General features: G+C 53.0%; 109 protein-coding genes and 1 pseudogene (2 of these 110 only partly in view). 46 read left to right on the top strand and 64 right to left on the bottom strand.

Going from position 1 to position 115343, the window contains the following annotated elements; translation table 11 throughout:
• Positions 1–361, top strand: the 3' portion of a protein-coding gene (locus AC1MDE_RS01165) for a hypothetical protein (RefSeq protein ID WP_479415167.1). 11 nt of this gene lie to the left of the window's left edge; the window shows 361 of its 372 coding nt (coding positions 12–372); its start codon lies beyond the left edge, outside the window; it ends in the stop codon at positions 359–361.
• A gap of 19 nt (positions 362–380) precedes the next feature.
• On the opposite strand, the gene AC1MDE_RS01160 is transcribed toward AC1MDE_RS01165, so the two are convergent.
• Complete coding sequence (locus AC1MDE_RS01160) at positions 381–1865, bottom strand: sensor domain-containing diguanylate cyclase (RefSeq protein ID WP_058961012.1); 1485 nt, start codon at positions 1863–1865, stop codon at positions 381–383.
• A 381-nt stretch (positions 1866–2246) separates the two neighbouring features.
• Between AC1MDE_RS01160 and AC1MDE_RS01155 the strand changes: the two are divergent.
• A pseudogene (locus AC1MDE_RS01155) lies at positions 2247–2448 on the top strand (helix-turn-helix domain-containing protein); the annotation flags it as partial.
• Positions 2449–2573: 125 nt separating this feature from the next.
• Here the strand turns inward: AC1MDE_RS01155 and AC1MDE_RS01150 are convergent.
• Positions 2574–2990 (bottom strand): type II toxin-antitoxin system VapC family toxin, encoded by a 417-nt coding sequence (locus AC1MDE_RS01150; RefSeq protein WP_045832538.1) that lies wholly within the window; start codon positions 2988–2990, stop codon positions 2574–2576.
• Positions 2987–3217, bottom strand: coding sequence for a type II toxin-antitoxin system VapB family antitoxin (vapB, locus tag AC1MDE_RS01145; RefSeq protein ID WP_045815538.1), 231 nt, complete (start codon positions 3215–3217; stop codon positions 2987–2989). The genes AC1MDE_RS01150 and vapB overlap by 4 nt, the downstream gene beginning before the upstream one ends.
• A 307-nt stretch (positions 3218–3524) precedes the next feature.
• Here vapB and AC1MDE_RS01140 point away from each other — a divergent pair, with 307 nt between their 5' ends.
• The gene (locus AC1MDE_RS01140) at positions 3525–3971 is read left to right on the top strand and encodes a DUF4174 domain-containing protein (protein WP_058962155.1); all 447 of its coding nucleotides are present in this window, start codon (positions 3525–3527) and stop codon (positions 3969–3971) included.
• Positions 3972–3982: 11 nt separating this feature from the next.
• Here the strand turns inward: AC1MDE_RS01140 and AC1MDE_RS01135 are convergent, their stop codons facing one another.
• A complete protein-coding gene (locus AC1MDE_RS01135; RefSeq protein ID WP_479400101.1) occupies positions 3983–4555 on the bottom strand; it encodes a flavin reductase family protein in 573 nt (190 codons plus the stop codon).
• A gap of 259 nt (positions 4556–4814) precedes the next feature.
• Here AC1MDE_RS01135 and AC1MDE_RS01130 point away from each other — a divergent pair, with 259 nt between their 5' ends.
• From AC1MDE_RS01130 to AC1MDE_RS01080, 11 genes are all read left to right on the top strand, one after another.
• Positions 4815–5729 carry a LysR family transcriptional regulator gene (locus AC1MDE_RS01130; RefSeq protein WP_058962178.1) on the top strand — a complete coding sequence of 305 codons (915 nt, stop codon included), beginning with the start codon at positions 4815–4817 and terminating at the stop codon, positions 5727–5729.
• 121 nt (positions 5730–5850) lie between these two features.
• Entirely contained in the window at positions 5851–7278 is a 1428-nt protein-coding gene (locus AC1MDE_RS01125) for a M20 family metallopeptidase (RefSeq protein ID WP_480344135.1), read from the top strand.
• Positions 7279–7295: 17 nt separating this feature from the next.
• Positions 7296–8888 (top strand): ABC transporter substrate-binding protein, encoded by a 1593-nt coding sequence (locus tag AC1MDE_RS01120; RefSeq protein ID WP_166934693.1) that lies wholly within the window; start codon positions 7296–7298, stop codon positions 8886–8888.
• Positions 8889–8900: 12 nt separating this feature from the next.
• A complete protein-coding gene (locus AC1MDE_RS01115) occupies positions 8901–9971 on the top strand; it encodes an ABC transporter permease (protein WP_097119177.1) in 1071 nt (356 codons plus the stop codon).
• Positions 9968–10903 (top strand): ABC transporter permease, encoded by a 936-nt coding sequence (locus AC1MDE_RS01110; protein ID WP_480344134.1) that lies wholly within the window; start codon positions 9968–9970, stop codon positions 10901–10903. Before AC1MDE_RS01115 ends, AC1MDE_RS01110 begins: the two co-directional genes overlap by 4 nt.
• Complete coding sequence (locus AC1MDE_RS01105) at positions 10896–11759, top strand: ABC transporter ATP-binding protein (RefSeq protein ID WP_479415164.1); 864 nt, start codon at positions 10896–10898, stop codon at positions 11757–11759. Before AC1MDE_RS01110 ends, AC1MDE_RS01105 begins: the two co-directional genes overlap by 8 nt.
• The gene (locus tag AC1MDE_RS01100) at positions 11756–12520 is read left to right on the top strand and encodes an ABC transporter ATP-binding protein (RefSeq protein ID WP_480344133.1); all 765 of its coding nucleotides are present in this window, start codon (positions 11756–11758) and stop codon (positions 12518–12520) included. The genes AC1MDE_RS01105 and AC1MDE_RS01100 overlap by 4 nt, the downstream gene beginning before the upstream one ends.
• Before the next feature lie 35 nt (positions 12521–12555).
• Positions 12556–13479, top strand: coding sequence for a serine hydrolase domain-containing protein (locus AC1MDE_RS01095; protein ID WP_058962162.1), 924 nt, complete (start codon positions 12556–12558; stop codon positions 13477–13479).
• Positions 13476–14762: an MmgE/PrpD family protein gene (locus tag AC1MDE_RS01090; protein ID WP_479400108.1), complete on the top strand. Its 1287-nt coding sequence runs from the start codon at positions 13476–13478 to the stop codon at positions 14760–14762. Before AC1MDE_RS01095 ends, AC1MDE_RS01090 begins: the two co-directional genes overlap by 4 nt.
• A gap of 220 nt (positions 14763–14982) precedes the next feature.
• A complete protein-coding gene (locus tag AC1MDE_RS01085) occupies positions 14983–15417 on the top strand; it encodes a hypothetical protein (RefSeq protein ID WP_480344132.1) in 435 nt (144 codons plus the stop codon).
• A gap of 5 nt (positions 15418–15422) precedes the next feature.
• Positions 15423–15971 carry an RNA polymerase sigma factor gene (locus AC1MDE_RS01080; RefSeq protein ID WP_480344131.1) on the top strand — a complete coding sequence of 183 codons (549 nt, stop codon included), beginning with the start codon at positions 15423–15425 and terminating at the stop codon, positions 15969–15971.
• 78 nt (positions 15972–16049) lie between these two features.
• Here AC1MDE_RS01080 and AC1MDE_RS01075 read toward each other — a convergent pair whose 3' ends face one another.
• Positions 16050–17069, bottom strand: coding sequence for an MBL fold metallo-hydrolase (locus tag AC1MDE_RS01075; protein WP_479400110.1), 1020 nt, complete (start codon positions 17067–17069; stop codon positions 16050–16052).
• Positions 17070–17225: 156 nt separating this feature from the next.
• Between AC1MDE_RS01075 and AC1MDE_RS01070 the strand changes: the two genes are divergently transcribed.
• Together AC1MDE_RS01070 and AC1MDE_RS01065 are read left to right on the top strand one after the other, a co-directional pair.
• On the top strand, positions 17226–17558 hold the full coding sequence (locus AC1MDE_RS01070) for a gamma-glutamylcyclotransferase family protein (protein ID WP_058962166.1): 333 nt from the start codon (positions 17226–17228) through the stop codon (positions 17556–17558).
• 170 nt (positions 17559–17728) lie between these two features.
• Positions 17729–18517, top strand: a complete 789-nt coding sequence (locus AC1MDE_RS01065; protein ID WP_479400111.1) for an MBL fold metallo-hydrolase — start codon at positions 17729–17731, stop codon at positions 18515–18517.
• A 292-nt stretch (positions 18518–18809) separates the two neighbouring features.
• Here the strand turns inward: AC1MDE_RS01065 and AC1MDE_RS01060 are convergent, their stop codons facing one another.
• Positions 18810–19016, bottom strand: coding sequence for a hypothetical protein (locus AC1MDE_RS01060; RefSeq protein WP_153012345.1), 207 nt, complete (start codon positions 19014–19016; stop codon positions 18810–18812).
• Between the two features lie 403 nt (positions 19017–19419).
• On the opposite strand from AC1MDE_RS01060, the gene AC1MDE_RS01055 reads away from it, so the two are divergent.
• Positions 19420–20220, top strand: a complete 801-nt coding sequence (locus AC1MDE_RS01055; RefSeq protein ID WP_058962168.1) for a MetQ/NlpA family ABC transporter substrate-binding protein — start codon at positions 19420–19422, stop codon at positions 20218–20220.
• A 46-nt stretch (positions 20221–20266) separates the two neighbouring features.
• On the opposite strand, the gene AC1MDE_RS01050 is transcribed toward AC1MDE_RS01055, so the two are convergent.
• Positions 20267–21376 (bottom strand): SDR family oxidoreductase, encoded by a 1110-nt coding sequence (locus AC1MDE_RS01050; protein ID WP_182058406.1) that lies wholly within the window; start codon positions 21374–21376, stop codon positions 20267–20269.
• Positions 21377–21731: 355 nt separating this feature from the next.
• On the opposite strand from AC1MDE_RS01050, the gene kup reads away from it, so the two are divergent.
• A complete protein-coding gene (kup, locus tag AC1MDE_RS01045) occupies positions 21732–23600 on the top strand; it encodes a low affinity potassium transporter Kup (RefSeq protein WP_479415161.1) in 1869 nt (622 codons plus the stop codon).
• Between the two features lie 279 nt (positions 23601–23879).
• Positions 23880–24185 (top strand): YdgH/BhsA/McbA family protein, encoded by a 306-nt coding sequence (locus AC1MDE_RS01040; RefSeq protein WP_045815559.1) that lies wholly within the window; start codon positions 23880–23882, stop codon positions 24183–24185.
• A 27-nt stretch (positions 24186–24212) separates the two neighbouring features.
• On the opposite strand, the gene AC1MDE_RS01035 is transcribed toward AC1MDE_RS01040, so the two are convergent.
• The 7 genes from AC1MDE_RS01035 to AC1MDE_RS01005 form a co-directional block, all read right to left on the bottom strand.
• Positions 24213–25172 (bottom strand): LysR family transcriptional regulator, encoded by a 960-nt coding sequence (locus tag AC1MDE_RS01035; RefSeq protein WP_480344130.1) that lies wholly within the window; start codon positions 25170–25172, stop codon positions 24213–24215.
• Positions 25173–25202: 30 nt separating this feature from the next.
• Positions 25203–26117 carry an alpha/beta fold hydrolase gene (locus tag AC1MDE_RS01030; protein ID WP_479400120.1) on the bottom strand — a complete coding sequence of 305 codons (915 nt, stop codon included), beginning with the start codon at positions 26115–26117 and terminating at the stop codon, positions 25203–25205.
• Positions 26114–26740: a 3-isopropylmalate dehydratase small subunit gene (gene leuD, locus AC1MDE_RS01025; protein WP_480344129.1), complete on the bottom strand. Its 627-nt coding sequence runs from the start codon at positions 26738–26740 to the stop codon at positions 26114–26116. Before leuD ends, AC1MDE_RS01030 begins: the two co-directional genes overlap by 4 nt.
• A 1-nt stretch (position 26741) precedes the next feature.
• Positions 26742–28163, bottom strand: a complete 1422-nt coding sequence (gene leuC, locus AC1MDE_RS01020) for a 3-isopropylmalate dehydratase large subunit (RefSeq protein WP_097119159.1) — start codon at positions 28161–28163, stop codon at positions 26742–26744.
• A gap of 147 nt (positions 28164–28310) precedes the next feature.
• Complete coding sequence (locus AC1MDE_RS01015; RefSeq protein WP_479400124.1) at positions 28311–29606, bottom strand: NAD(P)/FAD-dependent oxidoreductase; 1296 nt, start codon at positions 29604–29606, stop codon at positions 28311–28313.
• A gap of 16 nt (positions 29607–29622) precedes the next feature.
• Positions 29623–30045 carry a RidA family protein gene (locus AC1MDE_RS01010; RefSeq protein ID WP_058962175.1) on the bottom strand — a complete coding sequence of 141 codons (423 nt, stop codon included), beginning with the start codon at positions 30043–30045 and terminating at the stop codon, positions 29623–29625.
• 25 nt (positions 30046–30070) lie between these two features.
• A complete protein-coding gene (locus AC1MDE_RS01005; protein ID WP_160833874.1) occupies positions 30071–31210 on the bottom strand; it encodes an ornithine cyclodeaminase family protein in 1140 nt (379 codons plus the stop codon).
• A gap of 231 nt (positions 31211–31441) precedes the next feature.
• Between AC1MDE_RS01005 and AC1MDE_RS01000 the strand changes: the two genes are divergently transcribed.
• The 5 genes from AC1MDE_RS01000 (at position 31442) to AC1MDE_RS00980 (ending at position 36900) form a co-directional block, all read left to right on the top strand.
• The gene (locus AC1MDE_RS01000) at positions 31442–32272 is read left to right on the top strand and encodes a helix-turn-helix domain-containing protein (RefSeq protein WP_034823993.1); all 831 of its coding nucleotides are present in this window, start codon (positions 31442–31444) and stop codon (positions 32270–32272) included.
• 149 nt (positions 32273–32421) lie between these two features.
• Positions 32422–33810 (top strand): APC family permease, encoded by a 1389-nt coding sequence (locus AC1MDE_RS00995; RefSeq protein WP_058962177.1) that lies wholly within the window; start codon positions 32422–32424, stop codon positions 33808–33810.
• Between the two features lie 306 nt (positions 33811–34116).
• Positions 34117–35763 (top strand): malate dehydrogenase (quinone), encoded by a 1647-nt coding sequence (gene mqo / locus AC1MDE_RS00990; RefSeq protein ID WP_034823997.1) that lies wholly within the window; start codon positions 34117–34119, stop codon positions 35761–35763.
• Positions 35764–35893: 130 nt separating this feature from the next.
• Positions 35894–36157 (top strand): hypothetical protein, encoded by a 264-nt coding sequence (locus AC1MDE_RS00985; RefSeq protein WP_058961386.1) that lies wholly within the window; start codon positions 35894–35896, stop codon positions 36155–36157.
• Complete coding sequence (locus AC1MDE_RS00980; protein ID WP_058961385.1) at positions 36154–36900, top strand: Fic/DOC family protein; 747 nt, start codon at positions 36154–36156, stop codon at positions 36898–36900. The genes AC1MDE_RS00985 and AC1MDE_RS00980 overlap by 4 nt, the downstream gene beginning before the upstream one ends.
• Here AC1MDE_RS00980 and AC1MDE_RS00975 read toward each other — a convergent pair.
• Positions 36897–37787, bottom strand: a complete 891-nt coding sequence (locus AC1MDE_RS00975; protein ID WP_058961384.1) for a LysR family transcriptional regulator — start codon at positions 37785–37787, stop codon at positions 36897–36899. The two genes, AC1MDE_RS00980 and AC1MDE_RS00975, sit on opposite strands and share 4 nt — an antisense overlap.
• A 104-nt stretch (positions 37788–37891) precedes the next feature.
• Here AC1MDE_RS00975 and AC1MDE_RS00970 point away from each other — a divergent pair, with 104 nt between their 5' ends.
• The 4 genes from AC1MDE_RS00970 (at position 37892) to AC1MDE_RS00955 (ending at position 42285) form a co-directional block, all read left to right on the top strand.
• On the top strand, positions 37892–39310 hold the full coding sequence (locus AC1MDE_RS00970; protein ID WP_480344128.1) for a coniferyl aldehyde dehydrogenase: 1419 nt from the start codon (positions 37892–37894) through the stop codon (positions 39308–39310).
• Positions 39311–39323: 13 nt separating this feature from the next.
• Positions 39324–40013, top strand: coding sequence for a type 1 glutamine amidotransferase domain-containing protein (locus tag AC1MDE_RS00965; RefSeq protein ID WP_058961382.1), 690 nt, complete (start codon positions 39324–39326; stop codon positions 40011–40013).
• Between the two features lie 209 nt (positions 40014–40222).
• Positions 40223–41437: a multidrug effflux MFS transporter gene (locus AC1MDE_RS00960; protein WP_480344127.1), complete on the top strand. Its 1215-nt coding sequence runs from the start codon at positions 40223–40225 to the stop codon at positions 41435–41437.
• 128 nt (positions 41438–41565) lie between these two features.
• Positions 41566–42285 (top strand): dienelactone hydrolase family protein, encoded by a 720-nt coding sequence (locus AC1MDE_RS00955; protein ID WP_480344126.1) that lies wholly within the window; start codon positions 41566–41568, stop codon positions 42283–42285.
• A 46-nt stretch (positions 42286–42331) separates the two neighbouring features.
• On the opposite strand, the gene AC1MDE_RS00950 is transcribed toward AC1MDE_RS00955, so the two are convergent.
• The 5 genes from AC1MDE_RS00950 to AC1MDE_RS00930 form a co-directional block, all read right to left on the bottom strand.
• The gene (locus AC1MDE_RS00950; RefSeq protein ID WP_480344125.1) at positions 42332–43471 is read right to left on the bottom strand and encodes an alpha-hydroxy acid oxidase; all 1140 of its coding nucleotides are present in this window, start codon (positions 43469–43471) and stop codon (positions 42332–42334) included.
• A gap of 78 nt (positions 43472–43549) precedes the next feature.
• Positions 43550–44800 carry a flavin-containing monooxygenase gene (locus AC1MDE_RS00945; RefSeq protein ID WP_480344124.1) on the bottom strand — a complete coding sequence of 417 codons (1251 nt, stop codon included), beginning with the start codon at positions 44798–44800 and terminating at the stop codon, positions 43550–43552.
• Positions 44801–44924: 124 nt separating this feature from the next.
• On the bottom strand, positions 44925–45743 hold the full coding sequence (locus AC1MDE_RS00940) for an ABC transporter permease (protein WP_058961378.1): 819 nt from the start codon (positions 45741–45743) through the stop codon (positions 44925–44927).
• Between the two features lies 1 nt (position 45744).
• Positions 45745–46599 carry an ABC transporter permease gene (locus tag AC1MDE_RS00935; RefSeq protein WP_058961377.1) on the bottom strand — a complete coding sequence of 285 codons (855 nt, stop codon included), beginning with the start codon at positions 46597–46599 and terminating at the stop codon, positions 45745–45747.
• 64 nt (positions 46600–46663) lie between these two features.
• Entirely contained in the window at positions 46664–47695 is a 1032-nt protein-coding gene (locus AC1MDE_RS00930) for an ABC transporter substrate-binding protein (protein ID WP_058961376.1), read from the bottom strand.
• A 344-nt stretch (positions 47696–48039) separates the two neighbouring features.
• On the opposite strand from AC1MDE_RS00930, the gene AC1MDE_RS00925 reads away from it, so the two are divergent.
• Entirely contained in the window at positions 48040–49002 is a 963-nt protein-coding gene (locus tag AC1MDE_RS00925) for a LysR family transcriptional regulator (RefSeq protein ID WP_045815580.1), read from the top strand.
• Positions 49003–49008: 6 nt separating this feature from the next.
• Here the strand turns inward: AC1MDE_RS00925 and AC1MDE_RS00920 are convergent, their stop codons facing one another.
• The 23 genes from AC1MDE_RS00920 to AC1MDE_RS00810 form a co-directional block, all read right to left on the bottom strand.
• Positions 49009–49938 carry a 2-hydroxyacid dehydrogenase gene (locus AC1MDE_RS00920; protein WP_058961375.1) on the bottom strand — a complete coding sequence of 310 codons (930 nt, stop codon included), beginning with the start codon at positions 49936–49938 and terminating at the stop codon, positions 49009–49011.
• Positions 49935–50384 (bottom strand): type II 3-dehydroquinate dehydratase, encoded by a 450-nt coding sequence (locus AC1MDE_RS00915; RefSeq protein ID WP_058961374.1) that lies wholly within the window; start codon positions 50382–50384, stop codon positions 49935–49937. The genes AC1MDE_RS00920 and AC1MDE_RS00915 overlap by 4 nt, the downstream gene beginning before the upstream one ends.
• A 12-nt stretch (positions 50385–50396) precedes the next feature.
• Positions 50397–51011: a glutathione S-transferase gene (locus AC1MDE_RS00910; RefSeq protein WP_058961373.1), complete on the bottom strand. Its 615-nt coding sequence runs from the start codon at positions 51009–51011 to the stop codon at positions 50397–50399.
• Entirely contained in the window at positions 51008–52003 is a 996-nt protein-coding gene (locus tag AC1MDE_RS00905; protein WP_480344123.1) for an NAD(P)H-quinone oxidoreductase, read from the bottom strand. The genes AC1MDE_RS00910 and AC1MDE_RS00905 overlap by 4 nt, the downstream gene beginning before the upstream one ends.
• 3 nt (positions 52004–52006) lie before the next feature.
• Positions 52007–53155 carry an ABC transporter ATP-binding protein gene (locus tag AC1MDE_RS00900; RefSeq protein ID WP_166934642.1) on the bottom strand — a complete coding sequence of 383 codons (1149 nt, stop codon included), beginning with the start codon at positions 53153–53155 and terminating at the stop codon, positions 52007–52009.
• Positions 53156–53385: 230 nt separating this feature from the next.
• Positions 53386–54537, bottom strand: coding sequence for an acetylornithine deacetylase (argE, locus tag AC1MDE_RS00895; RefSeq protein WP_480344122.1), 1152 nt, complete (start codon positions 54535–54537; stop codon positions 53386–53388).
• 14 nt (positions 54538–54551) lie between these two features.
• A complete protein-coding gene (locus AC1MDE_RS00890; protein WP_480344121.1) occupies positions 54552–55226 on the bottom strand; it encodes a DUF1028 domain-containing protein in 675 nt (224 codons plus the stop codon).
• Between the two features lie 2 nt (positions 55227–55228).
• Positions 55229–55663: a RidA family protein gene (locus AC1MDE_RS00885; RefSeq protein WP_045815588.1), complete on the bottom strand. Its 435-nt coding sequence runs from the start codon at positions 55661–55663 to the stop codon at positions 55229–55231.
• A gap of 222 nt (positions 55664–55885) precedes the next feature.
• Complete coding sequence (locus tag AC1MDE_RS00880) at positions 55886–56746, bottom strand: ketose-bisphosphate aldolase (protein WP_058961368.1); 861 nt, start codon at positions 56744–56746, stop codon at positions 55886–55888.
• Positions 56709–58163, bottom strand: a complete 1455-nt coding sequence (locus AC1MDE_RS00875) for a PTS fructose transporter subunit IIC (RefSeq protein WP_480344120.1) — start codon at positions 58161–58163, stop codon at positions 56709–56711. Before AC1MDE_RS00875 ends, AC1MDE_RS00880 begins: the two co-directional genes overlap by 38 nt.
• A 23-nt stretch (positions 58164–58186) precedes the next feature.
• Positions 58187–58663 (bottom strand): PTS sugar transporter subunit IIA, encoded by a 477-nt coding sequence (locus AC1MDE_RS00870; RefSeq protein WP_236699770.1) that lies wholly within the window; start codon positions 58661–58663, stop codon positions 58187–58189.
• Positions 58650–60167 carry a BglG family transcription antiterminator gene (locus tag AC1MDE_RS00865; RefSeq protein WP_058961365.1) on the bottom strand — a complete coding sequence of 506 codons (1518 nt, stop codon included), beginning with the start codon at positions 60165–60167 and terminating at the stop codon, positions 58650–58652. Before AC1MDE_RS00865 ends, AC1MDE_RS00870 begins: the two co-directional genes overlap by 14 nt.
• 388 nt (positions 60168–60555) lie before the next feature.
• Positions 60556–61602 carry an NAD(P)H-dependent flavin oxidoreductase gene (locus AC1MDE_RS00860; protein ID WP_058961364.1) on the bottom strand — a complete coding sequence of 349 codons (1047 nt, stop codon included), beginning with the start codon at positions 61600–61602 and terminating at the stop codon, positions 60556–60558.
• Positions 61603–61789: 187 nt separating this feature from the next.
• On the bottom strand, positions 61790–62032 hold the full coding sequence (locus AC1MDE_RS00855; RefSeq protein ID WP_153012315.1) for a hypothetical protein: 243 nt from the start codon (positions 62030–62032) through the stop codon (positions 61790–61792).
• Positions 62033–62342: 310 nt separating this feature from the next.
• Positions 62343–63392, bottom strand: coding sequence for a GlxA family transcriptional regulator (locus tag AC1MDE_RS00850; protein WP_479400136.1), 1050 nt, complete (start codon positions 63390–63392; stop codon positions 62343–62345).
• Between the two features lie 12 nt (positions 63393–63404).
• Entirely contained in the window at positions 63405–64271 is an 867-nt protein-coding gene (gene purU / locus AC1MDE_RS00845; RefSeq protein WP_479400138.1) for a formyltetrahydrofolate deformylase, read from the bottom strand.
• Between the two features lie 80 nt (positions 64272–64351).
• Positions 64352–64990: a sarcosine oxidase subunit gamma gene (locus tag AC1MDE_RS00840; protein ID WP_479400140.1), complete on the bottom strand. Its 639-nt coding sequence runs from the start codon at positions 64988–64990 to the stop codon at positions 64352–64354.
• Positions 64983–68021, bottom strand: a complete 3039-nt coding sequence (locus AC1MDE_RS00835; RefSeq protein WP_479400142.1) for a sarcosine oxidase subunit alpha family protein — start codon at positions 68019–68021, stop codon at positions 64983–64985. The genes AC1MDE_RS00840 and AC1MDE_RS00835 overlap by 8 nt, the downstream gene beginning before the upstream one ends.
• Positions 68018–68386, bottom strand: a complete 369-nt coding sequence (locus AC1MDE_RS00830; protein WP_034824015.1) for a sarcosine oxidase subunit delta — start codon at positions 68384–68386, stop codon at positions 68018–68020. Before AC1MDE_RS00830 ends, AC1MDE_RS00835 begins: the two co-directional genes overlap by 4 nt.
• A gap of 23 nt (positions 68387–68409) precedes the next feature.
• Positions 68410–69660 carry a sarcosine oxidase subunit beta family protein gene (locus tag AC1MDE_RS00825; RefSeq protein ID WP_058961359.1) on the bottom strand — a complete coding sequence of 417 codons (1251 nt, stop codon included), beginning with the start codon at positions 69658–69660 and terminating at the stop codon, positions 68410–68412.
• A 41-nt stretch (positions 69661–69701) separates the two neighbouring features.
• Positions 69702–71003, bottom strand: a complete 1302-nt coding sequence (gene glyA / locus AC1MDE_RS00820; RefSeq protein WP_058961358.1) for a serine hydroxymethyltransferase — start codon at positions 71001–71003, stop codon at positions 69702–69704.
• Between the two features lie 293 nt (positions 71004–71296).
• Positions 71297–72349: a GlxA family transcriptional regulator gene (locus AC1MDE_RS00815; protein ID WP_034824021.1), complete on the bottom strand. Its 1053-nt coding sequence runs from the start codon at positions 72347–72349 to the stop codon at positions 71297–71299.
• Between the two features lie 18 nt (positions 72350–72367).
• A complete protein-coding gene (locus AC1MDE_RS00810) occupies positions 72368–73201 on the bottom strand; it encodes a helix-turn-helix transcriptional regulator (protein WP_058961357.1) in 834 nt (277 codons plus the stop codon).
• Positions 73202–73305: 104 nt separating this feature from the next.
• Here AC1MDE_RS00810 and AC1MDE_RS00805 point away from each other — a divergent pair, with 104 nt between their 5' ends.
• Together AC1MDE_RS00805 and AC1MDE_RS00800 are read left to right on the top strand one after the other, a co-directional pair.
• On the top strand, positions 73306–74046 hold the full coding sequence (locus tag AC1MDE_RS00805; RefSeq protein WP_058961356.1) for an AzlC family ABC transporter permease: 741 nt from the start codon (positions 73306–73308) through the stop codon (positions 74044–74046).
• 1 nt (position 74047) lies between these two features.
• Complete coding sequence (locus AC1MDE_RS00800) at positions 74048–74371, top strand: AzlD domain-containing protein (RefSeq protein WP_058961355.1); 324 nt, start codon at positions 74048–74050, stop codon at positions 74369–74371.
• Positions 74372–74411: 40 nt separating this feature from the next.
• Here the strand turns inward: AC1MDE_RS00800 and AC1MDE_RS00795 are convergent, their stop codons facing one another.
• The 4 genes from AC1MDE_RS00795 to AC1MDE_RS00780 form a co-directional block, all read right to left on the bottom strand.
• Entirely contained in the window at positions 74412–75470 is a 1059-nt protein-coding gene (locus AC1MDE_RS00795; protein ID WP_479400147.1) for an acyltransferase family protein, read from the bottom strand.
• A gap of 334 nt (positions 75471–75804) precedes the next feature.
• Positions 75805–76815: an ABC transporter substrate-binding protein gene (locus AC1MDE_RS00790; protein ID WP_479402016.1), complete on the bottom strand. Its 1011-nt coding sequence runs from the start codon at positions 76813–76815 to the stop codon at positions 75805–75807.
• A gap of 8 nt (positions 76816–76823) precedes the next feature.
• The gene (locus tag AC1MDE_RS00785; protein WP_480344119.1) at positions 76824–78938 is read right to left on the bottom strand and encodes a TonB-dependent receptor; all 2115 of its coding nucleotides are present in this window, start codon (positions 78936–78938) and stop codon (positions 76824–76826) included.
• A 126-nt stretch (positions 78939–79064) separates the two neighbouring features.
• Complete coding sequence (locus AC1MDE_RS00780; RefSeq protein WP_480344118.1) at positions 79065–80081, bottom strand: LacI family DNA-binding transcriptional regulator; 1017 nt, start codon at positions 80079–80081, stop codon at positions 79065–79067.
• A gap of 254 nt (positions 80082–80335) precedes the next feature.
• On the opposite strand from AC1MDE_RS00780, the gene ascF reads away from it, so the two are divergent.
• The 5 genes from ascF to yfiB all read left to right on the top strand — a co-directional run bounded on the left by ascF (position 80336) and on the right by yfiB (position 85691).
• Complete coding sequence (gene ascF / locus AC1MDE_RS00775) at positions 80336–81775, top strand: PTS cellobiose/arbutin/salicin transporter subunit IIBC (protein WP_480344117.1); 1440 nt, start codon at positions 80336–80338, stop codon at positions 81773–81775.
• Positions 81776–81791: 16 nt separating this feature from the next.
• Entirely contained in the window at positions 81792–83225 is a 1434-nt protein-coding gene (locus AC1MDE_RS00770; protein ID WP_480344116.1) for a 6-phospho-beta-glucosidase, read from the top strand.
• Between the two features lie 195 nt (positions 83226–83420).
• Positions 83421–84005, top strand: a complete 585-nt coding sequence (gene yfiR / locus AC1MDE_RS00765) for a regulatory sequestration protein YfiR (protein WP_058961350.1) — start codon at positions 83421–83423, stop codon at positions 84003–84005.
• Between the two features lies 1 nt (position 84006).
• Positions 84007–85221: a diguanylate cyclase DgcN/YfiN gene (dgcN, locus tag AC1MDE_RS00760; protein ID WP_058961349.1), complete on the top strand. Its 1215-nt coding sequence runs from the start codon at positions 84007–84009 to the stop codon at positions 85219–85221.
• Positions 85218–85691, top strand: coding sequence for an outer membrane lipoprotein YfiB (gene yfiB / locus AC1MDE_RS00755; protein ID WP_058961348.1), 474 nt, complete (start codon positions 85218–85220; stop codon positions 85689–85691). Before dgcN ends, yfiB begins: the two co-directional genes overlap by 4 nt.
• Here yfiB and uvsE read toward each other — a convergent pair.
• Positions 85678–86652: a UV DNA damage repair endonuclease UvsE gene (uvsE, locus tag AC1MDE_RS00750; protein WP_480344115.1), complete on the bottom strand. Its 975-nt coding sequence runs from the start codon at positions 86650–86652 to the stop codon at positions 85678–85680. The two genes, yfiB and uvsE, sit on opposite strands and share 14 nt — an antisense overlap.
• An 86-nt stretch (positions 86653–86738) precedes the next feature.
• Positions 86739–88769 (bottom strand): choline transporter, encoded by a 2031-nt coding sequence (locus AC1MDE_RS00745; RefSeq protein ID WP_058961346.1) that lies wholly within the window; start codon positions 88767–88769, stop codon positions 86739–86741.
• Positions 88770–89022: 253 nt separating this feature from the next.
• Between AC1MDE_RS00745 and betI the strand changes: the two genes are divergently transcribed.
• The 3 genes from betI to betA are packed head-to-tail and all read left to right on the top strand — an operon-like array spanning position 89023 to position 92811.
• A complete protein-coding gene (gene betI / locus AC1MDE_RS00740) occupies positions 89023–89619 on the top strand; it encodes a transcriptional regulator BetI (RefSeq protein ID WP_058961345.1) in 597 nt (198 codons plus the stop codon).
• A 13-nt stretch (positions 89620–89632) separates the two neighbouring features.
• Positions 89633–91105 carry a betaine-aldehyde dehydrogenase gene (gene betB, locus AC1MDE_RS00735; protein ID WP_480344113.1) on the top strand — a complete coding sequence of 491 codons (1473 nt, stop codon included), beginning with the start codon at positions 89633–89635 and terminating at the stop codon, positions 91103–91105.
• Positions 91106–91131: 26 nt separating this feature from the next.
• Positions 91132–92811, top strand: coding sequence for a choline dehydrogenase (betA, locus tag AC1MDE_RS00730; protein WP_058961343.1), 1680 nt, complete (start codon positions 91132–91134; stop codon positions 92809–92811).
• Positions 92812–93111: 300 nt separating this feature from the next.
• On the opposite strand, the gene AC1MDE_RS00725 is transcribed toward betA, so the two are convergent.
• A complete protein-coding gene (locus AC1MDE_RS00725) occupies positions 93112–94011 on the bottom strand; it encodes a LysR family transcriptional regulator (protein ID WP_058961342.1) in 900 nt (299 codons plus the stop codon).
• 98 nt (positions 94012–94109) lie between these two features.
• Between AC1MDE_RS00725 and aptA the strand changes: the two genes are divergently transcribed.
• Positions 94110–95441 carry an omega-aminotransferase AptA gene (gene aptA, locus AC1MDE_RS00720; RefSeq protein WP_058961341.1) on the top strand — a complete coding sequence of 444 codons (1332 nt, stop codon included), beginning with the start codon at positions 94110–94112 and terminating at the stop codon, positions 95439–95441.
• A gap of 98 nt (positions 95442–95539) precedes the next feature.
• Entirely contained in the window at positions 95540–96442 is a 903-nt protein-coding gene (locus AC1MDE_RS00715) for an alpha/beta hydrolase (protein ID WP_182058957.1), read from the top strand.
• Here AC1MDE_RS00715 and biuH read toward each other — a convergent pair.
• Genes biuH through AC1MDE_RS00700 form a run of 3 tightly spaced genes read right to left on the bottom strand, consistent with a single transcriptional unit; the run spans position 96431 to position 99882 of the window.
• A complete protein-coding gene (gene biuH, locus AC1MDE_RS00710) occupies positions 96431–97138 on the bottom strand; it encodes a biuret amidohydrolase (protein ID WP_058961339.1) in 708 nt (235 codons plus the stop codon). The genes AC1MDE_RS00715 and biuH overlap by 12 nt on opposite strands.
• Positions 97131–98441 carry a purine-cytosine permease family protein gene (locus tag AC1MDE_RS00705; RefSeq protein WP_479402011.1) on the bottom strand — a complete coding sequence of 437 codons (1311 nt, stop codon included), beginning with the start codon at positions 98439–98441 and terminating at the stop codon, positions 97131–97133. Before AC1MDE_RS00705 ends, biuH begins: the two co-directional genes overlap by 8 nt.
• A complete protein-coding gene (locus tag AC1MDE_RS00700; protein ID WP_479402010.1) occupies positions 98434–99882 on the bottom strand; it encodes an amidase in 1449 nt (482 codons plus the stop codon). Before AC1MDE_RS00700 ends, AC1MDE_RS00705 begins: the two co-directional genes overlap by 8 nt.
• A 438-nt stretch (positions 99883–100320) precedes the next feature.
• Here AC1MDE_RS00700 and AC1MDE_RS00695 point away from each other — a divergent pair, with 438 nt between their 5' ends.
• Positions 100321–101157, top strand: a complete 837-nt coding sequence (locus AC1MDE_RS00695; protein WP_479403160.1) for an undecaprenyl-diphosphate phosphatase — start codon at positions 100321–100323, stop codon at positions 101155–101157.
• A 104-nt stretch (positions 101158–101261) separates the two neighbouring features.
• Positions 101262–102398, top strand: a complete 1137-nt coding sequence (locus tag AC1MDE_RS00690) for an alpha-hydroxy acid oxidase (RefSeq protein WP_479403161.1) — start codon at positions 101262–101264, stop codon at positions 102396–102398.
• Here AC1MDE_RS00690 and AC1MDE_RS00685 read toward each other — a convergent pair.
• From AC1MDE_RS00685 to leuE, 9 genes are all read right to left on the bottom strand, one after another.
• Positions 102391–103143 carry an SDR family NAD(P)-dependent oxidoreductase gene (locus AC1MDE_RS00685; protein WP_479403162.1) on the bottom strand — a complete coding sequence of 251 codons (753 nt, stop codon included), beginning with the start codon at positions 103141–103143 and terminating at the stop codon, positions 102391–102393. The two genes, AC1MDE_RS00690 and AC1MDE_RS00685, sit on opposite strands and share 8 nt — an antisense overlap.
• A 5-nt stretch (positions 103144–103148) precedes the next feature.
• Entirely contained in the window at positions 103149–103472 is a 324-nt protein-coding gene (locus AC1MDE_RS00680; protein WP_480344112.1) for a hypothetical protein, read from the bottom strand.
• Complete coding sequence (locus tag AC1MDE_RS00675) at positions 103427–104113, bottom strand: zinc-dependent alcohol dehydrogenase (RefSeq protein ID WP_480344111.1); 687 nt, start codon at positions 104111–104113, stop codon at positions 103427–103429. The genes AC1MDE_RS00680 and AC1MDE_RS00675 overlap by 46 nt, the downstream gene beginning before the upstream one ends.
• Position 104114: 1 nt before the next feature.
• The gene (locus AC1MDE_RS00670) at positions 104115–105410 is read right to left on the bottom strand and encodes a hypothetical protein (RefSeq protein ID WP_479415139.1); all 1296 of its coding nucleotides are present in this window, start codon (positions 105408–105410) and stop codon (positions 104115–104117) included.
• Positions 105403–106731, bottom strand: coding sequence for a histidinol dehydrogenase (gene hisD / locus AC1MDE_RS00665; protein ID WP_058961332.1), 1329 nt, complete (start codon positions 106729–106731; stop codon positions 105403–105405). Before hisD ends, AC1MDE_RS00670 begins: the two co-directional genes overlap by 8 nt.
• Before the next feature lie 18 nt (positions 106732–106749).
• Positions 106750–107511 carry an ABC transporter ATP-binding protein gene (locus tag AC1MDE_RS00660; protein ID WP_058961331.1) on the bottom strand — a complete coding sequence of 254 codons (762 nt, stop codon included), beginning with the start codon at positions 107509–107511 and terminating at the stop codon, positions 106750–106752.
• On the bottom strand, positions 107511–108356 hold the full coding sequence (locus AC1MDE_RS00655) for an ABC transporter permease (RefSeq protein WP_058961330.1): 846 nt from the start codon (positions 108354–108356) through the stop codon (positions 107511–107513). The genes AC1MDE_RS00660 and AC1MDE_RS00655 overlap by 1 nt, the downstream gene beginning before the upstream one ends.
• Before the next feature lie 60 nt (positions 108357–108416).
• Complete coding sequence (locus tag AC1MDE_RS00650; protein ID WP_480344110.1) at positions 108417–109403, bottom strand: ABC transporter substrate-binding protein; 987 nt, start codon at positions 109401–109403, stop codon at positions 108417–108419.
• A 334-nt stretch (positions 109404–109737) separates the two neighbouring features.
• The gene (gene leuE, locus AC1MDE_RS00645) at positions 109738–110376 is read right to left on the bottom strand and encodes a leucine efflux protein LeuE (protein WP_058961387.1); all 639 of its coding nucleotides are present in this window, start codon (positions 110374–110376) and stop codon (positions 109738–109740) included.
• Positions 110377–110595: 219 nt separating this feature from the next.
• On the opposite strand from leuE, the gene AC1MDE_RS00640 reads away from it, so the two are divergent.
• Together AC1MDE_RS00640 and AC1MDE_RS00635 are read left to right on the top strand one after the other, a co-directional pair.
• Positions 110596–111666, top strand: a complete 1071-nt coding sequence (locus AC1MDE_RS00640) for an ABC transporter substrate-binding protein (protein WP_480344109.1) — start codon at positions 110596–110598, stop codon at positions 111664–111666.
• On the top strand, positions 111635–112348 hold the full coding sequence (locus AC1MDE_RS00635; RefSeq protein ID WP_479402003.1) for a substrate-binding domain-containing protein: 714 nt from the start codon (positions 111635–111637) through the stop codon (positions 112346–112348). Before AC1MDE_RS00640 ends, AC1MDE_RS00635 begins: the two co-directional genes overlap by 32 nt.
• A gap of 17 nt (positions 112349–112365) precedes the next feature.
• On the opposite strand, the gene AC1MDE_RS00630 is transcribed toward AC1MDE_RS00635, so the two are convergent.
• Both AC1MDE_RS00630 and AC1MDE_RS00625 read right to left on the bottom strand, forming a co-directional pair.
• Complete coding sequence (locus AC1MDE_RS00630; protein WP_480344108.1) at positions 112366–113703, bottom strand: hypothetical protein; 1338 nt, start codon at positions 113701–113703, stop codon at positions 112366–112368.
• A gap of 314 nt (positions 113704–114017) precedes the next feature.
• Positions 114018–114824 (bottom strand): LysR substrate-binding domain-containing protein, encoded by an 807-nt coding sequence (locus tag AC1MDE_RS00625; RefSeq protein WP_479415208.1) that lies wholly within the window; start codon positions 114822–114824, stop codon positions 114018–114020.
• A 172-nt stretch (positions 114825–114996) separates the two neighbouring features.
• Here AC1MDE_RS00625 and AC1MDE_RS00620 point away from each other — a divergent pair, with 172 nt between their 5' ends.
• Positions 114997–115343: the 5' portion of an AEC family transporter gene (locus AC1MDE_RS00620; protein WP_479415137.1), read on the top strand. The gene runs 628 nt beyond the window's last position; the window shows 347 of its 975 coding nt (coding positions 1–347); it begins with the start codon at positions 114997–114999; its stop codon lies off the right edge, out of view.

Raw genomic sequence — 115343 nt, 5'->3', positions numbered from 1 at the left:
CCCAATTCAGCTTGGCCCGACTAAAGCACCGATAAAATTTACCCAAGTTGAACCCGTTTTTCTCTCCGACGAAACTATGCTGGAGCGAAAAAATAAGGTTATACAAGGGATGGTCGACGGCGGTTTTGATGCGCTGGTCATTTATGCAGACAAAGAACACGGCGGGAATTTTGAATACTTAACAGGGTTTATCCCGCGTTTTGAAGAGGGGCTGTTGATCGTTGATGCCAATGGAGAATGTACCGCTATTCTCGGGAATGAGAATCTCAAACTGGCTCGCTTTTCACGCGTACCTGTCACGTTTCTTCACTGCCCGTTGTTTTCGCTGCCTAACCACCTGTCTCTCAGCGTGAAGAAATAGAGCGCACTGATAGCGAACATCAGGGCTTAATTTGATTACGCCCGCTGCGTTTTGCCAGATAAAGGGCTTTGTCGGCGTCCTGTTTCAGCTGGTCTGCTTCGCCTGTTTTACCAGTTGACGTCAGCGTGCTGTAGCCAGCGCTGATGGTCACTACGCCAGCTGGAACATCTGAGCTTTCATGTGCAATGCCGGTTTCTGCAACAAATCTGACCGCGCGCTCAGCCACTTTTTTGGCATCAAAGGCTGAGGTGCTGGGCAGAATGATCGCAAACTCTTCACCGCCATAACGTGCCACGATATCGCCTTGATAATGCACGCTATCCTTTAACGCCAGGCCGACATCCTGCAAACACTCATCACCCGCAACATGCCCGTAGGTGTCGTTATAGCGTTTAAAATAATCGATATCGATCATCACCAGCGAGAGCGGCTCAGCGTGCTTTTCTGAACGAAGCAGGGCTTGCTCCAGCAGAGCATCGAACTGACGGCGATTCGCCAGCCCGGTCAAACCATCGACCAACGCCAGGGATTGCAGCGTATGGTTGATGGTGGTCAGTTCATCACGAACATGGGTCAGCTCAATTTGATTGCGCACATTGGTACCCACCTGGCGCAATACAAAGACGCCCATGCCGGTAATGGTTAAGAGCAGCACAATGTTGAGCAAAACATTCGTCAGGTTGGCCGTCATCCACTCCATGCGAAGCCGGTCACGGTCATAGCCAGCCGTCACAATCAGTGGATAACGCTCTAGTCGAGCATAGCCGAACACACGTTCAACACCGTCGAGCGTCGAACGCCAGGTCGCGCTGCCGCTCGACGCCGATTTAAGCTCGGTTTGAAACAGCGGGCTGCCGGAAAGGGTCCGGCCAATATAAGAGTCAGGAAAAGGGCGAATATAAAGGGCCGTGGCATCCGCCAGGATCAATCCCAACGCATCTTTATCGCCAAGCGTGTAGTAGCTGTAGTACTGCCGGAAATAATCCACTTTGACCGTCGCAAGGGCGACACCAGCAAAATTCCCCGCATTATCATTTAGGCGTACCGAAACAGGAATCACCAGATCACCGGTGGAGCGACTGCGGATGACATGGCTGATATGGATATCCAGACTGGGATGCGTCCGATGCCAGACAAAGTAATCACGATCGGCGTTACTGGCATTGGTTGGCGTGAAGTTGCCCGATGAAGCCACCCAATGTCCCTTGGTATCGTAAACAAACAGTCCGTGCAGCTGAGGGAGCTTGCTTTGCTGGTCTTTGATTTGATGCAGGAACTGCGGTGTTGCAGCAAAGCTGTTGCCGTTTTGACGTAACTGGCGCACAGCATCCGCGAGGGTAATATCAACCTGTAAAAAGGCATCTTCAGCTTGTTTGGCTAATGAGAGCGAGAGATTGCGTGCATCCTCTTCTTTTTCTGTCAGGTGTTGCTGCCAGGAGTGCCAAAGAGACCAGGCATTAATAGCCACCACCAGTAAACTGATGGAAAGCAGAAATACGGCCATACTTCTTCCAAGAGAAGTCTTTAGCAGACGAGGGGTGCTATCTGAGAGGACACTTTTACGCATTGATACTCTTTGTGCATGCTGAAAAGGTGGGCAGAGTGGATAGGGATATTACAGGATTCATGTAACTGTCATAAGCTGAGTAAAGAAAATTTTATGCATTTGTGGAATAAATCTGATGAGCGAGAATTGGCGCCGTAGAAGTGAGCATCAGAAAGCCCAGCATGATGTGTGGTGTGCATCAAAACATCCAATTTAACATAATCATGATTATGCGCACTTTGATTGTAGTGGCTAAATTCAGATGTCCGCCTCTGGCTATTTTGAGAGGTCCGCTTTATCGTCCTTTTTTTCAGGGTTTCCCGGCTGAGGACGCAACTGATGACGGCTTACGGTTCGGAGTGCTTTACGATGAATGAAGTTGACCGCCTCAAGATCCTGCAGGATGTCATTGATGGCAGGCTCACCACTTCGCTTGCATCACAACGACTTGGCCTCACGGACCGCCACTGCCGGCGTCTGCTTGCGCGCTACCGCGAGTCTGGTGCAGCCGGTCTAACCGATGCACGGCGTGGAAAGCCCGGCACACATCGCATCGATGAGAGTCTGCGCCACCACATCCTGACGCTGCTACGTGTAAATTACGTGGGTTTTGCCCACAAATTACCGCAGAAATGCTTCAGGTACTTTCCGAGATTGATAAGCGGCTTACTTCACCCAGTCTTCCAGCACCAAACCCGGTACCCTCGCAAATTCCCTGGTATTATTTGTCACCAAGATAACGCCGGCCGCAATGGCATGGCCGGCAATCGCCGTGTCATTTGGGCCTATAGGTGTTCCGGCTGCGCTTAGGGTGGCCTTAATTACAGCAGTGGCGTCCACCGCCGCCCGATCCCAGGGCACAATCGCATCAAGTCGGGCGCAGAATTCGTCAACCAGTTGACCATGACGCGGCGAGGCTTTCTTTCCAATAGCACCAAAGCGCATTTCTGCGTAAGTAATAGCCGATACTACAATGCGATGGTTGCGCAGCACCGCTTGTTCAAGCCGTCTGATCACGTCCTCTGGTTGCTCGCGCATAATAAACGAACAGATACAAGTATCCAGCATGTAGGTTTTGTTCACAGATCAAATCTTCCCTCATCACTGACAACATCCCCGCGATCCATCATAAAATCCGGGTCCGCTTTCTCAAGCTGCATAAATGAGCCCCAGGTTGGCCGAACGGGGCGCAGTATGATGCTGTCACCTTCCCGGACAATCTCCAACTCACTCACCCCTTCAAAATCCATATCGCGTGGCAAACGAATGGCGCGGTTATTGCCATTTTTAAATACAGAAACGGTTCGCATGATCAATCCTCCTGAACGGACTTCCGGCACGGTGCCGTCACCGGCTTTATGTTTTGAGCTTCATCACTCAGCATATGTCTAGTATATGCCCAGCTTTGACATATGTACATGCCCTGTTCTCTTCTTCAGAAAAACATCAGAATGTGACATACGAAGCCTTAAGTTCCGGTTGACATTAGCAACACGAAAGACATTTCTTGTTTTCATTTTTACCACTGTGGGTAAAGAAACGTGAAGTAACTTACGCACGCGCACGGTTCCACTAACCTTGGTAGTACGCGATCTTTAACCTGCCGGGGAAACCATCATGTCGAAGACGAGTTTACTGCTGAAGACGCCACTGCTGCTGTTGACCATTTGTTCAATAATGAGCCTTAACAACGTTCGTGCGGCTGAAGAGCCCCTGTTCCAGCCTTTATCGCCGAAGGTCTCAGACCTCACTCAATATCGCTGGCACAACCGCCCTCTGGTGATCTTTGCCCCATCAAAAACAGATCCTGCTTATGTCGCGCAGATGGCGATGCTGGAGAAGCAGAAAGCGGAACTGGCCGATCGCGATATCATTGTGTTCAGTGATACTTCACCCACAGCTAATGGCACTTTGCGTAAGCAACTCAATCCGAAAGGATTTGAAGTGGTGCTGGTTGGAAAAGATGGTGGAATGAAACTACGTGAAACAACACCTCTGAATACTGAGGTGTTGCTCTCAACCATTGATAAAATGCCCATGCGCCAGGCCAAACTCAATGAATGAATTGGACGGGTTCACTCGACATCCAGCAGTGAGCCCGTCTTATAAAAACGTTTCCCGGCGATGTAATGCAAACTGCGCATCTCGTCTGGTGCGTCCTCGAATAACCAGCGCCCTTCTTTAAACACCCGGCTATCCGCCCAGGCACCCTTGATTTCACCGATGAACAAATCGTGGTCGATCTGATTTTGTTCGATAGGTATCAACTCGCAGTACAACCAAGCCGCACAGCCAGCCACCAAAGGGAGATGACTTTCCGGTAACTGGAAGAACTCGACGCCAGCTGTGGCTAGCTTATCTGACTGCTCAGTGCGGGAATGCGTACCGAGATAATGAACCATCTGCGCCTGGCTGACGGTTGGGACATGTATAACGAATTTCAGGCTTTGCTCAATCAACTTACGCGTGAAGGTGGATTTATCCAGCACAACCGTCAATTTTGCCGGTTTGAACTCTAATCCACATACCCAGGATGCAGACATCACATTGTCAATCCCGTCATGGCGGGAGGAAACCAAGGTCGTTGGGCCATGGTTGATCAGGCGATAGGCTTTTTCCAGCTCAACAGATTCAATATGGGCATTCATAGATTCATTTCATCGCTCAAATTTCAAAGGCCTTTATTGTCGCCTGGTCAATTCGACTTTGCCAATCTCCAGCCATCATCAGGGCAAATCCACTGCACCCCACGAGTGCAGTGGTTGCTCCATCTTAAGCGTTTATGACGGCGTCATGGCTGTGCCAGTGCCTGTACCGCTGTAATTCAGCATGGCGCGTTTCTTGCGTGTAACAAAAGGTTTCCCACCGCTGACGTTGCTTTCCCATTCATCCAAAGAGGTCTTTGCTATGGAATTGAAATGGTTTGAAGATTTTCTCAGTGTTGCACGCTGTTATAGTTTTACCCGTGCCGCGGATGAGCGGCATATCACGCAATCGGCGCTCAGTCGGCGCATCCGGCAACTGGAAGAGTGGCTGGGTGTGCCGTTATTCGATCGTAAAACCTATCCGGTTACGCTCACGCCAGAGGGACAAACCTTCCTCGCAACCGCCAGCGAAACGGTATTTTCCATGTCGCATCTGCGCAATGATCTGCACCAGCGCTACAGTTCGCGCACTGCGGTGTTACGTTTTGCGATGCTAAATACCCTTTCTCTGACGTTCTTCCCTGACTGGATACAGCGATTAAATCTGCAGCCCAATCTCAGCTATATCCGCCTGTGTAATCAAAAACCGACTTTCGCTGAGCACATCTCCACCTTACACAGCGGTGAAACCGATTTTCTACTGACTTACGCGCACGATGCGGTGTCGCTAATACATCAGCTGGCGGCGTATCCCATGGTGCAACTGGGCCGTGAGCGTGCCATTGCCGTGTGTCGCCCGGATAGCAGTGGCAAGCCACTCTATCCGGTGCGCGCGGATGGCGGTCCGATTCCGTGGTTGAGCTATGGACAACATACCTTCTTTGCTCATGCGCTGGCGCAAATGCTCAGCAAACGCCCGCTTCCTCTTGAAGCGGTATATGAAAATGGTATGTCGGTGAATCTCAAAGCCATGGTCCTGGCCGGTGGCGGCGTGGCGTGGTTGCCTCTGAGTCTGGTGCATGAAGAACTGGCCAGCGGCAGTTTAGTGCGCGCCGATGACAGCAGCTGGGATATGTCGCTGGCGATTCGGCTCTATCGTCAACCGATTCTGCAAAATTCTCAGGCTGAACAACTGTGGCTGCGAGCATGTGCCAGCGAGACGGCTAATGCGGCCTGACATAAAACTATGCCGTTTTGGAATGGGGAGTGTGAATTGCTCATTGGCCTTACGCTGATGATTTACTCCATGCTGGGGCTTCAGAGAGACGAAAACCTGACCAACCAAGCTGGGGACTATCATGGAAAACAAAGCGTTAGTCTGGAAGTGGGTAGAAGAATATCAAGGGGTATTTTGTGAACTGAGCGATCGCGTCTGGGGCATGCCGGAAATTTGCTATACCGAGTATCGTTCGGTGGCTGAACACACCGCAATGCTAAATCAGCAAGGATTCCGCGTCACAGAAAACGTGGCCGACATCCCCACGGCGGTGATGGGTGAAGCCGGTGAAGGCGGTCCCATCATCGCTTTCCTCGGAGAATATGATGCCTTGCCAGGGTTGAGTCAGGAAGCAGGCGTGGCGCGTTATTCTCCACTGCCGGGCAACGGCCATGGTCATGGCTGCGGGCATAACTTGCTGGGATCGGCTGCCATGCTGGCGGCTACTGCGTTGAAGTCATGGCTTGAAGAGAGCGGCACACCGGGCCGCGTTCGCTATTATGGCTGTCCGGCAGAAGAAGGCGGTGCGGCCAAATCCTTTATGGCGCGTGCTGGCGCATTCGATGGCGTCGATGTCGCCATCACCTGGCATCCAGGCGCGCATCATGAAGTGGCAAAACCGCTTTCTCTCGCTAACACCCGCATAGATTTCGCTTTCCGTGGCCGCTCATCCCACGCTGCGGCTTCTCCACATCTTGGGCGCAGTGCGCTGGATGCCGCCGAATTGATGAACGTTGGCGTACAGTTCCTGCGCGAACACGTGCCGCAAGATTCCCGCATACATTACGCCTTCCTCGATGCCGGTGGTGTGGCTCCCAATGTGGTACAGGCAAAATCTACCGTGCGTTATGCCATTCGCTCGCGCGATGTCCACGCGATGTTTGAACTGAATGAGCGGGTCAAGCGCGTGGCTCAGGGTGCCGCCATCATGACCGATACCGAAGTGGATATCAGCATCATGAGCGCGGTATCCAACCTGCTTGGCAATCGTCCGTTAGAAGAAGCGATGCAGCGGAATCTGGAAGCGCTTGGTCCGGTGCCATTTGACCAGGCTGACCTCGCCTTTGCAGCTGAAATTCAGGCCACGCTAACAGCGGAAGAGATTGATAACTGCTACCGCAAAACCGGTGTGAAACCCGCCGATCCTAAACCCCTCAGCGATTACATCATTCCGCTCGATACCCACGGAGAGGTCATGATTGGCTCGACCGATGTCGGTGATGTCAGTTGGTTGATCCCGACCGTGCAGGCGCACGTACCCACCATGGCTATTGGAACCCCTGGTCACTCATGGCAACTGACCGCGCAAGGCAAAATGCCGGCCGCACACAAAGCGCTGGGCCATGTCGCGAAAGTCATGGCCGCGACGGCGGTGGACGTGCTGACCGACAAAATACTGATGGCCCAGATGAAGAAAGCCCATTTCGAGCAAGTCAGTGAAAAACCCTATCACTGCCCTATTCCAGCTGAGGTGAAACCACCCATTCAACCGCGCCCGGATACTCTGTAACGCCTCAGGAGAGATAGATGAAAAACAAGATGTTAACTGCCGCATTGACGCTGGCAGCGACCTGCTGCGCTTCGGCACAGGCCGCAACGCCCGCCGATTCTTTAGTGATGGCGTGGAACATTGATGCCATCAGTACCTGGGATCCGGCGCAGATTGGTGAAGTGGTCACCAGTGAAATCTATTCAAACACCTGTGACACACTGGTTGATTTTCGTGTCAGTGATGAAACGCAACTCGATCCTGCATTGGCCAAAAGTTGGGATGTTTCTGCCGATCGCAAGACCATCACCTTTCATTTACAGGACAACCTGAAATTTGCCGATGGCTCAGCCGCAACCGCCAGCGACCTGGCGTGGTCGATGCAGCGCGTAGTGAAACTGGGCTACGGCAATGCAGCCGCTATCAAGGAGTATGGCTTTGATAAAGATAACGTCGACTCACGCATTAGCGCGCCCGATGACAAAACGCTGGTGATGAGTTTCGATAAAGCTTACCCCACTAATCTGGTGCTCCAGGCGATTGCCGCCAATAACGTCTCTTCCCTGCTTAACCGCAAAGAAGTCGAAAAACAGGCAGTGGATGGCGATCTGGGACACAAATACCTTTCCACTCATACCGCCTGTGTTGGGCCTTATCAACTGGTGCGCTGGAATGCCGGTGAAGGTGTGGTGCTCCAGGCCACCCCGAACTACTGGGGAAAAGCGCCGGTACTGAAGCGTATTCTGATTCGTCATGTGGCTGAAACCGGCACTCAGCGTCTGCTGGTGACGCAGGGCGATGTGGATATCGCCCGCGATCTCTCAGCTGACGATCTGAAAACGCTGGATCAGGGCGGCAAAGTGAAAGTGGAAAAAGTGTTGAAGCCACAGCTGTTTTTCTGGACCTTCAATAATGAAGACCCCATTTTCAAAAACGAAAAAGTCCGTCTCGCCATGCGCTATCTGATCGATTACGACGGGTTAGCGAAGAGCGTCATGCCTTATCTCGGCGTGCCGCGCGCCAGTTTTGTTCAACAAGGGGCGTTTGGTGCGCTGGATGCCAAACAAGGTCAGCCTTTCCATCTCGATCTGGATAAAGCCAAACAGTTGCTGACGGAAGCCGGTTATCCCAATGGTTTCAGTACGGCGGTGTTGTTTGGCACCCTGCCGCATTCGGCGCCAATCGCGCAAAGCGTACAGCAGAATGCCGCCAAAATCGGCGTGAAACTCAATCTGGAACGCATGGCTAACGCGCAGTTGTTCAGCCGGGTACGTGGCCGGGAATTCCAGAGCGCAATGATGGCGTGGCAAACCTCGGTGCCCGATGCCTACGGCAATGCCTCACGTCTGGTTTATAACCCTGACAATCGTAAAGAAGCGCGTGCCACGCAATATCCAAGCTGGCGTGCCGCTTATTACGATCCGCAGATGAATCAGAAAGTGGAAACCGCACTGTTAGAACCGGATGACACCAAGCGCGCTGCACTCTATGGCGATCTGCAGAAAGAGCAGATGCAAAAAGGACCTATGGCGATCATGTTCCAGATGTACAACACCGCGGGAATTAGCCCAACGGTGAAAAACTGGACCTGGAACGGTTTTCGCGTTTGGTATGGTGCCGCAAGTAAATAATGGAGGTGGCAGATGTCACAGGTCATGATACCCGTTGCACACAACCCCCCTTCCGCTGGCTGGCGTCTGATAAGACGCCTTGCTCGTGGGCTTGTCTCGATTGTTTGCACGCTACTGGGGTTAGCTGCCCTGACCTTCTTTATTGGTCGCTTACTGCCTATCGACCCGGTGGTCGCGATCATCGGCGATAACGCCAGTCAGGAAGCCTACGACAAGATGTTTCATCAGTTGGGGCTGGATCAACCGTTGTGGCACCAATTTGCCGACTACGTCTGGCAACTGCTGCACCTCGATTTTGGTATCGCTCTGACCACCAGTCATCCGGTGGCGCAGGATATCGCGCGCGTCTTCCCCGCTACGCTGGAACTGGCCACAGTGGCGGCCATTATCGGCGTCGGTTTCGGTATTCCGGCGGGCGTGCTGGCGGCAATGTACCGCAACACCTGGTTCGATCATCTGATCCGCTTCGTGGGGCTACTCAGCTATTCCACCCCGCACTTCTGGCTGGGTCTGATGGGATTGCTGCTGTTTTACGCCACGCTCGGCTGGATTGGCGGACCAGGACGCATCGATTTTATCTACGAGTTCGATTTACATCCGGTGACGGGATTCTGGCTGATCGACAGCGCGCTGAGCGGAAACTGGGATATGTTCCGCAACGTGTTTGGTCACATCATTTTGCCCGCGTCGATTCTTGGCTTGAGCGCGCTGGCTTACATCAGCCGTATGACGCGTAGCTTCATGCTGGAACAACTGTCGCAGGAATACATCATTACCGCTCGCGTGAAAGGTTTGTCGTGGGCGCGATGTGTTTGGGTGCATGCTCTGCGCAATATCGCCGTGCCCACACTGACAGTGGTGGCCCTTTCCTGGGCCTGGCTGCTGGAAGGCGCAGTTCTCACCGAAACCGTGTTTGCCTGGCCCGGCTTTGGTCGCTATCTGACCAATGCCTTACTGGCGGGCGATATGAATGCGGTCGTCGGCTGCACATTACTAATTGGCGCGATTTTTGTCGGCATCAATCTGCTGTGCGACCTGCTTTATCGTCTGTTCGATCCGCGTACGCGTCAGGAGGAAGCATGACCGATTCCGTCAATAAATCGATGCGCGTTAACCCTTCGCGTAGCTTACGCGCCTGGCTGCGCGATCCTTCGCCGCAGTCACCTTTTCAGGCGCACATGCAACTGCTATGGATTCAGTGGCGACGCTTCCGCGCTAATCACTCCGCGCTCTTTGGTTTGCTGGTGCTGTTGATCATTGCTGGCGCGGCGGTGTTTGCGCCCTGGTTAGCCACACACGATATCTATGCCCAAAACCTCGCTTTCCGCCTGCAACCGTTTTCTGCTGAACACTGGCTAGGGACCGACGAATTGGGACGAGATATTTACAGCCGTCTGCTGTATGGCGCGCGCATCACACTGTATATCGCAGGCTTAACCGCGCTGATCATCACCCCCATTGGCTTACTGGTCGGCACCAGTGCAGGTTATCTCGGCGGTTGGGTCGATACGCTGCTGATGCGTCTGGTGGATATCTTCCTTGCCTTCCCCAGTTTGATTTTGGCACTGGCGTTTGTTGCGGCATTGGGGCCTGGTATCGAGAATGCAATCATCGCGATTTCTCTCTCCGCCTGGCCGCCGATTGCCCGCCTCGCGCGCGCCGAAACTCTGGCCATCCGTAAGATGGATTACATCGCCGCGGTACGCTTACAAGGGGCATCCGCCTGGCACATCATCGTGCGACATATCATCCCCATGTGCCTGCCTTCTGTCATCGTGCGCGTCACCCTTAACATGGCGGCGATTATCCTTACCGCCGCTGGACTGGGTTTCCTGGGGCTTGGCGCTCAAGCGCCTAGTCCGGAATGGGGCGCTATGCTGGCTTCCGGCCGCGAATTCATGCTGAACAATGGCTGGATCGCTGCCATCCCTGGATTAGCAATATTGTTCACCAGTCTCGCCTTCAACCTGTTGGGTGATGGCCTGCGCGACGTAATGGATATCCGCCATGAATAATCTGCTTCAGGTGAAAAACCTCAATATCGTATTTCGCAGCGCGCACGGGGAGCACCGCGCGGTACGTGACGTTTCTTTTCATGTTGGACGTGAGAAAGTGGCGATTGTCGGTGAATCCGGTTCGGGAAAATCACAGACCTGCCGTGCATTGCTGCAACTGACCCCCAAAATCGGTCGCGTTACCGCCGATCAGATGCATTTCGGTGATATTGATCTGCTCAACAGCAGTGAGAAACAGATGCGCCAGATTCGCGGAAATCGTATTTCAATGATCCTGCAGGATCCCCGCTTCTCGCTTAATCCACTAATGCGCATTGGCGATCAGGTGGCGGAAGCCTTCAGGTTGCATCGCCGGGTGAGTAAAAGCGAAGCCAGAGATCGCGCGCTAGCGATGCTGGAATCGGTGCATATTCGCGACGTGGCGAAAGTGGCACGCCTCTATCCCCACGAGATTTCTGGCGGTATGGGCCAGCGCGTGATGATCGCGATGATGCTGATCCCCGAGCCGGATTTGATCATCGCCGACGAACCCACCTCCGCTCTGGACGTGACGGTGCGCCAGCAGGTGCTGAGCATCCTGAATGAACAGCTGGCGCGGCGTCAAACCGGCCTGCTGTTTATCAGTCATGACCTTAATCTGGTCTCTCGTTTCTGCGATCGCGTGCTGGTGATGTACGCCGGGCGTATTGTCGAAGAGATTCGTGCCGAACGTCTGGAACAGGCGCAGCATCCTTACACGCAGGCATTACTTGCCAGTCAGCCACGTCTGCATCATCCCCTTGATACGCTGCGTGTGCCGACCCGAGATGCCAGCTGGCTCACCGGCCCCTGTTTTCGTGATGGAGTCGCATTATGAATCCCATTCCAACCGCACAACGCAGGATTGAAATGGTGGATGTCAGTATCGCATTCGGTCAGGGAGCACATCGGCGACAGGTGGTTGATAACGTTAGCCTGACGCTGGCACAAGGAGATTGTTACGGCCTGATTGGGGAATCGGGCTGCGGAAAATCCACCATTTTACGCGCACTGGCTGGCCTGAATCACGATTATCAGGGCCATATTCTGTTCAATAATCGTGAACAGCAGCCGCAGCGAGATAAAGCCTTTTATCGCCAGGTGCAGATGGTGTTTCAGGACCCTTACGCCTCGCTCCATCCGAGAAAAATGGTGTGGGCCAGTCTGCGTGAACCGCTGAAGCTGCATGCTATGGACCACCATGAAGCGCGCATCAGCGATGTGCTGCATGCGGTCGGACTTTCCAATGCCTACCGTTATCGTTATCCCCATCAACTTTCTGGTGGACAACGTCAGCGTGTGGCCATCGCGCGGGCCCTCATTCTGGAACCTTCCGTGCTGTTACTGGATGAGCCGACCTCAGCACTGGACGTCTCAGTTCAGGCTGAAATCCTCAATTTACTCAGCAGCATGCAACGGCAGCGCAGCCTCACTTATTTAATGGTGACGCATGATTTGGCGGTCGTGACACACCTTTGCCGTCGCATCGGCATCATGCATCACGGCAAATTGCTGGAAGAACTCAGTGCGGATAGCGTGCGTCAGGGCGGAGCACGGGAAATCTATACCCGCGAGTTTCTGGCGGCGAGTGAGGCGTGAACCTCTGATCCACACTAAAACGATGAGGCTTTGCCATGTTTGAATCACTTCAGCAACAACTTGAAGGCCAGGCCACTGCCGTGCTGCTGGTGGCGCAGGGTGATGAAATCCTGTTCAGTTACGGCGATGCTGCCCAGCGTTACCCCTGCCACTCGATGCGCAAAAGCTTTCTTAGTGCGCTGATCGGCTGCGCAGTGGCAGAAGGCCGTTTTGATCTCTCCTTAACCTTGCAGACGCTGGGAATCGATGACCGTGAAGGACTGAGCGTCAGCGAGAAACAGGCCACGCTATACGATCTGTTGACCGCCCGTTCTGGCATTTATCATCCGGCGAACTATGAAACCGCCTGGATGCAGCGTATTAAACCCCCGCGCCACCTGCATGCGCCAGGCGAGAACTGGTGCTATAGCAACTGGGATTTTAATGTGCTGGGCAGTGCCTACCGTCAGCTCACGGGAGAGGAGATCAACCAGGCGTTTGCGCAGCGCATTGCCGACCCGCTGGGGATGCAGGATTATCGCGTTGATCAGGACAGTTGGCTGGAACCCGGAGAATTTTCTGATCACCCTGCCTATCCCTTTACGCTCTCAAGTCGCGACCTGCTGCGATTCGGCCAGCTCTTTCTGCAGCAGGGGCGCTGGGGCGATCGACAAATCATCCCGCAACAGTGGGTTCGCACCAGCACCTTGCCTGTTTCGCATGCGGGCGATCGCGGGGGCTACGGCAATATGTGGTGGATCACGCGCGATGGCGTGGCCTGGCCAGAGGTGATCCTGCCAGCGGGCAGTTACTCAGCGCGTGGTGCAGGAGGTCACTTCTGCCTGGTGATGCCGCAACAGAATAGGGTGATCGTACATCGTGTTGACACCCGCACACCGGGGCAAGAGGTGAATCGTTTCCAGATTGGCTCGTTGTTGCACAGGCTGCTCACCGTATTGGACAGGGAGACATCATCATGACGCTCATCGAATCTCTGGCACAGTGGTGTGCCAATCCACCGCCCTTTACTCTTCGTGCTCGTGAACTGGCGATTGACGCCATCATTGATTCCCTGGGTTGCATGGTAGCTGGCCGTAGCGACTTTTCTACCCAGGCGGTGCAGCAGGCATGGCCTCAGATACCCCGTAGCCAGGCGCTCGATGCGTTGTTCAACGCCACGGCCGCTCACGCTATCGACTTTGACGACAACTTTGCACCGGGCATGAGTCACGCATCGGCCGTGTTGGTACCGGCCCTGCTGGCCGTGGCGCAAAACAGCGACGGCGCATCGTTGATACACGCTTATTTAATTGGTCTGCAGGCACAAGCCTATATAGGCGAAGCCATCGGCTATCAGCACTACACTGCTGGCTGGCATGGTACATCCACCGTGGGTTGCATTGGCAGCGCGGCAGGTGTTGCTGCCCTGCTCGGCCAGGATGCAGCAGGGATTGCCCGTACGTTGAGCATTGCGGTAAGTCTGGCCAGTGGGGTCAAAGGCCAGTTTGGCACGCCTCTGAAACCGTTTCATGCCGGAATGGCGGCGCGCAATGCCGTTGAAGCCGCGACGCTGGCGCAAACCGGCATGCAAGGTCGTCTGGATATTCTTGAGTGCGCACAGGGTTTTGCGGAACTCTATGCCGGTCTGTTAAGCCAACCGTCGCTGCCCGGCGCTGAGCAGCATGTCATTGAACAAATCGGTGTGATGCCGAAAAAATATCCGTGCTGCGGGTCTACCCACCGCATTCTCGATGCGATTGCCGATATCCAGCAACAGCAAACATTGCAGATTGACGACATTGAAAGCGTGCACTGCCAGGTGGGGATCGCCAACTGGCGCAATCTTGCCTACCACCAGCCGCAGGATGAAATGCAAGCGCGCTTCTCAATGCAATATTGCGTTGCCATGATGCTCAGGAATGGCACGTTGAGCGTGCAGGACTTTACCGCCGCCAGCGTAAAACAACAGGCAGATGCACAACTGTTGGCGATGATTACCCTTGCGCCCTGGACAGCGGAACAGGAGGCTGAAGACAGAAACTTGCCGCATATCCTCACTTTGCGTTTCAGGAATGGTCAGGAAATTGTCCACGCCAGATTGCGGGCGCGTGGTGCGTTAGACGAACCTTTCAGCACCGACGATCGCCAGGCAAAGTTCTTAGATTGTTGTGCAGCGCTACCCCAGGCAGAATTGCTTTATCAGCGTCTGAAGGAATTAGCGCAGCAAGCTGATTTAACGTTTATACGTCAGCTTATGGTTTAACCCTGACAGTATGGGTAGCAGCCATCGTTGGATGGATCCCGTTCATCGCAGGAGAATACGCTTCGGGAGCAGCGGTGAATCGGATCGGTAGAACAACACCGAATCACCGCTAAATTTATAAGCTCGGAAAATATTTTCACTTCTTTGGCAATATTCACATCGCTCATTCGTCTACCTCAGTACGAGCCAATATCGGCTACTGTAATGAGGAATAACAACAATGAGAGATTTCGATATGCGCAGACAACACCGCCGTGACCACCATTTTGGTGGTCATCGCATGATGAAACCCTTGTTGCTCGGCGTGGTGATCATCGCGGCACTTGGGCTGCTGGTGATGTCGCTGTGGAATGCCGTGCTGCCAGCCATCATCGGCGTGAAGGCGATTGGGTTCTGGCAGGCGATCGGGCTACTGGTATTGTGCCGCATACTGTTTGGTGGCTTAGGTTTCCGCCCCGGCATGTTCGGTATGGCACGTCGTCGCATGCACGAACGCTGGATGCAGATGACTCCAGAACAGCGCGAAGAGTTTATGCAACACCGCCGTGAACGTTTGCACCGTGGACGCCGCGATCGCTGTGACTGGCATGGCCGTCGCGATGATGCGCGCTCACCCTCCGACGAGGCTCCCGCTAAATCGTCAGACGCAGAGTAAACGCCATGGCGCAGGATTCTCTGCTGATGTCCGCGTTAAACGCCTGTCGGGCAAAATTGAGCGCATTTATTCGCGGCCGCACCTCGATCCGTGAAGATGCCGACGATATCCTGCAGGAAGTGACCTACAAGCTCATGCAGGTTGAGCAACCGGTGGAAAATGTCGCGGCCTGGTTATTCCTTGCCGCACGCAATGAGATGACCGACCGGGCGCGAAAGAAGCGTGAACTGCCGCTAGCCGATATGATGAACGGCGATGAGGAGGCGGATTTTCCCGAAGATGAGCTGGCTGAAACGCTATTTGGCGTGCCGGAAACGCCGGAAGATGAGTATCTCAAAGCACTGCTATGGGAAGAACTGGAGGAAGCCTTAGCGGAACTGCCACTCGCTCAGCGCGAGGTGTTTGAAAAAACAGAGTTGTTGGGTTACAGCTACAACGAGCTGTCTGAAGAGAGCGGCATCAGCGTACAGGCGCTGTTATCACGCAAACATAAAGCGGTGCTTTCTCTGCGTACGCGATTGCGCAGTCTTTATGATGAGCTTACCGCTGAGTAATGAAAACATGGCGTTTTACTGACTGAATCGTAAAAAGAATGGCTGCTACTTACCCTAAATAGCAGCCTATATTTCCAGTTACCACCAGACCGCTTCTTCCCTTGGTTGCACAATGTTCACGGCTTGTCCGATGACCGGTAAAGACAATTTAATTTTTTGCTCACGCGCCAGCGCCGCTATTTGTATCAGGGGGTCATTCCAGTGATGGAAAGCAAGATCGAAGGCCGCGTTATGAATGGGCATTAACCATTTTCCCTTTAGATCCTGAAACGCCCGGATGGTATCCCCTGGCATCATGTGAATATCCGCCCATCGGCTGTCATAAGCCCCATTTTCAAGGCAGGCAACATCAAATGGACCGTATTTATTACCGATTTCTTTAAAGCCCGGAAAATAGCCGGAGTCACCGCCAAAAAATAAACGAAATTCATCGGTGATGATGCTCCATGAACACCACAAACGTTTATTGCCGTCAAACAAACCACGCCCGGAAAAGTGCTGCGACGGTGTGGCGACAAAATGCACCTCGCCCACCTCCGTAGATTGCCACCAATCCAGTTGGGTGATCTTCTCCTCAGCCACTCCCCACTTCGCCAGCAAATCGCCGACGCCCAGCGGAGCGAGGAAATAGCGAACACGATCTTTCAACTGCATGATCGTCTGGTAATCCAGATGATCATAATGGTCATGGGATAAAATAATGCCCTCAATAGGCGGTAAATCGCTCAGCTCGATGGGTGCAGCCTGAAAACGCTTTGGCCCGAGCCACTTAAAGGGAGACGCTCGCAGATTAAATACTGGATCAGTAAGCCAATACTTGCCTTTCAATTTGAGCAGCAGCGATGAATGCCCCAGTCGAAACACACTGTTGTCGGCTGCCATGGCGAGCGCCTCGGACGTGATGGGCTGCACAGGTAATTGCTGCTGAGGTACCGTTTCTTTTGGCTTGTTGAACGCCAAATCCCAGAACATCTTCATATATTCGCTGAATTTCAACGGCTGCCGGGGAGCAGCATTGGTGAAACGCTTGCCATCGAACTGTGCGGATTGCGGATAACCCTTGATGGCACTGCGGGAGATGCCTGAACAATTCAACATTGATCTTTTCCTGGCCGGATACGATGGCTCACAATACCGTGTTTTAGTGAACCCTATATGGCATAACGGGCGGTCTGGTCATGATATTCAACCTTCAGATGACTTTTCATTTCCTGAGCGCTAAAGTCACTCTTTTGTTTGATTTTTCGAGGGAAAATGAAACCTTTATTTGTATACGGCACCTTGCAACCAGGTCATTCAAATGCGCATATTCTGGACAGTATCGGTGGAGAGTGGCTGCCCGGAACGGTCAACGGCATCTTCTATGAACGCGGTTGGGGCGCGGCAGCGGATTTTCCCGGCATTGTGCTGGACAACAATGCGGGCCTTGTCAAAGGCTCACTCTTCTTCTCAGAGCATCTGACCGCGCACTGGCCAATGCTGGATGAGTTCGAGGAGGGCTATGATCGTGTTGATGTTGAAGTCACCACCCTCGAAGGAGAGAAAATCACAGCGTGGATTTATCAGTTACAGCCGCCACAGGCCTAATCTGCCCTGCTCTTTTCCAGCCAAAGCAAGCGCAACACCCACGATACCTTGCGAAATGAGAATACATCTGGCTACTGTGGCACAGGTATTCTCTGCGGTATGGGTTGCAGCACGCTCGCACTTAATAAGCCAGGCTAAAATGAATGCAAACCGCATCAAGGAGCATTCAGATGAGCAAACTCTGCACCGCCTGCAGTACTTCTTATGAAGATGATCCAGGCATCTCAAATTGCAAAATTTGCGAAGACGATCGGCAGTTTGTGCCTGTCAAAGGGCAGCAATGGTTGGCATTCTCGGCTCTGCGTGCCACACATCAAAATAAATGGCAGCAGCATCTAAAGGGATTATTCAGCCTGCAAACTGTCCCGAGTTTCGCCATCAACCAACGTGCTTTTTTACTGCAAAGCGCGCAGGGGAATATTCTCTGGGACTGCATTGCGAATCTGGATGACGCCACGGAATCATTGATACACGCACTCGGCGGTATTGATGCCATTGCCATTTCTCATCCCCATTACTACAGCACCATGCAAGACTGGGCTGCGGCATTTGATGCGCCCATCTATTTGCATGAGGATGATCGGGAATGGATTATGCGCCAGAGCTCGCATATTCATCTCTGGCAAGGTGACGAATTGGATTTACTGCCCGATGTCACGTTATTACGCCTGGGTGGGCATTTTAAAGGAGGCTGTGTACTGCACTGGTCGCAACATGATGGCGTGCTGTTGAGTGGTGATGTTGTGCAAGTGACACCCGGTGCAAATTCCGTGTCATTTATGTGGAGCTATCCCAACATGTTGCCGCTTTCAGCAGCTACGGTGAATAAGCTGATTCACCGACTGGATAAGGTCACCTTCTCGCAGATTTATGGCGCTTTTGCCGGTCGGGAAATGACACAGCAGGCACAATCCATTGTCAGACAGGCAGCTGAACGTTATATCCGCTGCCTGCAATAATTAACCTGCCAGCCCGGTATTCACCCGTTTACCTGGTTCTTACAGATGGGAATAACGGGCCATCATCAATAGTTTTGATTGCATCAAGACCCGTAAATTGAACACGCAACGGGGCTTAGCCCGTAGACAAACTTAAGGACTCGTTTCACTGAGGCTGGGGGGCGTGTGCGTTTCGCACAAAAAGATCTATAGGAATTAATGGTGGTGCAGGAAGCTGAAGCGCGGGAACAGGCAATCAGCGATCTGCATGCCTTTATTAAACTCGCGCTTTGAATAATAGAAATTTTTCGATTCATGACGTGGTCACTGAACTGTCCGATTTGGCGACAAAATAGTTATCGTGTTTTTCAATCGTGACGCCGCGTTCACGCCAGTATGCTGCCATATTGAAAAACGCATCACTGGTTAAATTGAAGCCAATAATAACTGAAGGGTGTTTACCGCTACTCAGAAACGAGTTTAACTGCTCCATATCCAACGCTTTAACAGACTCCATCATCTTCTCCCGATCTATAACAAGATAATCTGCTTCAACAGATTATCTTGTAAGTCTCTTGATGCACAATGCAGTTATATTAATATTACAATCTGCAAAAAATCCGATGAAGGATTGCGGTCACCCGCTTTAAAACCCGCAGATTCTCTGATTAATGAGATCGATCTCAGCTCTGAAGAGTGCAATTTACCCTTAAAGCGAAACGTAAAAACTGCGGGTTTTCTTGATGATTGCTTGCTGGATATATCAACAACGCACAACGTCACTCACCGATATTAATTATTATTTGCTATACATCGGTGCTTTTTAGACCGGACGAAATTTCGACGAACGAATCAATCACGGATGTACAGACGTCCAGACGTATATTATAGTCCGTCTCCTACGTTACCCAGGGACTCGTACTATGAACAAATTACTCGTTACCACCCTTCTCGCCGCTGCGGTTTCACTGCTGAGCGCCTGCGACAACAACAAAGACAATGCCATCAAAGTCGCCATTAACACCGGTCCTGACGAAGCGCTCTGGCAGACCGTTAAACAGGTCGCTCATGATAAATATCATCTGGATGTCGATGTGGTGGCATTTAACGATTATGTACAACCGAACGAAGCCCTGTTCAATAAAGATGTCGATGCCAACGCCTTCCAGAGCCTGCCTTATCTGAAGATGCAGTCGAAAGAGCGTGGCTATAAGTTCGACGTGGTCACCAACACGTTTGTGTTCCCTATTGCCGGCTATTCCCGCAAGATCAAAGCGCTCGATGCACTGCCAGATGGCGCGACCATCACCATCTCTAACGAAGCGACCACTCTCGGTCGCAGCCTGCTGCTGTTACAAGCTCAGGGACTGATCAAGGTGAAACCTGAAGCCGGCCTGCTGCCTACCACGCTGGATATCACGGATAATCCGAAGAAGCTTAAAATCGTTGAAGTGGATACCCCGCAACTGGCCCGCACTCTCGACGATCCGCAGGTGTATATCTCCATCATCAATAACAACTTTGCCGCGCTGGTTAACCTCTCCGCGTCGAAGGATGGCATGTTTATGGAAGGCAAAGCGTCGCCGTATGTGAATGCGATTGTGGCGCGCGAAGATAACAAAGACAGCGCGAATGTGCAGAAGCTGAAAGAGGCTTTCCAGTCGCAGGAAGTGCTGGATAAAGCTAACGAGATTTACAAAGGCGACATTATCAAGGGTTGGTAATAGCCGCTTAATAAGCCGCGCAACAGGCGTGTTGCTCGGCTTTTTATTATTTAAAATCCACTGCCATCAATTCAGCGATGGTTGAATCCTGTGTCGAGGTCACGCAGCGGTGCAGGTAATCAGTAAATTTCGAAGAGGGCGGCATGCCTAACTCCAGCAACTTCTCATTGCAGAACACCACGTTGAGTTTGGAGAAATGGCCGTAAAGATTCATGGCGCGCAACACAATCCGCTCATTGCACGGCCCAAATAACGACGCGAAGTTTTTCTTACTTTCGGCCAGTTCGCGATAATTCACTTTCTGATAACTCTCGCCCACGGGCACATTGCCTGAGGCTTTCGCCATCGCTTTATCAATCTCCGCGAAGGTGACACTGCTGTTGAGGCCCGCCGAAATGTGAATAATGCTTTTATCGACGTTTTCAGCGGTCAACAACAGCTCCAGCGCATCTGCACAATAATCCACAGGCACCACATCAATACGATCGTCCAGCTCACACATAAACTTACCCAATGTCAGTGCCATGCGGAACACCCAGAAAATACTCGGCGATGGCGTGCAGCCATGATCGGAATGGCCCACAACAATAGAGGGACGCGCAATAACCAGCGGCAGTTCGGGCAACATCTCGCTCATCATTTTTTCCACCGTGGCTTTACTCCAGGTGTACTCAACTATGTGCTGATCGCGCAGCGTATTCAGTTTGCTCTCGGTCACCAGAGTGTTAGCTTCCGGCGCACAAGACATTGCCGTTCCGACATGAATAAAGCGCTTAAGTCCGCTGACCTGATTCATACGACTCGCGAAGGTGAAAGTTCCTTCAACGTTAACTTTCCAGATGTAAGGATTCGCCCCAAACGAAGCCACAGCCGCACAGTTGAGCACATGTGTAACGCTATCCAGACGCGGGTCGGCAGTAAACCGCTCTGGTTCCGCGAGATCGCCAATAAGAATATTATCTGTGGTCAGTGTATCCAACAGATTTTGTGCCACGCCAAATTTAGCCAGATTGGATTGCAACCGACTCAGTCCTTCGGCGGGTGAATCACCGCGCACCAGCAGTAACAGTCGATTATTCTCGCTTTTCTTCAATAAGTTAACCGTTACTGCTCCGCCTAAAAATCCGGTTGCGCCAGTAATTAAAATCGTATTCATAGTATTCAGTTATCAGTTGGTTTCTGGACGAAAACGGTCCATTGAGCGTGGCTTCGAATGTATGCCAGCGAAGATAAATGGCGAATAAATGCAATCTGCACAAGGTGAGGGAAAAAGCGGTCCAGTTAGCTTTCGTTTATCTCTGATAACCCTCCGTCATTTTATTTCTCACCGTTCGTCTATTCTGAGATTAAAAAACCGCCGCGATATAAAAATGTCGTAAAAATTTCGCCGCCAGGCGTAAAAATGCAGGTCACAAAACCACCACCCGCTATTAACCATTCGGGTAAACAGGTATGTTCGCCGTCATAGACACAGCCATCGCCGTTCCACGCTGATAAGAAACAGGAAATATATGAGTCAGACCGAGAAACAGTCTCTGCCTGCTGGCATGTTGGCCGCCGCAGGGATCGTGTTTGGGGATATCGGTACCAGCCCGCTTTACACCCTGAAAGAGTGCCTGTCGATCTTACCGGATGGATCAATCTCAACCACTGCCGTGATGGGTTTTCTGTCACTGATTTTCTGGGCGTTAACCCTGATCGTTACCCTGAAATATGTCTGCTTTGTCATGCGTGCCGACCATGATGGTGAAGGCGGTATTTTAACGCTGATGTCACTGGCGCGTCGTAACGTCGGTCCGAAGATTGGTCACATCATCATTCTGGCCGGTTTGACGGGTGGCGCCTTCTTTTACGGTGATGGCATCATCACGCCGGCGATTTCGGTGCTCTCCGCCATTGAAGGGATTGAGGTGGTTTCTCCGCATCTCGACAAATACGTGGTCCCACTGGCGGTACTCATACTCACGCTGTTGTTCTTCATCCAGAAACACGGTACGGAAAAAGTCAGTAAGGTGTTTGGGCCGGTGATGTTTATCTGGTTTGTTTCGATTGGCTTACTGGGCATTCGTGGTATCGCACTCAATCCCACAGTATTGCAGGCGCTTAACCCCAGCTATGCCCTGACCTTCTTAATGACGCACGAGGCTCTCGCCTTTGCCGCGATGGGCATGGTGGTGCTGGCCGTCACCGGTGCTGAAGCGCTGTATGCGGATATGGGACATCTCGGCAAAGCGCCGATCCGCCTGGCGTGGCTAGTAATTGCCATGCCTGCCCTGGTGCTCAATTACTTTGGCCAGGGTGCACTGGTGATTGCGGATGCGAAGACGATCAATAACCCGTTCTTCAACCTCGCGCCGGGCTGGGGACAGATACCCTTGATTGTGCTGTCAACGCTCGCCACGGTGATCGCAGCCCAGTCGGTGATTACCGGCGTTTACACCCTGACGCATCAAGCGATTCGTCAGGGGTTTCTGCCACCCATGCGTATTGTGTTCACCTCGCATACTGAATCTGGCCAAATCTACATTCCCGTGGTGAACTGGCTGCTGTTTGTTGCGGTAACGGTGATTGTGCTGGCGTTCCGTCAGTCCTCGGCCCTCTCCTCCGCTTACGGTATCGTGGTGACCGGCACTATGGTGATCACCGCCTGTCTGGCCGGCGTGGTGGCGCTGCGTAACTGGAAATGGCCACTGCCGCTGGCGGTGATTTTCCTGCTATGTATGCTGAGCATTGACATGCCGCTGTTTGCGGCGAACCTGATGAAACTGCTGTCAGGCGGTTGGGTTCCGGTACTGATGGCGCTGACCATGATGGGGTTGATGCTGATCTGGAGCACCGAGCGTAATCGGTTAATCAAAAAATTGAACAACGATCCGGAAAGCCTGCAGGCGCTGGTGAAATCACTGGAAACCAATCCGCCCAGTCGTGTACCGGGTACTGCCATCTTCCTGGCGCGTAAAGAGTTTGAGATTCCACAGGCGCTGCTGCATAACCTCAAGCATAACCGGGTGCTGCATAAGCGCGTGGTGTTGCTGAACATCCGCACGACAGATACGCCACGCGTGCACAATCAGAAGCGCATCACCATCACCCAACTTTCGCCGTCCTTTTGGCAGGTAACCGCGGCATACGGCTGGCGAGAAGTCCCTTCAATGGCGGAGGTTTTACACCTGTGCGGACTGGAAGGTTTTGGCTGCACGCTGAATGAAGCGTCTTTCTTTACCTCACACGACACCCTGGTGATGAAAAAACGCCGCGGACTGGCAAGAATAAAAGGCGGCATCTTTCACTTCTGCCAACGCAATGCGCTGCGTGCGCATGAGCAATTTAATATTCCACCCAATCGCGTTATCGAACTGGGTGGACAACGCGAGTTTTAACAAAATGGGGCGTGCATGACGCCCCAATCAACTTATTGCCCTGCCACAAATGTAACCAGATGAAAGAATATTCCCGAAAGTTTAACGGAGTTGTGCCTGAACTTTTCTTAACAACTAATTAGCAATTAAAGCTAAAACGCATAACCTCAAAAGGTGTTTATTAAGCCTACCGGCACTCATTACCTGCCGTGCGCAACTGTCGGAATGTATAAAATCACCATCAACAATAAAATGCATAGCTTCGAAATCGGCTCAGCAGTTATTTTGAGGAGTAAGACCATGAAAGAACTTATTAATGACGTTATCTCTATTTTCACACCGCAAAATGTTAAACCCGTTTTAGTCCGTGCGGATTTGACCCATCGTGAATTATCATCGATTCATCCTGTGGGCTTTACTTCCGTGAGCTGGGCCACTTCGATGGAAGAACTGACTGATGCGATTGTGAAAAAAACGCTCGCTGCAGGGGCCGTGGGTTATCACATCACTGATGTTGAATCCCATGAGCCGGGCCACGATGGTCAACATGTAATGGCGGCTACCGCAACCCTGTACCATATCAATAGCAAAGTGGCGTACGGCTGATGTTAACCACCCCCTTCGCTGTTGCATTTAAGCCTGCCACTCTTGTGACAGGCTTTTATCTGCAAAGTATTCGGCGAGAAAATCAATAAACACTTTCATGCGCGGCGATTCCGATGTCCGTTGCGTATACACCGCCCAGATATTCGCCTGCTGATACCACTGCGGTAAAACATGGACCAATTCGCCAGTGCTGAGATAAGGCGTTACATCCCATGCCGAGCGGAGCGCAATCCCGTGTGACTTCAACGCCCAGTTTAAAATGACCTTGCCACTGTTTGAAGAATAATGGCTATTCAGCCGGCACAATACCTGTTGCTCACCGTCAGTCAGCGCCCAATTGCCGAATGAATTGTTCTTTTCATTGATGATAAGGCAGCTGTGGTCAATTAATTCATCCAGCGAATTGACCGCCCCAGCGCGCGCTAAATATTCAGGGGATGCGCAAAGAATACGCCGATTAACGGCCAGTTTACGCGCGATGTAAGAGTGATTCAGATTATCGCCAACCTGTATATCCACATCGGTGCCGGATTGCATCAAATCAATCTCACGATCGCTTAAAATGAGTTTGATATTTAAAGATGGATGCTGAGAAATAAAGGCTGAAATGGCATCAGATAAATACGCCTGACCAAATCCCAGCGAACAGCCAACGGTCAACTCACCGGTTAATTCGCCGCGCCACTGCTGAAAATTATTCAGAAACGCATCCATTTCCTGTACCACTTGCAGCGCCCCCTCCAGCGCTTTCTCACCTTCTGGCGTCAGGCGCATCACCCGATTGGTGCGGAAGAAAAGCCGGGTGTCGAGCTGTTTCTCAAGAATGGCGATACGTTTGCTGATATACGATGGAGACTGGCCCAGCTCCACGGCAGCGCGACCAAAACCACCATGACGCGCCACGCTGATAAACACATAGAGGTCTTCGACAGAGGGCCAGCCCTGTAGCGGTTTCTGAACGTTTTTCCCGGCAAGCAAGAGCTTCATACTATTACGCAGTTAGCCAACATCGAGCGGTTATAACACAGAATCGAGAAAGCCCTGAAGCTGTGCTAAAAATACCGCCGGGACTTCTTCCTGTGGGGAATGCCCACAAGGCAGTGCCTTGCCCTGCACATTAATGGCCTTCTCCTGCCAGGTTTCAACCACATCGTATAGCTGACCGACCGTGCCCTTTTCCCCCCACAGCAATTGAAGCGGACAAACGATGCGTTTGTTGCTGTCCTCTGCATCGTGCTCTAAATCCACCGTGGCGGCCGCGCGATAATCTTCGCAGACGGCGTGGATCATCTCGGGTTGCTGATAGCAGCGCAAATAATCATTGAATACCGCTTCTGAAGTCGCCCCCGCTGTCTTGAGTTGACCATCAATATGTTTTCGCAGGAAGAAAGCCGGATCGTGTCCGATCATTGTCTCCGGCAGTGGATAAGGCTGGATCAGAAAGAACCACCAAAAATAGCGCGTAGCAAACGCCTTATCGGTCTGCGCATACATGGTGGCAGTCGGGGCGATATCGACGAAAGTGCCGCAAGCCACTTTCTCCGGATGGTCGAGCGCCAGGCGATGACCCACCCGCGCACCGCGATCATGCCCGACAAACGCCACACGCGAAAGACCCAGTGCGTCAATCAACTGGCTGATATCTTCAGCCATGGCGCGTTTTGAATAGGCCAGATGGCGTTCGTCGCTGGCGGGTTTGTCGCTGTCGCCGTAGCCGCGCAGATCAGGCAGGATCACCTGGTATTTTTGCGCCAGCTGCGGAGCGATTTTACGCCACGCCAGATGATTTTGTGGATGCCCGTGCAGCATCAGCAACGGCGGTCCTTCGCCCCCGATTGCCACGCGTAGTGTGATACCGTTGCTCAGCGTGACCGCTTTCAAGGCAAATCCGTCGATAAACGGCGATGCGCCGCAATCCTTGATATCACTCATGCTGTTGGTCCTTTAACCCGCTGCAGCCAGGGGCGCTGAGCAAAGTGCCGATGTTCAAACTGCGTAATGTCAGTCTCGTATTGGAGCGTCCAGTCTACCGCGCTGCCGCCACCCATTAACATCTCACGTTTGAGCGCGCTGACCTCAAAATGCAACACCTGCTGATTGAAGGTGAGGGTCTTATCTTCCAGAGAAACCGTAATTTGGTTGTGTTCTGCATTAGCGGTAGCAGCGCTGAGCTGCTGATACGCCTCCTCACTTAGCGTTAGCGTCAATACGCCGTTGCGCTGGCAGTTATCGTCAAAGATGCCGGCAAAACTGGTGCCGATGATGGCGCGAATGCCCAGCTGATTGAGTCCCCACACCGCATGTTCGCGACTGGAACCACAGCCAAAGTTGGGTCCTACCAGCAAGAATGCCGCGTTCTTTCCGGCAGGCTGGTTGAGGATAAACGCGGGATTCGCACTGCCGTCGGGCAAAAATCGCAGGTCAAAGAACACGCCCCGATCCAAACCCTGGCGATCGATGCCTTTCAGAAACTGCTTTGGCATGATCACATCCGTATCAATGTTGGCCGCCGGTAAATGGGCAATGCGTCCGGTGATGCTGTGAAAAGCGTCCATATTAAACCTCTACTGTCGTGAAGTTGCGTACATCGACCAGATGACCGGCCACCGCAGCGGCGGCGACCATCGCCGGGCTCATTAAATGGGTTCGTGCTCCTGCACCCTGGCGGCCCGCAAAATTGCGGTTGGTTCCTGAAGCACAGCGATCGCCGGGTTCCAGGACATCTTCATTCATTGCCAGGCACATTGAGCACCCCGACTGCCGCCACTCAAAACCTGCATTGATAAAAATGTCGGCTAAGCCTTCAGCCTCTGCTTGCTGACGCACCTGTGTGGAGCCTGGCACGATGATCCCGCGCACGTGTCGGGCGATTTTGCGCTCGCCAATCACCGCTGCTGCAGCGCGCAAATCTTCGATTCTGCCGTTGGTACAGGAGCCAATAAACGCATGGGTGATGGCGATGTCAGACAGGCGCATGCCAGGTTCCAGCCCCATATATTTCAGTGCGGCTTGTATTGCCTGCTGTTTAATCAAATCGGGTTCGTATTGCGGATCAGGTACACAGCCGCCAATAGCACAGGTCTGATCCGGGCTGATGCCCCAGGTCACTTTAGGTTCAAGGTCGCTGCAATCCAGCTCAATCGCACGGTCGAATTTGGCCCCGTCATCACTGCGCAAAGTCATCCATTCGGCCTTTGCCTGCTCCCACAATGCACCCGTTGGCATTTGCGGTTTGCCCTGGATGTAGGCGAATACCTTCTCATCTGGCGCAATAATCGCTCCGCGTGCACCGGCCTCGACAGCCATATTGCACAGCGTCATGCGCCCTTCCATACTCAGCGCGTCAATCGCCGGGCCGTCAAACTCGATGGCATAACCGGTTGCCCCTGAGGCGCCAATATCTTCAATCAACGCCAGAATGATGTCTTTAGCCGAACAGCCATAAGGCAGCTCACCCGTTACCGTGACGCGCATGGTTTTCAGCGTGCGATAAATCAGAGTTTGCGTAGCGAGAAGATGTTCAATTTCTGACGTTCCGATGCCGAAACCCAACGCACCAAATGCGCCATAGGTGGTGGTGTGGCTGTCACCGGCGGCAATCACCATACCGGGCATGACCAGCCCCTGCTCATGCGCAACCACATGCTCGATGCCCTGGCGCGGGTCCATGACATCAAACAGTTCGATGCCAAAATGGGCGGCATTTTGACGGAAGTAATCCACCTGCAGCTGCCCGCCGGCATCGGTCATCGCATCGTCACGCTCAGGACGCGTGGGATTCACGTGATCGACATTGAGCAAGATAGTCGCCGGACGACGTACCGGGCGATGATGTTCACGCAGCCCGCTAAAGGCCTGCGGGCTGGTGTATTCGTTGAGTATTGATCGATCAATATAGAGCAACACATGCCCTTCATCGTCTAACTGACGTACCACATGCTGATCGATCAGTTTTTCATACAGTGTTTTGTTAGCCATGCGATTGCCTACATAAAAGTATCAACAAGTCATTAGAGACTCTAGGGTAATACAGTTGTGGTTAAGACTATGAACACAGTACGTGAAGTGATGGTTTATGAAGTGTGTTTAATGGGCGACCTCACAGCCGCCGATAGAAGTATGATGCTACTGCAAGCGTTCGAAGCGATAAGGTGCGGGATCGATAAGCGGCGTATGCCCGGTCACCAAATCTGCGGCTAACTGCCCGGCTGCGGGTGATGTCCCGAAACCATGCCCTGAAAAGCCCGTCGCCAAAGTTAGCCCAGGTATCGATGCCACTGGGCCAATCACCGGGTTCGAATCCGGGGTAACATCTATCACGCCAGCCCATGACTCCGCCATCTCCGCCTGCTGGAACACCGGCCACGCCGCGCGCAGGTTGCGCATCGCTTCCTGGTTCAGTGCTGGATTGGCAAGAGGGTCCAGCGTGCGGACCTGCTCAAAAGGTGAACGCCGATCGTTGCGCCAGCGACGTGCCAGTGCAAGATCCTTCACAAAGTATTTGCCCAGCGAAATCCGCAGGTTGTCACGCGCCTGCCGTAGCTGAGGCATATAACGTGTGCCGATCAATAGATGATCAAGCGTTATTGGCGCATCCAGCGCACCGCGTTGAGTGATGATAAAGCCACCGTCCTGGTGTTTTCGGAATGAGAAGTCAGGAGCGCCCACCGCTATATTGGCCGGTCCTTCCAGCGGTTTGGTACGCATCACCGAACAAATCAGCGGCAGCGTCGGCAGATTAATACCGTGATTGCCAAGGAAACGACGCGACCAGGCACCTGCCGCCAGCAACACCTGGTCACAACGAATCTCACCGCGTTCGGTCATCACACCACTGACCTTGCCGTTGCTGGTGACCAGGCCACGCACCGCACAGTGATCCATGATAATCGCCCCCCTGGCGATGGCGGCATTCGCCATCGCGCTGGCCGCCAGCGTGGGTTCGGCTCGCCCGTCGGAAGCAGTGTAAATCCCGCCTGCCCATTTCTCCGCACCGCCTGGCACTTGTGCTGCAATTTGTGCGTGGCTGAGCAAGCGCGTATCCAGGCCAGCGGCACTAACCCCGCTTAACCATTTTTCATGCAGTGACATCTGCTGCTCGTTGCGTGCCACAAACATAATGCCAGCCTGACGATATCCCACGTCACTGCCAACCCGCGCGGCCATCCCCGCCCACAAGCGGTCAGCGGCCTGCGCCAGCGGGATATCCTCCAGCGCACGGCTGGTTTTACGGATCCAGCCGAGATTGCGGGAAGACTGTTCGCCCGCAATCCGCCCCTTTTCCAACACCACGACGGGAATATTGCGCTCCGCCAGCGTCAGTGCGGCGGTCAACCCTACAATCCCGCCGCCAATAACGACCACCGTGGTGGCATCCGGCAACGTTGGCGAAGGCGTAACCGGAGAAATAACAGGTGCCATAGCGCGTCTCCCACCCTTACAGGGCTACGGTAATTTCCTGAACCTGAGCGTTACCGGCCCCGCGATAGGCCGTAACTTCCAGTTCAACTTTATAAACGGTCGATCCCAGCGGCGGGCAAGTCACTGTCGAGGCGGGATTAATTCCGCGGAACTTCTCACCAATGATCGCCATCACTGCAGGTACATCCGCCGGATCCTGAATAAACACGCGCGAGCACACCACATCCTGTAATGAGGCATCGATGGCTGCCAGTGCGGCTTCGATATTGGCAAACACCTGCAAAGTCTGCTCGCGCAGGTCTTCGGGAATTTCTTTGGTTTGTGGGTTGCGACCGGCAGTGTTGGAGACATAAATCCAGTTATCCACGGCCACGATGCGCGAATAACTCGCCTGCTCTTCAAATTTCGAACCGGTTTTTACTTTAATGATATTGGTCATGATGTTTTCTCTATTAATGAATGATTTAGCTTAAAACCGGTGATTCCCACAGGTTGAGTTTGACGCCAATGCCTTTTTCCAGTGCGTTGCGATACAACACCGTGCCCCAGGCCACATCTTCCACCGGCATACCACCGACAGACATGATGATGATTTCGCTATCGTTTTGGCGGCCAGGCGCCTCGCCGGCGACAATTTTGCCAATATCTTCCAGCTGCTCCGCCTGCAGCTGCCCTTCAGCGACCATATCCATAAAGCGCACACCGATAATCGGCACGCAGCGATGCGCAGGCTTGGGAACTTCATCAAACCAGGCATGATAGAGTCCGGTGTTATCCAGCACCTTACGCACATCCGACTGCTCCATTCCTTCATCGATATTGCACAGCGCAGGCATGGCGAGGAACGCGCCAGCTTTCACCCATTCACGTTTCACCAGCGGATAAGTGGCGGGATCACCGACTTCACCTGAGCTGCAATAAGTGACAATGTCACTATCGCGCACTACCGCTTCCAGTGAGTCGACAATTTCTATCTGCTTAATTTGTGGATAGGTCTCCTGCACCCAGGTAATGAAGTTATCGAGGCTGCGCTGGCCGCGTCCTTTGACTTTGATGGTGTCGATGTGTGGGCAAACAGCAATAAATGCCGCAACAGCGGTTTTTCCCATCACGCCCGGTCCGAGCAAACCGATCACGCGAGAATCCTTTCGCGCCAGATGACGTGCGCCGACGCCCGGCACCGCCCCGGTGCGATACGCCGACAGCAGATTGGCTGACATATGCGCCAGCGGCGCGCCGGTATCCGCATCATTGAGGGTGAACATCAGAATCGAGCGCGGCAGCCCTTTCTCACGGTTGGCGATGTTGGAGCCATACCACTTGACCCCAGCCGTGCCGAAATTGCCGCCAAGGTAGGCAGGCATCGCCATCATGCGGCGATCGGCAGTGGGTTTTGGCATCGTCGGGAACGGCGAATTTTCCGGGAAGGTCACCATCGCGCCGTGTGAATCATTGTTGGATCCGGCCATGCGATAGTCGCCGTGATACAACAGGCCAAACATCTCTTCCATGGTATCGACACAGGCGGCCATATCGGTCACGCCCGCACGAATCATGTCTTGCTCCGACAGGTAAATAAAATCAATCCGGGTTGAATCACTCATAAGTCGCCTCATCAATCAGTCTTTTGGTCTATTTCCCGCCGTGGCGAGCGCTGCCATAACTAGCGATTTCACTGGCTAAAACCGTCTTAGGTGTCGATGGTCTTCGCTGGGTGAAATAGAAATAGCGCGTCAGTTGTCGAGCTGTATTGAATATTTGCGACATGACGAAATTCGTGCGTGGCACAGCCCTTGCATCACACAGACAGTAAATAGCCCGCAGCGGAGCCCGCCATGACACAATTGCCTCTCTATCGCCACAGTGGATTTCAACCCGAGCAGCCATGGTTTGTGCTGAACGCCGCGCAGCATTATTCGCTGATTGCGTCAGACAACCCGGCTATTTCCCATTTCTACAGTTTTGATGTGGCGCAGAGTGCCAGCATGACGCTGGCGATTCCCGACGGCTGCGTGGATATCGTGTTTGATTGCGATGCGCAGCGGCCTGCAGCACGCGTGTGTGGCACCACGCTGGAAGCGCGCGGTGCCGATATGCAGCATAACCACCACTATTTTGGTGTGCGCTTCGCACCGGGCATCATTCCTGATTTCCTCGATGTGATGGCAGAAGAGATTCCCGATCGTGAGTTTAATTTCCTCGATGTGGTGCCGGATGCACGGTTAGCCTTTGAACAGATCGTGCAGACGCGCGATTTTTCGCGGCAGATTGCTTTGTTCAACGCCAGTTTCACGCCGCGCCTGGTGCGCAAAGCTTCCGCCGTCACATCCTTGATCATCCACACCATGCGCCAGCAGAAAGGCAACATTCGCATTGATCAACTGGAAGCGCTGACCGGCTACACCTGCCGCACTATCCAGCGCCAGTTTCGCCAGGATACCGGGATGTCACCCAAGGCTTTTAGCCGCATTTTGCGCTGCCAGTCGGCGCTGGGCAGCATTCACTTACAGCAGGAAGTATCGTTTAGCGATCTGGCCTTTGATCTTGGATTTAGCGATCAGTCGCACTTCCTGCGCGAGTTTAAAAAGTTTGTCAGCACCACGCCCTGTGATTATCAGCGGCGTATTTCGCATGATGCCTATTTCCATCGTTTGCGTTTCCACTGAGCACTAAAAGGGTGCAGCGTTGCACTGTGACGCTGTCCGATTTTTTCTATCCGCCAGATGCTCAGCTGAGAAATGATGCCGCTATGTTACCGGCCTCAGGCGGCACAGATTGCCTGAGAACTTTCTCTTAGCGGTTGAGGGCTTTGGCGATGAATAAGGATTCCGGCTTACGCAAAAATACGTTGGGTTTGTTTTCTCTGGTCTTTTTTGTCGTCGCGGCAGCCTCGCCGCTGACAGGCGTGGTGGGCGGCTTGCCGGAGGCGATTATTTCTGGCAACGGCGGTGGCATTCCGGTGTTTTATATTCTCTCGTGTATTATTTTGATGTTATTCGCCGTGGGCTTTATTGCCATGAGCCGTCATGTCAATAATGCGGGGGCCTTTTATACCTATATCTCTAAAGGAATCGGCGAAAACTGGGGCGCTTCCGCGTCAGTATTAGCGTTGATGGCGTATATCTCTATTCAGATAGCCATCGTCGCAATGCTGGGATTCTTCACGCAGTTATTTATTGAAGAGCACTTTTCAGCCCATATTCCCTGGTGGGCATTGAGCATGCTATTTGTGCTGGTATGCTGGGTATTGAGCATTAAACGCGTCGAAGTCGGTGGAAAATTACTCGGCATATTAATGCTGGCGGAAGTGGCTATTGTGTTACTCACCGACGTGATGCTGTTAATCAAAAAAGTCGGTCCTTACAGCTTCCAATCGTTCGAGCCGTCAGTGTTTATGCAGGGCAACCTTGGCATCGCCTTTATTTTCACCATCGCCGCTTTTATCGGTTTTGAATCTACCGCCATATATGCGGAAGAGTGCCGTGCCCCACATAAAACTGTGCCGCGTGCCACAGTTTGTGCCTTGTTACTGATCACGGCATTTTTCTGTTTCACCAGTTGGTCACTGGTGCAGGCATACGGTTTTGATCAGATTGTCGCGATTGCCAGCAAAGATCCCGGCAACTTCGTGTTTAACATTACCCGACAATATGTTGGACAGTGGGCTGTAGAAACCATGTCGGTATTGCTGATCACCAGTTTATTTGCAGCGGCGCTGGCGTTTCATAACAATATTTCACGGTATTTGTTCAGCATTAGCCGTGATGGTCTGATCTGGAAAGAGTTGTGCAAAACTCATCCCACTAACGGCACGCCACATAATGCCAGCCACGTTCACAGCGTGATCATGCTGATGCTACTGGCAGGTATGGGCAGCGCGGGATTGGACCCGATGGTGCACATCTTCGCTATCGGTTCTGCCGTCGCCACACTGTGTATTTTGATTTTACAACTGGGCGTTTCCGCTGCCGTGATACTGTTCTTCCGTCGGATGGAGAATAGCGAAAATCCATTCACCGTATTCTGGGCACCGTTACTGTCAATGGTGTGCATGAGCGTGACGATTATTTTGGTGGTTAATAATCTGCAATCCTTAAGCGGCAGTGATTCCAGCGTGGTGAAGATGATTCCCTGGTTCATTGCTGGCTGCGCATTGATGGGATACGGCATGTCGCTGAAACGCAATTTTAAAGCTCGCGCTTAGTCATCGTCGTGGTGCGCAGCCATGCGCACCCAGTTAGCAAGTAAATATTTAACCTGGCGTTATGGTGTTTTATTTGACCTAAGTCGCGATGCTCGCTATAAAGAATAACCGCGCAGTACTCACGGATATATCTCCCTACCTTTCGCATTCATTGCTTAAATTCCCGCCATATTGGTTTTATGTAAGTTAAGTAATTAACACCAATACTTTATTAACTAAAAACAAGTTAATCTTTTCGTAACAATCTTTTAATTTGCAAACCGAAATTTTAACGTTCACCTGCAAAGTACAAAGATCAGGATCAGAATGACTCACTCTAAAAAAATCGTGTCTGCCCTTTCACTGGCAGCGCTGCTTGTTTCTTCAGTGGTCCACGCTGAAAACGCACCAGAAAAAACCGATGTTCTGTTGATTGGCGGCGGCGTCATGAGCGCCTCACTGGGAACCTGGCTACAGGAACTGCAACCAGGCTGGAAGCAGCTGATGGTTGAGCGTCTGGATGGCGTCGCACTGGAATCGTCTAACGGCTGGAACAACGCCGGTACCGGTCACTCTGCGAACATGGAACTGAACTACACGCCAGAGCGTGCAGACGGTTCAATCGACGTGAGCAAGGCGCTGGAAATTAACGAAGCTTTCATGATTTCCCGTCAGTTCTGGACCTCTCAGGTACAGCGCGGCGTAATGCATGACCCGCGTTCATTCATCAACTCCACCCCGCACATGAGCTTTGTCTGGGGCGATAAAAACGTTGAGTATCTGACTAAGCGTTACGATGCACTGCAGAAAACCACCCTGTTCCAGGGCATGAAGTTCTCAACCGATCACAAGCAGATTGAGCAGTGGGCTCCGCTGGTGATGGAAGGTCGCGATCCTAATCAGAAAGTGGCAGCCACCTGGACGCCAGTCGGTACTGACGTTAACTACGGTGAAATCACCCGTCAGTTGATTGGAAGCCTGAAGAAAGATCAGAACTTCAAATTAGAAACCTCTTCAGAAGTTACTGATTTCAAACGTAACAGCGATAATTCATGGCACGTCACCATCAAAGATGTGAAGAGCGGTGAGAACCGTTCGGTTGACGCGAAATATGTGTTTATCGGTGCAGGCGGCGCGGCCATCAAACTGCTGCAGAAAACCGGTATTCCTGAAGCGGATAACTACGGCGGCTTCCCGGTCGGTGGTTCGTTCCTGATGACCGAGAATCCAGAAGTGACCAGTCGTCACCTGGAAAAAGTGTACGGCCAGGCTTCAGTCGGTGCGCCACCGATGTCTGTTCCACACATCGATGCCCGTAATCTGGACGGTAAACGCGTGGTGCTGTTTGGGCCGTTCGCGACCTTCTCCACCAAATACCTGAAAAATGGCTCACTGTTCGATCTGTTAAGCGCTACTACCACCAGCAATATCATGCCGATGACTCACGTCGGTATCGATAACTTTGACCTGGTGAAGTACCTGATTGGTCAGGTGATGCTGAACGACGACGATCGTTTTGCCGCGCTGAAAGAGTACTACCCGAACGCACGTAAAGAAGACTGGAAACTGATCCAGGCGGGTCAACGCGTACAGATCATCAAGAAAGATGCGGATAAAGGCGGCGTGCTGAAACTCGGCACCGAAATCGTGACCGATCAGCAGAAAACCGTGGCGGCCCTGTTGGGTGCATCACCAGGTGCTTCAACTGCTGCGCCAATCACCCTCGACGTGATGAAGAAGTTGTTCCCGGAGCAGTTTGCTTCTCCTGAGTGGCAAGAGAAGATCCGTGGCATCATCCCAAGCTTCGGTCAGAAACTGAATGGCAACACCGCATTGACTCAGCAGGTTTGGGACAACACCGCAGCCACGCTGCAGTTGACTAAACCACCGGTCATCAACATGGGTGATCAGTCAGTTGCCCCTACGCAGGCTAAGCCCCGCGCAGAATCCGCTAAGCAGGATATGGCGCTGTAATTCTCCCTCGCGCTAATGAAGAAAGCCGGACAATGTCCGGCTTTTTTGTGTCTGGAATAAGGTCAAATCGCATAGCAGACACTCAACCTTCTGCGTGCTAAAATTGGGTATCATTGAATGAGGCAAAGACATGAATAAATCTGCATCATTAAGTGTTGCTAATCAGGTACGTGAACTGGCTAAAGTACACCACGTAACGGCTGACCGTGATGGTATGAGTCGCATGGCTGTTGCAATTACTCGCCTGGCCGATGACATCGTAGAACTTGATGTCATCGAACAACTTCTGGTTAATCTGAAGAAAAAAGGCATTTTAACCAAGGCAGAAACGCTGGAGATGCAAGGCGACTATCTGCGTGAGAAAAGACAAATTAAACAGAATTTTTCTGCATGATTTTTGATCCTTTCGGCGACTATGAAACAGCGGGTTATTTACAGAATGCCTTACATTTAAAAGATCCTGATGAAGTTAAAGCTTCTGAACATCTTTCATTCGAACTGAGTCTGGAAGATGCGCTGCTGTACCTATCAACGCTAAAACACGTAAAATATTCTTCCATACTTAAAGTTCACGAAATTCTTTTCGGTGACTTCTATCACTGGGCAGGAAAAGACCGAAACGAGTTAGTTCCTCACCTATCGATCTTTAAAGGCGCGCGTGAAGACGAACACTTTACGGTATTTGAATATCCACATCTTATTCAGCGTGCAGTGGAGTATGCGCTTAAGCTTGCCAGTGACAGGGACAAATTTCGACAAAAGCCAGGAGAAGTGATGGGGCAGCTGGCTTTTGCTCACCCTTTTCTTGATGGTAACGGACGTACAATTTTGCTAACTTTCATGGAATTAAGTTTCCGTGCAGGTTTTTCTGTCGACTGGTCTAAAACAAATAAAGACGATTACCTTCGCACATTGAGTAGAGAAATTCGTGAACCTGGGAAAGGACATCTGGATCGTTATCTCCAACCGTTCATTATCGAGATTCATAGCAGGGACGAATGGCCTTTAACCATCGGTAGTATTAAAGGCCTGGATGGATTGGATAAAGGGCAAATCAGTTATAGCGACATTGACGATCCGTTAGTCAGGAAACATTATAAAAGCTACCAGTCACAACATTTAGATAATAAATCTTAATGGCTGTTATTCATCCCCCAAACCAGTGCCTGTCTTGCATGGGCAATACGCGGTTGGCGCAGAGCGCTGGGTAACCAGATAAGGTGATAACGAATTTCCGTATCCCCCACCGGCGCGTCCAGCACCACCAACTCCCCTTGCGCGATTTGCGCCTGACATAAAAATGCTGGCATCACCGACCAGCCAAATCCGCCGCAGAGTAAACTTCGCAAACCACGTAAATCCTGCCCAACTACCGCAGGTAACAGCGTCTGGTATTTAATGCGATTTTTATCCAGCCAATGATCAATTAATGACAGTTTCAGGTCATAAGCCAGCAGAGGTTCTTTAATCAAATCCGCGGAAAAATCTGCACTGTTGTGTAAGCGAGCCGCCACGACCGGTGCAGCCACAGCAATCACTCGGTCTTGAAAAATCACTTCCCCCTTTAAACGTTGATCGGTCACCGGATGTGCCGTCACGCCAAGATCACAGTGCCCTTCAATCACCATCTGCGCAACGAGCGGACCATCACCGCTGTGCATATGCACGCGAATGCCGCTTTCAAGCAGTGGCAGCAATTCAGCCGATAATTTCTCCGCCATAAAATCAGCATGTCCAATAATCTGCAACGTTCCACTCACATCCATCGATCGGGCACGCGCGGATGCTAAAGCGGACTCTGCGGTATCCAGAGAGTTGCCTATATCAGCGGCCAAATCGTCGGCAGCGGCCGTCGGCATTACGCCATGGGCCTGACGTTCAAACAGCGGTCGACCCACTGCGACTTCCAGGCCGCTAATATGTTGCGAAACCGCAGGCTGCGTCAGATTCAGTGCGCGCGCCGCACCGGAAATTGAGCGCTGGCGATACACTTCCATAAACGTTCGTAAGCGAACCAGTGACATAGTGCCCCATAAATTATTTTATACCCCTGCCAAAATAGCCTTGTTAGCCGTCAAATACCAGCGCGAGTAAGCTGCCCACATCTTGAAACGCACGGGAAAAAATCATGTCACTTGAGCAAGAATTACTGCATGTGCTGCACACAATGAAACAGGCTCATCTGCAGAACGAACCTGCTAGCGCCGAACTTCGCCGCGATCGCTTATTACGCAGCGTGGCATTAATTCGCGAGAATCATGCCGCGTTTACTGCGGCCATCAGCGCCGATTTTGGTCATCGCAGTGCCTATCAAACCCAGGCGGCCGACCTGATGACCACCATCAATATGTTGCAGCACTCCGCTGAACATCTGGAGCAGTGGATGCAGCCGGAGATCGCCGAAGTCCCGGTTGCGGGTATGCAGGCGCGTATCGAAGCTCAACCTTTAGGTGTCGTTGGCATTATCAGCCCGTGGAATTTCCCGATTAACCTGGCATTTGGCCCATTGGCCGGTGTGTTTGCTGCGGGTAACACCGCGATGCTGAAACCTTCTGAGCTGACACCCCACACCTCCGCATTACTGGCGGAGTTAGTGCCGCGTTACTTCGCCGCCGATGAACTCAGCGTGGTTCTGGGTGACGCCAGCGTGGGACAAGCGTTTAGCGCTCTGCCATTCGACCATCTGGTCTTCACCGGCAGCACCGCCGTCGGTAAGCATGTGATGCGTGCAGCGGCAGAGAATCTGGTGCCTGTTACGCTGGAACTGGGTGGAAAGTCGCCGGTGGTGATTGACGCTGATGCGGATGTGGCAATGGCAGCAGCCCGAACCCTGACCATAAAAACCTTCAACGCCGGGCAAATTTGTATCTCACCGGATTACCTATTACTTCCGTATGCCGCTGAAGCGGAATTTATCACCGCGTCACAGCAGTTCATGCAGCAGACGTACCCAACGCTGCAAAGCAACGAGGATTACACCGCCATAATCAGTGCTCGTCATTATCAGCGATTGATCGATCTGATCGAAGATGCCCGAGCTAAAGGAGCCCGGATCGTTAGCCTGGCCCCTGCGGGTGAGCCGGACTTTGATGCGCAAAGCCGCAAAATCGCGCCGCATTTGATCCTCAATGTCACCGAAGAGATGACGGTCATGCAGGAAGAGATTTTTGGCCCGCTGCTGCCAGTCAAAAGCTATAACGGAGAGGTAGAGGAAGCGATTCGTTATATCAATGCGCATCCACGTCCACTGGCCGCCTACTATTTTGGCCACGATGAACAGCGTCAAAAGCTGATGGCTCAGCACACCACTTCTGGCGCACTGGTGATAAATGATGTCATGACCCATGCTTCTCTCGACAGCCTGCCATTTGGTGGCGTGGGCGCATCCGGTATCGGCGCGTATCACGGGGTTCATGGATTCCGTCGTTTCAGCCACGCCAAGCCGATTGTGATCCAGGATGAGGCGGGCACCACAAATTTACGGCTGCGTGCGCCCTATCAGGACAAAAGCGCAGCATTGACTGCATTACTGAATAACCAACATTAATCGAGGACAGACAATGAAAATTTTGATGGTTCTGACATCACATGACGCGTTGGGCAACACCGGCAAAAAAACCGGGTTCTGGCTGGAAGAGTTCGCCGCACCCTACTTCGTGTTTAAAGATGCGGGTGCCGAAGTGGTGTTGGCTTCTCCGGCGGGTGGACAACCGCCGCTGGATCCAAAAAGTGATTTACCTGAATTTCAGACTGCTATGACCGAACGTTTCAAATCCGATGCGGCGGCACAGCAGGCGCTGGCCAATACCGTGAAGTTGGCAAGCATTGATCAGCAGGATTTCGATACGGTCTTTTATCCTGGCGGCCACGGTCCACTGTGGGATCTGGCGGAGTCAGCAGACTCCATCCAGTTGATCGAATCTTTCGATCGTGCGGGTAAGCCGATGGGTTTTGTCTGCCATGCACCTGGCGCATTGCGCCATGTGAAAGCTGCGAGCGGCGCCCCGTTAATTCAGGGTAAGCAGGTCACCGGCTTTACCAATAGCGAAGAAGCAGCCGTTGAGCTGACCGACGTGGTGCCTTTCCTGATTGAGGATGAGTTCATCAAACTGGGCGCGCATTATCAAAAAGGCACGGACTGGGCACCGTTTGTCGTACAAGACGGTCAGTTGATCACCGGGCAAAATCCGGCCAGCTCAGAAGATGTGGCGAAAGCGCTGCTGCTGCAACTGGCAGCACAACAGCCTTAATCGCGTTAAAGCGCATCACTGCTCTGGCGGTGATGCGCCCTCGTCTTATTAACCCTCCCATTAATGAATTTTGCTCATAGGTGCTAGTAGACTGGCGCACCTAATCAATCCCTTCCGCCTTTGTTAAGCTACCCCGCAGTCCCTTTTCCATCACTGTATTCAAGCCCTGGCACCGCACAGGCCCCATCCTTTTCTTATAAAAAGACACTATGGATATCAAAACTGCAACGCATCCTCCGGATATGAAAACCGGCATCGCTTTTATTATTATTCTTAGCGCGCTGATGGCATTTACCTCGCTCTCAACCGACATCTATCTTCCGGCGATGCCCGCGATGTCAGCCGCGTTACACGGCGATTCGGAACTGACGGTCACCGGATTTCTGATTGGCTTTGCCATCGCGCAGCTAATCTGGGGTCCGATTAGCGATCAACTCGGCCGAAAAACACCGCTATATATCGGGATGATTATCTTTGCTGTCGGCTCAGCGGGATGCGCACTCTCCAGCGACATGCCTCAGATTGTCTTCTGGCGTGTCATTCAGGCCGCTGGCGCCTGCACCGGCCCGATGCTGGCGCGTGCCATGATCCGCGACCTTTTCAGCCGCACGCGTGCTGCGCAGATGCTGACGACGCTGATCATTGTCATGGCGATTGCCCCTATCGCGGGGCCATTAATGGGTGGGCAAATCATTCGTTACTCGCAATGGCCGGTGATTTTCTGGTTTCTGGCGGTAGTCGGCGCATTGATGTTCATATCACTGCTCTGGCTTCCTGAAACACTGCCGGCAGAAAAAAGGGTAACGGCGTCACCTCGGCAAATAATGGGTAATTATCGCGCATTGTTGCAAAATAAAAAATTTATACGTTTTACCTTATGCGTGACTTTTTATTACGTTGCCGCTTACGCCTTTATTGTCGGATCGCCCGCGGTGTATATCAGCTATTTCGGTATCGATCCGCAACATTATGGTTGGCTGTTCGCCATAAATATCCTTGGACTGGTGACGGTCAGCACCGTCAATAAACGTTTAGTGCAAAAGGTACGGCTTGAGACGCTGCTGAAATCCGCCTCTTTTATCGCCGCACTGATGACTTTCGTGATGTGTTTTGTACTGAAAACGCATCCGGCAGCGTTGGCGGGATTGGTCATCTGTATCTTCATTTTCTTCTCAATGAACGGAATTATTGCCGCCTCCGCTACCGCGGCCGCGCTGGATGCCGTGCCGAATGCCACCGGTTCAGCCTCCGCGCTAATAGGTTCATTGCAATACGGCAGTGGCATTGTTTCCTCACTGCTGCTGGCAGGGCTTAACAACGGTACGCCCTGGATTATGGTGAGCATTATGACGGTATTCACCCTGCTCAGTTTTCTTAGCACGCTTGGCGGAGGAAAAGCCCAGCCAAAAATGGCAGAAATTTAACGCTGAAGTGAAATGTTAAATATGACATTAAACATTTGGTGCGGTAAGTCCAGCATGCAATTGCTAAATCTAAAATAGTCGGTAACGTCGTGGCTTCATCTGCTAATAAAAATAAGCGAGCTTAATTAATGAGCAATATCCAGTCTTCATTCCTTTCTTACACCGTGGACAACGAGACATTTGAAGGTTATTTAGTTTATCAGACTGATAATAACCCTGCTCAACCAGGCATTGTTATTGCGCCCAACTGGATGGGGGCTACCGCGGATGCTGCTGAACAAGCCAAAGCCATTGCTGCCCACGGCTATGTGGTGCTGGTGGCTGACCTGTACGGTCAGGGTCAACGCCCCACTAACGGCGAAGAAGCGGGTGCGATGATGATGGCAGTGAAAGACACCCCCGCCGAAGTGGCGCGCATGCAGGCGGCGCTCAGCGCATTGCGCACGCAAACTACGGCTCCCGTTAATGCGGATAAGGTAGCGGCTATCGGTTTCTGCTTCGGCGGCCACTGCGCGCTGGAGCTGGCACGCAGCGGCGCGGATATCAAAGCGGCCGCCTCTTTCCACGGCACGCTGGATACCCAGGCCGCTTATGACAGTCATACTATTCTGGCTTCACTGCTGGTGCTGGATGGCGCGGCCGATCCCCTGGTGCCGCGCGAGCAGTTAGCCGCCTTCGCCAATGAGATGAACAGCAAGGGCGTTGACTGGCAGCTGGTGAGCTTTGCCGGTGCGGTGCACTCCTTCACCGATCCGAAAGCCGATAATGCTGGCGTATCGCAGTATCATCCGGAAGTGACGCAGCGTGCCTTCAAACGCCTGTATCAATTGCTGGATGAAGTGTTTTAATGACGCGGCGGGAGGATGACTAGCCTCCCGCTATTTCCCCTGTCTTTCAGCGAACGCGTAAAATCCCGCCATCAGTGTCCGCTACACCGGTTTTACCGCAAAACGCCATCGACAGATCAAACTCGTTACGGATGATGCTTAGCGCTGTGGTCACCCCTTCTTCACCTAGCGCCCCCAATCCATACAGCATACTACGCCCGATGTAGGTGCCTTTGGCGCCTAACGCTATGGCTTTTAATACATCCTGCCCGGAACGAATGCCGCCATCAAAATGCACTTCTATTCGATCGCCGACCGCCGCCACAATTTCCGGCAGCAGTGTAATTGACGAAGACACGCCGTCCAGCTGACGCCCACCATGGTTGGAAACAATCAACGCATCGGCACCCGCTTCGATCGCCAGTTGCGCGTCAGTGGCATCCATTATGCCCTTCACAATCAACTTGCCGCCCCAGTGCCGTTTAATCCATTCGATATCTTTCCAGGAGAGCCGCGGGTCATACTGCTGTGCCGTCCACTCCACCATCGAGTCAATGTTATCCACACCGCTTACATGCCCGATGATATTGCCAAAATTACGATGTCTGGTATTCAACATCTGCCAGCACCAGCGCGGTTTAGTGGCAATATTGAGCACATTGCGCAGGGTCATTTTGGGCGGCGTGGAAAGGCCATTCTTAATGTCTTTATGGCGCTGACCAAAGACCTGCAAGTCCATGGTCACGACCAACGCGCTGCAGTTAGCCGCTTTAGCGCGATCGATCAGATTTGCCACAAACTGCCGGTCACGTAATACATAGAACTGAAACCAAAATGGATGTCCCTGCGTGGCCTGCGACACAGCTTCCAGCGAACAGATGCTCATGGAAGAGAGCGTGAAAGGAATGCCGAATTTTTTGGCTGCGCGTGCCGCATGAATTTCACCATCGGGATGGATCATGCCGGTCAGCCCAGTGGGGGCAATCGCCACCGGCATAGCGACCTTGTGCCCCATCATTCGGCTTGCCGTGCTGCGTTCCGCAATATCCACCGCGACACGCTGACGAAATTCGATGCGGCGTAGATCAGCTTCGTTGGCGCGATAGCTATATTCCGTCCAGGAACCTGCATCGACATAGTCGTAAAACATTTTTGGCACGCGTTTACGTGCCAGTTGCCGTAATTCTTCAATACAGGTAATGGTCACTTTTCCACCTGATAAAAAAGCGGCTAAACAAAATAACATTTAGCCGCCTGCGATCACGCAAATACACACACAGATAACTTACGATTTCTCGTAGTCGGTATAGGCATTCTGTAGCACGATATGATCGGCAATATATTTTGCATCGTGCCACACGCCATAAATAAAGGAGGAGGCGCGATTCACCAGATTCGGTAAACCAAGGAAATAAATACCCCGCTCCGCTGAAATACCACGTTTATGGAAAGGCACGCCTTTCTCATCAAATGCATCCGCCTGCAACCAGCTAAAATCAAATTTAAAACCTGTCGCCCAGATAATAGAGGTGATACCGGCCTCGGCCAGGTTTAATTGCGTTAAAGGATTAATCAGGCAGTCTGGATCGGGTAATAACGCCCAGGCTTGTGGCTCCAGCGGCAGATCCAGACCGTTACGATCGATATAAGCATCGGCATCACGTAGTACGTCGAAATAAGCTTTATCACCTTCTGCAATATTCTCAGCCAAGCCATCAGCAAAGCTCAACACGCCGTTATCCCATTTCTGAGTAATACCCACCAGGGTAATGCCCATATGAGCCAGACGACGAAAATCAACCGTTTTACCGCCTTCATAGCCGCTCACGGCAAAGGCAACGTGCTGTTTTTTCGGCTTGATTTTCACTTCATCCCACAAGCCTAAAGCACCCAGCCACCAGCAGTAATCTCGGTCACGATAAGAGCGTGGTGGACGATAATGTTCGCCGACCGACAGATAGACTTTGCGGCCCGTTTTACCCAGCTCTTCAGCGATTTGTGAGCCTGACGCGCCCGCGCCCACCACCAGCACGCCGCCTTCTGGCAACTGCTGCGGGTTCTTATAGGAAGAGGAATGAATTTGATGCAGGTTGGCACTGTCCGGCACGATTTGCGGGAATGAAGGCTTCTGGAACGGCCCTGTTGCCGCCACCACATTATCTGCTTCAAATTCTCCAATAGAGGTCAGCACTTTGAAGCCGCTACGTCCCGGCAGACGTTCAACCTGATGCACTTCAACGCCAGTGCGCACCGGCGCATTGAGCATTTTGGCATAATCTTCGAAATATTGAGCCATGCGCTCTTTAGGAGGAAAAGCTTCCTGAGAAATATTATCGAATTTCATTGAAGGAAAACGATCGTGCCAGGCGGGGCCATTGGCGACCAGTGAATCCCAACGCTCTGAACGCCAGCGCTCTGCAATGCGGTTACGCTCAAATACAATATGCGGGACACCCATCAATGAAAGATGTTCACTCATTGCAATGCCCGCCTGACCTGCACCGACAATTACGGTATTAATTTTTTCTACTGACATGTGGAATCCCTAAATAGATTTTAACGCGATGGGTTATTCATCATCGTAATCATTGTTCGTGTTAACGCTAAGCAAGCATTTTTAATTCAGCGCTTCGGTAAAACCAAAGCGCACAGATTCATGATTAGTGGCGGGCTTCAACGTTTAATATCTTCCCAAGGCCCAAAAACTTATTCGCAATAATCAGCATGGCTGCCGTTACCGCAATATAAATCACTGACAGCGCGGCCAGCGTTGGGTCGGCAAATTCACGCACATAGTTGTACATGGCGACCGGCAAGGTCTGTGTTGCCTGGGTGGTAATAAACAGCGACGCGGTAAATTCATTAAAAGAGAGAATCGCAGCAAACATCCAGCCACCAAACAGGCCCGGTAAAATCAACGGCACCGTAATGGTCCACACCACCCGCAGTGGCGAAGCACCCAGACTGGCTGCCGCCATTTCAATACGCTGTTCGAGGTTCTTGAGCGAAACGTAGACGCTGCGCAATACAAATGGCAGCACCAGCACAATATGGCAGAAAATCACCAGCGGATAGCCGCGCCCGAGGCCCAGCTGTGAGACCAGCATCAGCAGTCCTAAACCGATAGTGAAATGCGGGATAAACAGTGGCGACAGTAAAATGCCTTCCAGCACGCGCTTACACGGAAAGGAATAGCGCTCAATGGCAATCGCCAGCGTTGCACCAATGATCACTGCCAGCGAAGATGCCCACGCGGTGACGATCAGTCCGGAATAAAAGCCGTGACGAAAATCATCGTAATTCACCGCACGCTCGAACCAGCGCAGCGACCAGCCTTTGGGCGGGAAAAACAGGACCGCAGTGCTGCTGAACGAAGAGATAAACACCACAATGGTGGGCAGCATGACAAAAATGAGGATGGCGGCCACCAGCAAACGTCCGGCCAGCGTCACCAGTTTATCGTTCATCGAACGGGTCATATTAATGTTCTCCCATAGCGTGCAGGAAGCGGGTCAGGCGTTTCAATGTCATCAGCAGCAGGATGGTCAGAATCAAGCCGGCAATACTCAGCGCGGCGGCAAACGGGAAGTTCATTGACGAGAAACCAAGCTGATACACCATGGTTGCCACGGTGCTTACGCGTCCGCCACCAATCAACTGCGGCGTGGCGAAAGCACTAAAGGTCCAGGCAAATGCCGTGGTCAGACTGGCCACGATACCTGGGATCGATAGTGGAATCGTCACCGTCAATAAGGTACGAACGGGTCCGGCACCGAGACTGGTTGCTGCTTTTTCATAGTCAGGGTTGATATGTGACAGCGCAGTGGCCAGCATCAGCACCATGATCGGCATGGTGACGTGCACCAGTGCTACCACCACGCCGCTCTGGGTGAACATAAACTGAATCGGTTTTGAGATGATGCCGAGTGCCAGCAGCAGGCTGTTCAGGAAGCCACTGTTTCCCAACACGATAATCCACGAGTAGGTACGCACCACTTCACCGAGAAACAGCGGCGTAATCGCGATAATCAGAATCGTCGATTTGATCCAAGTGGTGCGCGTGCGCACCAGCGCATAGGCCAATGGGTAACTCATCAGCAGGCCAAAGATGGCAGTTTTGGCACTTAACATCACCGTGTTAATAAAAGCATCGGCGTAAATGCTTTTCAGCAGTCCGTTAAAGTTAGCCAGGGTAAATCCGCCCACGTCGAGCGAACCGGGAATATAAGCCCGCACGCTAAACTGCATCACCGCGAACATGGCCACAACCAGTCCGAGTGCTGTCAGTGTGGCGGGAATAATGAACCAGGGTAAGAATGTCGGTTTTCTCGTCATAGACGTTGCTGCCTGAATAAAGTGTTGCTTGTGGGCGGCCTGGTGGCCGCCCGTGATGAACCAATCAGTGAGACATGATGTTTTCAGAGAACCACTGGCGCCATTCGGCTGTTTTCTCGGCACGCAGTTGTGGATCGGTGTTGATGGTGGCATTCCACTGCGCTGGCGTGGTCAACATGCCAGGCAATTTCGCCAGTTCTGGATCGATATGCGCGTTGGTCACCGTTGGGCTGCCACGATAGATTTTCGCCACCTGCTCCTGAATTTCCGGTTTCAGCGCGATATTCATAAACTTGTAGGCCAGATCGGCGTGTTTGGTCCCTTTGTTGATGCCCACGGTGTCCACACCCAAAATGGCACCCTCTTTCGGTATCGCCAGTTTGATGTTCACCCCTTCGGCCATCATGCTGTAGGCATTCATCGACAGCATCACCTGCACTGGTGTTTCACCGGTGGAGATCAACTGCTGGCTGTTGGCGTCATCGGTATAGAAGGATTTGATGTTCGGAATCAGCGCTTTCATCTTCGCTTCGCCCTGCTGCCAGTGTGCGGCATCAGCCCCGGAGAGTTTGGCGGAAACGGCAATGATATGGCTTGGGTCCCAATCTGGCAGGGCCAGCGTGCCCTTCAGCTCTGGTTTCCACAGGTCATTCCAGCTGGTGAAGGTTTCACCTTTCGGTACCAGATCCGGGCGATAGCCGATGGTATAGACATAGCCCCACACGCCGAGGTGATACGGGCTGACCTTCGCCTGCTCAACCAGATTCACCGCGTTAGGAATTTTGCTCATATCGAGCTTTTCAAACAGGCCGCTGTTGGCATACAGATAGCCGACGTGCGCGGTGGTAAAGGTCACATCCGTCTCCGGTGTGCCACCCGCCAGCTTGGCTTTGTTCAAACGATCAATGGTGCCGCCGGTGACAAACTGCACCTCGACGCCGGTTTCTTTGGTGAACTCTTTGGCGATGGTTTCATCAATCAGGTCTTTAAAGCTGCCGCCCCAGGTGCTGACAATCAGCTTGTCGGCGGCCATTGCATTACCTGCAGTTAATACACTCGTCGTCAGCAACGTTAAGGCAAAAATCTTACGCAACATATTCTCGTCCCCAATGAATGAAATGGCTGTAACAGCAATGTGAAACGCGATGCACCAAAACAGTGCTATCGGACTCTTCTGGTGTTGCTGGGATAATGCCGTCGCGAGGTGATTCGGTAAAACAGCCTTTTCCTCGCCCTTGCATCAGAATTTCTGAGGCTAAAAAGGACGCTGCTTTACAACGGATTTTCTTAACCAGTGATGAGGCAGAAGCGAATGGGCGTGACAGAGCGGTCAGGCGATTATGCTGTTAACCGGCCTCTGGCATGATTAATGCAGGGTCATCGGGACTATTAGAATGACTGGCGCGACATGATCGCGTCGGCGATCCCAAAAGAATCTGCATGCTCAGTCGCATCACCCAGCGTCAGCTGGAATACTTTGTCGCGTCAGGTGAGGCCGGAAGCATTATTGGTGCCTCGGAACGTATTCACGTTTCATCACCGTCGATTTCCGCAGCTATTACACATATTGAATCTGAGCTGGGGGTGCAGCTGTTTGTCCGCCACCATGCTCAGGGCGTCTCCCTGACGGCTATTGGTCATCAAGTGTTAAAAGAGGCCAAGCTGATTCTGGATCAGATGAACAATCTCTATACCATCGCCTCTGAGTCACTCAACAACGTGCGTGGTCCTCTGCGTGTGGGCTGTCTGGATACGCTGGCACCGATGCTGACGCCGGAACTGGTGTTTGGCTTTGGTCGCGCATTTCCTGGCGTACGTATCACCCTCGTCGAAGGCAACCACGAGCAATTGCTGAAGCAATTACGCTCGGCAGATATCGACATCGCCCTCACTTATGATTTAGTGCCGGCCAATGACGTGGCGTTTAAATCCCTGGCGCAGTTGCCGCCGTATGTGATGGTGGGCGAACATCATCCATTGGCGACACAATCGGCGGTAACCATTCAGGACCTGGCAACGATGCCGATGGTGTTGCTGGATATGCCATGGAGCCGCGAATATTTCCTCGGCCTGTTCAGTGAAGCGGGTGTGGCGCCGAATGTGGTGATGCGCTCGAGCAATATGGAAGTGGTGCGCGCCATGGTGGCCAACGGCGTCGGATTTGGCATTGCCAACGTGCGCCCGAAAGCGCACCTGTCACAGGATGGCAAACGGCTGATCCGCGTGCGTCTGGCAGGCGTGAACAAGCCGATGCAACTCGGCTATGCCACCATGGCTAACACCCAGCAATCCATGGTGGTGAACGCCTTTGCCGAACGTTGCCAGATGTTCATCTCCGATCAATACATTCCGGGCATGGCAGCCCCGAGCTATTTCGACCCGCAAGTGGTGCGCGTGGCCTGAACCCGCTTAGTAACCGCGTTCCGGGAACACCTGATTGGATACCGCTTCCCCTCGCGCAGCACGCTGAATATTTTCAGCAACCTGTAACGCTGCGCTGGCCGGAATGGCGACCGAGGCCAGATGGGGGGTAATTAACACATTCTCCATACGCCACAGCGGATCTTCCGGCGGCAACGGTTCGCGGTCAAACACATCCAGCGTGGCTTGGGCAATATCTCCCGATTGCAGCGCGCAGGTCAGCGCAGCCTGATCAACAATCGCGCCGCGAGACACATTAATAAAAGCCGCCCCCTTTGGCAGTTGCGCCAGCCGTTGTTGGCTGAGCAAACCGGTGGTACTCGGCGTTAATGGCAACATCACGACCAAAATGTCGCTCTGATTGAGGAAATCATCCAGCGATGCCAGCCCGCTGCTGCATTCAATACCGGCAATGGTTTTTTGTGAGCGTGACCAGCCGCGCACAGCAAACCCCTGCCGTGCTAATTCCTGCGCCGCAAAAGCCCCCAACTCTCCCAAACCCATCACGCCAACCCGTACGCTTGATGGCACCCGAGGATGAAGGTAGTGCCAGCGCCGCTGGCGTTGCGCCCGTTCAAATGCCGGGATGTCGCGCGCATAGCGCAGCACCGCGAACAGCACATAGCCAGCCATCATCCTGGCCATATCAGGATCGGACAGGCGGATAATCGGGATATCCGGCAGGTCATCGCGACCTACCAGCGAATCAACACCCGCACCGAGATTCACCAACAGCTTAAGATTGCGGTACGGGGCAAAAAAACCGTGCGGCGGTTTCCACGCCAGCGCGAAATGCACGTCATTGGCGTCCAAAACCTCCTCTGCTCGGCAAATTGTGACACCGGGGAGATGTGGGGCCAGCAGTGCTGACCACTCGGAGAAACTGTCAAACTCGCTGTAAAACACCAGAGTTGTCATGCCACATCCGCCTTAATTAGCGTAACCACCGCATCAATGGCCAGTTCGTAGCCCAACACGCCGAGTCCAGCAATCACACCGGTTGCCGCTTTTGACACCATGGAGTGATGGCGGAACGGCTCACGCTTCCAGATATTGCTCATGTGCGCTTCGATGATCGGGCCATCAAACATCAGCAATGCATCCAGAATTGGCACTGAGCTGTAGGTCAAACCGGCGGCATTGATGATCAGCCCAGCGGCGTTTTGTCGCGCTTCCTGAATCCAGTCGACCAGTACGCCCTCATGGTTACTTTGACGAAAGTGCAATTCCACGCCATGTGATGCTGCGCGGCGCTGGCAACGTTCACCGATGCTGACAAAACTTTCGCTGCCGTAGGTGCCGTTTTTATCCAGGCCGTACAAATTGGCATTGGGTCCATTCAGAAAATAGATTTGCTGTGACATGAAAACTCCTGATTAAACGTGCGGACGCGTTGCGGCCATTGCCGGATGAGCATCAAAACCGGCGAACCATGCGGCAGTCAGCGGATAGCTATCACGCCAGTTAAGCGTTGCGAAACGAAAATCGAGATAGCCCAGTGCACAGCCAATCGCAATCAAACCAATATCATCAGGCTGCGGGCTGAATTGCGAAACCTGTCGTTCGATTTCTGCCAGAGCGGCGGTGACTTTTTTTAACTGCGCGTCGGCCCAGTTTTGCCACTGTTTCTCTTCCGGACGCGCGCTAAATTCATAGCGTGCCAATAAAGCGGCATCGATTAAGCCATCGCCCAATGACTGTCTTGTCAGGCTTTGCCAGCGTGCATCCCCGGTTGCGGGGAACAGCGCGCCTTGTGACAGCGTGTTCAGATATTCACAAATGACGCGGCTGTCATACAGACAAAGTCCATGATGGGTTCGCAATGCGGGCACTTTCGCCAGAGGATTAAATGCCGCGATGCGTTCATCCCGTTCGACAGGATGTGCCGCCGAATCCAGCCACGCGATCGCGTCAGCTAACCCCAGCACCTGCGCACAGACCATGACTTTACGCACATACGCCGAGGTGCTGGCGTAGAAGAGTTGCATCATGACGCCACCTGCAGCAGAACTTTGCCAATGTTGGCGTTGGCTTCAAGAATGCGATGGGCGTCGGCGGCCTGTGCCAGCGGTAGTGTCGTATGAATGATCGGGGAAATCTTTCCGCTCGCCATCAGTGGCAACAGGTGTTTGCTGATGTTTTGCGCCAGCCGTGCTTTCTCTGCGGCGCTTTTGGGACGCAAGGTGGATGACGTCAGGCTTAACCCTTTGCGCATCACCAGCTGTAAGTCGAGCTCAACTTTCGCCCCCTGCATAAACGACAAACTCACGTGGCGTCCGCCTGGTGCCAGAGCGCTGAGGTTGCGCGCCACGTAATCGCCGCCTACGTTATCCAGCACCACATCCACACCGCGGCCCTGGGTTTCATCCTCAATAACGGAAACAAAGTCTTCGTGATGTCGGTCAATGGCACGACAAACACCGAGTTGCTGTAGCGCGGCGATTTTATCGGCACCGCCTGCGGTGGCGAATACCTTTGCTCCGCACGCCTGAGCGCATTGAATCGCAAAGGTCCCGACGCCGCTGGCAGCACCATGGATGAATACCGTTTCCCCCGGTTGCAGACGGCCCAGCTCAAACAGGTTATGCCAGACGGTAAATGCGGCTTCCGGCACGCCAGCGGCATGATCCAGCGGCAAGGTATGCGGGACGATCAGGCAGAGTTCGGCACGCGCGACACAATAGTCGGCGTATCCGCCACCGTTGAGTAACGCCATGACGGCGCTCCCGACCGCCGGGTATTCGACCCCCGCGCCGAGTGCGACCACGGTGCCTGAGACTTCCAGCCCGAGAATATCGGTGGTGCCTGGCGGTAGCGGCATACCGTTACGCTGCATAATATCCGGGCGATTAACGCCGGCACAGCTGACGCGAATCAACACTTCTCCAGCCGCCGGTTGCGGCACTGGACGGCTGACTGATGCCAGTACTTCAGGACCGCCGGGCTGGCGTGCTATTACGGCGTTCATCATTTCAGGTAACATCGATTATCCTTGCTTCGCCGCGCTAAACGCACAAACACCTTCATCATCAACGCTCACGCCCACCACACTGCCAACCGGCCAGCGAGTCAGGGAATCGAGTCCCGATTGGCGCGCAAATAACGCCGCGCTGCCCAATGCTGGTGCATCAAGATGTACATCCACATGATCACCCTGGAAAACATGGGTAATCACCGTGGCACTGAACAGGGAGTGGGGGCTCAGCGGTGCCAGTTGCAGGTTTTCTGGGCGCATGTAGACATCAAGACGTTCGCCCACATGGGCATTTACTCGCTCTGCCGGCAGGCGCAGTTTATTGCCACCTAGCTCAATAACGGCGGTGCTGTCGCGGCCAGCGTAATGGCCTGGCAAGATATTCACATCGCCGACAAATCCCGCGACAAAAGGATCCTGCGGACGGCGATAGATGTCATCCGGGGTACCAATCTGGCGAACGTGTCCAGCAGACATCACCACTACCCGGTCACTCATGCTCAGCGCTTCGCCCTGATCGTGGGTGACAAATACCGTGGTGACGCCGAGTTTGCGCTGAATAGCTTTTAACTCAACCTGCATCGATAAACGCAGATTTTTATCGAGTGCGGAAAACGGCTCATCCAGCAGCAGCACTTTCGGGCGAATCACCAGAGCGCGCGCCAGGGCAACACGCTGCTGCTGCCCACCAGAAAGTTCACGCGGCTTACGCTGACCGTAGCCCGCCAGTTTAACCAGCGCTAATGCCTGTTCTACACGCTCAGCGATTTCCGCCTTGGGCACACCGCGCATACGCAAACCATAGCCAACATTCTTCTCCACGGTCATATGCGGGAACAGTGCGTAGTTCTGGAAGACGATACCGATTTCACGCTGGTAAGGAGGGATCTCGGTGACCAGATCGCCATCAATAAAGATCTCGCCGCCATCTGCTTCGGCAAAGCCTGCCATCAGGTTTAACAGTGTGGTTTTGCCACAGCCTGATGGGCCGAGCAGCGTAATAAACTCACCCTCTTCGATGGTTAATGAAATTTTGTGTAGCGCTATGGCATCGCCAAAGCGTTTAAGTACGCCATCCAGTTGCACGGCAACGTTGGCTTTGTGGGCTACAGGATGCAGCACATCGGGCTGCGGGAACGGGGTGACTTCTGCACTGACCATGGACTCTCCAGAAACGGGCTATCTTTGCTTACCACCAGCATACGGTGAATGCGTGCATCATGCGGTTAGTGCTTCCTGAAGCTGGTGTTTGGAAAAGTTAAAGCAGGCAAATTGGCTGGGCGCGGCCTGATAACCGCGCCCTTCAGCCTGGTGTGTGATTGATGAAAACAAGAACGAGATAACTGAAGGGTGCGGCTCAATAAGCACGTGCAATGAGTGACAATGTCACTTCATAGACACATCCACTCCGCTAACCGCCGCAACATGGCATCGCAGGCGGTCAGCTGTTCCAGGCTGATAAACTCATCGGGTTTGTGCCCTTGCGCCATACTGCCAGGACCGCAGATCACACATGGGATACCAGCCTGATGGAACAAGCCGCCCTCGGTGCCAAAGGCCACCGTGCTAAAGCTGTCGGTACCGGTCAGGTGCGCAATCAAACGCGCTGCGGGACTCTCCGCGTCAGTATATAAACCGGGATAGCCACTGATAGATGTGAAACGAATCGACGTGTCGCGATTGACGGCCTGCATAAGGGGCAACAGGTCGCGCTGTGCGTAACGCTCCAGTTCGTCGGCTACCCGTTGCGCATCATCTTTGGGTAAGGTGCGAACTTCAAAATCAAAACTACATTCTGCAGGCACAATATTCAGCGCCCGCCCGCCCTGAATCACGCCGGTTTGCACGGTGGTATAAGGCGGATCAAAACGCGCATCCTGATTTTCCGCAGCAGCCAGTCGCTCACCCATCTCGGTTAGTCGATGAATCAATTTCGCTGCGTACTCGATAGCATTCACGCCTTGTGGCGCATAAGCAGAGTGGCACGCCGCGCCCTGCACTTCACATCGCATGCCCAGTTTGCCTTTGTGGCCTAAAACCGGTTGCAGCTCGGTGGGTTCGCCGATGAGGCAAATGTCCGGCTTTTCCGGGCGCTGCGCTAACGCATCCAGCAAGGTTCTGACGCCGAGGCAACCCACTTCTTCGTCATAAGAGATCGCCAGATGCAGCGGCTGAGTGAGAGGTTGTGCCAGAAAATGCGGTACGGCCGACAGCATACAGGCGATAAATCCCTTCATATCCGCGGTGCCGCGCCCGTAGAGTTTGCCGTCATGCTCGGTCAGCGCAAAAGGCGGAACGCTCCACGCTTGCCCATCTACAGGCACCACATCGCTGTGCCCTGAGAGCATCACGCCGCCCTTGCCTGCGGGACCGAGCCTGGCATAAAGATTGGCTTTGCTGCGCTCAGCGTTATGAATCAGTTCGCAGTTCACACCCAGATCGGTCAGATAGCGCCAGACAAAATCGATCAGCGCCAGATTGGACTCACGGCTGGTGGTATCAAAGGCCACCAACTGAGCCAGTAACGTACGGCTGGTCACCATAGAAGCTCCTTGCATCACTCGTCGCCGGGTACGCCATAGCTGGGGGCTTTGGTGGGATCCAATGCGCGGATCACGTAATCCTGCATCTGAGGCTGATAAGCCTGCCACAGGGTGTTGAGCTCCTCGATGGGATCGGCCTCGGTCCAGTCAACGCGCAGATCAACAATAGGCCAGACTGGTTCAGCTATTATCGACAGCGCAGCCGAATGTACTGGCCCGGCCTCACCTCCCGCCTTCATACCTGCCTGCATGGCACAGATCAGGCGATCGGCGAGGTGCCCCTCGCTCCGCTCAAAGGCGTTTACCATCGCGACGATTACCTCGGGATTGGCGAGTAAATTTCCTGCCGCCACGCAATCCACACCACTCAGCGCATGGTTCACTCCCAAGGTTTTTTCTCCGCTGAAGCAGGCACTTTGCCCATCAGCCGCCAGCACGGTGACCTGGCGATATTGATGATATTCGTCAGACGCCAGCCCGGCGGCTAAGGCGGCCTGAGCAGATTTTCCCTGCTGCAACTGGTCAAGAATGCGCGGGCCCAGCGCCGGTAAGGTGATGTTCTGTGTGGAAACGGCGCCCACCTGGGTGCGTAACCAAGGGCAGCGCGCGCCGACGGCAATACTGGATGAGCTAATGGCGATACCCATACGACCGGTCTCGGCACAGCGTCCTACAATTGATAACGTCATGATCAGGCTCCTGCTTGTGGCTGCCAGTCGTCCGGGATAACCGCGATTACATCAATTTCCATCAGCCACTGCGGCTGACCCAGCCCTGAAATCACCAGTCCGGTTGAGATCGGATACACACCCTTCAGCCATTTACCCACGACCTGATAAACCGGCTCACGATAACGCGGGTCAATAATATAGGTGGTGGTTTTGACGATGTGTGACAGGTCGCTGCCCGCCTCTTCCAGCAGCTGCTTGACGTTTTTCATCGCCTGATCGGCCTGTGCAGCCGGATCGCCAAGCCCAATCAGATTGCCCTCGAAGTCAGTGCCAATCTGACCGCGTACGTAAACGGTATTCCCGGCACGCACAGCCTGGCAAAGATCGTTGTCGAGGTTTTGGTTAGGGTACGTTTCTTTGGTGTTGAATTTGCGGATGCGTGTATGTGTGCTCATGTCTGCCTGCGGAGATGAATGGATGTCCCGCAAGGTATACCGCGCGACGCGCAGCAGACAAAACAGCATTAACCGAGGTGTTGGTTAAGTAAATCCTAACCCGTTTATTTCGTTATGCAGGCAGGCATCTGCCATCAATAATTTGAGGGGGCCGTACCTTTCGCTACGGCCTTAGTGAATAATGTGAAGAGTGATGCATTACCCTTCACTGATTACCATCGCTCAAGCGTAAAGCTCTGCTTTACCCGCCGAAGAGAATAAGCGCATTTTGTGAGCGACAACTTCTCTCGCTGCCGCCATCGGTTTCAGGAACAATTCACTGGGTTCATGACTGCCGCGTTTAATCTCATCTTCGAGCGCCACAAAGAATGCTTTCTTCATATCGCTTGAGATATTAATTTTTCCTACACCGTGCTGAATAGCTTCTGCCACTTCACTGTCTTTATTGCCCGACCCGCCATGTAATACCAGGGGAATATCCACCCGTGCAGCGATCTCTTTGAGTCGTGGGATATCCAGTTTCGGCTGTTTGCCCACAGGATAAAGGCCATGTGAGGTGCCAATAGCGACTGCAAGGGTATCAACGCCTGTTTCTTTGACGAATCGCGCGGCCTGGTCAGGATCGGTATAGAGGATCTCACTGTGCCCCCCTTCTGAACTGCCTTCAGCAACACCGATGGTGCCCAACTCCGCTTCGACAGAAACCCCTGCTGCATGCGCTATTTCCGTCATTTTTCGCGTCAGGGCGATGTTGTCTTCAAATGCCAGCAAAGAGGCATCAATCATCACCGAGGTATAACCGGTCTGAATCGCTTTGATATTGTGTTCCAGTGACTGACCATGATCCTGATGAATAACCACCGGCACGCTGGCTTTGGCGGCTAATTCGCGTAAATAAACAATAAAGGCATCACCACAGAAATCATGCTCAACCGGATGCACTTCAAGAATCACGGGGGAACGTAACTCTTCTGCAACCTCAATCACCAGGCGCGCGAATTCTGCTGAAGCGATATTAAAAGCGCCTACGCCAAACTTATTATTTTTAGCCACGCTCAAAAGATTCTTCATGTTGATTAACATCTTTCACTCCTTCAGTCAGGGTCTGATTAACGTCTTTTTTGATGACACGTAGGATCACTGCCGTGAATAACGCACCGGCAGCAATTGCGAAGATATAAGCCAATACATGTGTAATCACATTGGGGATAAACAGCACGAACACCCCACCGTGCGGTGCGCGAGAAGCACAGCCGAGCCCCATCGAAAGTGCCCCGGCCAAGCCAGAACCCGCACAGATAGCAGGAATCACACGCAGAGGATCAGAAACAGCGTAGGGAATGGCCCCCTCGGTGATAAATGAGAGCCCTAATACATAGGTGACTTTTCCGGTTTCACGCTCTTGCGCGGTAAATTTACGTTTGAATAACGTGGTCGCCAGCGCAATACCGATTGGAGGAACCATGCCCGCTGCCATGCAGGCCGCAATGGGTTCATAGATTCCGGTCGACATTAATCCGATAGCAAACATGCAGACGGTTTTATTTAACGGTCCCCCCATATCAAATGCCACCATGATGCCAATCATTAAGCCCATCACCGCAGCATTCATATTTCCCATGGTTTGCAAGAAGGTGGTTAATGCCTCTAGCAACAATTTGATAGGCTGACCAATAACCAGAATCATCAGTGCTCCGGTCAGCAGCACCGTCAATAATGGTACGATCAGAATAGGTTTGAGCCCGGCCAGTGCTTTTGGCAATTGAATATATTTTACTACAAATAACGTGATATACCCGGCGAGGAACCCTGCAAACAAGGCACCTAAAAAACCCGCACCGGTATGCACCGCTAACATGCCGCCTACCGCGCCAGAAACAATACCGAGGTTACCGCTGATGGATTTGCTGATCCCGAGGGACAATATCGGCAGCATCAGCGCGAAAGCCGCGCCGCCTCCGACATCGGATAACATTTTGGCGATGGGGCTGAAATTCGCATCACCCGGCGTAGCGGCCGTGATGCCGAATGAGAAACTGAGTGCAATCAATATTCCGCCGGCCACCACAAAGGGGATCATCAGATTCACGCCGGTGATCAGATGGATATAAAGTTGAGAGGCTAATGACTTTCCACCAGAGAAATTGGGGGCATCATCAATCCTGACTGAGGAGGTCTCCCCGGCTAATTCGGGTTTTAGTGCACCGTTCACAATATTATTCAACAAGCCAGTGGCATCCTTGGCCGCACGTGCCACCGGAACTTTGAATATACGCTTTCCTTTAAACCTTCCGGTATCAATCATTTTATCTGCCGCAATCAGCACCGCGTCGGCATTATTAATATCCTCGTCAGTGAAATGGTATTCACTCTCCACTGCTCCATGGGTTTCCACTAAGATATCTATGCCCATTTTAGCCGCGCTCTTTTTCAGATTCGCTTCAGCTATATAGGTGTGTGCTACGCCTGTTGGACAGGCGGTAACTGCAATGAGTCTCATGAGAAAACTCCAGATAGATAAGTTTATAATCCGGTATTGTTGACAATTAAGCGGTACAACGCTTCACGACTCTCAGCCTGCATAAGTTGCTCAACAATTTCATCATCACCAAGTGCGACTGATACACTGGCTAATACTTTGATATGCCCGATGCCGCTATCCGCGTTTCTGACGGCAAACAGAATAACCAGCCGGACGGCAACCTCATCTTCTGTTTCCCAGTCAACAGGGTGCCGTAATTGGGCCACCGCCATTCGCGTTTCGCGCACGGCTGGTGACTTACCGTGGGGGATGGCAACCTGATTATCAAAGCCGGTTGGGCCAAGTTCTTCACGTGCCAGGACATCGCGAATAAAGAGGGCTTTATCGCTAATAATATTCTCTGCAAATAGCAATTGTGACAGATACTCGATCACCTCTACCTTATTGCCTGCCACTAAATCGGTAACAACACAGGAGCGGCTAAGAATATCTGAGACTACCACCTTATCGAGCATCATCACTCTCCTTTATAATTTTAGTGAAAATTATCTTTTCAGAAACTCTTGCAATATCTTTTTTTGAAAAAAGCGCTGAGACATAGGCAATGGGTAACTCAACGCCTTCTAATTTGATGGTTGATACAATGAGATCGCAGTTTTTTATGCCTAACGTGGCACTTAACTGGCTTCCAGGCACAATGTCGACGATTTCCCACTCAGGGAATGCACGATTAATACGGCTGGCTAATAGCTGAGAGGTGCCGACGCCGCTGGAACAAACAATAATGATTTTCTTACAGGCACTGAATTTCTCTAACGCAGTCTGAATATAAAGCGTAAGGTAAGCGACTTCATCGTCAGAAGTGGCCGGATAATCAAAATTCACGCTGAGTTTTTCCGTGGCACATCTGACAGTTTCAAACGCGCGGCCAAATTCCAATTTGATGTCCTCTAATAGAGGATTATGAATAGCGATGCCATATGCGAGGCGGTTGAGCATCGGCTTAATATGCTGAGCCAAATCACGGCGTAGTTTTGCGTCCAGGATAAGATTGAGACCGAGCTCCTGCGAGCAGGCAGCGATAAATCTGCTAGCATATTCATCTGCTTCACTGTGTTGCGGTAATGAATTTCCTGCATCAGCCTTTAATACATGATGGCCGGATGAAATAATATATTGATAGATATAACTGACTTCGATTTCTGGCAGGCGTAAATTGTACTCTTGTTCCAGCCATGACACGGCTTTCTCTGCGATCATCCACTCTTTACAACTGTGTCGATGAAAGCTTGTGATCGTGGGTTGCTCCGCTAAACCAGAGACGCGCTGAATAGTGACCAACAGATGAGAGAACAAATTAGTGTAGTAAGGCTCACTGATGGCTATTGAGAGTTCGCTTTCAATAAAGCCAATTAAAGAGGTACAATTTTCGACATTCACTTTCCCAAACTGATCCACTAATTTTGTGCGAGAAAAGCGGTCAATGCGGCTATCTACCATTTGATAGTGGCTGAATACACTATTAGTAATAATCTCTTTTAACGCCATCCGAATATTCAGGTCGTCACCGCAGAGATGCGTGCCGGAGTGGTCTTTCACCATCCTCAAAGCAAAACCAGCAACCCAAAGCTCAACTTTCTTCAGGTCTTCGACAATGGAAGAGCGACTCACGTAATACTTTTCGGCCAACGCACTGATGGAAATCGGCTGAGGCGACTGCGTTAATAAATCCGTCGCAATGCCTACTAAACGCTTGGTCGTAAAAATCTCACCCTCTATTCCTGTCACACTGACATAGACACGATTAAATGGCGAACCGCCATCATAACGCAGCCCAAGGCCTGGCTTACTTTTAATGTGGCTATTCTGATCACCAAGAGACGTATTAATCACTTCAATATCACGACGTAAGGTGCTCACTGAGATCGCAAATGATTCCGCAACACGATTAGCGGCTACCCAATCATTTTCAGCCGCAAGATAATCGATAATTCCGCTTTGTCTCTTGTTCAGTGTTGTCATTATTGAAGACCCTGCGCCATTCCATGAATAGCTTTATAAAAGGTTTTGATCCTGGCTTAAATACTAAATGATGGACAGATTGTGGACATATCGTTGAACACTTAAATTTCTTTTTGTGGGTGTTCCCGATAAAAGAAAGTTGTTGGCGTACTCAGGAATTGCGGATGAAGGATTAATAATGACGGGGTTATCAATTTGAGAAATCTTGTCGCTTTAAAGCGTCTCTAAATTTTAAAAATGTGACATTCAAACTGGCAATGCATCGTTTCCGCACTACACCTTTCAACCTGCCGAATCAGGTGACATTAATATCGTTAACCAAATAGTTCAGCTGATTTGCGAAAATCTGACCGCCATTACGCGGTCAGATACAGAGAGTGACAGCAGGCTATGCACGCATTAACGACCTGACCAGCTCACCCGCAGGCATTTCACGTGCCAGCGCCGCTCCCTGCCCAGCCCACTGCGCGCCAAAGCCGTGGTGCTGTTTCGCCGCAGCGACAGCGGCAAGCGCTTTGCCCAGCGAATAGGTCAACGGATAATCCGGTACATCACTGTTGGCGAAGTCACGACTAAAATCGCAGAAATCATTGCGTAAACAGCGCGCCTGACGTCCAGAAATCGCAGCAGTAAGTTCGGTGCCGGTTGCTCTGGCCTGTTTCATTGCCGCGCGATATGCCGCGTTTGCCGCCGATTCCGGGCATAACACAAAGGCGGTACCCAACTGCACACCGTTTGCGCCCAGTTGCAACATGGCAGCGATACCTGAACCCTCCATGATGCCACCCGCCGCAATCACCGGATGCGCAGTTTGCTGACGGATCGCCTGCACCAGGGTGAAGGTCGACATTTGATGGTCGAAAGCCTGAGGATCAAAATGTCCTCGATGCCCGCCTGCTTCAATCCCCTGCGCCACGATGAAATCAATGCCGCTGCGCGCGATGGTCAATGCTTCTGCCACACTGGTCGCGGTGGCCAGCAACACGATCCCACGCTCCTTGAATCGTTGAATCACTGCCGCGGAAGGGATGCCAAAATGAAAGCTCACTGCTGCCGGGGCCGCCTGCTCAATCACACTGAGCATCGCGTCATTATTCAGGAAGGTTTGATAGATCTCCGAGAGAGCCGAAGGTAACTCGGCTTCATAACGCACAAACAACGGCGCAAAGCGATTAATCCACGCTTGCTCGCGTTCAACGTCGCGTACCGCTGGCGCATGGCAAAAGAGGTTGACGTTGATGGGGCCTCGGGTGAGCGCCTGCGTTTGCGCGATCATCACAGCTGCCTGTTCCGGAGTGGAGGCCCCCACACCGATAGAACCTAGCGCACCGGCATTGGTGACGGCGGCGGCCATTTCAGGGGTGGAGACGCCCGCCATCGGTGCCTGAATAAGCGGGTATTCCAGCTGAAGCGCCTGACACAGGGCGTTCGTCATGTTGCTATTCCTTTGATTTTGCAGTTGGGCAAACCTAAAGTCCCCTTCTGCGGCAGAGAAATCAACCCCAAATGTAGACCAGGAACCTCAACAGCACAGCGTGCAACGTAGAACGGTAAACCAAACGAGGGAATGAGACTAATTCGCAGGAGATAAACAGAGAGGGCAAGTTGCGCCCTCTGGAGAGTTAATAATTGAATTTACGTTTCTCTTCATCTTTTGCATTGGGCGCGGCAATTAAATTCCACAACGCTTTGCCGAGACGCAACAGACTTTTACCCGGTTTGATGTAGGAATTTTCAATGATGCCATTACTTACCGCGCAGAATATCACATCAATTTTCTTCACACTTCCTTTGGCGCGATGCCTTCCATATGCCTTATGCGGGAGTGCCGTGCGCGCTATCAGATTACAGGTTGACCCTTTCATTTCAGCCTCACAGTATATCCGTGAATTCGTAAGGGAATAATTGCACCAGCACGCAATGTTGGTCAACCTGACACCAAAGTGGAAATAATATAAAAATTCACATCAATATAATGTTTATCACCCACTGCCACGTAAAAATCAGCGTAATCAACAAGATAATTAATTAACAATTCATTCATATCCTTTTCTTATTTTTGTGAAATGGGACATGATTGATGTTTTTCTTTATACCCAACCTCACGCTTTGAAATTCAGATAAGTGGTGAAAATAATAAAGCCCACCCCGCATTGATAGCGTGTGGGCTTTACATCAAAAAATTGAGGATTGTTGAATTAATCTTTCAACATCCCGCCGTCGTTTGCGATAATCGGCGGGCGTTTCACCATACTGTTTTCGGAACCAGGAAATAAGATGTGAAGCATCAGAAAAACCGCATGATTTCGCGACACTGTTAATACTCACATTACTGCTGGTCATTAATTTTCGCGCATGCTCCAGCCGCATTTTGCGCCAGTGAACAGCCGCGGTATCACCGGTGCTGTGTAAAAATGCCTGGTTCAGCTGACGAAGGTTAATCTGCATGGCATGCGTCAGGGTTTGCAACGGCTCAGGCGAAGACAGATGCTGCTGCATGTACGCAACGGTGCGCTTTACCAGCTCATCATCATAGTTTTTTAGCTCCCCACCCATGCTGGAGCGTGCTGTGCTGCTTTGCCGCTTTTTACTCTCTTCCACCAGCAAGTACTTCTGCACTTTCTTCGCCCGCAATTCACCACAATGCTGCAGGATGATATCCATGGCCAAATCGCGCGCGGTGCCAACTGGACAGGAAATTATCCCGCCGTCACTCAGATAGGTTTGATCGATCACCGGCGTCACCGAAGGGAAGCGCTGACGAAATTCATCGCGCGTCGTAAAGTGAATCGCACACTTCTTGCCTTCCAGCAAACCCGCCTGAGCAGCCATAAAAGTGGCGCTGCACAGGGTAATAATGGGGATACGCCGCGCCTGAAGTGACCGCATCGCTTCCAGCAGCCACGCAGGCGAATCGCGCGTCTCATCAAGCAGGCCACCGGCAAACACCACGTAATCCCACTGATCGTCCAGGTTAAAAGGCGCGGTTGGCGTAATCTGCAAGCCACAGCTGGATGTTACAGGCTGATTGTCACAGCTCATCCACTCCCACTGACAGAAAATCTGACGACTGAGAAAAGACACATCCGCCGCAAAGCGGATGGGTTCGATCAGTTCTGACACGCAGTGCAGCGTGAACTTGTTGATCAGCACAAAGCCGATGCGAATGTCAGGCCGCAGCGGCAATGCCGGTTCGTCAGTGGCTGGATTCGGATAATTGTCCATCTCCACTGCACCTTACCGTGAGAACACCACGGTGCGATTTTCATACAGGAACACTCTGCGCTCGGCATAACACGAGACCGCATGTGCCAGCGTTAAGCGCTCGATATCGCGCCCTTTATCCACCAGATCGTCGGCGTAATCGGCATGACTCACCACCTCGACTTTTTGGCTGATGATTGGTCCTTCATCGAGATCTTCATTGATGAAGTGCGCGGTGGCACCCACCAGTTTTACGCCCTTGTCATAGGCCTGATGATAAGGCCTGGCCCCTTTGAATCCGGGTAACAAGGAGTGATGGATGTTGATGGCACGACCCGAGAGCTTCTGACACATCTCCGCCGACATCACCTGCATGTAACGCGCCAGCACCACCAGTTCCGCCCCCGTCTCCTGTACCACCTGCCAGATTTGTTGCTCCTGTTCCGCACGATTCGCCGCAGATACCGGGAAATAGTGGTAAGGCAAACCATGCCAGGCCACGATGGGCTCCAGCAGCGGATGGTTAGAGATCACCGCTTTAATATCAATGGCAAGCTTACCGGCGCGATGGCGATATAACAGATCGTTGAGACAGTGATCGGTTTTCGACACCATGATCACCACCGGCACTTTATAGCCGGGTTCGGTGAGTTCGAATGACATGTCAAAGTCAGCCGCGCGCGTGCTGAATTCATCACGAAATGCCGCCGCATCAAAGTTGTCGGTCTGCGGTTCAAATACGGTTCGGATGAAAAATCGCTGCGCGCATTTGTCATCAAAGCTGTGCTGCTCATTGATGTAACAACGCTGTTCTTTCAGAAAGCGCGTGACCACGTCCACGCTGCCCAGTTTACTCGGGCATTGGGCGGTCAAAATCCAGTTGGCATTACTACGACTCATAAAAGACCCTCACATCATTGGCAACTGAGCCGAATGGCGGTGACTTGCAAGCCACCGCGTAAATTGACGACGATGTCCTATCAGGACAGCACGCTAATGCCATATTCCGCGCCGGCATCCAGCAGCCAGCGATAGCTGTAGTCCGCAAAACTGCGGCGCACCACCAGTTCCCAACGATCTTCTGTTGGGCGACGCAGGATCACCGTGATGGTGGCAAAGCAGGTCATCACACCTTTACCTACCGGGAAATTCTGCGGATGAACGTCATACACCACCGATTTTTTCAGCAGATTGATCGCCTGTTCACCGCGCAACTCCAGCAAGGTTTGCCCGCCGCCAATGTTGACAATTGCGTAGTGCGCATCGCCGAGCGCAGCGCGTAACTGCTGCTCAATGGCATACTCTTCACCCTGCGGCACAATCAGCAGCCACTCGTCCGGTGACATCCACTGCGCGCTGTATGCACCGGCTTGCGTCAGGGATAAAGGCTGCGCGGGTAGAGAGAGCTGCAATACGGCGCGCAGCGCTTTATCCAACTCGATAGCCGATCCGCGCAGCGTCAGATGACCGAGGTCAGCGCGCTCGCGCAATGTGATATCCGAGGCGCCCGCTACCGTGGGAACACCCGTTTTGATATAGCTCCACACCAGTGGAGATTCGCCCATCCCCGGCGTCACAGGATGTGCATTAAAGAGGTTGGCAGTGAGGGTCTCAGACATTCTGGCGCTCTCCTTTTGGATCGATAAACACGGAGCTAACAATTTTGGCTTCAGTGAATTGACCGTCTGAACTGGCAAGCCAGACGGTTTCGCCCATGCGGTGATGTCCGCGTGTCACCACGGCCATGGCAAAGCCGCTGTCCAGCGTCGGGCTGTAGTAACTGGAGGTGACGTGGCCATACATCGGCACGGGGATCGCGTGCTGAGGATCGAACACCACCTGCGCACCCTCTTCCAGCACCACTTTAGGATCTTTCGGTAACAGCCCCACCAGCTGTTTACGATCCTCGCGCAGCACATCGGATCGGGTGTGCGATCGTTTGCCGATCCACGAGAACGGTTTGTCGTTGCCCACACACCACTCCATGCCGAGATCGTGCGGTGTCATTGATCCGTCGGTGTCCTGACCGCCAATAATGAACCCCTTCTCCGCACGCAATACGTGCATGGTTTCTGTCCCATAAGGGGTGAGGTTGTATTTCTTGCCGTGCGCGAACAGTACCTGCCAGACATGCAACGCATAGTTGGCTTGCACGTTGATTTCATACGCCAACTCGCCGGTGAACGAGATGCGGAACACGCGAGCCGGAACATCCGCCACCTTGCCTTCACGCCAGTCCATGAACTTAAAGCTGTCTCGCGCTAAATCGATATCGCTGAACTCCGCCAGCAGATCGCGGGCTTTAGGCCCGGTGACAGTGATGGTGGCCCAGTGATCGGTGACCGAGTTGAAGTAAACCTGCAGTTCCGGCCACTCGGTTTGATGCCAGAGTTCCAGCCACTCCAGCACGGTGGCGGCATTGCCGGTGCTGGTGGTCATCAGGAAGTGATTCTGGCCAAGGCAGCTGGTGGTGCCGTCATCAAACACCATGCCATCGTCGCGACACATCAGGCCGTAGCGCACACGGCCCACCGGCAGTTTGGCCCATTTGTTGGTGTAGACGCGTTCGAGGAATTCACGCGCATCCGGCCCCTGAATATCGATTTTGCCGAGGGTTGAGGCATCGAGCACGCCAACGCTTTCCCGCACTGCGCGACATTCACGTACCACCGCCTGATGCATCGTCTCCAGTTGCCCGTTGACGCGCTGCGGGAAATACCAGGGGCGCTTCCACTGCCCGACATCTTCAAATATCGCACCCTTTTCCACGTGCCACTGATGCAACGCGGTATAGCGCTCCGGCTGGAACAGCTCGTTGCAGTGGCGTCCGGTCACTGCGCCAAAGGCCACAGGCGTGTAGTTGGGGCGGAACATGGTGGTGCCAACTTCAGGAATGCTGTGATTCAATACCCGCGCCGCAATCGCCAGGCCATTGATATTGCCCAATTTGCCCTGATCAGTGCCGAAACCCATGACAGTGTAACGTTTGATATGTTCAATCGATTCAAAGCCTTCACGCGTAGCCAGCTCAATGGAAGCGGCCGTTACGTCATTCTGCAAATCGACAAACTGTTTCGGTGCGCGCATGGTGGTTTTCATGTGCGGCACCTGATACAGCGCCAGCGCCGGGCCATCGCGACGCGCCCGTGTTTGCGGCAGCGCCATCGGTTGCGGTGTGCCTCCGGTTTCTTCAGCAGCACGTTTTCCCGCCTCGAAACCGCTGCTGAGCACGTCAGGCAAGCTATAGATGCCCTGCGCGCCTCCCACTACCCTCATCCCTTTTACCTGGGGCGCCACAAAACCGAGGATATCGTCACGCCACTGCGGGCGCCCGCCGGTATGTGATGCGAGATGGATGACCGGACTGTAGCCACCCGAGCTGGCGACGGTGTCGCACACCAGACGCGTGGCGCTACCAACCACCACAAAGCTCTCACTGTTGATGCGGGCGATATCGACACTGCGCACGCGTGTTGCGCCTTGCGCTTCGATTACCGCGCTGCCGGTCATGATGGTGATGCCTTTGAGACGCGCCTGTTTCACCAACTCGCCGTCCGGACTCAGACGCGCATCGGCAATTGCCACCACTTCACGCCCGCTATCCAGCCAGTCCAGCGCTGCACGGTAGCCGTCATCATTGCTGGTGGAGACCACCAGTTTGTTGCCCGGCACGACGCCATAGCGATGGATATAGGTGGAAACCGCACCCGCCAGATAGTTACCGGGAATGTCGTTGCCGCTGTACACCAATGGACGCTCATGCGCGCCGGTGGCCAGCACCACCCGCCCGGCACGTAACCGGTGCATACGTTGACGCGCCTGTTTGTGCCCCTTGATAACTGGCGCAGTGATCGACAGGTGATCGGTGCGACGCTCTAGCAGCGTGACAAAGTTGTGATCGTGATAGCCGTTGGCGGTGGTTTTTGCCAGCAGCTGCACATTGTCCAGCGCCTGCAAGGTTTGCAGCACATCGCGGGCCCACAGCGCGGCACCTTTCTCATCAATGATTTCGCGGCTATCCAGCAGACTGCCGCCCATCTCTTCCTGCTCATCCACCAGGATCACGCGCACCCCACTGCGCCCTGCGGCCAGCGCCGCAGCCAGTCCGGCTGGACCAGCGCCAATCACCAGCACATCGCAGTGCTGATTGAAGTGATCATAAATATCGGGATCGGCGACGGTTGGGCTGCGACCCAGACCGGCCCCTTTACGAATGTATTTTTCGTAGGTTTTCCACATCGATGCCGGCTGTTTAAAGGTTTTGTAGTAGAAACCTGGCGGCATAAAACGCCCACCGATTTTGCCTACTACGCCCATCAAATCGCGATCGACATTCGGCCAGCCGTTGGTGCTGACGGCTTCCAGCCCCTGATAAAGCGCTTGCTGAGTGGCACGCACGTTGGGGATCTGTTCCTGCTCTGCGCCACCGAGCTGTACCACTGCATTAGGCTCTTCCGCGCCAGCCGCAACGATGCCGCGTGGACGGGAGTATTTGAAGCTGCGATTGACCACATCAATGCCGTTGGCGATCAGCGCTGATGCCAGGGTGTCCCCGACAAAACCTTCCAGCGTTTTGCCATTGAAAGTGAAAGTGATTTTGCGGCTGCGATCGATGCGACCGCCCTGTTTGAGGCGATTGACCTGGCTCATGATGCGCCTCCGGCCTGCACTTTTACGTTCTCATTGGCCGCTTCTCGTGCTTCCTGGCGCACCGGTAAGGTCACCACTTCTGCCTGCACGTTTTTGCCTGGCTGCTCACCGATTTTGTAGGTTTCCAGGATCTCGTAGGTCACGGTATTGCGCGTGATATTAAAGAATTTTCGGCAACCCACCGCGTGCACCCAGAGTTCGTGATGCACGCCGCGTGGATTATCACGGAAGAACAAATAGTCGCCCCACTCTTCGTCACTGCAGGCTTCCGGATCCTTAGGGCGCGCCAGATGTGCCGGGCCTTTGGCATGAAACTCTTCTTCTTCGCGATGCTCCTGGCACCACGGGCAATAAATATGAAACATGTTGTCTTTCTCCCGAACAATAATCAGTGCGCAACGGCTGCAGCGCCGTGCTCATCCACCAGAGCACCGGTGTGGAAACGGTCAATAGAGAACGGTGCCGCCAGAGGATGCATCTCACGTTTAGCCAGACTGGCGGCAAACACATGCGCCGATCCCGGTGTCGCTTTGAAGCCGCCGGTGCCCCAGCCGCAGTTGAAGTAGAGGCCGTTCACCTTGGTTTTCGAGATGATCGGGCTGGCATCTGGCGTGGTATCTACAATGCCGCCCCACTGGCGGTTCATGCGCACGCGCGAGAAGGCCGGGAACATCTCAACAATCGCCTGCAGGGTGTGTTCGATAATCGGATAGCTGCCGCGCTGGCCGTAACCGGTGTAACCATCAATGCCCGCACCAATCACCAGATCGCCTTTATCGGACTGGCTGATGTAACCGTGTACGTGGTTCGACATGACGACCGTGTTCACCACCGGTTTGAGCGGTTCGGAGACCAGCGCCTGCAAAGGATGAGATTCCAGCGGCAGTTTGATACCGGCCATATTGGCCAGCACGCCCGAGTTACCCGCCACCACACAGCCCACCGTCTTCGCTTCGATATCACCGCGATTGGTGTGCACGCCGTAAATCTGGCCATCACGGATCATCATGCCGGTGACTTCGGTCTGTTGCAGGATATCCACGCCATGCGCATCTGCGCCGCGAGCAAAGCCCCACGCCACCGCATCATGGCGCGCCACACCGCCGCGCGGTTGCCAGGAAGCGCCCATGATCGGAAAACGTGCGCGAGCAGAGCAATCCAGCAGCGGTTCAAGATCCTGTACCCCGCGAGTATCCAGCACTTCACCGTCAATGCCATTCAGGCGGTTGGCGTTGACGCGGCGCTGGATATCACGCATGTCCTGCAGGGTGTGTCCAAGATTCAACACGCCACGCTGCGAGAACATCACGTTGTAGTTCAGCTCCTGTGTCAGCCCTTCCCACAATTTCACGGAATGCTCGAACAGTGCGGCAGCTTCATCCCACAGATAGTTCGAGCGCACGATGGTGGTATTACGCGCGGTGTTACCGCCGCCCAGCCAGCCTTTCTCGATCACTGCTACATTGCGGATACCAAACTCTTTTGCCAGGTAATAAGCCGTCCCTAAGCCATGCCCGCCCCCGCCGATGATGATCACGTCGTAGGACTTTTTCGGCGTGGGATTGCGCCACATGCGCTGCCAGTTTTCGTGATAACTCAGTCCGTGGCTAATCAGCCCGAAACCAGAAAAACGTTGCATACTCGTCTCCTAAAACTCCCGGCCTGAGCCGGGAAAAATGGTCAGGCAATGGCTTTTTTGGCGATAGCCTGCGGTGAATGTTCGCCATACACCGGATGTCTGGCACACAGCTCTGATACGTTGAAACGCACCCAGGCTTCGATGTTGTCGCTGTTCTGTTTCAGCGCCAGCACATCAAGGATGTCGCAAATCCAGCCCGCCAGGGTCTCGCACTCTTTCTCGCCAAAGCCGCGCGTGGTCACGGCTGGCGTGCCGATGCGTAAACCGGAGGTCACAAACGGGCTTTGCGGATCGTTGGGCACGGAATTTTTATTCACGGTGATATGCGCGCGGCCCAGGGCAGCATCGGCTTCTTTGCCGGTGATCTCCTGACCAATCAATGAGACCAGGAACAGATGGTTGTCAGTGCCGCCTGACACCACGTCGTAGCCGCGTTTGATGAACACTTTCGCCATGGTTTTGGCGTTATCGATCACCTTGGCCTGGTAGTGAATGAAGTCCTGCTCCATCGCTTCACGGAAGGCCATCGCTTTGGCAGCAATCACGTGCATCAACGGGCCGCCCTGCTGGCCAGGGAACACCGCGGAGTTGAGTTTTTTGTACAGCGCTTCATCACCGTTCGCTGAAAGAATCAGACCACCGCGCGGACCGCGCAGGGTTTTGTGCGTGGTGGTGGTCACCACATGTGCATGCGGTAACGGGTTGGGATAACAGCGCGCAGCGACCAGACCCGCCACGTGCGCCATATCCACCATCAGCCAGGCGCCAACGCTATCGGCGATTTCGCGGAAGCGTTTCCAGTCAACGATGCGCGAATAAGCGGAGAAACCGGCCACAATCAGTTTCGGATGGTGCTCCTTTGCCAGGCGCTCCACTTCCTGATAATCAATCTCACCGGTTTCAGCATTCAAACCGTATTGCACGGCGTTGTAGTGCTTACCGGAGACATTCGGTGCGGCGCCATGGGTTAAGTGACCGCCGTGCGCCAGGCTCATGCCGAGAATGGTGTCGCCGGGTTTGATCAACGCCATAAACACCGCGGCGTTCGCCTGAGCACCGGAATGGGGCTGCACGTTGGCGTAATCCGCACCAAACAGCAGGCAGGCACGTTCAATCGCTAAACGCTCGATGGTGTCGACATGTTCGCAGCCGCCGTAGTAACGTTTCCCCGGATAGCCTTCAGCATATTTGTTGGTGAGCTGGCTGCCCTGCAGCGACATGACCTGGGAGCTGGCATAATTTTCCGAGGCGATTAATTCGATGTGTGTTTCCTGTCGCACCAGCTCACCCACTACGGCGGCAAACAGTTGTGGATCGGCACTGTTCAAATCATTTGCATTCATTGCTACACCCTCATCAGGATTAGTGGCCAAATTCAGTACGTTTTCACACTACTGAATATCGCCGGGTGTAAGCTTGAACGTTTGCGACATTTAATATGACAAAATCGCGACAACCCTTATTTATCAATGATTTAATTTTTGAAGGTGATTTGTATTGTTTGAGGTGCATCACGATTGGATAAGAAAATGTGATGTCTGATTGGAAAGGCTTAAATCGGGCGGGCGGAAAAAATTAAGTAAATCAGTGGGTAATCATTTTATGCAGCAACAATGAAATAACGAGAGCGCTGAAATCAACGCCCTTCAATTGCACTATCAATATGAATAAAGAATGGATCGACATGCTGCTGATCGCGCAATGCGGCCTGCTTGCGTGCCAGGCTGGGAGGATAACCAAAGGCATCGCGGAAATGGCGGGAAAAATGCGCGGTATCGGAGAAGCCACAGCGCTCGCCAATTTCTGTCACTGTTTTCGCGCTGTACAGCAGTAGCCAAAGACCATAACGCAGTCGTAAGTCACGCGCGAAGCGTTGCGGACTGACACCCAGCTCATCTTTGAATTTACGCTCAATATTGCGCCGCGAGGTATTGAGGCGTTGCGCGAGTTGCTCAACCGAAATCACCTCGCCCATATGTTGGGAGATCACATCAACGGCACTACGCACCATGCGATCTTTTATTTTTTCGAAGATCACCGGTTGCGGCTGCGGATGATGCGTGGTGCGCGCTTCATCAATCAGCATGATATGCAGACTTTTTATCGCCCATGCGCGGCCCAGATGGCGTTCAATCAGATGCGCGGCAACATCCGCCGCCGCCACGCCACCGGCACAGGTAATCAGCTTGCCTTCATCGACAAAGATGCGATCGGCTACCGGGGTGATATCGGGAAAACGCCGCTGTAAATCGCCATGGTGATACCAGCTGACACAACACTCTTTTCCCTTCATCACGCCAGCCTGAATCAATGCAAAGACACCGGTACATAAACCGACCAATGGCGTGCCAAACTGCGCGGCGAGGCGAATATAATCCAGCGCGCGATGATCGGTTTTGTCCTTCTCATCCTGCACCCCGCCAATCACCACGATGTAGTCAAAATGTTCCGGGTTCTTTAGGGCTTCACAGGGCGAGATCACCGCGCCACAGCTTGAAGTGGCTTCACTGCCTGAGCTGGACATAAACGTCCAGCTACAGCGCAGCTGACGGCTGCGATCGCCTTCATCGGCGGCGAGACGCAGGCAGTCAACAAAAGCCGCAAACGGCAGCAGCGTAAAGCGGTTCAGCAGGACGAAACCGACCGACAGCGGCGTCGCCTGTTCATTGGGTTTGTTACGGGAAGTCATGGCAAGATCCTCGCTCCATCATTGCGATGCCGCCGCAAATGCACCCGGTGTAATGCCAAAATGGGCGCGGAATTTCTTGATGAAGTGGCTTTGGTCGAAGAAGCCCACTTCACTGGCGGTGTGTGCGGCATCGAAGCCCTGCGACAGCAGTCGTTTTGCGCGCATCAGACGAATCTGCGTGAGGTATTGATGTACCGATAAGCCGGTCAGCTTCTGGAAGGTGCGCATAAAATGGTATTCGCTTAGCCCGGCGACGGCGGCGATTTCACTGACCGCCAGCGGCTGATGGTAATCGCTGTGCAGATAATCGATCGCCTGCCGAATATCGGCGCGTAACGCATGCCGCTCACCGCCTTTTAACGTGCGTTCGCCGTGTTGACGGATTAACGTGCTCAGCACCTGAAACAGCGCACACTCTTTTTCCACTGCGTCCGGACTTTCTTGCATCACGGCGGAAGCCTGCAACATCTGCTGCGCCAGCAGCGGATCGTAACGCATCCCTTCCGCACCAAAATTGAGTTCACCTTTGCCGCCGATTTGTGACTCCGCAATCTCATTGACCAGTGCGGCAGAAGGATAAAACGCGCAGTAATCCCAGCCTTCCTCACGCTGGACCGCTTCACCGGTGTGCACTTCTCCCGGCAAAATCACCATCACCGTGCCAGCGGCGGCAATGCCCTGTTGACGGCAAATGCGGGTACGTTGTGCCCCTCGGGCAAACGCCGCGATCACGAATTCGTCGTGGAAGTGTGCCGGATAACTGTGCTCGTAGCAGCGTGCGCGCAGGATTTCCATGCCGCCGTGCATACCACGGTCACGCCACAATTTGATGTCATCACGTTTTTCCTGCATCACAAATCCTTCGCTGATGTACTCCGGGAGCAGGATTTTACTATAGCCTTGCGCATCGTGGCTTAAAATTGGTGCATCTGTTGAGAAGGTTTTGGAAAATTGTCATGTCGTTGAATAGTCACACCCTGCCGAAACACAGCGATCCACTGAGTTTTCGCGCGGGTTTTATCGCCTGTTTACCTACCGTGCCCGGTTACCTGAGCATCGGTTTTGCTGCGGGTGCCATTGGCACGCTGGCCGGTTTCTCCGTATTGCAAACCGCGCTGCTGGCGACGCTGCTCTACACCGGTTCGGCGCAGTTTTTATTTTATTCGCTATGGGCAGCAGGCGCGGAAATGACCTCGGTGGTGCTTAGCGTGATGCTGGTTAATCTGCGCTATTTGCTGATGAGTTCAGCGATTAGCGTGTTCTTCCGTGGCCAAAGTGGCTGGCAGAAAGTCGTCAGCGGCCTGCTGCTCACCGATGAGACCTTCGGCGTCGCGGTACAGCACGGCAGCCAGCACGGCAAAATCGCCTTTGCCTGGATGTTTGGTCTTAACCTGCCCGCCTGGCTGAACTGGGTTATTGCCTGTGTGATTGGCGCTTATGCCGCATCTGCCGTCCCTGAATCGCTGATGGCCGGATTGAGTTTTAGTCTGGTATCGATGTTTATCGGGCTGATTCTAATGACGTGGTTTGCCAGCCGACGCAAATGGCTGGAGACGCTGGCGATTGTGGTTGCGGTGCTGGTGACCTATTTTTCTGCGGGACATCTGGATCTCAGCGTAGTGGTGATCATCGCCGCCTCGATTGCCGCCAGTCTGGCCACGCTGCTGTTACGCATGAAATACAAGGAGGGGAAATAACATGGAGCGTAATGTCCTGTTGACCATTGTGGTTGCCGCGCTGATCACAGCGGTGATGCGCGTTGGCCCGATTCTGCTGCTTTCCCGCTTCCGACTCGCCCCGCTGGCGCAACAGTGGCTGAGCTTTATCCCGGCGGGCATTATGGCGGCCATTGTCACGGCCGAGTTGATGGAAAAGCCGGCGTTAACCGCTTCAGGTTTGAGTTTATCGTTACTGGCGGCGCTGATTGCGGCGATCACCGGCATCGTGACGCGCGGTTTGTTCGCCACCGTGCTGGCTGGCATGGTGGCGTATACTGCGCTGCGTTATGGGTTTGGTTTGTAACGTGAAACATCGGGTGCGGAATGAATTCCGCACCATGATATCAACCCGCCTCTGCTGCAGGTGTCCGTTTTCCCTTCAACATATTTCTCAACGCTGGTTCGAGATATTTAGTCATAAACCAGGCCAAATAATAGAGCCCTGCGGCGACCACAATCGGCATGAGCAGCATGACTGTTTCACTTTTGATCTGCACATTCATTTTTATCAGTATGGCAATCATGAGGTTTTCATGTATCAGATAGTAGGCGTAACTGGCAAAACCTATCGCAGTGAAAAATCGAACGGATAACAAACGTTCCAATTGTTTTGAATAAAAACTGGCAATAAAGAAAAGCATGACCAGCAGTAAGGGAATGACCGTTAGGGCGCCCGCATTTTTAACGTAGTAGCTGAAGTTAATGAGCATCGCGACAACCACAACCGCATAATGAAAGCCTTTGTCACGGCCATGCATTCTTTCATACACCAGGCAGCCGATCATAAACCACGCGTAGTGAATAAAACCAAACTTAGAAATAACATCAATGAAAATGGGATGACCTAAAGATTTTAACACCGAGGAGGCGGACAGCAGTAACATCGGCACCAGCAAGCCCGGCAGGCAATATTTCCGTCCCAGGGTAAAATAGATGGCACCAATAATCAGATAGAATACCGCTTCAACGTACAGCGACCAAAATGAGCCCGCCATCGATTTAAATTCAATACCGGTTATTTGTGCCAACGTTTCAGGATTGGTGAAGATCAGCCCAGGTAGCAGATTCCTGACATAGGGCGTCATAGCGGACCATTCCGGGAAAAAACCACCCACAGCATAGAGTAACAAGCTGGCAATCAGCATCGCCGGAAACAGTCGCAGCCAGCGTTTTTTCAGGAAGCTGATATAGCTCTCAGACTTATCCAGCGTCATAAATATGACAAAGCCGGAGATCATGAAAAACAACTCAACACCAAGCCAGCCGAAAGAAAAAACTGGAATATGTTGTGTGAGGTTTACATAGGGCAAGAGTTCTGGCCAACGTGCATAGGCGTGGTAACCAATCACCATTAAGATGGCAAGACCGCGCATTCCGTCAAGATGCTTGATGCGTGCGTGCATAATTCCCTCAGGAAAGATGTCCGGATGTGTAAATTCAACTTAGCACTGACAATTATTTACTCACAATAAGACTTATTCTGATTAAAACTTTTCTTAATCCACGTTTTTTAATGCTTCAAGGCATCAAGCATTAATTTCCACTGGACTTACCAATCCAGGATGGAGCAAATCCTAATCCTATTATTACCCGGCACTTAAGACCATTCACCTTCTTAAAAAACCTTTGACTGGATATTGAACAAACCCGTTTTAAGTAAAGCTTAAACGGGTTTGTTCATGATTCTCCAACAGTGGAGCTAATGAATTTAAAATGACATATTTAAAAAAGCCCGATTTATTCCGGTGGCAACGCCTGTAAAATTCGCTGCGCGTCATTCGCCGTCAGCGAGTAGTCATAAAATTGTTGATAAAACGCCTGCGTAGCACTCACTAAATCTAGTTGTGGGAACAACGCCGGATGCAACTGTTTTGCGGCCCATTGAATCTGTAACGCCACCTCGGTGCCATAACGATCCCACGGAAACACTCCTGCCGGATTCTGCCACACACGATGTTGCTGGACGGCTTTCACACTGGCAAACAACGTCTTAAAGTCGGAATCTGCCAGCGATCCGGCGCCCGCACCGATGATAATCACATCAGGATTCCAGCGAATCACGTCTTCAGGGGAGATGGGCTTCATATTGCCGACAATGCCTGCAGCGACATTTCGACCACCGGCGAGATTAATCCAGGTATCAATCAGCGTATCGCGCCCATCGACTTTCAATGGATGCAGCGACTGGATGTGCAACACCCGTGGTCGTTGTGCCTCACTTAAACCCGCCGTTTTCCCGCTGATGTCAGCAATGTGCTGATCAAGGTAGCGGTTATAAGCTTCTGCTCGCTTCGCCGCCTCGGGCGTACCCAGCACTTGCGCCGTCGTGATCAGTGAACGCTTCATCGAAGCAAAATCATCGAAGTTCATTGCCAGTACCGGAATACCTGCAAGTCGATACGATTCCGCATCAGGATCATTCGCTGGCACAAAGATAGCGTCAACATGGCGCACCACCAGTGCTTCACTGGCAAAGGTTTTCCCCTTCGCCTGCAGTGCCTGATTGAGGGATGGCTGAACCTTAAACATCCACGGACGATCGGCGGGATGATTCACCGTCGCCACGATGCGATCCCCCGCGCCCAACGTCATCAACAACGAGTGATGCGCAAACCAGGCGTCAGCAATATGCATCGCCGGTTGGCTGATTTCGACATGATGGCCAGTGTCATCGATCACCGTTTGGGCTGAAGCCAGTGTACTCACCATCAACATCGGTAATAACCGACGCCACATTTTGCTCATCATTCACTCCCTTAGAAGTTAAGTTGCATGGAGACCTGCACCATACGCGGCGCGCCGAGAGAAGCGCTGGCATAGCCTGCACCGCTGTAACCGTTCAGACCACCGGGCACGATATTGGTCCAGTAATGGCGGTTGGTCAGGTTCGTGACATCAAGTCGGAAGGTGGTGGCGGTATCAAACAGCCGGGTCTTGTAAGCTGCACCGGCATCCAGCGTGGTATAGCTGCCCACCCAACCGTCATTTTGATTGTCGGTAGTGCGACGACCAACATAGTGAATGCCGCCGTGAATATCGGTACCGCTGAACATCGGTAAATCGTAAGCGGCAAACAGGCTGGCGGTATAGCGAGGCAAGCCGACAATCTGTTTGTCATCGGTTTGTGTGCTGGCGGTGTCCAGCAGACGCGGATCTAACCAGGTCATGCCGCCAAACAGATGCAGACGATTGGTGAGGTCACCATCCGCCATCAATTCCAGCCCACGGTTACGCTGTTCGCCATCGATAGCGTAATCGCCGCTGGCGTGGGTGTAGGCAAACGGGCGTTTAATCTGGAACAGCGCGGCGGTCAGCAGCAGTTTATTAACCGCCAGCTTGCTGCCCACTTCCACCTGACGGCTACGATACGGCGCCAATATCGCACCGGCATTGTTGGCCGTGGCCGGTGCGGTGTCCCCTTGTTGCAGACTATCAGCATAAGTGACATAAAGCGTCATGGGATCAATCAGCTTATACACCAGGCTGGCGGAACCGCTGAATCCACTATTAGCAGAATCACTGCTGCGACTGCCCGTTTTGCTGTAGTTGGACGAACTCAGCAGGCTCTCACTGCCCGCCAGTAACAGGCTCCATTGCGGGGAAAACTGCAGATTATCGCTGAGCAGAAATGCATGCTGGCTGGCAGTGGCGGAATGATAGCGGTCGGTAAAATCAGGGTAGTCCGGTTCAGCGAAAGCCTGGGGATTATCCAGCGAAGCGCTGCCCAGGGTCGAGGAAGCACCGTTGCGGGGGTTGTAATTCTTCCAGACAAAACCGCGCAGCCCGGTTGAAATTTGATGATGAATCCAACCGGTATCCACTTCCCCATTTAAATTCGCCATGTAGCTATTAATCGTAAAGCGGCTGGCGGTGGCAGATGAAGTGGTGGCGGTGTAGTCGCCGTGGCTGTCGGTGAAGGTGTTGGTTACCGCCGTGGATTCGCGATCGGCAATCTGACGTAAAACGCCGATTTCACCCTGCCAGTTTCCGTCGAAGTCATGTTTGAGATGCAGGCCAGCAGTCAGCGTGTGATTATCATCACCCGCATAAGATTGCCCCAGGTGCGCCGTTTTCGGATTGGGCGCAGAGGGGAATGACAACCCCTTGCCAAGCGCAAATTTGCCCGGCAGGCCTTTGTCGTAGAAATGGTAATAGCTGAAGTTGGTTTCCAGCACCGTTTGATCGGTCAGATTCGCATCGAGTGCCAGGCTGAAAAGCTGACGGCGAACTTTGCTGCCTTTCACATAGCCATCGCCCTCATCATCAAGGAAATTAAGGCGATAACGCAGACGGTCGTTGCTATCCAGCGGCCCACTAAAATCACCGGCCAGCTGATGGCTTAACCCGGTCCCCGCGCCCACAGTAATGGAGTGCTGCGGTGTGTCACTGGCGCGTTTGTTCACGAAATTGAACAGACCTGCCGGATTGGCCGGACCATATAAGGATCCGGCGAGACCATTCAGCACCTCAATCTGATCAAACTGTTCAGCGGCGTAGTCGGTGGTCGATACCACATTCAGCCCATCGATCATGCTGTTCTGCACCACACTGCCCTGCATACCCCGCGTTTGCGGGCGTGCCCCATCCCCCTGCACCGATGGCATGTAACGATAAAGATCGCTGACGCTTTTCAACTGCTGGCGCTTCATAAACTCAGGTGACAGGGTTTGCACCGACCACGGCGTGTTGCGCACTTCCTGTTTACCGAGATTGCCCAGCGTGGCTTTTTTATCGGTTTCTGCAGGGGGTTGATTCGGCGAGGCAGTCACTGCAATGGTCGGTTGCTCGGATGTGGCATACAGCGGAACGGCGTACAATAACATGGCACTGGTGAAACCTGTTTTCACCAGGGTGATACGCTTGATAAACATGACATTTCCAGGATGACTGACGAAAGGATGCGCGCATTAAGCTAGCGCTATATTTTCGATTATATATCGATAAGATTCGCCAACCTCTTGTTTATCAGCGTTATATTACTGAACCGTCACTGTTTTTTAACAGGCGAAAGGTCCTGGGCCGACGGATTCTCGCATCATCACTTCACCCGAGAAGCGCTGGCGATTGCGCATTTCGCCCCCGTCGAGCATCGATATCAGCCTTGCAAGCGTTTCCTGAATCATCTCCGTCACCGGCATTTTCACGCTAGAGAGCGATGGAACGGTGAAGGGGGCCAGCGGAATATCATCAAATCCCAGCACGGAGACCTGAGCCGGAACCGCAATGTTGTGCGATGCCAACGCTTTTAACGCTCCTACCGCCATATCATCATTACTGGCCACCAGTGCGCTAAACGGACTGCCCTGGTTTAACAAGGTTTCTACCGCCGCTACGCCGTTTTGCGCCTGCCACTTCCCTTCAATAATCAACGCTTGCTGAACCGGAATCTGGTGTTTTGCCAGCGCCGATTGGTAGCCCGCCAGGCGCTCACGGCCGGTGGGCGAATCGAGCGACCCGGTAATAAAGGCAATGTCACGATGCCCCAGTTTGATTAACGCTTCAACGGCGTCGGCGCTGGTGCGTTGTTGATCGGCGTAAATACAGTAGCTGTCGTGTTGCCGCAGACGACGGTTGATCACCAGAATCGGATGCGAGTGCTGATCGATGATAGCGTCCATTTCTTCAATGGTGAGAAAGCGCGGATAGATGATGACGCCGTCACAGCGCAAATCGAGCAAAAATTGAATCGCAGCACGCTCCTCTTCCGCACTGTGTTTGCCATCCACCAATAGCAGTTGTCGCCCCTGCTGCTCCATCAGTCGGGCGGAATGCTGCATGAGCTCAGTAAAATAGCTGCCGGAATAGAGGGTGTTGGTGATCACCAGGCCAATAGTCTGGCTCGACTTGGTTGCCAGATTTCGCGCCAGTAAATTGGGGCGAAAGCCGGTTGCCGCGATGGCCTTAAACACCAATTCCCGCTTCTCTTCGCTGACATAACCGTTGCCGGACAGCACACGTGACACCGTGGCTTTAGATACGCCTGCGACCCTTGCCACCTCAACAATGGTTGCCATATTTCACTCTGATTTACGCTCGTATCGCTGAAGTTTACCTAAGTCGCGAATTATGCGGAGAATTTTTTCACCGTAATGTTTGCCCGCTCCTCACCTCCTTATAGATCACTATCACACTTTTAAACATCAAATTTTAAACTCCTTGCCTGGTAAGGATTTCATATTCATGATTTTGTGAAACCGGTTTCTCATGACTCGCAATAGATATGCGGGCAAACGTACCCCTACTCAAAAAAATCAGAGACCTACAATCCATGGCTAAAAATTATGCTGACGTTTCACGCGACATCGTGGCTTCGCTCGGCGGCTTGAACAATATCGAAGCCGTTACGCACTGCATGACGCGCCTGCGTTTCGTACTTCGCGACACTGCCCTGATCGATAACGCCACGCTGAAAGCGATTCCAGGCGTGATGGGCGTGGTACATACCGATACGCAATGCCAGGTGATCATTGGCAATAACGTTAATCTCGCGTATCAGGAAGTGCTTAAACTCGGCACACCGAATAGCGACAACAGCACCCCAGTGAAACGCAAAATCACCCTGCGTAGCATTGGCGCGGGCATTCTTGATGCGCTGGTGGGCACCATGTCGCCGCTGATCCCGGCGATCATCGGGGGATCGATGGTCAAGCTGCTGGCAATGGTGCTGGAGATGAGCGGTGCACTGGATAAAGGTTCGTCTACGCTGGTGATCCTGAATGTCATCGGTGACGGCGCCTTTTTCTTCCTGCCGGTAATGGTGGCGGCCTCGGCGGCACTGAAATTTAAAACCAATATGTCATTGGCGATTGCGATTGCCGGCGTACTGGTGCATCCCAACTTTATTGATTTGATGGCCAAAGCGGCACAAGGCCAGGCCGTGGAGTTCGCCTATATCCCGGTGACGGCGGTGAAATACACCTACACCGTCATCCCGGCGCTGGTGATGACCTGGATCCTGTCGCACATCGAATACTGGGTGGATCGCTTTACCCCTGCGGTCACCAAAAACTTCCTCAAACCGATGTTGATTGTGCTGATCGCCGCACCGATTGCCATTGTGCTGATTGGCCCACTCGGCATCTGGATTGGTAGCGGTATTTCAGCGCTGGTTTACACCATTCATGGCTATCTCGGCTGGTTATCCGTTGCGATCATGGGCGCGTTGTGGCCACTGCTGGTGATGACCGGCATGCACCGCGTGTTTACCCCGACCATCATCCAGACTATTGCGGAAACCGGCAAAGAAGGCATGGTAATGCCCTCTGAAATCGGCGCCAATCTGTCACTCGGCGGGTCATCGCTGGCCGTAGCCTTCAAAACCAAGAATCCGGAATTGCGTCAGACCGCTTTTGCCGCAGCGGCTTCAGCGATTGTGGCTGGGATCTCGGAACCCGCTCTCTATGGTGTTGCGGTGCGACTCAAACGACCACTGATCGCCAGCCTGATCAGCGGATTTATCTGTGGCGCGGTAGCCGGCATCGGCGGGCTCGCCAGTCACTCCATGGCCTCACCCGGCTTGTTCACCAGCGTACAATTCTTTGATCCGGCTAATCCGATGAGCATTGTATGGGTCGGCGGTGTGATGGTGTTGTCGGTGGTGCTTTCATTTGTTCTGACCCTGATTCTTGGCTTTGAAGATATTCCGGTGAGTGAAACAGCGCAGCCTAAACCGGTTGTGGATCCTGCTAAAGCCGTCAATGTGAATTGATTAACTGAGGTTTTTTATGTCTGAAGTGACATTTCCAGAGGGATTTTTATGGGGCGGCGCGTTAGCCGCTAATCAGTCGGAGGGGAGCTATCTGGCGGGCGGTAAAGGCTTAACCACGGTGGATATGATCCCGCAGGGCGAACACCGTATGCCGGTCAAACTCGGGCTGGAACCGCGCTTCACCTTGCGTGATGATGAATACTATCCGAGCCATGATGCCATCGATTTTTATCGTCGCTATAAAGATGACATCGCGTTGATGGCGGAAATGGGCTTCACGGTGTTTCGCACGTCCATTGCCTGGAGCCGCATCTACCCGAAAGGTGATGAGTTAACGCCAAATCCTGAAGGTATCGCTTTCTATCGCAGCCTGTTCGAAGAGTGCCAAAAATATGGCATCACGCCGCTGGTGACGTTATGCCATTTTGACGTACCGATGCATTTGGTTACCGAGTACGGTTCATGGCGCAACCGCAAGATGATTGAATTCTTCGCCCGCTATGCCCGCACCTGCTTTGAAGCTTTCAACGGGCTGGTGAAATATTGGCTGACGTTTAACGAGATCAACATTCTGCTGCACAGCCCGTTCTCTGGCGCTGGCCTGGTCTTCGGACCAAAGGATAATCGAGAGCAGGTTAAATACCAGGCGGCGCATCATGAACTGGTCGCCAGTGCGCTGGTGACGAAAATTGCACACGAGATTGACCCCGAAAATCAGGTCGGCTGCATGCTGGCGGGCGGCAATTTCTATCCGTGGTCATGTAACCCTGAAGATGTCTGGGCGGCGATGGAAAAAGATCGCGAGAACCTGTTCTTTATCGATGTGCAGGCGCGCGGTGCTTATCCTTCCTACGCAGCTCGCGTGTTCCGCGAGAAAGGCATTGAGATTGAGTGGCAGGACGGTGATGCAGAACTCCTGCGTCATACCGTGGATTTTGTCTCCTTCAGCTACTATGCGTCGCGCTGTGCCTCAGCCGATATGAACGAGAAAAACAGCAGTGCGGCGAACGTGGTGAAATCGCTGACCAATCCGCACATTCCCCGTAGCGCCTGGGGCTGGGGCATCGATCCCTTAGGCCTGCGCATAACCATGAACATGATGTACGACCGTTATCAAAAGCCGCTATTTTTGGTGGAAAACGGCCTGGGGGCGCGCGATGAAATCGATGCCAACGGCGAGATTCATGACGATTACCGTATCAGCTACCTGAAGCAGCACATCCAGGCAATGGGCGAAGCGATAGCCGATGGCATCCCGGTGATAGGTTACACCACCTGGGGATGCATTGATTTGGTCGCAGCCTCAACGGGCGAGATGAGTAAACGCTACGGCTTTGTTTACGTCGATCGTGATGATCAAGGCAATGGCTCACTGGCACGCACTCGCAAAAAATCTTTCTGGTGGTATAAAAAAGTGATTGCCAGCAATGGCCGCGATTTAAGTGAATAATCTTTGCGATTCACTGCCGGGCGATGTCAGTTCGCCCGGCATGTTTATATAAATACCGCATTAAATTCTCTATTAATGTTTGGATCTGATTATCCTGCCAGAGTAAATAGTCCGCGTTTTCCGCTATTGAACACCTGTACTCTTTTATAAATGCCGATGGTACTATTTACGGGTTGAACCCAGCGGAATAGCGGCATGTTACGTTTTGAACCTCGTCTTCACCCTCGTGAAGTTTTATTTCTGCTTTTGGCTCAGCTTAAAGCCGCGCTGATCTGCATCGGTTCGCTGGCACTGTTGATATTGCCGCTATCCCTGCCTGCTGCTGCGGCGCAAAACCCCGCGACGAAAGATGACAAAGCCAACCGTATTGTCAGCGGTATCATTAGCTTCACCCGCTGGCCGGCGTTGCACGACGCTCCACAGTTGTGTGTGTTCAATTCTGCGCGCCATGTCAATTTTCCTGCCAGCGCCACCGCGACATCGCTGCCCTTTAGCGTGGTCTATCTCAACAGTGAAACCGAGTTAGCCAGCAATCGCTGTGATGCCGTCTATTTCGGCGATCAGTCGCCGCAGCAACAGACCGAATTGCTCAGCCTGGAGAAAGGCCACGCCGTTCTCTCTCTGGCTGAAAATAATACCGATTGCGCCATTGGAGCCGCTTTCTGTCTTATTTTTAATGCCGATCATCCGATGTTTGCCGTAAACCTTGATTCACTGGCTCGCAGTGGCGTTCGCGTGAGTCCGGATGTGTTATTGCTGTCGCGCAAAGGAAGCCAATAAGATGAAATTTGAAAAAATCAAAAATGAAAAATCATCTATCCGCATCAGGCTGCGCAAGATCAGCATCATCAACTCCGCCGTTATCTTGTTGCTGTGCTGGTTGCTGCTGACCTCCACTTCGTTACTTTTCATCAAGCGTTATGAAAAGCGCAACCTGGAGCTGATTGCCGCAACGCTGAGCAACAGCCTGACCGCTGCCACCGTATTTGAAGACAGTTATGACGCCCACAAAAAAATTGCCATGTTGGGCAACGAAGGCATGTTTGCTACGGCGAAACTGGTAACGGACGATCAAACCGTGTTGGTTAACTGGCAAGATCAACAGCAGCAGGATGGCTGGTATGAGAACTTCTTACGCGAATGGATCTACGCGCGCCCGCTGAGCGTCAATATTAATCATGCGGAAAATGTCGTCGGGACGTTGACGCTGGCGGGTACGGTCAAAGGGGCGACGGATTTTATCCGTTACTCAGTGATGATTTTATCCAGCGGTATGCTTTGCGTACTGATTGTTGCCTTTATGCTGAGCGCTTTTCTGCATCGGGGAATTTTGCAGACGCTACGCAATATCACCAGCTCGATTCATTACGTCATCAGCTCGGGTGATTTTTCGCTGCGTATTCCCGAAAGCCCGACCAAAGAGTTTCAGCTGTTTTCGGACGATCTCAACTCGTTGCTCGCAGAGATGCAATCACTACAGGCTTCGTTACTGCGTGATAACCGGTCGTTAGCGGCGAAAGCGTTGGAAGATCCGCTCACCGGACTGGCCAACCGCGCCGCCTTTGTCACGCAGTTAACCCGATTGCTTGATGGCCAATTCGCTCATGAGCGCTTTGTGTTGCTGTTCCTGGATGGCGATCGATTCAAGAGCATCAATGATAACTGGGGACATGCGGCGGGCGATGAGGTGCTGAAAGCCATCGGTTCCCGCCTGCTTGCACTGGCCTATAAACAGGATATGGTCGCGCGCCTCGGCGGTGATGAGTTTGCGATGTTAATAACCAGCCGCGCGACTGAGAAACAGCTGCTGCAACTGACAGAGGAGATCAGGGAAGCCATTGCGCAGAAGATTATGATCGCGGAAGGCACACCGATAACCACCTCGGTCACTATTGGTTACGCCTGGTCGCAGCATGGCGATACGGTGCAATCAATTCTGGAACGTGCAGATATGCATATGTACAAAAATAAAGGGATAAGTAAGGTACGGGTATGAAAATTAAACTCTTTCTGCTGCTGTGTATTCTGGCTTGTGCGGGCTGTCAGTCAAAAGGTCGTTTCTCCGCCGCACAGATTGCGGCGATGCAAAGCGCAGGTTTTACTGAAAATATGGAAGGCTGGGGATTAGGTTTATCCGACAAAATCCTGTTTGGGGTAAATGAGTCTGAACTCACCGCGGCCAGTAAAGCCAATATCGCCAATATGGCGAAAAACCTCTCAGCGACGGGCATTCAGCATGTCCGCATTGACGGTCATACGGATAATTACGGCAAGGCGGATTATAACCAGCAGTTGTCACTGAAACGTGCTGATGCTGTGGCAACACAATGGGCGTTGGGTGCGGATGTACCGCGAACCAACATCACCACCCGAGGTCTGGGCATGAGCGCCCCCATTGCCAGCAATAACAGTGCACAAGGCCGCGCGCAGAATCGCCGTGTGGCGATTGTGATTACCTCGCCTTAATCTCACCCTGGTCGAGCGCATAACGGTATAAGCGCTCGACCGCCAGATTCTTCATTTTCACTTCGCACATAATGTCGAAGTCAGTAAATGATAACGCCCAGTCGTTTAAATCCTGATTAAAGTAGTATTCAGAATGCGCACGCAGTTTGGTTTTTGCCACCGTTAAATCGTGCTGATCCGGGAAGCCATGTTCTGAGATTAATCCTTCCTGCGCAATCGAATAATGTAATACCGGACGCACACCGCGCCACGATTCGATAATTAACGGGATACGCGCATCATCCGCTTTGATAAATTGATTCTCTTTCACCCAGTGATGGTGAATATCCAGCACCACCGGACAGAGATCGCGCGCCTGTAATACATCATCCAGCGAACAAGAGATTTCATCATTTTCAACCGTCAGCATATTGCGTGCTTCAGGAGAGAGGCGCTGAAACGCCGCGCGAAACCCCTCGATGCCTTTTTTGCCGTTCATATGGATATTGATTTTGAAATCCTGGAACTGGCGACCATACCCCATTAACACGGCACACAGTGCATGATACTCCACATCCTCAATCGCCCGATCCACTACCCCTTCATTATCCGAAGCGAGAACGGAATATTGTCCGGGATGGAATGAGAGACGGATGTTGTTTGCGCGCGCTATCTCGCCACACCTGGCAAACAACGGTTTTAAATCGGGCATTAATTCGCTGTAGATGGCGGTGGCCTCTGGCACGGTATACAGCGGCAACAGGTCGCTGCCAATCCGCATCATGCGCATCGCATCCGGCAGTTTTGCCAGTTGCTGCAGCGTGAGGAATTGGTTTTCGAGGTTGTTGGTTGCCAACTGCGCCAGTAAACGCGCTTGTTCCTCGCGATCAAGACTCAGGAAACGCGTACGCGTGGTGATTTTAAACGGAAACGGCTGCTTAGCCTGTGCATCGAAGTACTTACACGCAAAACCCAATTTCATTTCAGTCTCCCTTAGAGCAGGCTGAAAGTGTAGCTTGCTCCAGGGAAAGTGCACGGACAGCGGCAGGGCTGCCGCTGTCCGTGGGCTTATACGCTTGGGAAAGTGATATTGCTGCCCGGTGCTTCGCGATGCAAATGGATAAAGTTCAGGTGACGTTCGTACTGATCGAGAATATCGATAATCACCTGCTCCTTGTTGTAGTCCATCAAATCGTTGCCCTGGCTACCTTCCAGAAGGAATGTCTCCAGACGGTAATAGGTCGATTTACCACTGCGCGCTCGATAGGTAAAGCCCGGCACCGAATACTGCTGCGGCCAGATCTGATACACGAAGTCTTGCTCTTCACCCAGCAGCACGCGCAAATCCAGATAACCTAACGGATGGCCCTCTTCCGGCTCCACGCGGTCCAGTGAAACCCGACCGCCGCGCAACTCCAGTTCTTTCGCTACATCCTGCATTGCCGGGAACAAGACGTTCTCCATCATTTGCTGGGTGTAGCGTGTGCCTGGATAGTTCATCAGACGCGACAGACGTTTCTTCCAGCTCAGGCGATCGTTGCTGGCCGGAATGTACGGTGCCGTTTCACGACTGGCGCTGGCGCGGCGATGGTCTTCCACTTTGAGAGACTTATACAAACCGGCCATCACAAAGAAGATCACAAAGCTGAACGGCAGTCCCATGATCACCGTGGCATTCTGCAGCGCAGAGATACCGTTGGTCATCAACATACCCATGGTCAGAACACCAATCGCCACTGACCAGAAGATACGCAGCCAGTTCGGTGCATCACTGTTGATGTCTTTCAGCTTCGAAGTGAAGTTACCCAACACCAGTGAACCGGAATCCGCTGAGGTGACGTAGAACAGCATGCCGGTAATGGTCGCGACCGAAGCGCTGAACTTAAACGCCGGATACTGCGCCAGCAGGCTGTAGAAGCCACGTTCTGCATGCGCCATCACTTCCTGAGCAAAGCCGGCATCACCGTGGATAATTTCATACAGCGCGGCGTTACCAAAGACCGACAGCCACAAAAGCGTGAAGGTGAACGGAATAATCAGCGTACCGAGCACGAACTCACGGATAGTACGACCGCGTGAAATGCGCGCCAGGAACAAGCCAACAAACGGGGACCAGGCGACCCACCATGCCCAGAAGAACAACGTCCAGCTGTTCATCCACTCTCTTGGCTGTTCAAACGCAAAGGTGTTCAGCGTCATGCCCATAAAGCGGTTGATGTAATCACCGACATTGAGCACCAGTGCATTCAGCAGGAAGTCGGTTTTGCCCATGAACAGCACAAACAGAATCAGCCCCAATGCCAGCGCAACGTTGAGTTCCGACAGAATACGGATGCCTTTATCCACGCCAGAGGTCACGGAAATGGTGGCGATAATCACCGACAGCACAATCAACGCCGCCTGCGCGGTAAAGCCTTCCGGAATATCGAACAACACGTTCAGGCCATAATTGAGCTGAACCACGCCAATCCCTAAGGTGGTGGCGATGCCGAAGATGGTCCCCACTACCGCTGCAATATCCACGGTATGGCCAATCGGCCCGTTAATACGTTTGCCAAAGATTGGATACAGCGCAGAACGGATGGTGAGCGGCAAATTGTAGCGGTAGCTAAAGTACCCCAGCGCGATCCCCATCAGCGCGTACATTGACCAGCCAGTTACGCCGTAGTGGAACAACGTCCACACCATGGCTTGCCGGGCGGCTTCCATGGTTTGTCCGGCGCCTTCAGGCGGTTGCATGTACTGCGTGACCGGTTCGGCCACCGAGAAGAACATCAGATCAATTCCGATACCGGCCGCAAACAGCATCGCTGACCAGCTTAATAAGCTGAATTCTGGTTTGGATTGCTCTGGCCCGAGCTTGATGGCGCCGTAACGTGAACAGGCCATGTAGATAACGAACACGATATACAGCGTCGCGGCCAGCATGTAGTACCAGCCAAATGTAGCGGTAACCCAGTTAACCGCAGTCTGAATTAAGCTGGCAGCCAGCTCGCTGTAAAAAATAGTGACAAGTGAAAATGTCAGAATCAGTCCGGCTGAGGTGTAGAACACCACAGGATTGATTCTGTCTTTTTCACTGGCAGGTGGATTAATCATCGATGACCTCTGGTTAATTTCCTGTAATGACTCAATGGATTAGCGTGACCTGTCTGCCAGGCCTTGTTGTTATCAGTACCCCTGTTGTCCCTCCCTGTAGTGCTTTCTTCTGACGATGAGCCGCATAGCCCGGATCACCGCTGCGCTTTTGTAACAATCGAAGCACAGTATCCTAACAAAATTCTTTTTTATATTGAACGTGCAATCAAAAAAAGTTTAAATAGTCCTCTGACATTGTGGTGGAGCTGGAGTCATGCCAAAGGTGGGAATGCAGCCGATTCGTCGTCGGCAGCTGATTGATGCAACCCTCGATACCATCAACGAAGTGGGTATCAACGACGCAACCATTGCGCAAATTGCGCGCCGGGCTGGCGTCTCAACCGGCATCATCAGCCACTACTTCAAAGACAAGAACGGTTTGCTGGAAGCAACGATGCGCGACATTACGCGTCAATTACGTGATGCCGTGGCTGCCCGCTTGAAACCATTGGCGGGCGCGAAGACCGAAGCACGCTTGCTGGCGATTGTCGAAGGTAACTTTGATGACACCCAGGTGCACAGCGCAGCAATGAAAGCCTGGCTGGATTTCTGGGCCAGCAGCATGCATCAGCCGCAGCTCGGTCGTTTAGAGCGAGTCAGCAGCCGTCGTTTGTTTTCGACACTGGCTGCCGAGTTTCGTCGTGAGTTGCCACGTGAGCAGGCACGCTTAGCGGCACACGGTTTGGCATCCCTGATTGATGGCCTTTGGCTTCGCGCCGCCTTGAGTGGGAAACCGTTCAATCTGGATGTGGCCAAAACGCTCACCACCCAATTTATCCGTCAGCAACTTGCTGGCGCACTGAATCACTGAGGAAGGAGAAATCATGTCCCGATTCACCGAACAGCAGCTGTATATCGATGGTCAGTTCATTGCGGCGAGCGCAGGTAATACATTCCAGACCATCAACCCGGCCAATGGCGAAGTTCTGGCCGAAGTACATGAGGCGGAACAGGCCGATGTTGATCGTGCCGTCGCTGCCGCGCAAAAAGGCCAGAAAGTTTGGGCCGCGATGACCGCCATGGAGCGCTCACGCATTCTGCGCCGTGCCGTCGATATTCTGCGTGAGCGCAACGACGAGTTGGCCGCGCTGGAAACCCTCGACACCGGTAAGCCGCTGAGCGAAACCCAATATGTTGACATCGTGACCGGTGCTGACGTGCTGGAATATTACGCCGGTCTGATCCCGACGCTGGAAGGCCAGCAGATCCCACTGCGCGACACGGCGTTTGTTTATACCCGCCGTGAACCGCTCGGCGTGGTCGCTGGTATTGGTGCGTGGAACTACCCGATTCAGATCGCTTTGTGGAAATCCGCGCCTGCGCTGGCAGCGGGTAATGCGATGATCTTTAAGCCGAGCGAAGTCACCCCACTTACAGCATTAAAACTGGCAGAAATTTACACCGAAGCGGGCCTGCCTGCCGGCGTATTCAATGTGCTGAACGGTCGTGGCGCGGTCACTGGTCAACTGCTGACTGACCATCCGGGCATCGATAAAGTCTCCTTTACCGGCGGCGTGGCCAGCGGCAAAAAAGTGATGGCGAATGCTGCGGGCTCCACCTTGAAAGAAGTCACTATGGAATTGGGTGGCAAATCGCCGCTGATTATCTTTGATGACGCCGATCTCGATCTGGCCGCCGACATCGCCATGATGGCCAACTTCTACAGCTCAGGCCAGGTCTGCACCAACGGTACGCGCGTGTTTATCCCGGCAAAATTCCAGGCCGCGTTTGAAGCGAAAATCGCTGAACGTGTTGCACGCATCAAAGCGGGTGACCTCAACGATCCTGACACCAATTTCGGCCCGCTGGTGAGCTTCCCCCATCGTGACAACGTGATGCGTTATATCGAATCCGGTATCAACGAAGGCGCGCGTCTGCTGTGCGGCGGCAAACTTCTGAGCGGCGCCGATTTCGATGACGGAGCCTGGGTTGAACCGACCGTATTCACCGACTGCCGTGATGAGATGACCATTGTGCGTGAAGAAATCTTCGGGCCGGTGATGTCGATTCTGACTTACGAAAGCGAAGAAGAAGTGGTACGTCGCGCCAATGCCACCGATTTCGGTCTGGCTGCGGGCGTAGTCACGCAAGACCTGAACCGCGCACACCGCGTGATTCACCAGATCGAAGCGGGTATCTGCTGGATCAACACCTGGGGTGAATCTGCCGCCGAAATGCCGGTGGGAGGTTACAAGCACTCCGGTATTGGCCGTGAAAATGGCCTGATGACCTTGCAAAACTACACCCAGGTGAAGTCGGTGCAGGTCGAGTTATCTCGTTTTCAGTCCGTATTTTAATTGAGCTTTAACCTGAGGAGCGACTAATGGAATTTGATTACATCATTATCGGAGCCGGATCCGCAGGGAACGTTTTGGCAACAAGACTGACCGAAGACAGCAGCGTGAATGTGCTGCTTTTAGAAGCGGGTGGCCCTGACTACCGCTTCGATTTCCGCACGCAGATGCCAGCCGCGCTGGCTTATCCGTTGCAGGGCAAACGCTATAACTGGGCGTATGAAACCGAGCCTGAGCCACATATGAATAACCGCCGCATGGAGTGCGGACGCGGTAAAGGTCTGGGCGGATCATCGCTGATCAATGGTATGTGCTATATCCGCGGCAACGCGATGGATCTCGATAACTGGGCTCAGCAGCCTGGGCTGGAAAGCTGGAGCTACCTGAACTGCCTGCCCTACTATCGCAAGTCAGAAACCCGCGATATTGGCGCCAATGATTATCACGGCGGCGAAGGCCCGGTCAGCATCACCACCTGTAAGCCTGATAATAATCCGCTGTTTGCTGCGATGATCGAAGCCGGTGTTGAAGCAGGTTATCCGCGCACGGAAGATTTGAACGGCTACCAGCAGGAAGGCTTCGGTCCAATGGATCGCTTCGTCACGCCGAAAGGTCGTCGATCCAGCACCGCGCGCGGCTATCTCGATACCGCCAAAGTTCGTCCGAACCTGAAAATCGTTACCCATGCCACCACCGATCGCATCCTGTTTGAAGGCAAGCGCGCGGTGGGCGTGGAATATTTGCAGGGATCGGGCAACACGCCACATCAGGTGCATGCGCGACGTGAAGTGTTGCTGTGCGCCGGTGCCATCGCCTCGCCGCAGATTCTGCAACGTTCTGGCGTGGGCGCTGCTGCACTGCTGAACAAATTCGACATTCCGGTGGTACATGATCTGCCGGGCGTCGGCGAAAACCTGCAGGATCACCTCGAAATGTACCTGCAGTACGAGTGCAAAGAACCGGTGTCACTCTATCCGTCGTTGAAATGGTGGAACCAGCCGAAAATCGGTGCAGAGTGGCTGTTCAACGGCACTGGCGTCGGTGCCAGCAACCACTTTGAAGGCGGTGGCTTTATCCGCAGCCGCGAAGAGTTTACCTGGCCGAACATTCAGTATCACTTCCTGCCAGTAGCGATTAACTACAACGGCTCTAACGCCGTTGAAGCGCACGGTTTCCAGTGTCACGTAGGTTCAATGCGTTCACCGAGCCGTGGGCATGTGCAGATTAAATCGCGCGATCCGCGTCGTGATCCGGCTATTTTGTTCAACTACATGGCGCATGAACAGGACTGGCAGGAATTTCGTGATGCGATTCGTATTACGCGCCAGATCATCAATCAGCCCGCGCTGGATAAGTATCGCGGCAAAGAAATCAGTCCAGGCCTCGATTGCCAGACTGATGAACAGTTGGATGAGTTTGTGCGAAACCATGCGGAAACCGCCTATCACCCCTGCGGCACCTGCAAAATGGGCAGCGATAGCATGGCAGTGGTTGATGGTGAAGGTCGTGTGCATGGATTGCAGGCGTTGCGCGTGGTAGATGCGTCAATTATGCCGCTGATCATCACTGGCAACCTGAATGCCACCACTATTATGATCGGTGAAAAGATCGCGGATAACATTCGTGGACGTCAGCCGTTGCCGCGCAGCGAAGCAGATTATTTCGTCGCTGGCGATCTGCCGGTGCGTGGTGAGCCGAAGCGCGCCTAACCGTATATATCAGGGTGGCTCTCGTCACCCTGCTCTTCTTTGGCTAGCTTTACAGATAAGCCATAATCAGCCGCTGTAACTCAAGCTTAATGTCATCTGAGCCCAGTTGATCACGTCTTGCGGCATCATGCACCCCCTTTTACAACTTAAAGCAGGGAGGTTCGTCATATTCTGCAGTGACTGACGCTCCCTTCTTTCCTGTAGACTGATGACGCACAATAGCCGGCATTTAGCGTATTGATGCAGCTTTAAAGTATGTTGTAACTAGTAACGTGTTCTTTTTACGCCTTGTGGTAAGACTCATTCCCAATCAATCGCCTGTAAAAATCGTTCAAGAATGGCATTATGGCTGCGCCCTTTGCGTGTCACCACGGCGATCTTACTGGTGAAGTGGAAACGCTCCGGTGCGATGGCGTGCATCATCTTTTTCTCCACCCACTGTGCGGCATAATGGTCAGGCAAGAAACCGATAAAGCGGCCGGTGAGAATCAAAAAGGCAATGCCTTCGCGGTCGGTTGCCGTGGCATTGCAATTGAGTTTCTGGTGCATGGCAATCGCTTCTGCCGTCATGCGAAAAGCGGGTGCGATGGCATCACATCCCTTCAGTTGCGCTTCATCTGGCTCGAGGGAAAACAACGCATGGGTGTTGCTACAGTAAAGCTGCGACCGCTCATCATATAACGGCATGTAATCCAGGCCGGAAATCGGCGAAGTGACTGGCAGCGCACCGACGTGCAAGCGACCATCCATCAGCCCTCTTTCAATCTCTGCGGCCGTCATCATGCTGATATTCAGCCGAATATCCGGACCTATCTCATGCAGTTTCTCCAGCGCATGGGTAATTTTCATGCGTGGTTGCGTGACCAGATTATTGATAATCCCGATATTCAAATCCCCGCGCAGCTGCTTATGCATCTGATTAACCTGCAGGCGAAACTGCTCGATAGCCGCCATCATACTTTCGCTGTGTCGCAGGATCTCACGCCCTTCTTCGGTCAAGGCAAAACCCGCCCGTCCGCGTTGACACAATCGCATGCCAAGTCGCTTTTCAAGATCGCCCATGTGCAGGCTAATGGCCGATCGCGTCATGCCCAACAAACTTTCTGCTGCAGAGAAGCTGCCGCTCTCATTCACAGTTTTAAACAGGCGCAATAATTTGAGATCAAAGTCGGTGACCTGCGCGAGCGATTTGCTTTTCATATAGGTGAGTAAATCAATAACTGAAGATGAATTAATAGGGATTTAACTTAACTAACCGTTAAATGCAAACTCTTCATACACCTGTCTGGAGAAACATCATGTCTGATGCTGTCAACACTACCGATCTCAATCTGCAAGCGCACTGGATGCCGTTTACTGCCAACCGGAATTTCCAGCGCGATCCCCGTATCATTGTCGGCGCTCAAGGCCGCTGGCTGACTAATGATAAAGGACGGCAGATTTTTGATAGCCTTTCCGGTTTATGGACCTGTGGCGCGGGCCACTGCCGCAGTGAAATCCAGCAGGCGGTGGCGAAACAACTGGGTACGCTCGATTATTCGCCCGGCTTCCAGTACGGCCATCCGCTGTCATTTCAGCTGGCAGACAAGATTGCCCAGCATATGCCGGGTGATCTAAACCATGTGTTCTTCACCGGATCGGGCTCGGAATCAGCAGACACGGCGGTGAAGATGGCGCGCGCATACTGGCGCATCAAAGGCCAGCCGGCGAAAACCAAATTTATCGGACGCGCGCGAGGTTACCACGGCGTAAATATCGCCGGAACCAGCCTGGGCGGCATTGGCGGCAATCGTAAGATGTTCGGTCAGTTTATGGACGTTGACCATATTCCACACACGCTGCAAACCGATCTGCCCTTCACTGCTGGCCAGGCCGAAACCGGCGGTGTGGCCTTGGCTAATGAGATGCTGAAACTGATTGAGCTGCATGATGCTTCTAACATCGCCGCCCTGATTGTTGAGCCTCTTTCCGGCTCTGCGGGGGCGATTATCCCACCGGTAGGCTATCTGCAACGCTTGCGTGAAATCTGCACCCAGCACGATATTTTACTGATCTTCGATGAGGTCATTACCGGTTTTGGCCGCATGGGCCGCTGGAGCGGCGCTGAGTATTTTGGCGTCATGCCCGATATTCTCAATTTCGCCAAGCAGATCACCAATGGCGCGGTGCCGCTGGGTGGCGTGGTCGCCAGCAGCGAAATCTACAACACCTTTATGGCGCAAAAACTGCCAGAACACGCGGTTGAATTTGCTCACGGCTACACCTACTCTGCCCATCCGGTGGCCTGTGCGGCGGGCCTGGCGACGCTGGAGTTACTGGAACATGACGCGCTGATTGCGCAATCCGCCGAGCTGGCACCGCATTTTGCCCATGCACTGCATGCGCTGCGTGATTGCCCGAACGTCATCGATATCCGCAACTGCGGTCTGGTGGGTGCCATCCAGCTTGCTCCGCGCGACGGCGATGCCACCATTCGACCGTTTGATGCGGGCATGGCACTATGGAAAGCTGGTTTTTATGTGCGCTTCGGTGCCGATACGCTGCAGTTTGGACCGATGTTCAATACACAGCCTGCCGAGTTGGATCGCTTGTTTGACGCTGTAGGTGAGACGTTGCATCACATAGCGTGAGGAAAATGAGTTGATTGGTCATACTTAACAACATCTTCTTCATACTCTCTGCCGATTCTTCTGATTCAATACCTTTTTGCATTCAGTCTGGATCGGCCATGCTCCGTCGCCACTTTCTTACCGGTTTACTGCTCTCCCCCTTTGCTGCGCGCAGCGGCTTTAGCCTGGCCGCTTCCGCGGCAAAACCCGCACAGGTATTGCCCTTGTGGCCAAAACAACCGCCTGGTGGCGGTGGACCTTTAGGGGCGATGACGTTTAGTGCCAAAGGCGCGCAGCGGAATATTGCCATGCCGACGCTCACCGTCTTCAAGCCTGTTCAGCCGAAGGGACGCGCTGTACTGATTGCGGCTGGCGGCGGCTATACGCGTATCGAAATGGGCAAAGAAGCCTGGCCCGCTGCCGCGTGGCTGGCGGCACAAGGCTACACAGCGTATGTGCTGAGTTATCGCCTGCCGCAGGAAGGCTGGAAAGATGGCGCGTTAGTGTCACTTCAGGATGCACAGCGCGCACTGCGTATCGTGCGCCACCGTGAGAACAATGTCAGCGTATTGGGCTTTTCGGCTGGCGGGCACCTGCTGGGAATGGCGGCGAACCGCGCGGATTTTCACGCTTATCAGGCCAGTGATGCAATGGACAATCTCCCCGCAACGGCCGATCGTGCCGCGCTGATCTATCCCATCATTACGCTTGAGCCACCTTATGAGCACACCTCCACGCATAAAGTGTTGGTCGGGAAAGACGCATCACTCAGCGCGGATACCGCCTGGTCGGTTCAATCCTACGTTAATCCGCAATCACCGCCGTTTTTCCTGGTTCAGGCCGAAGACGATCCTGTTTCCGATCCGCACAATACTTTGATCATGGCTGCCGCGTGTAAGGAACAGCATGTGCCGGTTGAGATGCATCGCTATCCCAGCGGGGGGCATGGTTTTGGATTGGGTAAGCCCGGCACACAAACGACTGAGTGGCCGGGGCATTATCTGCAATGGTTAAACGCTTAACGCGGCGGAAGGTTGAGCCAGGCCCGCCAGCAACGTCTCCGAACTGGCCACCGCACCAAAAATACCGCCCTGCATGTGAATCATGCTCAGTGCCGCTTCGTGGTGTTTTAGCTCGGTCGCGGCGCAGCAATCGGACAGCACCAGACATTCGAAGCCGCGATCGTTGGCTTCGCGCAGCGTGGTATGCACACAGACATCGGTGGTAATACCCGAGATGATAAGATTACGCATCCCCCGACTGCGCAGGATCAGTTCAAGATCGGTGGCATAAAAAGAGCCTTTGCCTGGCTTATCAATGATGGTTTCACCCGCCAGTGGCGCCAGCTCCGGGATAATTTCCCAGCCCGGCTCACCGCGCACCAAAATGCGACCACAGGGACCCGGCGCACCAATTTCCGCCTGCATCCGCTTTGAACGCCAGCGTTTATTGGCCGGCAAATCACTCAGGTCAGGACGATGGCCTTCACGCGTATGGATGATCGGGAAGCCTAACTCCCGCATGCGTGCCAGCACGCGCTGCAAAGGCGCTATCGGAGCGCGGGTCAGTGCGATGTCATACCCCATGCTCTCGACGTAGCCGCCCTTGCCACAAAAATCGGTCTGCATATCGATAATGATCAGTGCGGTATCCGCAGGCGTACACCGCCCATCAAAGGGCCAGGGATAAGGTGTTGAATCAATGGTGAATTCAGGCATTTTTCTGCTCCATCAGGCTCGCTGCGTTTTCACGTTTCAGTTTGACAATCAAAGTGTAACTGGCAGCAGCCGTCACCAGGCCAATCACCGCTTCACCAAACTGCGGGAATTCAATGTGGGCAATCACCGCACACAAGCTGCCAACCGCCCAGGCGGCAAAAGCGCTACCGCGCAGACGACAGGTTTTGCGCTGCTCGCTGATTTTTGCCATGAAGATCAGGTCAACGATCATGACCGCACCAAACGGCGGTACCACGATGCCGAGCAAACTCAGCCATTCGAGGAAGTAGGACCACACGCCCGCCAGCGCCAGCGCTCCGCCGATCGCCCCGAGAATCAACGTCCAGACTCGCATCTTGCTGCTGAACAGATGGCTGAAGCCAACGGCGCCGTTGTACAAACAATGGGTACAAACAGAGCCGAGGTTAATGAAAACAAACAGGAAAGCGATGATGGAGAGTAACATGCCATGGTTCATCAGCATCGGCAGAAAATTGCCCCCATTATTGACCGGATCAACCGCCGCGCCCACCGCTACAATCACCACACCGAACAGATATGAGATGACGTTCGCCATAGGAAAGGCGGAAAACGCCGCGATAACCGCTGATTTGCCGTCTTTCGACCAGCGGGTAAAATCCGCGGTCATGGTGCCCGAATCGGCGAATCCTGCCACCACCATGGTCACCGCCGTTCCCATGCTCATGGCGCCGACGGCACCAGTACTGCCTTTGAACTGAGTGATGGTGCTGAAATCGTGATCCTGCCCAATCAACCACAGTGCAACCAAACCGAGCACCACAAACAACGGTGCGGCAATCATGCCCAGGATCGACAAAGCACGCACGCCGAGGAAGGTGACGCCTGTATACAGCACCATGGCGATAGCGGTCACCGCGAGTGCGTTCCAGCCAAAGGTTTGGTTAATGACTGTACCGGTTAAACCCGTTTGAAACGCATACCAGCCAATCACGACGGTCGAGAGAAAACCGGAAACGAGGATATAGCCTTTAGTGCCAAAGGTACGCTTTGCCTGCAGGGCGAAGTTCATCCCGGTGTTACCTGCAAACCAACTCAGTGCGCCAACATAAGCGAACAGCACCAGATTGCCGAGCAGGATGGCAATCAGCGCGGGCCAGAAACCCAAATGCCAGGTAATAATGCCACCAAACAACGCGTTGGTAAGGATCATCGGGAAACCGAACCAGACAGCGGATACCGACCGCGTCGAGTGACGGTGACTTAAAGGAACCGGCTCGTGTTCAAATTCCTGCTCCAGCGCAGGGGAGGATTTGTTACTCATGGGCAACTCCGATTGAGGCAGGATAAAGGTGATTCCACGGTTGGATGCGCTCGAAAGCGGCACTTGCCGCCAGCACCAGGCCATCGTCCAGATGACGACCCACGATTTGCAGACCAATCGGCAAGCCACTGGCGGTGAAGCCCGCAGGGATTGAGGCCGCCGGTTGGCCAGTGAAATTGAAGGGATAACAGAACGACAACCAATGATCGCTGCGCACCATGCGCCCATCGATGATTTCCGGTCCCTGCATGTTGAGCGGGAACGGCGGCACTGCCAGCGTTGGCGTCAACAGCAAGTCGTAACGCTGCATAAATCGCCACAGCTGATTGCAGATCTTCTTGCGTGCGGTATTGGCGTCGGTAAAGTGTTCAGCGCGCCATTCGCGTTGCAGCATGGCGCTCAGATGAGGTGACATGCGTGAGCCCAGTTCGCTTTGCATCTGACGCATGCCTGTGAGATCGCTTTCAAAGGCCACCAGCGCGGCAAAGGTGGCGCCTTCATCGGCAATCTCTGGATCAACCTCTTCTAATTCCGCCCCCAGTTCACGGGCGAAATGTCGAGCGGCCTTAATGACAACGTCACGCACCTCTTTATCGACGGCCACATAGCCAAAATCGGCACTAAACGCAATGCGCAGCCCGTTTAAGGGTTTTTCCAGAGAGGAAATCCAGTTAACGTCGCTGCAGGGAATGGAGTGACGATCGCGCATATCCGGGCCTGCCATCACTGACATCATCAGTGCGCTGTCTCGCACCGTGCGTGTCATGGGGCCAATATGCTCCAGTGATTCCCAGCTAGAGACGCCGGGAAAGCGTTCATCGCGGCAGCCGGGCCATAACGGCACCCGCCCCATCGAGGCCTTGAATCCATAAACGCCGCAGTGCGCCGCTGGAATACGTACCGATCCGCCGCCGTCACTGCCCAATGCCATCGGGCAAAGGCGAGCGGCGAGCGCCGCGCCGGATCCGGCACTGGAACCGCCGGGCGTTTTGCTCAAATCCCAGGGATTGCGCGGTGAAGGAAACAGCGGATTGTGCCCAACGCCGCTATAACCAAACTCGGGCGCAGTGGTTTTCCCCAGCAGCACAGCATCAGCAGCCAGCAGGCGCTCGACGGTGATGTCGTCATCTTCAGGAATGAAATCGGCATAGGCTGCCGAACCGGAGGTGGTTTTCACACCCGCCGTGCAAATGAGATCCTTTACCGCCAATGGCACACCCGCAAAAGCCCCCAGCGCTTCACCGCGTGCACGCTTCGCATCCACCACTGATGCCTGCTGTAACGCCAATTCGGGTGATGCCGTACAAAAAGCCCGAATCAGTGGTTCGCGTTTTTCCATACGATCCAACGCGGCTTGCGTCAATTCGCGGGCAGACACCTCGCCATTGCGGATCAGCGCTGCCAATGTAGTAGCATCCTCATCCAGTAAAGCCTCAAACATGATTCATCTCCCGATTTGGTCACTTAATGGGATTAATGCAGTTTGCGTGCCAGAAGGTGCCAACAATCAGCGGCGAGGAGATAACGCCTGATGGGATACGGACTTGGATACAAGATCGAATACTTATGTTTCGTTTTAATGCATTCGGTTTAACAGGAAGCACAAAAATAGCGCAGCGATGCGCCATTTTGGTCATCACCGATGCAGGCTGCTTTCAGCGTTGCTAAATGTCACTGGCTGGATAAAACATCATCGGAAAATACAGCGCCACGTCATGCAGTTGTAACCTGCGTATTATTCGATTTTTAATTCAGTAAACATTTCATAAACGACATCACGAATAGGATAATACTTATCACGGCTAAAATGAGAAATGTGTCAGGGTGTGCGAGGTTAAGTCAGGTCTCAATTCCCATTATTTTATCTGAGGGCGAACGGGTGAATTATTTCGATGTATCCATTCTGGCCGTAATACAGGGGCTGGCAGAGTTACTGCCGGTTTCCAGCTCTGCACACGTCATTATGACGGAGAAACTCCTGGGGCTGGACCCTGCGGCCCCCGATATGACACTGTTGCTGGTGATGCTGCATACCGGCACGATGTTCGCGGTGATTGTTTATTTCTGGAATAACTGGCGGGAGACCTATTTCAGTTCGGGCCGTGCATTTAAGAAGAATGTATTTTTAATTATTCTCGCCACCGCAGTGACCGGCGTAGTGGGTTTGGCGCTGATGAAGCTGATTAAATATTTCTTCGCCGCAAACGCCGACACGTTTGAAATAGAGTCGTTGTTTAGTAACAGTAAAATAATCGCCAGTGGTCTCGCTGCCGCAGGCTTATTAATTATCCTCTCTTCACGCCTGAAAGGAAAAGATCGCGGCGAACTTTCGCCCTTAAGCGTTGCAGTTATTGGTTTCGTTCAGGGTTTATGCCTGCCATTTCGCGGTTTTTCTCGTTCTGGCGCCACGATTTCTACCGGTCTTTCATTGGGTGTGGCCCGTAAACGTGCGGAAGAATTTAGTTTTGCGTTAGCCGTGGTGCTGACACCGGCGGTGATCGTTAAAGAGGGCCTGCGTGCTTTCAGTTCAGGTTCTGCTGGTACGGTCGCAGTGAGCAGCGGCGTGCTTCTGCCCAGCCTGGTGGGCATGATACTGAGTTTTGTCGCCGGACTTCTGGCGCTACGCTGGCTTTCCCGCTGGCTGGAGCATGATCGCTGGCATCTGTTCGGTGGCTATTGCTTGTGCGCTGCGGCACTGATTGGTTGGTTGGGCTGACTCGCGGATTGAGCTTCTCTGAACCTCAGCAGTGAAATCATTGGCATGCTGCTTGCAGGTTGTCTATACAGGTAGGTAACCTCGAATGACAGACAGGGATAAAGATGAAGCTCAATCCAGAACAACTGCGCGCAAAAGCGAGACGCACACTGCCCCATTTCGCTTTCGACTATATTGATGGTGGCGCAGAGGGGGAAGTGACGCTCAATCACAATAGGGCTATCTTTCAACAGTGGCGATTTTTACCCTCAGTATTACGCGATTCCAGTCAGCGGAATATCGGTGTTGCCCTTGGCCGCACGCAGTTGGCTGCCCCCCTTCTTGTTGCTCCCACTGGCTATAACGGCATGCTGAGAAATCAATCCGATCTCATGCTCGCCCGCGCTGCGGCTCAGGCGGGCATTGGCCATATCCAGAGCACCGTTTCAACCGCTTCTATTGAGGATATACAAGCGACTGGTCATCAGGAACGTTGGTTTCAACTTTACGTCCTTAAAGATAAGCAAGTAACTGAGAATTTGATCAGTCGCGCCAAAGACGCAGGCTGTACTGCTTTGGTGGTGTCCGTTGATGCGGTGCATTTTGGTCATCGTGAGCGCGATAAGCAGCACTATCGACGGCCCATGAAACTCTCATTCCCGGCACTCTGTGACGTGGCGATGAAACCGGGCTGGGTGCTGCGCACTCTGGTGCCACACGGTATGCCGGGCTTCGGCAATCTTAAGCCTTACCTGCCCGCTGAACAGCAGCAAGGAGCCGGCGGTGCCACTTACTTCGCTCAGCAAATGGACCAGACCTTGAGCTGGGAAACGCTGGCGTGGATCCGCTCACTGTGGGACGGCGCGTTGTATGTGAAAGGCATCATGACCGTTGATGATGCCCTTATGGTGCAAAAAATCGGTGCTCAAGGCATTGTCCTGTCGAATCACGGCGGCAGACAACTGGATTGTACCGCCAGCCCAATGTCTGTGCTTGCCAGTGTGCGAGCGGCGGTCGGTGATGAATTTATCATCCTGATCGACAGCGGTTTCCGCCGCGGCACCGACGTGATTAAAGCGCTGATCCTCGGGGCTAATGCCGTATTGATTGGACGGCCCTTATTGTATGCGGTGGCCGCAGGTGGCGAAGCACTGGCGAACGAGGTGATCACTGCGCTGGTTCAGGAAGTTGACCGCACGCTGGCCCAATTAGGCTGCAACACCCTTGCAGACCTGCGGCAAGAGATGCTGCAGATCAGATAGAGGCCAGATATCCCCCATCGACATACAGAATCTGCCCGGTGATATATCGGGCAGCCTCCGAGCTAAGAAAAACCACACTGCCGGCCAGATCGTCGAATTCACCAAATCGACCAAGCGGGATTTTTTTCTGCATCGCGTCGCGCCACGCGTCATCCTGATAAAACACCTGAGTCATTTCCGTTTCGAAGTAGCCGGGACCGATGCCATTCACGCGGATGTTATGCGCCGCCCATTCCGCGCTCAGCGTGCGCGTCATCCCCGCCAATCCTGACTTGGAGCTGGCATAGGCAACGGCGCCGGGCACGCCCACACAGGTGGTCAGCGAGCACACATTAATGATCGCACCGCCGGATGCCGCAGAAACCATGTTTTTCGCCACCGCCTGAGCACAAAAAAATGCGCCCTTGAGGTTAGTGCCAACAATGGTATCCCACAACGCTTCATCCACTTCGAGCGAAGGGCGAATCTGTTCGGTGCCTGCATTGTTAATCAAAATATCCACCCGCCCCGCAGCGGCTAGCGTCTGTTGGATGCTTTCAACCTGAGTGACATCCAGAATCAGTCCCTGTGCCTCTACGCCAGAGGCGCGCAACTGCGCCACCGCGGCTTTTAGTGTAACCGCATCACGACCGGTGATCGTCACACGCGCACCGGCCTGAACCAACGCCTGTGCCAGCGCATAACCAATGCCACGTGTCCCGCCCGTGACCAATGCGTTTTTACCTTGTAAGGAAAATGACGTCATGACACTCATAATTTGATTACCGTTTTCAGGAAGGCCGATTTGCCCGCAATCAGCGTCTGATAGGTTTCAGGCACATCATCCAGCTGCACCGGTGGCGCGATAAGCCTTGTTAAGTCGTCCGCCAGCAAGGCCATGATATCCAGTGCCGCCTGCTGTTCATGCTGGAAGACACTGCAACCCACCAGCGTGATCTCCCGCTCCACTAAAGCATTCAGATCAATGCCGTCCGTATGGTGAAATATTCCGACCATCGCAATGCGACCACCCGAAGTTATCCCTGCGATCAGCTGCGAGAGTGCGGCAGGAAATCCTGAGGCTTCAACACCCAAGGCATATTTTGGGGCGTGGACAGCGGCACGACAGAAGCGATCAATTTATAGCGCTGCGCATTCGGTTCGATTAACTGCACCTGACATTTTTTCAGGCGGTGCAGAAGTAACGCTGTCAAACCTCCGATGGTTCCGCCGCCCGTGACACACACAGCATCACCTTCTGCGGGATTGAGTTGATTCACCACTCGCAACGCCACGCCTAGCGGTTCACTCAATACCGCTATCTCATCGGGAATCGCATCGGGTACCGCCAGCAAACTACTTAGCGGTAACGCCACCTGTTCAGCAAAACCACCGTCAAACACTTCTCCTACAAAGCCCAGGGACTCGCACAGGTTCATCGCGCCAGACGAGCAAAATGCGCAATGGCCGCAATACACGCGCGAATCAGCGACTACGCGCATGCCTGGCTGGAAGCGGTCGCTCTCGCCGTTGATTTCGCTAATGACGCCGAACAACTCATGTCCTGGTGTTACCGGAAGATGAGCAATCCACTTTCCAGTTTTGAAATTATGTAAATCGGAGCCACAGATTCCTGCTGAGTGCACGTTGATCCTGGCCCATCCGGCGGGCAAATCGGGTGGGGAGAGTTCATCAACAGTGACCTGACCAATACTTTTGAGGCGTATCGCTTTCATCTCAGTTCTCCGTGATCAGGCTGTTGATCCAGTGGGTGAATTCATCCTCTCCGCCGCACGCCAGCATCACGGCAACCGAGAAGCCAATCGCTGAGCTTGTCGGATTATGGTTACTGGATGAGCCGGCACGTAAATTCATCACCAGCGTCGGACAGCAGAACAACGCCAGCCGCATAATCTGTTGCCAGTTGCCGGGCAGCCAGCCTTTCTCCTGCAGGGCTGCAAGCAAAGGCTTCCAGTAAAGCTCTCCTTTACTGGTCAGAAATGCGCGGCGTAGCGGGCTGAGTTGCCAGTCATGTTCAACAATCAGCGTGTTGCCATCGCACCGCACATTGACCTGATAGCGGGCGGCGGCATCGTCAGGTTCATACAACCAGCACGGATGCGCATAAATGTTATGGAACGTGGCTTTAATTTCAGCCAGTAAAGCGGGAATATTGCTACCCGCAAAAGCAGGGTCGAAACTCACCAGTTCAGGTTCACCGTGCTGCGTTTCGTACCATACGTTGGCATTGTGTGCATCACCATGTGCCACCACGACACCGTGAGACGCCAGCGCAGCAGGTTTCAACACTTCTCCCGCAGCCAGGAACAGCTGGTGAAGAGTCTGGGGATATAACACGCCGTTGACCTGCCAATGCATCTGGCTCAGAGTTTCCCAATCGAGCTGCACCTCACCCAGCGTGAAGCGCTGCCTAATATAGAACTGCGCTACTCGTCCACCCAAGCCATCCGGATCACCCTCGGAAACCAGTCGATTCCAGAACAATTGATAAATAGATTCAGCTGCCACTTCTGCCGCCGTTGCCATACGCAACGTGGGCAGCGTGTGAGCGAGAATATCGCTATCGGCGCGACGCTGAGCCTCAATAATCGCTGCTGATTGCTTCCAGTCCGCTGTGGATTCCACTGCACGGCACACATCCGCCAGACGCTGATCGTTGCGTAAGCTGTACAGCAGAATTTGTCGCCCCGGTTCACCGCAGGTGTAAACCGGCACATCGACAGCGAAGCCATGCTCACGCAGCAGTTCAGCGCGGTAATACTCATCAATGGTGTGCTCTTCCCCTTCTTCGTGATGGAATTTGAAAAACAGCGTGCGCCCATCCGCGAGCAGCACGCGACCATTTAAAGAGTTCAGGCTGTATTGATCGCGGTTGATCTGCAGCCTGATCGCCTCGATCCCGGTGACATCTGCGATCAACTGCTGAAGTTTCTCGCTGGCACGTTCCCACTGGTTTTCTTTGGTTAAACGACGCGCTTCTGCCGCAAGTGGAGGACGCAGGCGATCATTCATCGCGCCCACCTTTCAGTAAGGTCTGTCGGATATCTGACACCGCCAATGCATGGCCGGGGAACCCTTCATATTCCGCAAAGCGTTTGGCTTTAGGAGCCAATTCCTGATAGCCCCGGCTGGTGACATAAGCGATAGACATACGCTTCATATAGTCAAACACCGAGAGCGGTCCTGCGGTTTTCGCCGCCCCGTTGGTTGGTAACACCGCATTAGGCCCGAGCACGAAGTTACCCAGCACAATCGGCGAATGCTCTCCCAGCAGAATTTCACCCGCATTGCGGATTTTCATCATCACATCCATCGGTTCGTGTGCCAGCACTTCGAGATGTTCCGGGGCGTACGCGTTGACGAATTCAATCGCCGTGGCGAAGTCTTTGGTGAGGATCACGCCACCGTGGTCGCCACAGAGTACGCGCTGGGAGAAATCTGCCCTTTTTTCACCGATCTGCTGCCAGTAGCCCGGTAGCGCGGCGATGGCCTCTTCCGCCACGCGACGGCTGGACGTCACCAGATAAGCCGAGCTATCCGGGCCGTGTTCGGATTCAATTATCAGATCGAGCGCCGCCAATGCCCCATTCACCGAATCATCCGCTAAGATCAGGCTTTCGCTAGGACCCGCAGGCACACCGGGATCGATCAAATGCGCAAGCTGACGTTTGGCCGCTACCACCCAGGGACTGCCGGGGCCGACAATCTTCAAACATTTCGGAATGGATTCGGTGCCGAACGCCACTGCCGCCACCCCTTGTGCACCGCCACATTTATAAACGTGCTCAATCCCCACCAGTCGCGCAGCAACCAGCGTCGCATCATCCACAGTGCCATCCGGGCCTGGGGGCGTAATCACAATGGGCAGCGGCACACCGGCGACAATGGCGGGAATGGTTGTCATCAGCAACACGCTGGGAAATGAGCCCTTACCGCGCGGGACATAGCAGGCTACGGCATCAATCGGAACATGGCGATCACCGGCAAAAGCGCCAGGACGCATCTCTTTCCACCACATCTCCTCGGGCTTCTGTGCTTCATGGAACGCTCGGATATTCTCCACCGCGAAACGGATCGCGTCGATCACCTGCGGATCAACGCGTTCGAATGCCGCATCGAACTCCTGTTCGTCAGCCTTGATGGTAAAGGTTTCTGGCTGCACGCCATCGAATTCACGGGCAAAGCGAATTAACGCCTGATCCCCTTCAGTTCTGACTGCTTCAATAATCGGCTTCACCTTCTCGGCAAAACTCGACAGGTCAGATTCGGTGCGTTTGAATAGCTGCTCAGGTAATACGTCAGACGTTGACAGATCATGAAATGAAACGGCCATAGTAAATCCTCAATATTGTCAGTGCGTGAATTCGTGTTGGTGAATGCGGCTCAGCACCTGATGCTGCAGCTCGATAAATTCAGGTACGCGATTGATCCCCTCATGACGGGGGCGCGGTAAGTTCACCGCGAAAGTGGTATCGATTTTTCCTGGGCCCATCACCACAATGCGGTCCGACAGCCTGACGGCTTCTTCAATATCGTGCGTAACAAACATCACCGTCAGGCGATGCTTTTCCCAAATCTCAATCAGTAACTGCTGCATCTGGTGACGCGTCATGGCATCCAGCGCGCCAAAAGGCTCATCCATTAACAGAATTTTGGGGCGATACGAGAGCGCTCGGGCGATGGCCACACGCTGCTTCATCCCTCCCGAGAGTTCACTGGGCCAGCGATCGGCGGCATCACCCAGTTTCACCAGTTCCAGATGCTGCTGCGCGATTTCCCGGCACTGGCTGGCTGGTGTGCCTGCGGCTTTCAGGGCAAATTCAATATTGCCGCGCGCCGTCAGCCACGGCAGCAAAGTGTAAGATTGAAACACTACGCCGCGGTCCAGTCCTGGGCCGGGAATCGGTTGCCCATCCACCAGCACATCGCCGCTGTCAAAATCGTCCAGACCGGCCGCAATCGATAGCAATGTACTTTTGCCGCAGCCGGAAGCCCCAACAATCGAGACAAACTCGTTGTCGTTGAGCGTCAGGTCGATACCGTGCAACACGCGGCGTCGGGATTTGCCCTGTGCGAAGCTCTTCTCCAGTTGATTTATTGTTAAGCTCGCCATCAGGAACGTCTCCGGTTGTAGCGGAATAACACACGCTCAGCGGCGCGCATGATTTGGTCGGTAATCAGGCCTAGCAGCCCCAATAACAGGATGTAGCCAATAATAGTGTCGGTCTGGAAATAGCGTTGCGAGACCACAATGCGATAGCCCAGACCCGAAGTTGAAGCCACCAATTCGGCCAGCACTAACCATGTCCATGCCCAACCGAGGCTGATGCGCAATGCATCCCAAATTGCGGGTAAAGCTGAGGGAATGACAATTCGCAGTAAGATTTTGCGATCGGATAAGCCAAGGGTACGACCCAGCCCGACGAAATCAGGTGGCACGCGTTTGATGGCATCGATCATCATCAGCACCTGCTGAAAGAAGGTACCAATCCAGATCACGAGGAATTTCTGAATATCGTCAGTACCCGTCCATAAAATGGTGAGAGGGACAAACGCCACCACCGGCATATAGCGAATAAAATCGACCAGAGGTTCAACTATGGCTTTAAACAAACCGTAGCAACCCGCCAGAACACCAATGAAAATGGCCATCGCCGAAGAGATAGCGAACGCAATCACCATGCGATACAGGCTGCTGGCAATATCACTTTGCAAAGTGCCGTTCTGTGCCAGCGTCACCATCTGATGCCAGACGCGCTCAATGCCAGGCAGAAAAATAGGCTTGATGGCCCCTGAGGAGGTGGCCAGCCACCAGGCCAGAATCAGACACACGAAAACCAGAATCGCGATAGTTAAAAATTGCGCCCTCGTTGGCTCTTTACCAATGGTTAATAGGTGACTCCGACGGCGTTTTTTCTTCGCCTGCCGATTAACCCGCTGCAACTCAACTGAACTCATGCCCCCTCCTGTTTTCATGCCTCTCCGCTGACAGGTGCGGCAGAGAGGCGCTATTAACGCTTACTGCTGATTGGCAAACTCTGCATCAATGATTTGAGCAGGCGTCACCGGTTGGGTCACAATTCCGGCCTCGGTTGCCGCTTTTAAAATATGCGGGAACGTCTTGCTGGTAAAATCATGTGAAAGGTAGGCTTTGTTTTCACTCAAGGTGAAATATTTAACCCCATCAAAGGCGGTATCTAAATCCGCAGGCGTAGCCCCCACCGCTTTAGAAATAATGGCGCGACCTTCAGTGGTATTAGCGTTATAAAAATCGAGCGCCGCACCCCAGGTTTTAATTAATGATTTGATTTCATCCGGGTGGCTTTTAATAAAATCATCACGCACGACCAGCACATCACTGATTAATCCTGGATCGGAAGATCCGCTATACAACATTTTAATACTCGGGTCTGATTTCTTCGCCACGCTGAGATACGGCTCGTAGGTGACTGCTACGGGTGCTCTTCCAGCCAGGATGGCACTACCAGCCGAAGCTGCAGGCATCGGCACCGGTTTAATATCATTAAAGGATAATCCTGCCGATGCCAGCGCGCTGCGCAGCAAGATATCGCTGGTGGTGCCCTCTTCATATGCGACCTGCTTGCCTTTGAGCTCCTTAACGCTGCCGACCTCTTTGCTCGCCAGGATGGCGTCTGCCGTGTTGCTCTGATCCAGCACCAGGACGATTTTTACCGGCAGCCCGGCGGAGATCATCCCCATAGCGGTGTGGGTAGCAATATTGGCGGCATCAATCTGACCACTCGCCAGCGCCGCATTGATATCTTTATCTTCGGCGAAGTTAATCACTTCAACCTTGTTCAACCCAGATTTGGCAAAAAGGCCCTTTGCCGAGGCTATGTGCCACTGGCCGTAGCCCAACCAGGGTTCAACCCCCATTTTGATAGGCGCTGCTTCCGCTGCATAAACAGAGTGTGCCGCGAGTGTGAATAAACCTAAGCAGCAAACATGAGAAACTGATTTCTTCACAGCATGGAGAGAAAACATAGTTATTTCCTTCTGTTATGATTATGGGGTGTTAGCGACAAGTGATACACTCATGTATATACAAGAGTATGCAAGAGTGGTGCCAGTTAAATATCCGCTTGTGTCCGCAGTCATTAATCTTTTCTGCGCCTTAACGGTGCACGCCAATAGTGCACTGCACTATGGCAAACAATATCCTGCTCATTAAGAACGTCGAATAAATTAAAAGAAAAAAGCTGGGCGGGTCACAACAAATTTTGGTGGGAGTAGAAAGCCGGGATGATTTAAATGCTACCCGAAAAGGGAAACAGCAGGTTTTCCTGCTGTTTCCTGGATATTAGCGCTGGGGATAAAATTAACTTTGTGCACTCATTAAGCGCACAGCAAAACCAAAGAACAACATGCCCGTGAGCATATTCCCCAGTTTTACCAGACGAGTGCGGTTTTTCAGAAAGCGAACCATCACGTTGCCCGCCATCAGCAAAATCAGGTAATAGCTCAGGCTGATCAGTTGAATCATCGAGCCCAGCACTGCAAAGGCAGGCGCAGTGTGAGTGACTGCTGGATCAATAAACTGGATGAAAAAGGAGACGTAGAACAGAATGGCTTTCGGGTTGGTCACGCCCAGCAGCAGTGCGCGCAGGAAATAATTTTCTATTTTAACGGCTTCAGCGGGCTGGTTACCTTCGCGCTTGCGCAATGCACCCAGAATGATTTTTACGCCTAAGTAGAGCAGGAACATCGCGCCCAGATACTTCACCACCATAAAAATGTGCGGACTGGTGCGAATCAGCGTCGCAACACCGGCCCAGGCAAGGAAGATCAGAATCAGATCACCCATCATCACCCCTGCTATCGCCTTAGACGCCGCTTTAGCACCGCGGCTCATCCCAGTACGCAGCACGTATAAACTGTTTGGGCCGGGCAGCAGAATAATCACCAGCGCACCCGCCAGAAACGTCCAGACATTAATAATTCCTACATCGTGCAACATAACAACCACTACTCCACCGCCATGCAGGTTGATTCGCCCGATGGCTTTTGTTTTGATTTGACAGGTGAAAATTGACAGCGGATCGCGCTGCAATTGGGCCGATATAGTAGCAGATGACGCTGTGCCATGTCGTCCGACGACTGCGTATCACTGAAAGAGTCATAGGCGCCTGCCAATTAGCGCTATATAATCCATTGCATTACGCTGCAGGGATAACTCATGAACACAACGCTTAACCGCCTGATTCTGGCGGGCTTACTCACCTTGACCTCTTTGAACACCTTCGCCAGCCGTGTGGTGACCGACCAAATTGGTCGTCAGGTGACGATCCCCGATCAGGTCGATCGCGTGGTGGTGCTACAGCACCAAACGCTGAACCTGCTGGTGCAACTCAACGCGACCGATAAGATCGTCGGCATCCTCGCGAACTGGAAGCAACAGTTGGGTGATGGCTACGCGCAGCTGGTGCCTGAACTGACACAGAAAGCCATGCTGGGCGATCTTACCCATGTGGATTTAGAAAAATTGGTGGCGCTGCATCCGCAGGTGGTTTTTGTCACTAACTACGCGCCAAAAGAGATGATTGACCAGATTTCGGCGCTGGGCATTCCGGTATTGGCTATTTCCTTACGCCATGACGATGCAGGGGAACAAGGCAAGATTAACCCCAGCATGCAGAATGAGAATCAAGCTTACGATCTCGGCATCAAAGAAGGGATTACCTTGATTGGTGAGGTGGTGAATAAGCAGCAACAGGCCAAAGCGCTGATTGCCGCGGCGTTTGCCGGACGTAAACTGGTGAGCGATCGTCTGCAAGGTTTAACTGAGCAACAGCGTGTTCGTGCTTACATGGCCAATCCGGACCTCACCACTTATGGTTCTGGCAAATACACCGGTTTGATGATGTTGCACGCGGGCGCCTACAACGTTGCGGCATCGACCGTTCAGGGTTTCAAGCAAGTCAGCATGGAGCAAGTTGTGGCATGGAATCCTCAGGTGATTTTTGTCCAGGATCGCTATCCTCAAGTGGTGGATGAGATCCAACAAGATCCACGCTGGCGCACCATTGACGCGGTGAAGCATCATCGGGTCTGGCTGATGCCGGAATATGCCAAAGCCTGGGGATATCCAATGCCAGAAGCTATCGGCTTAGGTGAGCTCTGGATGGCGAAGAAACTCTATCCGGACAAATTCCGCGATATTGATATGCAACAGCAGGCTGATCGCTGGTATCAGCATTTTTATCGGACCGCCTATCATGACAACGCTGCACATTCTGGCAGCCGGTAGTCTGCGCGGTGTCTGGCCGGATCTGATAGCAGCCTTTCATCATCAGTCTGGCCTGACGACCGACACCCACTTTGGCCCTGCAGGCTTACTTCGGCAGAGGATTGAACAAGGTGAACGCTGCGATCTGTTTGCATCCGCCAATCTTAAGCACCCGGCCACGCTGTTACAGCGCGGTCTGGCAATGCACACCGGAAAATTTGCCGCTAACAGCTTATGTTTGACCGCAAGACGTGACGTTGTCACCGAAAACGACACCTGGCTTACACTTTTACAACGTGACGACCTGCGGCTGGCAACATCGACGCCGTTAAGCGACCCTTCCGGCGATTACACCTGGCAGCTGTTTGACAATATCGGACAGGTTTATCCAGACTGCGGTGAAAGGTTGAAACAGCGCGCGCGTCAGCTGGTGGGTGGCATCGATAGCCTGGCTGTCCCCACGGGCGAACTGGCAGCACAATGGTTAATCGACCAACAGCACGCAGATCTCTTCATTGGCTACGCCAGCTATGCTCCACGTCTAATAAATCATCCGCATTTGCAGGTATTGAGCATCCCGGAACCGTTCAACATTCAGGCGGAATATGGATGGGCGACTTTCACCCACTCTGCTAATCCCCTTGCCGCCTTTCTCAGTACAACAGCGGCCAGAGCCATTCTGCAACAGAATGGTTTTGCCTGAATGCTGTTCAAAAACGGTCAACGTAACAAACTGCGCACGACCATGCGTGCGCCGAGCAGTTCGACTCTTAAACGATGAATAATTTTGCGATAGCGGCTGGTTCGCTGTTGAGTTTCCAGCACACGGCGCAGCAAAATGCAGTAATCCATCACCAGTCCTGGCGTCCACGTCATGCCTTCTGCGCGGCTGCGTACCAGACTCAACAACCAAAAATCAGGGTTGAGGATGACCCAAAGCCCTTTCAAACCGTGTTCACCCAACAAGCCTTCAGTAGCAACGTCCAGCGCCTGCATTACGCTGGTCGAACAGTTACGTGATGTGAGGTTATAGCGGGTATCGGTTGCATTCGCGCGCCAGTAATTGCGCAAGGCTGCCTGATTGTAATGCGTGAGAACCAGACGTTTATCCGGACGACACCACCTTTTGATCTCACTTTCCAGTGATGGCAGCAAACAACCCTCAACGTCGAACTCCTCTTTTGCGCGCAGCGTTTTCAGGAAACCGCGCAAGCTGCGTGAAACGTCATCAACCGGGTAGAGGCTGATATAGAGTTCATCACCCATCTCTAACGATGTATGGCCGGTTGATACTTCACCGCGATGGTCAATCGCTGCGACCCAACGGTCAAACCATGGACGACGTCCGGCGACATCGCCCGAACCCAACGGCGTCCAGATGTAGACATTGAGCGGCACACTGGTATGCCCAGCCTGCAGCGGCGGATGTTCATAATTCAATCCATGCGGCGCACGCAGCCCTTTGCGGGTAAAGATAGGCAGTGCGGTGACACTGGTGTTCTCTGGCAGCGCATGAATTTGCGCTCCCATAAACAAGAGATTGATGCCCCATCCCGCCAGCAAAAGTGCAAAACACAGCGGCACGATCACATGCGGAGCCAGCGGCCAATGGATGGCAATCAGGAGGCTGAACAGGATTTCCGCGCATCCGAGGCTGAATTTCCGCGTCCATCGCCGACAGCGCATCAGGCTGCATGAAATGACACGGAACCCGCCATCCAGTAAAAAAATCAAGGCAAAACCCAGTGAGAAGCAGAGGCTGCTATCATGCGGTGCAATGAATACCAACAGGCCAAACAGCATCAGCCCTGCAGATTTCATCAAAGGTGGCCAGGCAATGCCGGCAGGCGAATAGATTGCACTCATCGCTTCCGCCAGCCCTTCGACCGCAAGGAATACCCCTAACACATGCAAGGGGAACGATAAACTTCCATGTTGCAACAGATCCATCAGGATCCCGGCACTCGCACCAGCACACAGCAGGCCCAGCCCGGTCAGATAAGGCCAACCCGCTCTTAGCGCCGGTCCACCCATCAACAGAAATAATAGTCGCAGCAAAGGTACTCTCCAGCGGATAACACAGCTCAGCACGGTCTATAGACGCGGGCAAATAACAGGAGTTCTGTTACGCCTCGGCAATTCTGACTTCGTTTACTGATGGTTGTGACTGTGAGGGCACTCTACGTGGCGAAGATTAAAATTGGCTTAACGATAAAGTAAATATTGGCTTATTTTTTGAACAACACAATGCTGAATTTGTGGCGATTTCAGGCTGAAACCGCCACTGACTCGTGGGGCCAACCCATCTTAACTGATTGATTTAATTCATTGTAGTTATCGCTCCGCAGATGATTATGCGGCTGGCGTAGGTTTCACACTGCTGCGTGTCGTTGAATCAGCAGTTTTATAAAACTGTTAAGGCAGGGATTGCGGTTATCGCTGCTCCAGGCAACGGCAAGATTAACCTGCGGCGCATCCGCCAGCGGTTTGAAGACAATGCCGTCCATTTTGAGTTGTTGAACCGAAGAAGGCACCAGCGCCACATAGCTGGCATCATTCACCAGGCTGAGCATGGTGTGTTGCAGACGAACCTGCAGACTGACCATAGGTTCAAAACCATGAGCCCGGCAATAATCCATAATTACCGCGGTTAACCGGCTCCCGGCGCTGGCGGAGGTCATCACAAAAGGATCGTCGCGCAGATCTTCGATCTGCAATTTCCGACTTCTCGCTTTAGGATGTGTGCGCGACATGGCCACACATAAAGGCTCGGTTAACACGGTCAATGTCTGCATGCCCACGCGTGCAGTTCCTTCCATCAGTACCGCTAAATCGACTTCACCTGCCAGCACTTTATCCGGCAGGTCTTCAGTGACCGCCTCTTCCAACTCCAGAGCAATGTTGGGGAAGTGATGGCGAATCAATCGCACATACTCCGGGATCACGCTATGTGCAGAGTACATAGTGAAACCCACGCGCAATAAACCCGATTTGCCCGCGGCGGTGTCACGCGCCAGTTGTTGCGCCTGCTGGAGTGATTCGAGGATCTTACGTGCATCCTGGTAGAAGCTCTCACCGGCGGGCGTCAGCATTAGCTGGCGCGTATTGCGTTCCACCAGCTGTGTACCCACCGCTTTTTCCAGTGCAGCGATGTGACGACTTAAGGACGGCTGTGACAGATGCAGACGCTACGCGGCACGGTGGAAATTTTTCACTTCTGCCAGCGCGATAAAGTACCGCAGCGGCTTCATATCAAGCATGATTCATTTTCCGTATCAATCCCGGCCAAATTTGCTATTGGATCTGCATCACTAAAGGCACTAGAGTCCTTCAGCTTACTGGGAGGACACAATGATAGCGACGTTTCTGATTCTTTTGCCGGTTTTCGGCTTAATTGTGGCGGGATATGCTTGCCGCATGCTAGGTGTATTAGGGCCAACCTCGGCGACGGAACTGAATAAATTTGTGGTATGGCTTGCGCTGCCTGCGCTGCTGTTTGACATCATGGCACACACGCCGTGGCACACCATTTATCAACCGGGATTCTTCTGGGCGTTTGCCCTCTCCTGCGCCGCCTCATTTGTTATCGTCTTTGCCTGCCAAAAATTCAAAGGCAAATCCACTGCCGATGCCAGCGTCGATGGCGTTGCCGCCGCCTATCCCAACACCGGTTATCTGGGTTTTCCGCTGTTGTTACT

Source organism: Pantoea folii (assembly GCF_056678875.1).
Note: the sequence above shows the minus strand (reverse complement) of the source record. Positions and strands in the feature narration are given on the sequence as shown.

What these genes read in the sequence shown, in the direction of transcription:
- AC1MDE_RS01070 (WP_058962166.1), top strand. Translation starts at nt 17,226, where the DNA reads ATGAAACCTTTATTTGTATACGGCACCTTGCAACCAGGTCATTCAAAT.
- AC1MDE_RS00800 (WP_058961355.1), top strand. Translation starts at nt 74,048, where the DNA reads ATGGAGCGTAATGTCCTGTTGACCATTGTGGTTGCCGCGCTGATCACA.
- AC1MDE_RS01120 (WP_166934693.1), top strand. Translation starts at nt 7,296, where the DNA reads ATGAAAAACAAGATGTTAACTGCCGCATTGACGCTGGCAGCGACCTGC.
- AC1MDE_RS00885 (WP_045815588.1), bottom strand. Translation starts at nt 55,663, where the DNA reads ATGAGCACACATACACGCATCCGCAAATTCAACACCAAAGAAACGTAC.
- biuH (WP_058961339.1), bottom strand. Translation starts at nt 97,138, where the DNA reads ATGCCTGAATTCACCATTGATTCAACACCTTATCCCTGGCCCTTTGAT.
- yfiB (WP_058961348.1), top strand. Translation starts at nt 85,218, where the DNA reads ATGAAAATTAAACTCTTTCTGCTGCTGTGTATTCTGGCTTGTGCGGGC.
- AC1MDE_RS01085 (WP_480344132.1), top strand. Translation starts at nt 14,983, where the DNA reads ATGAGAGATTTCGATATGCGCAGACAACACCGCCGTGACCACCATTTT.
- AC1MDE_RS00975 (WP_058961384.1), bottom strand. Translation starts at nt 37,787, where the DNA reads ATGTCACTGGTTCGCTTACGAACGTTTATGGAAGTGTATCGCCAGCGC.
- AC1MDE_RS01010 (WP_058962175.1), bottom strand. Translation starts at nt 30,045, where the DNA reads ATGACCAATATCATTAAAGTAAAAACCGGTTCGAAATTTGAAGAGCAG.
- AC1MDE_RS00880 (WP_058961368.1), bottom strand. Translation starts at nt 56,746, where the DNA reads ATGTTAATCAACATGAAGAATCTTTTGAGCGTGGCTAAAAATAATAAG.
- kup (WP_479415161.1), top strand. Translation starts at nt 21,732, where the DNA reads ATGAGTCAGACCGAGAAACAGTCTCTGCCTGCTGGCATGTTGGCCGCC.
- AC1MDE_RS01110 (WP_480344134.1), top strand. Translation starts at nt 9,968, where the DNA reads ATGACCGATTCCGTCAATAAATCGATGCGCGTTAACCCTTCGCGTAGC.
- AC1MDE_RS00780 (WP_480344118.1), bottom strand. Translation starts at nt 80,081, where the DNA reads ATGGCAACCATTGTTGAGGTGGCAAGGGTCGCAGGCGTATCTAAAGCC.
- AC1MDE_RS01060 (WP_153012345.1), bottom strand. Translation starts at nt 19,016, where the DNA reads ATGATGGAGTCTGTTAAAGCGTTGGATATGGAGCAGTTAAACTCGTTT.
- vapB (WP_045815538.1), bottom strand. Translation starts at nt 3,217, where the DNA reads ATGCGAACCGTTTCTGTATTTAAAAATGGCAATAACCGCGCCATTCGT.
- AC1MDE_RS00960 (WP_480344127.1), top strand. Translation starts at nt 40,223, where the DNA reads ATGGATATCAAAACTGCAACGCATCCTCCGGATATGAAAACCGGCATC.
- AC1MDE_RS00805 (WP_058961356.1), top strand. Translation starts at nt 73,306, where the DNA reads ATGTCGTTGAATAGTCACACCCTGCCGAAACACAGCGATCCACTGAGT.
- AC1MDE_RS00970 (WP_480344128.1), top strand. Translation starts at nt 37,892, where the DNA reads ATGTCACTTGAGCAAGAATTACTGCATGTGCTGCACACAATGAAACAG.
- AC1MDE_RS00860 (WP_058961364.1), bottom strand. Translation starts at nt 61,602, where the DNA reads ATGACGAACGCCCTGTGTCAGGCGCTTCAGCTGGAATACCCGCTTATT.
- AC1MDE_RS01030 (WP_479400120.1), bottom strand. Translation starts at nt 26,117, where the DNA reads ATGAGTGATATCAAGGATTGCGGCGCATCGCCGTTTATCGACGGATTT.
- hisD (WP_058961332.1), bottom strand. Translation starts at nt 106,731, where the DNA reads ATGGCCGTTTCATTTCATGATCTGTCAACGTCTGACGTATTACCTGAG.
- glyA (WP_058961358.1), bottom strand. Translation starts at nt 71,003, where the DNA reads ATGAATGCAAATGATTTGAACAGTGCCGATCCACAACTGTTTGCCGCC.
- leuE (WP_058961387.1), bottom strand. Translation starts at nt 110,376, where the DNA reads ATGTTGCACGATGTAGGAATTATTAATGTCTGGACGTTTCTGGCGGGT.
- AC1MDE_RS01075 (WP_479400110.1), bottom strand. Translation starts at nt 17,069, where the DNA reads ATGTTGAATTGTTCAGGCATCTCCCGCAGTGCCATCAAGGGTTATCCG.
- AC1MDE_RS01160 (WP_058961012.1), bottom strand. Translation starts at nt 1,865, where the DNA reads ATGGCCGTATTTCTGCTTTCCATCAGTTTACTGGTGGTGGCTATTAAT.
- AC1MDE_RS00635 (WP_479402003.1), top strand. Translation starts at nt 111,635, where the DNA reads ATGACAACGCTGCACATTCTGGCAGCCGGTAGTCTGCGCGGTGTCTGG.
- AC1MDE_RS00865 (WP_058961365.1), bottom strand. Translation starts at nt 60,167, where the DNA reads ATGACAACACTGAACAAGAGACAAAGCGGAATTATCGATTATCTTGCG.
- AC1MDE_RS00810 (WP_058961357.1), bottom strand. Translation starts at nt 73,201, where the DNA reads ATGCAGGAAAAACGTGATGACATCAAATTGTGGCGTGACCGTGGTATG.
- AC1MDE_RS01035 (WP_480344130.1), bottom strand. Translation starts at nt 25,172, where the DNA reads ATGAAGCTCTTGCTTGCCGGGAAAAACGTTCAGAAACCGCTACAGGGC.
- AC1MDE_RS01105 (WP_479415164.1), top strand. Translation starts at nt 10,896, where the DNA reads ATGAATAATCTGCTTCAGGTGAAAAACCTCAATATCGTATTTCGCAGC.
- AC1MDE_RS00670 (WP_479415139.1), bottom strand. Translation starts at nt 105,410, where the DNA reads ATGAATGATCGCCTGCGTCCTCCACTTGCGGCAGAAGCGCGTCGTTTA.
- AC1MDE_RS00915 (WP_058961374.1), bottom strand. Translation starts at nt 50,384, where the DNA reads ATGTCACAGCAAATCTATTTTCTGAATGGACCCAATGCCAATTTGTAC.
- AC1MDE_RS00905 (WP_480344123.1), bottom strand. Translation starts at nt 52,003, where the DNA reads ATGTTACCTGAAATGATGAACGCCGTAATAGCACGCCAGCCCGGCGGT.
- AC1MDE_RS00850 (WP_479400136.1), bottom strand. Translation starts at nt 63,392, where the DNA reads ATGGACAATTATCCGAATCCAGCCACTGACGAACCGGCATTGCCGCTG.
- AC1MDE_RS00790 (WP_479402016.1), bottom strand. Translation starts at nt 76,815, where the DNA reads ATGATGAGCAAAATGTGGCGTCGGTTATTACCGATGTTGATGGTGAGT.
- argE (WP_480344122.1), bottom strand. Translation starts at nt 54,537, where the DNA reads ATGGTGACCAGCCGTACGTTACTGGCTCAGTTGGTGGCCTTTGATACC.
- betI (WP_058961345.1), top strand. Translation starts at nt 89,023, where the DNA reads ATGCCAAAGGTGGGAATGCAGCCGATTCGTCGTCGGCAGCTGATTGAT.
- AC1MDE_RS00910 (WP_058961373.1), bottom strand. Translation starts at nt 51,011, where the DNA reads ATGATGCAACTCTTCTACGCCAGCACCTCGGCGTATGTGCGTAAAGTC.
- AC1MDE_RS01040 (WP_045815559.1), top strand. Translation starts at nt 23,880, where the DNA reads ATGAAAGAACTTATTAATGACGTTATCTCTATTTTCACACCGCAAAAT.
- AC1MDE_RS00705 (WP_479402011.1), bottom strand. Translation starts at nt 98,441, where the DNA reads ATGAGTAACAAATCCTCCCCTGCGCTGGAGCAGGAATTTGAACACGAG.
- AC1MDE_RS00655 (WP_058961330.1), bottom strand. Translation starts at nt 108,356, where the DNA reads ATGAGTTCAGTTGAGTTGCAGCGGGTTAATCGGCAGGCGAAGAAAAAA.
- AC1MDE_RS00795 (WP_479400147.1), bottom strand. Translation starts at nt 75,470, where the DNA reads ATGCACGCACGCATCAAGCATCTTGACGGAATGCGCGGTCTTGCCATC.
- AC1MDE_RS01140 (WP_058962155.1), top strand. Translation starts at nt 3,525, where the DNA reads ATGTCGAAGACGAGTTTACTGCTGAAGACGCCACTGCTGCTGTTGACC.
- AC1MDE_RS00660 (WP_058961331.1), bottom strand. Translation starts at nt 107,511, where the DNA reads ATGGCGAGCTTAACAATAAATCAACTGGAGAAGAGCTTCGCACAGGGC.
- AC1MDE_RS01015 (WP_479400124.1), bottom strand. Translation starts at nt 29,606, where the DNA reads ATGGCACCTGTTATTTCTCCGGTTACGCCTTCGCCAACGTTGCCGGAT.
- AC1MDE_RS00675 (WP_480344111.1), bottom strand. Translation starts at nt 104,113, where the DNA reads ATGAAAGCGATACGCCTCAAAAGTATTGGTCAGGTCACTGTTGATGAA.
- AC1MDE_RS00890 (WP_480344121.1), bottom strand. Translation starts at nt 55,226, where the DNA reads ATGACGTTATCAATTGTAGGACGCTGTGCCGAGACCGGTCGTATGGGT.
- AC1MDE_RS00700 (WP_479402010.1), bottom strand. Translation starts at nt 99,882, where the DNA reads ATGTTTGAGGCTTTACTGGATGAGGATGCTACTACATTGGCAGCGCTG.
- AC1MDE_RS00640 (WP_480344109.1), top strand. Translation starts at nt 110,596, where the DNA reads ATGAACACAACGCTTAACCGCCTGATTCTGGCGGGCTTACTCACCTTG.
- AC1MDE_RS01135 (WP_479400101.1), bottom strand. Translation starts at nt 4,555, where the DNA reads ATGAATGCCCATATTGAATCTGTTGAGCTGGAAAAAGCCTATCGCCTG.
- AC1MDE_RS00725 (WP_058961342.1), bottom strand. Translation starts at nt 94,011, where the DNA reads ATGAAAAGCAAATCGCTCGCGCAGGTCACCGACTTTGATCTCAAATTA.
- ascF (WP_480344117.1), top strand. Translation starts at nt 80,336, where the DNA reads ATGGCTAAAAATTATGCTGACGTTTCACGCGACATCGTGGCTTCGCTC.
- AC1MDE_RS00690 (WP_479403161.1), top strand. Translation starts at nt 101,262, where the DNA reads ATGAAGCTCAATCCAGAACAACTGCGCGCAAAAGCGAGACGCACACTG.
- AC1MDE_RS01090 (WP_479400108.1), top strand. Translation starts at nt 13,476, where the DNA reads ATGACGCTCATCGAATCTCTGGCACAGTGGTGTGCCAATCCACCGCCC.
- AC1MDE_RS00835 (WP_479400142.1), bottom strand. Translation starts at nt 68,021, where the DNA reads ATGAGCCAGGTCAATCGCCTCAAACAGGGCGGTCGCATCGATCGCAGC.
- AC1MDE_RS01100 (WP_480344133.1), top strand. Translation starts at nt 11,756, where the DNA reads ATGAATCCCATTCCAACCGCACAACGCAGGATTGAAATGGTGGATGTC.
- AC1MDE_RS00940 (WP_058961378.1), bottom strand. Translation starts at nt 45,743, where the DNA reads ATGACCCGTTCGATGAACGATAAACTGGTGACGCTGGCCGGACGTTTG.
- AC1MDE_RS00825 (WP_058961359.1), bottom strand. Translation starts at nt 69,660, where the DNA reads ATGCAACGTTTTTCTGGTTTCGGGCTGATTAGCCACGGACTGAGTTAT.
- AC1MDE_RS00715 (WP_182058957.1), top strand. Translation starts at nt 95,540, where the DNA reads ATGCTCCGTCGCCACTTTCTTACCGGTTTACTGCTCTCCCCCTTTGCT.
- AC1MDE_RS00925 (WP_045815580.1), top strand. Translation starts at nt 48,040, where the DNA reads ATGCTCAGTCGCATCACCCAGCGTCAGCTGGAATACTTTGTCGCGTCA.
- AC1MDE_RS00955 (WP_480344126.1), top strand. Translation starts at nt 41,566, where the DNA reads ATGAGCAATATCCAGTCTTCATTCCTTTCTTACACCGTGGACAACGAG.
- betA (WP_058961343.1), top strand. Translation starts at nt 91,132, where the DNA reads ATGGAATTTGATTACATCATTATCGGAGCCGGATCCGCAGGGAACGTT.
- AC1MDE_RS00945 (WP_480344124.1), bottom strand. Translation starts at nt 44,800, where the DNA reads ATGTCAGTAGAAAAAATTAATACCGTAATTGTCGGTGCAGGTCAGGCG.
- AC1MDE_RS00855 (WP_153012315.1), bottom strand. Translation starts at nt 62,032, where the DNA reads ATGAAAGGGTCAACCTGTAATCTGATAGCGCGCACGGCACTCCCGCAT.
- AC1MDE_RS00770 (WP_480344116.1), top strand. Translation starts at nt 81,792, where the DNA reads ATGTCTGAAGTGACATTTCCAGAGGGATTTTTATGGGGCGGCGCGTTA.
- AC1MDE_RS01050 (WP_182058406.1), bottom strand. Translation starts at nt 21,376, where the DNA reads ATGAATACGATTTTAATTACTGGCGCAACCGGATTTTTAGGCGGAGCA.
- aptA (WP_058961341.1), top strand. Translation starts at nt 94,110, where the DNA reads ATGTCTGATGCTGTCAACACTACCGATCTCAATCTGCAAGCGCACTGG.
- AC1MDE_RS01065 (WP_479400111.1), top strand. Translation starts at nt 17,729, where the DNA reads ATGAGCAAACTCTGCACCGCCTGCAGTACTTCTTATGAAGATGATCCA.
- AC1MDE_RS00870 (WP_236699770.1), bottom strand. Translation starts at nt 58,663, where the DNA reads ATGATGCTCGATAAGGTGGTAGTCTCAGATATTCTTAGCCGCTCCTGT.
- leuD (WP_480344129.1), bottom strand. Translation starts at nt 26,740, where the DNA reads ATGGACGCTTTTCACAGCATCACCGGACGCATTGCCCATTTACCGGCG.
- yfiR (WP_058961350.1), top strand. Translation starts at nt 83,421, where the DNA reads ATGTTACGTTTTGAACCTCGTCTTCACCCTCGTGAAGTTTTATTTCTG.
- betB (WP_480344113.1), top strand. Translation starts at nt 89,633, where the DNA reads ATGTCCCGATTCACCGAACAGCAGCTGTATATCGATGGTCAGTTCATT.
- AC1MDE_RS00650 (WP_480344110.1), bottom strand. Translation starts at nt 109,403, where the DNA reads ATGTTTTCTCTCCATGCTGTGAAGAAATCAGTTTCTCATGTTTGCTGC.
- AC1MDE_RS01055 (WP_058962168.1), top strand. Translation starts at nt 19,420, where the DNA reads ATGAACAAATTACTCGTTACCACCCTTCTCGCCGCTGCGGTTTCACTG.
- dgcN (WP_058961349.1), top strand. Translation starts at nt 84,007, where the DNA reads ATGAAATTTGAAAAAATCAAAAATGAAAAATCATCTATCCGCATCAGG.
- AC1MDE_RS00980 (WP_058961385.1), top strand. Translation starts at nt 36,154, where the DNA reads ATGATTTTTGATCCTTTCGGCGACTATGAAACAGCGGGTTATTTACAG.
- AC1MDE_RS00930 (WP_058961376.1), bottom strand. Translation starts at nt 47,695, where the DNA reads ATGTTGCGTAAGATTTTTGCCTTAACGTTGCTGACGACGAGTGTATTA.
- AC1MDE_RS00995 (WP_058962177.1), top strand. Translation starts at nt 32,422, where the DNA reads ATGAATAAGGATTCCGGCTTACGCAAAAATACGTTGGGTTTGTTTTCT.
- AC1MDE_RS01080 (WP_480344131.1), top strand. Translation starts at nt 15,423, where the DNA reads ATGGCGCAGGATTCTCTGCTGATGTCCGCGTTAAACGCCTGTCGGGCA.
- AC1MDE_RS00965 (WP_058961382.1), top strand. Translation starts at nt 39,324, where the DNA reads ATGAAAATTTTGATGGTTCTGACATCACATGACGCGTTGGGCAACACC.
- AC1MDE_RS00900 (WP_166934642.1), bottom strand. Translation starts at nt 53,155, where the DNA reads ATGGTCAGTGCAGAAGTCACCCCGTTCCCGCAGCCCGATGTGCTGCAT.
- AC1MDE_RS00840 (WP_479400140.1), bottom strand. Translation starts at nt 64,990, where the DNA reads ATGTCTGAGACCCTCACTGCCAACCTCTTTAATGCACATCCTGTGACG.
- AC1MDE_RS01130 (WP_058962178.1), top strand. Translation starts at nt 4,815, where the DNA reads ATGGAATTGAAATGGTTTGAAGATTTTCTCAGTGTTGCACGCTGTTAT.
- AC1MDE_RS00745 (WP_058961346.1), bottom strand. Translation starts at nt 88,769, where the DNA reads ATGATTAATCCACCTGCCAGTGAAAAAGACAGAATCAATCCTGTGGTG.
- AC1MDE_RS01000 (WP_034823993.1), top strand. Translation starts at nt 31,442, where the DNA reads ATGACACAATTGCCTCTCTATCGCCACAGTGGATTTCAACCCGAGCAG.
- AC1MDE_RS00985 (WP_058961386.1), top strand. Translation starts at nt 35,894, where the DNA reads ATGAATAAATCTGCATCATTAAGTGTTGCTAATCAGGTACGTGAACTG.
- AC1MDE_RS00875 (WP_480344120.1), bottom strand. Translation starts at nt 58,163, where the DNA reads ATGAGACTCATTGCAGTTACCGCCTGTCCAACAGGCGTAGCACACACC.
- AC1MDE_RS00685 (WP_479403162.1), bottom strand. Translation starts at nt 103,143, where the DNA reads ATGACGTCATTTTCCTTACAAGGTAAAAACGCATTGGTCACGGGCGGG.
- AC1MDE_RS00785 (WP_480344119.1), bottom strand. Translation starts at nt 78,938, where the DNA reads ATGTTTATCAAGCGTATCACCCTGGTGAAAACAGGTTTCACCAGTGCC.
- leuC (WP_097119159.1), bottom strand. Translation starts at nt 28,163, where the DNA reads ATGGCTAACAAAACACTGTATGAAAAACTGATCGATCAGCATGTGGTA.
- AC1MDE_RS01005 (WP_160833874.1), bottom strand. Translation starts at nt 31,210, where the DNA reads ATGAGTGATTCAACCCGGATTGATTTTATTTACCTGTCGGAGCAAGAC.
- purU (WP_479400138.1), bottom strand. Translation starts at nt 64,271, where the DNA reads ATGAGTCGTAGTAATGCCAACTGGATTTTGACCGCCCAATGCCCGAGT.
- AC1MDE_RS01095 (WP_058962162.1), top strand. Translation starts at nt 12,556, where the DNA reads ATGTTTGAATCACTTCAGCAACAACTTGAAGGCCAGGCCACTGCCGTG.
- AC1MDE_RS00815 (WP_034824021.1), bottom strand. Translation starts at nt 72,349, where the DNA reads ATGACTTCCCGTAACAAACCCAATGAACAGGCGACGCCGCTGTCGGTC.
- uvsE (WP_480344115.1), bottom strand. Translation starts at nt 86,652, where the DNA reads ATGAAATTGGGTTTTGCGTGTAAGTACTTCGATGCACAGGCTAAGCAG.
- AC1MDE_RS01115 (WP_097119177.1), top strand. Translation starts at nt 8,901, where the DNA reads ATGTCACAGGTCATGATACCCGTTGCACACAACCCCCCTTCCGCTGGC.
- mqo (WP_034823997.1), top strand. Translation starts at nt 34,117, where the DNA reads ATGACTCACTCTAAAAAAATCGTGTCTGCCCTTTCACTGGCAGCGCTG.
- AC1MDE_RS00920 (WP_058961375.1), bottom strand. Translation starts at nt 49,938, where the DNA reads ATGACAACTCTGGTGTTTTACAGCGAGTTTGACAGTTTCTCCGAGTGG.
- AC1MDE_RS00935 (WP_058961377.1), bottom strand. Translation starts at nt 46,599, where the DNA reads ATGACGAGAAAACCGACATTCTTACCCTGGTTCATTATTCCCGCCACA.
- AC1MDE_RS00830 (WP_034824015.1), bottom strand. Translation starts at nt 68,386, where the DNA reads ATGTTTCATATTTATTGCCCGTGGTGCCAGGAGCATCGCGAAGAAGAA.
- AC1MDE_RS01125 (WP_480344135.1), top strand. Translation starts at nt 5,851, where the DNA reads ATGGAAAACAAAGCGTTAGTCTGGAAGTGGGTAGAAGAATATCAAGGG.